104 protein-coding genes, 2 tRNA genes, 2 other RNA genes, 2 pseudogenes and 1 other annotated feature (2 of these 111 cut by a window edge) are annotated in these 114,101 nt (G+C 58.5%); of the genes and pseudogenes, 67 read left to right on the plus strand and 43 right to left on the minus strand.

Translation table 11 applies throughout. The annotated features are described in order from the left end of the window. The 4 genes from dauA to lolB form a co-directional block, all read right to left on the minus strand. Positions 1-34: the beginning of a C4-dicarboxylic acid transporter DauA gene (dauA, locus tag L2I46_RS00890; protein ID WP_064157472.1), read on the minus strand. The gene continues 1,646 nt to the left of window position 1, outside the view; 34 of the gene's 1,680 nt are visible here — the first part of the coding sequence; the start codon lies at positions 32-34; the stop codon falls past the left edge of the window. A gap of 250 nt (positions 35-284) precedes the next feature. Continuing rightward, a complete protein-coding gene (gene prs / locus L2I46_RS00895) occupies positions 285-1,232 on the minus strand; it encodes a ribose-phosphate diphosphokinase (RefSeq protein ID WP_002910407.1) in 948 nt (315 codons plus the stop codon). Positions 1,233-1,415: 183 nt separating this feature from the next. Continuing rightward, the gene (gene ispE / locus L2I46_RS00900) at positions 1,416-2,264 is read right to left on the minus strand and encodes a 4-(cytidine 5'-diphospho)-2-C-methyl-D-erythritol kinase (protein ID WP_074423229.1); all 849 of its coding nucleotides are present in this window, start codon (positions 2,262-2,264) and stop codon (positions 1,416-1,418) included. Next, positions 2,264-2,875 (minus strand): lipoprotein insertase outer membrane protein LolB, encoded by a 612-nt coding sequence (gene lolB, locus L2I46_RS00905; RefSeq protein ID WP_023290149.1) that lies wholly within the window; start codon positions 2,873-2,875, stop codon positions 2,264-2,266. The genes ispE and lolB overlap by 1 nt, the downstream gene beginning before the upstream one ends. A gap of 271 nt (positions 2,876-3,146) precedes the next feature. Here lolB and hemA point away from each other — a divergent pair, with 271 nt between their 5' ends. The 6 genes from hemA to kdsA are packed head-to-tail and all read left to right on the plus strand — an operon-like array spanning position 3,147 to position 8,478. Continuing rightward, entirely contained in the window at positions 3,147-4,403 is a 1,257-nt protein-coding gene (gene hemA / locus L2I46_RS00910) for a glutamyl-tRNA reductase (RefSeq protein WP_023290148.1), read from the plus strand. Positions 4,404-4,445: 42 nt separating this feature from the next. Then, positions 4,446-5,528 carry a peptide chain release factor 1 gene (gene prfA, locus L2I46_RS00915; protein WP_004203214.1) on the plus strand — a complete coding sequence of 361 codons (1,083 nt, stop codon included), beginning with the start codon at positions 4,446-4,448 and terminating at the stop codon, positions 5,526-5,528. After that, positions 5,528-6,376 (plus strand): peptide chain release factor N(5)-glutamine methyltransferase, encoded by an 849-nt coding sequence (prmC, locus tag L2I46_RS00920; protein ID WP_050533460.1) that lies wholly within the window; start codon positions 5,528-5,530, stop codon positions 6,374-6,376. Before prfA ends, prmC begins: the two co-directional genes overlap by 1 nt. Then, entirely contained in the window at positions 6,376-6,768 is a 393-nt protein-coding gene (gene sirB2 / locus L2I46_RS00925; RefSeq protein WP_008804389.1) for an invasion regulator SirB2, read from the plus strand. The genes prmC and sirB2 overlap by 1 nt, the downstream gene beginning before the upstream one ends. Positions 6,769-6,771: 3 nt before the next feature. After that, positions 6,772-7,584: an invasion regulator SirB1 gene (gene sirB1 / locus L2I46_RS00930; protein ID WP_017899847.1), complete on the plus strand. Its 813-nt coding sequence runs from the start codon at positions 6,772-6,774 to the stop codon at positions 7,582-7,584. Positions 7,585-7,623: 39 nt separating this feature from the next. Next, entirely contained in the window at positions 7,624-8,478 is an 855-nt protein-coding gene (kdsA, locus tag L2I46_RS00935; protein ID WP_002910393.1) for a 3-deoxy-8-phosphooctulonate synthase, read from the plus strand. An 87-nt stretch (positions 8,479-8,565) separates the two neighbouring features. Here kdsA and chaA read toward each other — a convergent pair whose 3' ends face one another. Further along, a complete protein-coding gene (gene chaA / locus L2I46_RS00940; protein ID WP_004203207.1) occupies positions 8,566-9,666 on the minus strand; it encodes a sodium-potassium/proton antiporter ChaA in 1,101 nt (366 codons plus the stop codon). Positions 9,667-9,929: 263 nt separating this feature from the next. Between chaA and chaB the strand changes: the two genes are divergently transcribed. Both chaB and L2I46_RS00950 read left to right on the plus strand, forming a co-directional pair. After that, positions 9,930-10,160, plus strand: a complete 231-nt coding sequence (chaB, locus tag L2I46_RS00945) for a putative cation transport regulator ChaB (RefSeq protein ID WP_023290145.1) — start codon at positions 9,930-9,932, stop codon at positions 10,158-10,160. A gap of 136 nt (positions 10,161-10,296) precedes the next feature. Then, positions 10,297-10,977, plus strand: coding sequence for a gamma-glutamylcyclotransferase (locus L2I46_RS00950; RefSeq protein WP_023290144.1), 681 nt, complete (start codon positions 10,297-10,299; stop codon positions 10,975-10,977). Positions 10,978-11,033: 56 nt separating this feature from the next. Here L2I46_RS00950 and L2I46_RS00955 read toward each other — a convergent pair whose 3' ends face one another. After that, positions 11,034-11,276 (minus strand): DUF1883 domain-containing protein, encoded by a 243-nt coding sequence (locus tag L2I46_RS00955; RefSeq protein WP_002910387.1) that lies wholly within the window; start codon positions 11,274-11,276, stop codon positions 11,034-11,036. A gap of 238 nt (positions 11,277-11,514) precedes the next feature. Continuing rightward, entirely contained in the window at positions 11,515-11,868 is a 354-nt protein-coding gene (locus L2I46_RS00960) for a DsrE/DsrF/TusD sulfur relay family protein (RefSeq protein ID WP_002910380.1), read from the minus strand. A gap of 68 nt (positions 11,869-11,936) precedes the next feature. On the opposite strand from L2I46_RS00960, the gene nasR reads away from it, so the two are divergent. The 7 genes from nasR (at position 11,937) to L2I46_RS00995 (ending at position 24,523) form a co-directional block, all read left to right on the plus strand. Then, the gene (gene nasR, locus L2I46_RS00965; RefSeq protein ID WP_048297764.1) at positions 11,937-13,118 is read left to right on the plus strand and encodes a nitrate regulatory protein NasR; all 1,182 of its coding nucleotides are present in this window, start codon (positions 11,937-11,939) and stop codon (positions 13,116-13,118) included. Between the two features lie 244 nt (positions 13,119-13,362). Then, a complete protein-coding gene (locus L2I46_RS00970) occupies positions 13,363-14,619 on the plus strand; it encodes a CmpA/NrtA family ABC transporter substrate-binding protein (protein ID WP_065806135.1) in 1,257 nt (418 codons plus the stop codon). Between the two features lies 1 nt (position 14,620). After that, a complete protein-coding gene (gene ntrB, locus L2I46_RS00975; RefSeq protein ID WP_032453295.1) occupies positions 14,621-15,505 on the plus strand; it encodes a nitrate ABC transporter permease in 885 nt (294 codons plus the stop codon). A gap of 9 nt (positions 15,506-15,514) precedes the next feature. Further along, the gene (locus L2I46_RS00980) at positions 15,515-16,303 is read left to right on the plus strand and encodes an ABC transporter ATP-binding protein (RefSeq protein ID WP_032453294.1); all 789 of its coding nucleotides are present in this window, start codon (positions 15,515-15,517) and stop codon (positions 16,301-16,303) included. 10 nt (positions 16,304-16,313) lie between these two features. Then, positions 16,314-20,381, plus strand: a complete 4,068-nt coding sequence (nirB, locus tag L2I46_RS00985) for a nitrite reductase large subunit NirB (protein WP_236947469.1) — start codon at positions 16,314-16,316, stop codon at positions 20,379-20,381. Beyond that, on the plus strand, positions 20,381-22,987 hold the full coding sequence (locus tag L2I46_RS00990) for a nitrate reductase (RefSeq protein WP_236947470.1): 2,607 nt from the start codon (positions 20,381-20,383) through the stop codon (positions 22,985-22,987). Before nirB ends, L2I46_RS00990 begins: the two co-directional genes overlap by 1 nt. A gap of 153 nt (positions 22,988-23,140) precedes the next feature. Continuing rightward, the gene (locus L2I46_RS00995) at positions 23,141-24,523 is read left to right on the plus strand and encodes a YchO/YchP family invasin (RefSeq protein ID WP_032453282.1); all 1,383 of its coding nucleotides are present in this window, start codon (positions 23,141-23,143) and stop codon (positions 24,521-24,523) included. Here L2I46_RS00995 and narL read toward each other — a convergent pair. After that, positions 24,520-25,170, minus strand: a complete 651-nt coding sequence (gene narL / locus L2I46_RS01000; protein WP_002910198.1) for a two-component system response regulator NarL — start codon at positions 25,168-25,170, stop codon at positions 24,520-24,522. The two genes, L2I46_RS00995 and narL, sit on opposite strands and share 4 nt — an antisense overlap. Before the next feature lie 10 nt (positions 25,171-25,180). Beyond that, positions 25,181-26,959 (minus strand): nitrate/nitrite two-component system sensor histidine kinase NarX, encoded by a 1,779-nt coding sequence (gene narX, locus L2I46_RS01005; RefSeq protein WP_032428899.1) that lies wholly within the window; start codon positions 26,957-26,959, stop codon positions 25,181-25,183. A 311-nt stretch (positions 26,960-27,270) separates the two neighbouring features. Between narX and L2I46_RS01010 the strand changes: the two genes are divergently transcribed. The 5 genes from L2I46_RS01010 (at position 27,271) to narI (ending at position 35,724) form a co-directional block, all read left to right on the plus strand. Continuing rightward, positions 27,271-28,659, plus strand: a complete 1,389-nt coding sequence (locus tag L2I46_RS01010) for a NarK family nitrate/nitrite MFS transporter (protein ID WP_023290135.1) — start codon at positions 27,271-27,273, stop codon at positions 28,657-28,659. A 405-nt stretch (positions 28,660-29,064) separates the two neighbouring features. Further along, positions 29,065-32,808, plus strand: coding sequence for a nitrate reductase subunit alpha (locus L2I46_RS01015; RefSeq protein WP_023290134.1), 3,744 nt, complete (start codon positions 29,065-29,067; stop codon positions 32,806-32,808). Beyond that, complete coding sequence (gene narH / locus L2I46_RS01020; protein ID WP_023290133.1) at positions 32,805-34,340, plus strand: nitrate reductase subunit beta; 1,536 nt, start codon at positions 32,805-32,807, stop codon at positions 34,338-34,340. Before L2I46_RS01015 ends, narH begins: the two co-directional genes overlap by 4 nt. Beyond that, positions 34,337-35,047 (plus strand): nitrate reductase molybdenum cofactor assembly chaperone, encoded by a 711-nt coding sequence (gene narJ / locus L2I46_RS01025; protein ID WP_032453280.1) that lies wholly within the window; start codon positions 34,337-34,339, stop codon positions 35,045-35,047. Before narH ends, narJ begins: the two co-directional genes overlap by 4 nt. After that, a complete protein-coding gene (gene narI, locus L2I46_RS01030; RefSeq protein WP_002910189.1) occupies positions 35,047-35,724 on the plus strand; it encodes a respiratory nitrate reductase subunit gamma in 678 nt (225 codons plus the stop codon). Before narJ ends, narI begins: the two co-directional genes overlap by 1 nt. On the opposite strand, the gene L2I46_RS01035 is transcribed toward narI, so the two are convergent. After that, positions 35,721-36,617: a DMT family transporter gene (locus tag L2I46_RS01035; protein WP_023290131.1), complete on the minus strand. Its 897-nt coding sequence runs from the start codon at positions 36,615-36,617 to the stop codon at positions 35,721-35,723. The genes narI and L2I46_RS01035 overlap by 4 nt on opposite strands. 107 nt (positions 36,618-36,724) lie before the next feature. Between L2I46_RS01035 and L2I46_RS01040 the strand changes: the two genes are divergently transcribed. After that, complete coding sequence (locus L2I46_RS01040; protein ID WP_023290130.1) at positions 36,725-37,168, plus strand: Lrp/AsnC family transcriptional regulator; 444 nt, start codon at positions 36,725-36,727, stop codon at positions 37,166-37,168. 167 nt (positions 37,169-37,335) lie between these two features. Here the strand turns inward: L2I46_RS01040 and L2I46_RS01045 are convergent. From L2I46_RS01045 to L2I46_RS01065, 5 genes are all read right to left on the minus strand, one after another. Continuing rightward, a tRNA-Tyr gene (locus tag L2I46_RS01045) sits at positions 37,336-37,420 on the minus strand. Between the two features lie 39 nt (positions 37,421-37,459). Continuing rightward, a non-coding RNA gene (locus L2I46_RS01050) (RtT sRNA) lies at positions 37,460-37,592 on the minus strand. Positions 37,593-37,635: 43 nt separating this feature from the next. After that, positions 37,636-37,720 (minus strand) — tRNA-Tyr (locus L2I46_RS01055). Positions 37,721-37,879: 159 nt separating this feature from the next. Further along, positions 37,880-38,722 (minus strand): formyltetrahydrofolate deformylase, encoded by an 843-nt coding sequence (gene purU / locus L2I46_RS01060; RefSeq protein ID WP_236947471.1) that lies wholly within the window; start codon positions 38,720-38,722, stop codon positions 37,880-37,882. Positions 38,723-38,764: 42 nt separating this feature from the next. Then, positions 38,765-39,223 (minus strand): YchJ family protein, encoded by a 459-nt coding sequence (locus tag L2I46_RS01065; protein WP_236947472.1) that lies wholly within the window; start codon positions 39,221-39,223, stop codon positions 38,765-38,767. A 112-nt stretch (positions 39,224-39,335) separates the two neighbouring features. Here L2I46_RS01065 and rssA point away from each other — a divergent pair, with 112 nt between their 5' ends. From rssA to galU, 3 genes are all read left to right on the plus strand, one after another. Further along, positions 39,336-40,238 carry a patatin-like phospholipase RssA gene (gene rssA, locus L2I46_RS01070; RefSeq protein WP_004203175.1) on the plus strand — a complete coding sequence of 301 codons (903 nt, stop codon included), beginning with the start codon at positions 39,336-39,338 and terminating at the stop codon, positions 40,236-40,238. A gap of 89 nt (positions 40,239-40,327) precedes the next feature. Beyond that, positions 40,328-41,341, plus strand: coding sequence for a two-component system response regulator RssB (gene rssB, locus L2I46_RS01075; protein WP_032453277.1), 1,014 nt, complete (start codon positions 40,328-40,330; stop codon positions 41,339-41,341). Positions 41,342-41,538: 197 nt separating this feature from the next. After that, positions 41,539-42,441 (plus strand): UTP--glucose-1-phosphate uridylyltransferase GalU, encoded by a 903-nt coding sequence (gene galU, locus L2I46_RS01080; RefSeq protein WP_023290127.1) that lies wholly within the window; start codon positions 41,539-41,541, stop codon positions 42,439-42,441. A gap of 122 nt (positions 42,442-42,563) precedes the next feature. On the opposite strand, the gene hns is transcribed toward galU, so the two are convergent. Next, a complete protein-coding gene (gene hns, locus L2I46_RS01085; RefSeq protein WP_002910103.1) occupies positions 42,564-42,971 on the minus strand; it encodes a histone-like nucleoid-structuring protein H-NS in 408 nt (135 codons plus the stop codon). Positions 42,972-43,393: 422 nt separating this feature from the next. Beyond that, entirely contained in the window at positions 43,394-43,525 is a 132-nt protein-coding gene (locus L2I46_RS29585; protein ID WP_032428897.1) for a hypothetical protein, read from the minus strand. A gap of 7 nt (positions 43,526-43,532) precedes the next feature. Between L2I46_RS29585 and tdk the strand changes: the two genes are divergently transcribed. Further along, complete coding sequence (gene tdk, locus L2I46_RS01095; protein ID WP_032453278.1) at positions 43,533-44,150, plus strand: thymidine kinase; 618 nt, start codon at positions 43,533-43,535, stop codon at positions 44,148-44,150. A gap of 146 nt (positions 44,151-44,296) precedes the next feature. Here the strand turns inward: tdk and adhE are convergent, their stop codons facing one another. Continuing rightward, positions 44,297-46,972, minus strand: coding sequence for a bifunctional acetaldehyde-CoA/alcohol dehydrogenase (adhE, locus tag L2I46_RS01100; RefSeq protein ID WP_023290125.1), 2,676 nt, complete (start codon positions 46,970-46,972; stop codon positions 44,297-44,299). 77 nt (positions 46,973-47,049) lie between these two features. On the opposite strand from adhE, the gene L2I46_RS01105 reads away from it, so the two are divergent. From L2I46_RS01105 to L2I46_RS01140, 8 genes are all read left to right on the plus strand, one after another. Then, positions 47,050-47,265, plus strand: coding sequence for a hypothetical protein (locus tag L2I46_RS01105; RefSeq protein WP_032428896.1), 216 nt, complete (start codon positions 47,050-47,052; stop codon positions 47,263-47,265). 183 nt (positions 47,266-47,448) lie between these two features. Beyond that, entirely contained in the window at positions 47,449-48,096 is a 648-nt protein-coding gene (locus L2I46_RS01110; protein WP_002910095.1) for a YchE family NAAT transporter, read from the plus strand. A 743-nt stretch (positions 48,097-48,839) separates the two neighbouring features. Continuing rightward, the gene (oppA, locus tag L2I46_RS01115) at positions 48,840-50,474 is read left to right on the plus strand and encodes an oligopeptide ABC transporter substrate-binding protein OppA (protein WP_023290124.1); all 1,635 of its coding nucleotides are present in this window, start codon (positions 48,840-48,842) and stop codon (positions 50,472-50,474) included. Between the two features lie 85 nt (positions 50,475-50,559). Further along, a complete protein-coding gene (gene oppB, locus L2I46_RS01120) occupies positions 50,560-51,480 on the plus strand; it encodes an oligopeptide ABC transporter permease OppB (RefSeq protein ID WP_002910089.1) in 921 nt (306 codons plus the stop codon). Positions 51,481-51,494: 14 nt separating this feature from the next. Continuing rightward, a complete protein-coding gene (gene oppC / locus L2I46_RS01125; protein ID WP_004145396.1) occupies positions 51,495-52,403 on the plus strand; it encodes an oligopeptide ABC transporter permease OppC in 909 nt (302 codons plus the stop codon). Positions 52,404-52,414: 11 nt separating this feature from the next. Then, positions 52,415-53,428: an ABC transporter ATP-binding protein gene (locus L2I46_RS01130; RefSeq protein ID WP_023290123.1), complete on the plus strand. Its 1,014-nt coding sequence runs from the start codon at positions 52,415-52,417 to the stop codon at positions 53,426-53,428. After that, complete coding sequence (oppF, locus tag L2I46_RS01135) at positions 53,425-54,429, plus strand: murein tripeptide/oligopeptide ABC transporter ATP-binding protein OppF (RefSeq protein WP_002910083.1); 1,005 nt, start codon at positions 53,425-53,427, stop codon at positions 54,427-54,429. Before L2I46_RS01130 ends, oppF begins: the two co-directional genes overlap by 4 nt. 53 nt (positions 54,430-54,482) lie before the next feature. Then, positions 54,483-55,310: an ion transporter gene (locus L2I46_RS01140; RefSeq protein ID WP_236947473.1), complete on the plus strand. Its 828-nt coding sequence runs from the start codon at positions 54,483-54,485 to the stop codon at positions 55,308-55,310. A gap of 63 nt (positions 55,311-55,373) precedes the next feature. On the opposite strand, the gene L2I46_RS01145 is transcribed toward L2I46_RS01140, so the two are convergent. Beyond that, positions 55,374-55,703, minus strand: a complete 330-nt coding sequence (locus tag L2I46_RS01145; RefSeq protein WP_002910079.1) for an HI1450 family dsDNA-mimic protein — start codon at positions 55,701-55,703, stop codon at positions 55,374-55,376. A 34-nt stretch (positions 55,704-55,737) separates the two neighbouring features. Continuing rightward, positions 55,738-57,198 (minus strand): cardiolipin synthase, encoded by a 1,461-nt coding sequence (cls, locus tag L2I46_RS01150; RefSeq protein WP_023290121.1) that lies wholly within the window; start codon positions 57,196-57,198, stop codon positions 55,738-55,740. 143 nt (positions 57,199-57,341) lie between these two features. Between cls and L2I46_RS01155 the strand changes: the two genes are divergently transcribed. After that, a complete protein-coding gene (locus tag L2I46_RS01155; protein ID WP_023290120.1) occupies positions 57,342-57,515 on the plus strand; it encodes a YciY family protein in 174 nt (57 codons plus the stop codon). Positions 57,516-57,796: 281 nt separating this feature from the next. Here the strand turns inward: L2I46_RS01155 and L2I46_RS01160 are convergent, their stop codons facing one another. Both L2I46_RS01160 and L2I46_RS01165 read right to left on the minus strand, forming a co-directional pair. Beyond that, positions 57,797-58,444, minus strand: coding sequence for a YceI family protein (locus L2I46_RS01160; protein WP_236947474.1), 648 nt, complete (start codon positions 58,442-58,444; stop codon positions 57,797-57,799). Between the two features lie 684 nt (positions 58,445-59,128). Continuing rightward, positions 59,129-59,425: a YciI family protein gene (locus tag L2I46_RS01165; RefSeq protein ID WP_002910042.1), complete on the minus strand. Its 297-nt coding sequence runs from the start codon at positions 59,423-59,425 to the stop codon at positions 59,129-59,131. A 210-nt stretch (positions 59,426-59,635) separates the two neighbouring features. Between L2I46_RS01165 and tonB the strand changes: the two genes are divergently transcribed. Then, positions 59,636-60,382, plus strand: a complete 747-nt coding sequence (tonB, locus tag L2I46_RS01170; RefSeq protein ID WP_032453270.1) for a TonB system transport protein TonB — start codon at positions 59,636-59,638, stop codon at positions 60,380-60,382. A gap of 43 nt (positions 60,383-60,425) precedes the next feature. On the opposite strand, the gene L2I46_RS01175 is transcribed toward tonB, so the two are convergent. From L2I46_RS01175 to pfkB, 3 genes are all read right to left on the minus strand, one after another. Then, complete coding sequence (locus tag L2I46_RS01175) at positions 60,426-61,298, minus strand: fructosamine kinase family protein (protein WP_023290117.1); 873 nt, start codon at positions 61,296-61,298, stop codon at positions 60,426-60,428. A 105-nt stretch (positions 61,299-61,403) separates the two neighbouring features. Then, entirely contained in the window at positions 61,404-61,688 is a 285-nt protein-coding gene (gene ghoS / locus L2I46_RS01180) for a type V toxin-antitoxin system endoribonuclease antitoxin GhoS (RefSeq protein WP_023290116.1), read from the minus strand. A gap of 93 nt (positions 61,689-61,781) precedes the next feature. Beyond that, positions 61,782-62,714, minus strand: coding sequence for a 6-phosphofructokinase II (gene pfkB, locus L2I46_RS01185; RefSeq protein WP_050533300.1), 933 nt, complete (start codon positions 62,712-62,714; stop codon positions 61,782-61,784). Positions 62,715-63,069: 355 nt separating this feature from the next. Between pfkB and L2I46_RS01190 the strand changes: the two genes are divergently transcribed. From L2I46_RS01190 to ihfA, 10 genes are all read left to right on the plus strand, one after another. Then, entirely contained in the window at positions 63,070-63,828 is a 759-nt protein-coding gene (locus L2I46_RS01190; protein WP_004203142.1) for a DUF481 domain-containing protein, read from the plus strand. 269 nt (positions 63,829-64,097) lie between these two features. Continuing rightward, positions 64,098-64,331 (plus strand): hypothetical protein, encoded by a 234-nt coding sequence (locus tag L2I46_RS01195; protein ID WP_023290114.1) that lies wholly within the window; start codon positions 64,098-64,100, stop codon positions 64,329-64,331. A 431-nt stretch (positions 64,332-64,762) separates the two neighbouring features. Next, positions 64,763-66,691 (plus strand): threonine--tRNA ligase, encoded by a 1,929-nt coding sequence (thrS, locus tag L2I46_RS01200; protein ID WP_017900777.1) that lies wholly within the window; start codon positions 64,763-64,765, stop codon positions 66,689-66,691. Positions 66,692-66,694: 3 nt separating this feature from the next. Continuing rightward, positions 66,695-67,237, plus strand: coding sequence for a translation initiation factor IF-3 (gene infC / locus L2I46_RS01205; protein WP_004189469.1), 543 nt, complete (start codon positions 66,695-66,697; stop codon positions 67,235-67,237). Positions 67,238-67,329: 92 nt separating this feature from the next. Further along, positions 67,330-67,527, plus strand: coding sequence for a 50S ribosomal protein L35 (rpmI, locus tag L2I46_RS01210; RefSeq protein ID WP_001124225.1), 198 nt, complete (start codon positions 67,330-67,332; stop codon positions 67,525-67,527). A 50-nt stretch (positions 67,528-67,577) separates the two neighbouring features. Beyond that, positions 67,578-67,934: a 50S ribosomal protein L20 gene (rplT, locus tag L2I46_RS01215; RefSeq protein WP_000124850.1), complete on the plus strand. Its 357-nt coding sequence runs from the start codon at positions 67,578-67,580 to the stop codon at positions 67,932-67,934. A gap of 118 nt (positions 67,935-68,052) precedes the next feature. Then, positions 68,053-68,177, plus strand: a sequence feature (Phe leader region). Next, complete coding sequence (gene pheM, locus L2I46_RS01220; protein ID WP_001386830.1) at positions 68,058-68,102, plus strand: pheST operon leader peptide PheM; 45 nt, start codon at positions 68,058-68,060, stop codon at positions 68,100-68,102. It overlaps the preceding feature by 45 nt. Positions 68,178-68,240: 63 nt before the next feature. Then, positions 68,241-69,224 carry a phenylalanine--tRNA ligase subunit alpha gene (gene pheS, locus L2I46_RS01225; protein ID WP_002909105.1) on the plus strand — a complete coding sequence of 328 codons (984 nt, stop codon included), beginning with the start codon at positions 68,241-68,243 and terminating at the stop codon, positions 69,222-69,224. Positions 69,225-69,239: 15 nt separating this feature from the next. Next, entirely contained in the window at positions 69,240-71,627 is a 2,388-nt protein-coding gene (gene pheT / locus L2I46_RS01230) for a phenylalanine--tRNA ligase subunit beta (RefSeq protein ID WP_236947475.1), read from the plus strand. A gap of 4 nt (positions 71,628-71,631) precedes the next feature. After that, positions 71,632-71,931 (plus strand): integration host factor subunit alpha, encoded by a 300-nt coding sequence (gene ihfA, locus L2I46_RS01235; RefSeq protein WP_002909098.1) that lies wholly within the window; start codon positions 71,632-71,634, stop codon positions 71,929-71,931. A 52-nt stretch (positions 71,932-71,983) separates the two neighbouring features. Here the strand turns inward: ihfA and L2I46_RS01240 are convergent, their stop codons facing one another. Genes L2I46_RS01240 through L2I46_RS01250 form a run of 3 tightly spaced genes read right to left on the minus strand, consistent with a single transcriptional unit; the run spans position 71,984 to position 74,551 of the window. Beyond that, a complete protein-coding gene (locus L2I46_RS01240) occupies positions 71,984-72,337 on the minus strand; it encodes a RidA family protein (RefSeq protein ID WP_074442547.1) in 354 nt (117 codons plus the stop codon). Beyond that, positions 72,334-73,599: a D-amino acid dehydrogenase gene (locus L2I46_RS01245; protein WP_336886841.1), complete on the minus strand. Its 1,266-nt coding sequence runs from the start codon at positions 73,597-73,599 to the stop codon at positions 72,334-72,336. Before L2I46_RS01245 ends, L2I46_RS01240 begins: the two co-directional genes overlap by 4 nt. A gap of 37 nt (positions 73,600-73,636) precedes the next feature. Further along, complete coding sequence (locus L2I46_RS01250) at positions 73,637-74,551, minus strand: LysR family transcriptional regulator (protein ID WP_023290110.1); 915 nt, start codon at positions 74,549-74,551, stop codon at positions 73,637-73,639. Positions 74,552-74,827: 276 nt separating this feature from the next. Between L2I46_RS01250 and L2I46_RS01255 the strand changes: the two genes are divergently transcribed. Together L2I46_RS01255 and btuC are read left to right on the plus strand one after the other, a co-directional pair. Next, a complete protein-coding gene (locus tag L2I46_RS01255; RefSeq protein WP_023290109.1) occupies positions 74,828-76,261 on the plus strand; it encodes a H+/gluconate symporter in 1,434 nt (477 codons plus the stop codon). A gap of 122 nt (positions 76,262-76,383) precedes the next feature. After that, complete coding sequence (btuC, locus tag L2I46_RS01260) at positions 76,384-77,361, plus strand: vitamin B12 ABC transporter permease BtuC (RefSeq protein ID WP_032453264.1); 978 nt, start codon at positions 76,384-76,386, stop codon at positions 77,359-77,361. A gap of 45 nt (positions 77,362-77,406) precedes the next feature. Here btuC and L2I46_RS01265 read toward each other — a convergent pair whose 3' ends face one another. After that, positions 77,407-78,207: a MetQ/NlpA family ABC transporter substrate-binding protein gene (locus tag L2I46_RS01265; RefSeq protein ID WP_236947476.1), complete on the minus strand. Its 801-nt coding sequence runs from the start codon at positions 78,205-78,207 to the stop codon at positions 77,407-77,409. Between the two features lie 236 nt (positions 78,208-78,443). On the opposite strand from L2I46_RS01265, the gene L2I46_RS01270 reads away from it, so the two are divergent. The 4 genes from L2I46_RS01270 (at position 78,444) to selO (ending at position 81,847) form a co-directional block, all read left to right on the plus strand. Continuing rightward, positions 78,444-78,995 carry a glutathione peroxidase gene (locus L2I46_RS01270; RefSeq protein WP_004203124.1) on the plus strand — a complete coding sequence of 184 codons (552 nt, stop codon included), beginning with the start codon at positions 78,444-78,446 and terminating at the stop codon, positions 78,993-78,995. Continuing rightward, positions 78,995-79,744: a vitamin B12 ABC transporter ATP-binding protein BtuD gene (gene btuD, locus L2I46_RS01275; protein ID WP_032453263.1), complete on the plus strand. Its 750-nt coding sequence runs from the start codon at positions 78,995-78,997 to the stop codon at positions 79,742-79,744. Before L2I46_RS01270 ends, btuD begins: the two co-directional genes overlap by 1 nt. Positions 79,745-79,825: 81 nt before the next feature. After that, a complete protein-coding gene (locus L2I46_RS01280; RefSeq protein WP_002909082.1) occupies positions 79,826-80,290 on the plus strand; it encodes an NlpC/P60 family protein in 465 nt (154 codons plus the stop codon). A 114-nt stretch (positions 80,291-80,404) separates the two neighbouring features. Further along, complete coding sequence (gene selO / locus L2I46_RS01285) at positions 80,405-81,847, plus strand: protein adenylyltransferase SelO (protein ID WP_236947477.1); 1,443 nt, start codon at positions 80,405-80,407, stop codon at positions 81,845-81,847. A 29-nt stretch (positions 81,848-81,876) separates the two neighbouring features. Here the strand turns inward: selO and hemP are convergent, their stop codons facing one another. The 4 genes and pseudogenes from hemP to L2I46_RS01305 all read right to left on the minus strand — a co-directional run. Next, entirely contained in the window at positions 81,877-82,056 is a 180-nt protein-coding gene (hemP, locus tag L2I46_RS01290) for a hemin uptake protein HemP (protein ID WP_023290103.1), read from the minus strand. A gap of 155 nt (positions 82,057-82,211) precedes the next feature. Next, the gene (gene aroH, locus L2I46_RS01295; protein ID WP_032453261.1) at positions 82,212-83,258 is read right to left on the minus strand and encodes a 3-deoxy-7-phosphoheptulonate synthase AroH; all 1,047 of its coding nucleotides are present in this window, start codon (positions 83,256-83,258) and stop codon (positions 82,212-82,214) included. A 154-nt stretch (positions 83,259-83,412) separates the two neighbouring features. Next, on the minus strand, positions 83,413-84,246 hold the full coding sequence (gene ppsR / locus L2I46_RS01300) for a posphoenolpyruvate synthetase regulatory kinase/phosphorylase PpsR (RefSeq protein ID WP_002909061.1): 834 nt from the start codon (positions 84,244-84,246) through the stop codon (positions 83,413-83,415). Between the two features lie 147 nt (positions 84,247-84,393). Then, positions 84,394-84,510 (minus strand): annotated as a pseudogene (locus L2I46_RS01305) (hypothetical protein); the annotation flags it as partial. 75 nt (positions 84,511-84,585) lie between these two features. Here L2I46_RS01305 and ppsA point away from each other — a divergent pair. Continuing rightward, complete coding sequence (ppsA, locus tag L2I46_RS01310; RefSeq protein WP_004203115.1) at positions 84,586-86,964, plus strand: phosphoenolpyruvate synthase; 2,379 nt, start codon at positions 84,586-84,588, stop codon at positions 86,962-86,964. 86 nt (positions 86,965-87,050) lie between these two features. Here the strand turns inward: ppsA and rprA are convergent. Next, positions 87,051-87,158, minus strand: an RNA gene (gene rprA, locus L2I46_RS01315) — antisense sRNA RprA. 189 nt (positions 87,159-87,347) lie between these two features. Then, a complete protein-coding gene (gene ydiK, locus L2I46_RS01320) occupies positions 87,348-88,460 on the minus strand; it encodes an AI-2E family transporter YdiK (RefSeq protein WP_023290101.1) in 1,113 nt (370 codons plus the stop codon). A 218-nt stretch (positions 88,461-88,678) separates the two neighbouring features. Between ydiK and ydiJ the strand changes: the two genes are divergently transcribed. From ydiJ to L2I46_RS01335, 3 genes are all read left to right on the plus strand, one after another. Next, entirely contained in the window at positions 88,679-91,735 is a 3,057-nt protein-coding gene (gene ydiJ / locus L2I46_RS01325) for a D-2-hydroxyglutarate dehydrogenase YdiJ (protein ID WP_236947526.1), read from the plus strand. After that, positions 91,732-92,142, plus strand: coding sequence for a 1,4-dihydroxy-2-naphthoyl-CoA hydrolase (gene menI, locus L2I46_RS01330; protein ID WP_023290099.1), 411 nt, complete (start codon positions 91,732-91,734; stop codon positions 92,140-92,142). The genes ydiJ and menI overlap by 4 nt, the downstream gene beginning before the upstream one ends. A gap of 202 nt (positions 92,143-92,344) precedes the next feature. Next, a complete protein-coding gene (locus L2I46_RS01335) occupies positions 92,345-92,593 on the plus strand; it encodes a GlsB/YeaQ/YmgE family stress response membrane protein (RefSeq protein ID WP_004203110.1) in 249 nt (82 codons plus the stop codon). 98 nt (positions 92,594-92,691) lie between these two features. Here the strand turns inward: L2I46_RS01335 and L2I46_RS01340 are convergent, their stop codons facing one another. Next, positions 92,692-93,012, minus strand: coding sequence for a hypothetical protein (locus L2I46_RS01340; RefSeq protein WP_101861727.1), 321 nt, complete (start codon positions 93,010-93,012; stop codon positions 92,692-92,694). 598 nt (positions 93,013-93,610) lie between these two features. Here L2I46_RS01340 and L2I46_RS01345 point away from each other — a divergent pair. Continuing rightward, positions 93,611-94,591: a DUF1852 domain-containing protein gene (locus L2I46_RS01345; protein ID WP_032453251.1), complete on the plus strand. Its 981-nt coding sequence runs from the start codon at positions 93,611-93,613 to the stop codon at positions 94,589-94,591. Between the two features lie 23 nt (positions 94,592-94,614). After that, positions 94,615-95,646, plus strand: coding sequence for a methionine synthase (locus L2I46_RS01350; RefSeq protein ID WP_023290096.1), 1,032 nt, complete (start codon positions 94,615-94,617; stop codon positions 95,644-95,646). A 64-nt stretch (positions 95,647-95,710) separates the two neighbouring features. On the opposite strand, the gene L2I46_RS01355 is transcribed toward L2I46_RS01350, so the two are convergent. The 5 genes from L2I46_RS01355 to L2I46_RS01375 form a co-directional block, all read right to left on the minus strand. Beyond that, a complete protein-coding gene (locus tag L2I46_RS01355; RefSeq protein WP_236947478.1) occupies positions 95,711-96,943 on the minus strand; it encodes an MFS transporter in 1,233 nt (410 codons plus the stop codon). Positions 96,944-96,954: 11 nt separating this feature from the next. Next, the gene (locus L2I46_RS01360) at positions 96,955-97,716 is read right to left on the minus strand and encodes an ABC transporter ATP-binding protein (RefSeq protein ID WP_023290094.1); all 762 of its coding nucleotides are present in this window, start codon (positions 97,714-97,716) and stop codon (positions 96,955-96,957) included. Continuing rightward, a complete protein-coding gene (locus L2I46_RS01365) occupies positions 97,716-98,753 on the minus strand; it encodes a FecCD family ABC transporter permease (RefSeq protein ID WP_032453250.1) in 1,038 nt (345 codons plus the stop codon). Before L2I46_RS01365 ends, L2I46_RS01360 begins: the two co-directional genes overlap by 1 nt. Then, positions 98,753-99,751 (minus strand): ABC transporter substrate-binding protein, encoded by a 999-nt coding sequence (locus L2I46_RS01370; protein WP_032453249.1) that lies wholly within the window; start codon positions 99,749-99,751, stop codon positions 98,753-98,755. Before L2I46_RS01370 ends, L2I46_RS01365 begins: the two co-directional genes overlap by 1 nt. 157 nt (positions 99,752-99,908) lie before the next feature. Next, the gene (locus L2I46_RS01375; RefSeq protein WP_023290091.1) at positions 99,909-100,820 is read right to left on the minus strand and encodes a LysR family transcriptional regulator; all 912 of its coding nucleotides are present in this window, start codon (positions 100,818-100,820) and stop codon (positions 99,909-99,911) included. 96 nt (positions 100,821-100,916) lie between these two features. Here L2I46_RS01375 and L2I46_RS01380 point away from each other — a divergent pair, with 96 nt between their 5' ends. The 4 genes from L2I46_RS01380 to L2I46_RS01395 all read left to right on the plus strand — a co-directional run bounded on the left by L2I46_RS01380 (position 100,917) and on the right by L2I46_RS01395 (position 106,906). After that, entirely contained in the window at positions 100,917-101,912 is a 996-nt protein-coding gene (locus L2I46_RS01380; RefSeq protein ID WP_032453246.1) for an NAD-dependent epimerase/dehydratase family protein, read from the plus strand. 97 nt (positions 101,913-102,009) lie between these two features. Then, positions 102,010-102,624 carry a TetR/AcrR family transcriptional regulator gene (locus tag L2I46_RS01385; RefSeq protein WP_272909633.1) on the plus strand — a complete coding sequence of 205 codons (615 nt, stop codon included), beginning with the start codon at positions 102,010-102,012 and terminating at the stop codon, positions 102,622-102,624. A gap of 74 nt (positions 102,625-102,698) precedes the next feature. Further along, the gene (locus tag L2I46_RS01390; RefSeq protein ID WP_236947479.1) at positions 102,699-103,808 is read left to right on the plus strand and encodes an efflux RND transporter periplasmic adaptor subunit; all 1,110 of its coding nucleotides are present in this window, start codon (positions 102,699-102,701) and stop codon (positions 103,806-103,808) included. Continuing rightward, on the plus strand, positions 103,805-106,906 hold the full coding sequence (locus L2I46_RS01395; RefSeq protein WP_236947480.1) for an efflux RND transporter permease subunit: 3,102 nt from the start codon (positions 103,805-103,807) through the stop codon (positions 106,904-106,906). The genes L2I46_RS01390 and L2I46_RS01395 overlap by 4 nt, the downstream gene beginning before the upstream one ends. 49 nt (positions 106,907-106,955) lie before the next feature. Here the strand turns inward: L2I46_RS01395 and lldD are convergent, their stop codons facing one another. After that, on the minus strand, positions 106,956-108,140 hold the full coding sequence (gene lldD / locus L2I46_RS01400; RefSeq protein WP_048297731.1) for an FMN-dependent L-lactate dehydrogenase LldD: 1,185 nt from the start codon (positions 108,138-108,140) through the stop codon (positions 106,956-106,958). Between the two features lie 290 nt (positions 108,141-108,430). Further along, a pseudogene (locus L2I46_RS01405) lies at positions 108,431-108,520 on the minus strand (hypothetical protein); the annotation flags it as partial. Here L2I46_RS01405 and L2I46_RS01410 point away from each other — a divergent pair. The 6 genes from L2I46_RS01410 to sufS form a co-directional block, all read left to right on the plus strand. Further along, on the plus strand, positions 108,519-108,716 hold the full coding sequence (locus tag L2I46_RS01410; protein WP_004203090.1) for a hypothetical protein: 198 nt from the start codon (positions 108,519-108,521) through the stop codon (positions 108,714-108,716). The pseudogene L2I46_RS01405 and the gene L2I46_RS01410 sit on opposite strands and share 2 nt — an antisense overlap. A 480-nt stretch (positions 108,717-109,196) precedes the next feature. Beyond that, on the plus strand, positions 109,197-109,574 hold the full coding sequence (gene sufA, locus L2I46_RS01415) for a Fe-S cluster assembly scaffold SufA (protein WP_004143232.1): 378 nt from the start codon (positions 109,197-109,199) through the stop codon (positions 109,572-109,574). Between the two features lie 2 nt (positions 109,575-109,576). After that, a complete protein-coding gene (sufB, locus tag L2I46_RS01420; protein WP_023290077.1) occupies positions 109,577-111,064 on the plus strand; it encodes a Fe-S cluster assembly protein SufB in 1,488 nt (495 codons plus the stop codon). Between the two features lie 16 nt (positions 111,065-111,080). Then, a complete protein-coding gene (gene sufC / locus L2I46_RS01425; protein ID WP_032453238.1) occupies positions 111,081-111,827 on the plus strand; it encodes a Fe-S cluster assembly ATPase SufC in 747 nt (248 codons plus the stop codon). Further along, entirely contained in the window at positions 111,802-113,076 is a 1,275-nt protein-coding gene (gene sufD, locus L2I46_RS01430; RefSeq protein WP_236947481.1) for a Fe-S cluster assembly protein SufD, read from the plus strand. Before sufC ends, sufD begins: the two co-directional genes overlap by 26 nt. Beyond that, positions 113,073-114,101, plus strand: the 5' portion of a protein-coding gene (gene sufS / locus L2I46_RS01435) for a cysteine desulfurase SufS (RefSeq protein ID WP_236947482.1). The gene runs 192 nt beyond the window's last position; 1,029 of the gene's 1,221 nt are visible here — the first part of the coding sequence; its start codon is at positions 113,073-113,075; its stop codon lies off the right edge, out of view. Before sufD ends, sufS begins: the two co-directional genes overlap by 4 nt.

Consider the following 114,101-nt stretch of genomic DNA (forward strand, 5'->3'; position numbering starts at 1 on the left):
AAGGCATCACATGTGAGGAAAATAATCTGTTCACAATAATGTTTCATCCATGAGCGCATCATCTGTCAACTGAATGGCAGGTGAAGGAGGCATCGGTCATTGCCACATCATCCTTCGGGATGCCTCTGTGTTGGCTGCGTTCATTTATCCCGGTCACGTACTGCCTGTACGCTCCCGGGGATTCATTCACTTGCCGCCTTGACGCATGCCGAATGATTTTGTGGAAGAATTAAAAATTCAGAGACAAAAAAACCCGCCGCAGCGGGTTTTTGTGCTCGGCTCGATTAATGTTCGAACATAGCAGAGATTGATTCTTCATTGCTGATACGGCGAATAGCTTCAGCCAGCATACCGGAGAGCGTCAGAGTACGCACTTTATCCAGCGCTTTAATTTCTGGTGCCAGCGGAATGGTATCGCAGACGACAAATTCATCGATCACAGAGTTTTTAATGTTCTGGATAGCGTTGCCGGAGAAGATCGGGTGCGTCGCGTAGGCGAATACGCGTTTCGCGCCGCGCTCTTTCAGCGCTTCTGCCGCTTTACACAGGGTGCCGCCGGTGTCGATCATATCGTCGACCATCACGCAGTCACGACCCGCGACGTCGCCGATGATATGCATCACCTGGGAGACGTTGGCGCGCGGACGGCGCTTGTCGATGATAGCCATATCGGTATCGTTCAGCAGTTTAGCGATAGCGCGAGCACGAACCACGCCGCCGATGTCCGGAGAAACCACGATCGGGTTGTCCAGGTTCAGCTGCAGCATATCTTCCAGCAGGATTGGGCTGCCGAACACGTTATCAACTGGCACATCGAAGAAGCCCTGGATCTGTTCTGCGTGCAGGTCAACGGTCAGCACGCGGTCAACGCCGACGCTGGACAGGAAATCTGCCACCACTTTCGCGGTGATTGGCACACGAGCAGAACGAACACGACGGTCCTGACGAGCATAACCGAAGTAAGGGATAACGGCGGTGATACGACCTGCCGAAGCACGACGCAGAGCATCAACCATAACAACCAGTTCCATCAGGTTGTCATTGGTGGGAGCACAAGTGGACTGGATGATGAAAATATCACCACCGCGTACGTTTTCATTGATTTGTACGCTGACTTCGCCGTCGCTAAAACGACCTACAGCGGCGTCGCCAAGAGAAGTGTACAGGCGGTTGGCAATACGTTGTGCTAGTTCCGGGGTGGCGTTACCAGCAAAAAGCTTCATATCAGGCACGAGAAGAACCTCAGGCATGCGTCCAGTGGTGGATGAATGGGCCAATAATGTGCGGGCTGGCGCCATTCGATCCAGTCGGTGTATTTAAAGAGCACGATGCAACGTCTGGAACAGGGTGACGTTGTCACCGTAACTCAATTTCCCCGGCTGACTCATGAACGATGCGCCCTCACGGCGCAGTATTCAGAGCAGGGCCTGCTTGAGCGGCGAGAGGTTTACTCCGCGCGCCACAAAGCCATTTAGCCATGCCGGGGCAGTGTCCAGCACCTGACGGGCAGCGGATTCGGTGTTAAATTCAGCAAACACACAGGCCCCTGTGCCGGTCAGGCGTGACGGCGCATATTCTAACAGCCAGGAAAGCGCGGCATCAACCTCGCGAAAACGTTTTCTTGCGATAAGCTCGCAATCGTTGCTGAATTCACAATTTAATAACGTATTAATTGACCGGCGCGGGGTATTTCGTGGTAGCTCCGGGTCGCGAAAAATGATCGGCGTCGGAATACTGACGCCCGGGTGGGCCACCAGGTACCATTTTTCCTCAGGCTCCACCGGCGTCAGAATTTCACCCACCCCCTCGGCAAAGGCGGCATGGCCGCGCACGAAGACCGGCACATCGGCCCCCAGCTGCAGGCCAAGGGTCGCCAGCTCATCTTCCGAGAGTCCGCAGCCCCAGAGATGGTTGAGCGCCACCAGCACGGTGGCGGCATTGGACGAGCCGCCCCCCAGGCCGCCGCCCATCGGCAGGCGCTTATCGATACTGATATCGGCGCCGCTTCCCGCCGGCAGGCGGCCGCTTTCGCCGGCGGCGCGCATCAGCAGACGCGCGGCGCGAACGATCAGATTCTCTTCGTCCGGCACCCCGGCCACCGTCGTCAGCAGGCGCAGTTCGCCGTCAGCGCGCGGTTCGATGGTCAGCGTATCGCCGTAGTCGAGGAACTGAAACAGTGTCTGCAGGGTGTGGTAACCATCAGCCCGCTGGCCGGTGATATATAAAAACAGATTCAGTTTTGCAGGTGAGGGCCAGCGGCTCATCATTTCACGATCCAGTTATCCATCTTCAGCTTGATGCGCTGGGCGCCATTGTTCAGCTCGACATTAGACGGCAGGGCGGGCTGAGTATCGCTGGTGTAGCCGCCGTAGGTGACGTGCCAGGTTTTGCCGTTTTGCGTGTAGTTCAGTTCACGCAGACGGTACCGATCGTCCAGCGAATAGTCGGTGGCGTCGCCCGGCAGGCCGATGATCCACTGGCGCAGGCTGTTCAGCGGGATCGGCATCCCGGTCAGGCGGCCAATCATCTCTTCGGCATCGGTGGCGGTGTAGGTCTGGCCTTTGTTGTCGATCAACTGCACGCTGCCAGGCTGCGCGGTCAGCGACAGCTCGGTGCTGCCCAGCGGGTTGGTCAACAGCAGGCGATAGCGGTCCTGGCCGGTCTGCTGCCAGAAGAAGCGGGCATAGACTTTTTGCTCATCGGAGAGATAGGCAAACGCCCCGCGGGTCTGGAACTGGTTGAGGCTGCGAACAGCCTGCTGGTGCTGGCGCCACTGCGGCGAATCCGGGCTTTTGCCAGGCCCCTCGGGGGTATGAACAGAACAAGCGGTCAGGACGAGGCTGGCCAGCGGCAGCAGGCGGAACAGTCGATTCATAATGATGACAAATCCTTGATGTCTACAGTGAAATCCGGCGGCAGGGGAACAGCGGGCCGATTTGTGTAGCAGGTTACATTTATAATCCTTAATGCTAGCGTCGCCGGGCGATAGCGTCTACGTTCAAGTTGTCTGAAATCAAAAAATTAACCTTAATGGCGGTCTTGCTTTGGCTATTACTCCAAAAGGGGAGCCTCTCTTTTATTGATTACGCGCATCCTGTATGATGCACTCAGACTAACCTTAGCAACGCTGGTACTACTCCCTCACAATGACCCTTTTAGCTCTTGGCATCAATCACAAAACAGCTCCGGTCGCCCTGCGAGAACGCGTTGCGTTTTCGCCGGAAACGCTCGATAAGGCGCTGGAGAGCTTGCTGGCTCAGCCGATGGTGCAGGGTGGGGTGGTGCTGTCGACCTGCAACCGCACGGAACTCTATCTCAGCGTAGAAGAGCAGGATAACCTGCAGGAAGCGCTGATCCGCTGGCTGTGCGATTACCACGGCCTCAATGAAGAAGACCTGCGTAAAAGCCTCTACTGGCACCAGGATAACGATGCCGTCAGCCATCTGATGCGCGTCGCCAGCGGCCTTGATTCGCTGGTGCTGGGCGAACCGCAGATCCTCGGTCAGGTGAAAAAAGCCTTCGCCGATTCCAGCCGCGGCCATCTTAACGTCAGCGAACTGGAGCGGATGTTCCAGAAATCGTTCTCGGTGGCCAAGCGCGTGCGTACCGAAACCGATATCGGCGCCAGCGCCGTTTCCGTCGCGTTCGCCGCCTGTACCCTGGCGCGGCAAATCTTTGAATCCCTGTCGAGCGTGACGGTGCTGCTGGTCGGCGCCGGTGAAACCATCGAACTGGTGGCGCGCCATCTTCGCGAACATCACGTGCGCAAAATGGTGATCGCCAACCGCACTCGTGAACGCGCCCAGGCGCTGGCGGAAGAAGTGGGCGCCGAGGTGATTGCCCTCAGCGATATCGATGAACGGCTGAAAGAGGCCGACATCATTATCAGCTCCACCGCCAGCCCGCTGCCGATCATCGGCAAAGGCATGGTGGAGCGTGCGCTCAAGGCACGGCGCAACCAGCCGATGCTGCTGGTGGATATCGCCGTCCCGCGCGACGTCGAACCGGAGGTCGGCAAACTGGCTAACGCTTACCTCTACAGCGTCGACGATCTGCAAAACATCATTCAGCATAACCTGGCGCAGCGTAAGGCCGCGGCGGTGCAGGCGGAATCGATCGTCGAGCAGGAGACCAGCGAATTTATGGCCTGGCTGCGCGCGCAGAGCGCCAGCGAGACCATTCGCGAATACCGTTCTCAGTCCGAGCAGGTCCGTGAGGAGCTGACGGCGAAGGCGCTGGCTGCGCTGGAGCAGGGCGGTGATGCCCAGGAAATTATGCAGGATCTGGCGCGTAAGCTCACCAACCGCCTGATCCACGCGCCAACCAAATCACTTCAGCAGGCCGCCCGTGACGGGGACGACGAACGCCTGCATATTCTGCGCAACAGCCTCGGGCTGGAATAGCGCACCTTTCTCTTATTTTCAGGACAGGGTGAATTCACGCCTATGAAGTCTTCTATTGTTGCCAAACTGGAAGCGTTGTACGAGCGCCACGAAGAAGTGCAGGCGCTGCTCGGCGATGCCGCGACGATTGCCGATCAGGATAAATTCCGCGCGCTGTCGCGGGAGTATGCTCAACTAAGCGATGTGGCGCGCTGCTATACCGACTGGCGTCAGGTGCAGGAGGATATTGAAACCGCGCAGATGATGCTCGACGATCCGGAAATGCGCGAAATGGCGCAGGAAGAGCTGCGCGACGCCAAAGATAAAGGCGAACAGCTGGAGCAACAGCTACAGGTCCTGCTCCTGCCGAAAGATCCTGATGACGAGCGTAACGCCTTCGTGGAAGTGCGCGCCGGGACCGGCGGCGACGAAGCGGCGCTGTTTGCCGGCGATCTGTTCCGCATGTACACCCGTTACGCGGAATCGCGCCGCTGGCAGGTGGAGATCCTCAGCGCCAACGAAGGTGAACACGGCGGCTTTAAAGAGGTGATCGCCAAGATCAGCGGCGACGGCGTCTATGGCCGGCTCAAATTTGAATCCGGCGGCCATCGCGTGCAGCGCGTGCCGGCCACCGAGTCGCAGGGGCGTATCCACACCTCCGCCTGTACGGTGGCGGTGATGCCGGAGCTGCCGGAGGCGGAAATGCCGGATATCAACCCGGCGGATCTGCGCATCGATACGTTCCGTTCCTCCGGCGCGGGCGGTCAGCACGTTAACACCACCGACTCGGCGATCCGTATTACCCACCTGCCCACCGGCATCGTGGTGGAGTGTCAGGACGAACGTTCCCAGCATAAAAACAAAGCCAAGGCGCTGTCGGTGCTGGGGGCGCGGATCCGCGCCGCCGAAGTGGCCAAGCGTCAGCAGGCGGAAGCCTCCACGCGCCGCAACCTGCTGGGCAGCGGCGACCGCAGCGATCGCAACCGTACCTACAACTTCCCGCAGGGCCGCGTGACCGACCACCGCATCAACCTGACCCTTTACCGTCTCGATGAGGCGATGGAGGGCAAACTCGACATGCTGATTGAGCCGATTGTCCAGGAACACCAGGCCGATCAGCTGGCGGCGCTGTCCGAGCAGGAATGATGACCTTTCAGGCCTGGCTGCAGCAGGCAATCGCCCGCCTGGCGGAGAGCGACAGTCCGCGACGCGACGCCGAGATCCTGCTAGGACACGTCACCGGTCGGGCGCGCACCTGGATCCTGGCCTTCGGCGAAACGACGCTGTCCGCCGACGAGGCGACGACGCTGGAGGCGCTCCTGCAGCGACGCCAGCGCGGGGAGCCCATCGCCCATCTGGTCGGGCAGCGGGAGTTCTGGTCGCTGCCGCTGTTTGTCTCCCCGGCGACGCTGATCCCCCGCCCGGATACCGAATGTCTGGTGGAGCAGGCGCTGGCGCGTCTGCCCGTCGCGGCGTGCCGTATTCTCGACCTCGGCACCGGGACCGGCGCCATTGCCCTGGCGCTGGCCAGCGAACGTCCTGACTGTGAAGTGATCGCGGTGGACGTGATGCCGGACGCCGTGGCGCTGGCGTTGCGTAATGCCGCCCATCTGGGCATTGCTAACGTGACGATACGGCAAAGCGACTGGTTCAGTGCGCTGGCCGGGCAGCGCTTCGCCATGATCGTCAGCAATCCCCCCTATATCGACGCCGCCGACCCGCATCTTGCCGAAGGCGATGTGCGTTTTGAACCGTTGACGGCGCTGGTGGCAGGCGACCAGGGGCTGGCCGATCTGGCGCAGATTATCCGCGAGGGGCGGCAGTATCTGCAGCCCGGCGGCTGGATGCTGCTGGAGCATGGCTGGACCCAGGGCGAAGCGGTACGCGCCTTGTTCCGCGAGGCGGGCTATCTGGATGTCGCGACCTGCCGCGACTATGGCGACAATGAGCGTCTGACCCTCGGACGTTTACCCGACATGGAGAACGTTGGCTGATGAACTTATTCACGGCTGTCCTCTACCTGCACATCGCCAGCGTGGTGGTGTCGGTAGGATTGTTCGTTTTACGTTACTGGTGGATGTATCACCAGAGCCCGCTGCTGAACCAGCGGTGGGTGCGAATTGCGCCGCACTGCAGCGATACGCTGCTGTTTCTCAGCGGTGCGGGATTAATGGCGATAACGCACTACCTGCCGTTCACAGAAGACGGCGCATGGCTGACTGAAAAGCTGTTTGGCGTTATCATTTACATCGCATTAGGTTTTATCGCGCTGGGCCGTCGTCGTCCGCGCAGCCAGCAGAGCCGCTTTATCGCGTTCCTGCTGGCGCTGGTGGTGTTGTTTATCATTATTCAACTCGCCATCACAAGAATACCGATACTGGGGTAGGTCATGGGGTCATTAGCGGATTTCGAATTTAACAAAGCGCCATTGTGTGATGGCATGGTCCTCATTTCTGAACAGGTCCGCGACGATTTTCCGACGCGTTTTGTCGAGGAAGAGCTGCAGCGGCTGCTGCGCCTCGCGCAGGAGGAGATTGCGCCTTCGTGGGACCAGGAACGCCAGATAGAACGCCTGCTGGCGCTGTTTTACGAGGAGTGGGGCTTTGGCGCCTCGCAGGGCGTTTATCGTCTATCCGACGCGCTATGGCTCGATAAAGTGCTGGTCAACCGCCAGGGGAGCGCGGTGTCATTAGGCGCGATCCTGCTGTGGATCGCCCAGCGCCTGGGGCTGCCGGTGGTGCCGGTGATCTTCCCGACCCAGATGCTGCTGCGCGCGGACCCGGAAACCAGCGAAGAGATGTGGCTGATTAATCCGTTCAACGGCGAAACCCTCGACGAACATACCCTGGAGGTATGGCTGAAGGGCAACATCGGGCCGGTGGCGGAACTGTTTAATGAAGATCTCGACGAAGCGGATAACGCCGAGGTGATCCGCAAGCTGCTGGACACCCTGAAGTCGGCGCTGATGGAAGAGCGGCAGATGGAGCTGGCCCTGCGCGCCAGCGAAGCGCTGCTGCAGTTTAACCCGGAAGATCCGTATGAGATCCGCGACCGCGGGCTGATATACGCCCAGCTGGATTGCGATCACGTGGCGCTGCTGGACCTGAGCTATTTTGTCGAGCAGTGTCCGGAGGATCCGATCAGCGAGATGATCCGCGCACAAATCAACACGATTTCGCACAAACAAATTACATTGCATTAGTCTGGAACCATTCCGGTTACACCCTGATAAGGCGAATTTATGAAACAAAAAGTGGTTAGCATTGGTGATATCAACGTAGCGAACGACCTGCCGTTCGTGCTGTTCGGCGGGATGAACGTGCTGGAGTCACGCGATCTGGCGATGCGCATCTGCGAACATTACGTCACCGTTACGCAGAAGCTTGGCATCCCCTACGTCTTCAAAGCCTCCTTTGATAAAGCCAACCGTTCCTCCATCCACTCCTATCGTGGGCCGGGTCTGGAAGAAGGGATGAAGATTTTCCAGGAGCTGAAGCAGACCTTTGGCGTGAAAATCATCACCGACGTTCATGAAGCCAGCCAGGCGCAGCCGGTGGCTGACGTCGTGGACGTGATCCAGCTTCCCGCCTTCCTCGCGCGCCAGACTGACCTGGTGGAAGCGATGGCCAAAACCGGAGCGGTGATCAACGTCAAGAAACCGCAGTTCGTCAGCCCGGGCCAGATGGGTAACATCGTCGATAAATTCATCGAAGGTGGTAACGACAAAGTGATCCTCTGCGACCGCGGCGCGAACTTCGGTTACGACAACCTGGTGGTGGATATGCTCGGCTTCGGCGTGATGAAGAAGGCCTCCAACAACTCGCCGGTTATCTTCGACGTCACCCACGCGCTGCAGTGCCGCGACCCGTTTGGCGCTGCCTCCGGCGGTCGCCGCGCGCAGGTGAGCGAGCTGGCCCGCGCTGGTATGGCGGTGGGTATCGCCGGTCTGTTTATCGAAGCGCATCCGGATCCGGACCACGCGAAATGCGACGGCCCGTCCGCGCTGCCGCTGGATAAACTGGAGCCGTTCCTCAAGCAGATGAAAGCGATTGACGATCTGGTGAAAAGCTTCGACGAGCTGGATACCAGCAAGTAAGCCTGACCGCATCACTGAAAAAGCCTGCCGGCGTCAAAACCGGCAGGCTTTTTTTTCGCCCGGACTCCGCCGGACGGGAAAGCGGGGTCAGGCGAAAATGGTCATCAGGTAGGCGGCGAACAGCGCCAGATGGGCCGCGCCGTTCAGCACATTGGTGCGTCCGGTGGAGAAGGAGATATGACACAGCACCAGCGAGGCGACCATCACCACCATCTCCGGCGCGCCAAGGCCAAAGCGCAGCTCATTGCCGGTCAGGAAGGCGATGAGGGTGACCACCGGGACCGTCAGCGAGATGGTGGCCAGCACGGAGCCGAAGAACAGGTTCATCGCCCGCTGTACCTGATTGTTGAGCACCGCTTTGAGCGCGCCAAGGCCTTCCGGCGACAGGATCAGCAAGGCCACGAGGAAGCCGGTGAAGGCCACCGGGGCATTCATGCTGGTCAACAGCGTTTCCAACGGGTTGGCGTTCATTTTAGTGACGGCGATCACCGCCACCAGGTGCACCAGCAGCCAGGCGGTATGCCACCCGCTGCTGTGGGCGGACGGTTTACCGTGGTGCGGGTCGTCATCATCGCCGTCGTCTTCATGCTCATAAACAAACAGACTCTGATGGGTTTTGGTCTGAATAAGCAGGAAAACGCCGTACATGGCCGCCGAAATCACCGCCACCAGCAGCGATTGCCCGGTGCTGAAGTTCGCGCCCGGCAGCGCCATGGGAAACACCAGCACGATAATCGCCAGCGGAAACAGGGCGATAAGATACTGCTTAATGCCGAACAGATTCATATATTGGGTGGCGAATTTACGCCCGCCCAGCAGCAGGGAGAAACCGACCAGACCGCCGGTGACGATCATAATGATGGAGTAGAGCGTATCACGCATCAGGGTCGGCGCGGCGTCGCCGGTGGCCATCAACGCGGAGATCAGACTGACCTCAAGGATAACCACCGACAGGCTGAGAATCAGGGAGCCGTAGGGTTCGCCCAGGCGGTGGGCGAGGACGTCGGCGTGGCGGACCACGCTGAAGGCGCTGCTTAAAATACCGACCAGCGCGAGGATATTAATCGCGATAACCACTGGCAGTGACTGGCTGCTGCCCCAGAAAAACAGCACTGCCAGCGCCAGCACCGGAAAGACGAGGGAAGACTCCTTATGGCGGGTTTTTACCGCCTCATGTGCATGGGTCATGAACCATCTCCATTTATGCAGGTGTTATAATTATAAAAACGCAGGGCGATAAAGTAACAGATATTGCTAAATTTCTGCTGTATTTTTACTTAAGTTTACGGGTATCGAGAGATATCTTGATTAGTTTATTATAATTTGCGATTACGCTATTTTTATACTTACTATTCAGATAATTACTAAAATTCATTTTTAACTCATCATCGGCTTGATAGCCTGCCGCCTGCGTTCCAGACTTAAATTTTATGCTCAAACAGGAGGTCATTATGCCCTATAACAGTAAACAAGAGCTCCCCGACAGCGTTCAGCATGTTCTGCCTGCCCATGCGCAGGAAATTTATAAAGAAGCGTTTAACAGCGCCTGGGATCAATATAAAGATAAAGACGAGCGGCGCGATGACGCCAGCCGTGAAGAGACGGCGCACAAAGTCGCCTGGGCGGCGGTGAAGAACAGCTACGAGAAAGGCGATGACGATAAGTGGCATAAGAAAAAATAATTGCTGACGCCGCTTTTATGCTTGCCAGCGCCCCGCTGATTGCTTATTGAAAGATAAAGCTGGATAATATTTCAGCAATATTGACGGATGCATGAGACGAACGACGGGAAGCGGGCAGTGGCGGAGGTAGTAAACAGTGTTAACTCGTGATTTCTTGATGAATGCGGATTGTAAGACAGCGTTTGGCGCTATTGAGGAATCGCTACTCTGGTCGGCAGAACAACGCGCAGCCTCGCTGGCGGCGACGCTGGCCTGCCGCCCGGATGATGGCTCAGTATGGATCTTTGGCTACGGTTCGCTTATCTGGAACCCGGCGCTCAATTATCGCGAGTCCTGCACTGGCACGCTGCCGGGCTGGCACCGCGCGTTTTGCCTGCGGTTGACCGCCGGGCGCGGGAGCGCCTGCCAGCCGGGACGCATGCTGGCCCTGAAAGAGGGCGGTCGAACCACCGGCGTCGCTTATCGTCTGCCGGACGACACGCTGGAAGAAGAGCTGACGCTGCTGTGGAAACGGGAGATGATTACCGGCTGCTATCTGCCCACCTGGTGCAAGCTGGAGCTGGACGACGGGCGGACGGTAAATGCGCTGGTGTTTATTATGGATCCGCGTCATCCGCTGTTTGAGCCGGATACCAGCGCCCAGGTCATTGCTCCGCTGATCGCCCGGGCCAGCGGGCCGCTCGGCACCAACGCCCAGTACCTGTTTTCGCTGGAGCAGGCGTTGAGTAAGCTCGGGATGCACGACGCCAGTCTTGATGATCTGGTGGCCAGCGTCCGCGCGCTGTTGGGCGACAGCCCGACGCCGGGCCTGGCCTGAGCGCGCGGAAAAGAAAAACGCCCGGCATGGCCGGGCGTGTGTTAAGGCAGTGACTGTCAGGCCGGAACGTAGCTGATGGAGTGCTCCAGTGACTGGCTGTGACTGTCGATAAGCACGTTCCAGGTGCCGCTGTAGGGCACCGTCAGATAGGCGCTGTCCCGATCCTGCACGCTCAGAATATCCGCATGGCTGTCGCCAGGAACCTTCGCGCTCATCAGATGAATATGGCAGCGCTCTGAGCACCGCACCACCAGCGTGTCACCGCCAAACAACGTCAAACTTGCTTTTACCATCGCCATTTTTGTACCCCGTTTCTGTCCCGCTACAGCATCCTGCCCACCCAGTCCTCGCGTGATATTGTTCACACTTTGCTCTGTGCATCACACCAAACGGCGCGGGTCGGGATGCTGATTTTGATCAAAAAAAAGGATAAAGATTAAACAAAAATGACGTTGTTCCTGAAAGCATTCAGCTAACGTTTTTTTCACCTCTTCAGGCGGCGAAACCTGATATTTCCTCCCGTTCGGCGGCGCAGATTTAGAAGGTCAGCACTTTATCTGCCGCCAGGGTCCACTGGGCCAGCTCAACGAGAGTGCCAACCTCCACCCCATCAACCAGCGGCAGTGCGCTGACCCCGCGGCCGTCCGCGCAGGTCTTGCACAGCTTCACGGGAACCTGCTGGGCGGTGAGGATTTCCAGCATCTGCTGCACATTATACCCTTCCGCCGGCTTCTGCCCGCGCAGCCCGGCGGTGACGGCGTCGGACATCAAAAACAGCTTGAGATCGAGGTCGGACTGCTGTTCTCGCAGGGCAATGGCCAGGCGCAGGCTGTTGAACAGGGATTCACTGCCGTAGGCGGCGCCGTTGGCGATAATCACAATACGTTGCATACAAACTCCTTCTTAAAGGCACGGTTATTGCTTTACCGCAGTATAAAGCGTTAACCCGGAGGAGGGGTATGAATAATACGACTGGTCACGCGGACGAGGCGACGGCCTGGCTGCAGCTGGCGCGCCGCCTGCAAAAACAACAGCTTCAGCAACTTTCCCGGCTGGGCGAGCTGGCAAGTCAGCTCAGCGCGCTGGTGCATATGCTGCAGTGCGAGCGCGGGGCGTCGAATATTTTTCTTTGCTCGGGCGGTCAGCTGTACGCGGCGGAGTGTCGGGCGGGTGGGGCGCTGGTTGATGAGCGGCTGGCCTTGTTCTATGCCGCCCTCGAACGGGCGCGCGCGGTCGCCGGCAGCGCGCTGTGCTGGCGCATCGCCCGGGCGGTCGGCGATCTGGCGCAGCTCCCGGCGCTGCGTGAGCAGGTCAGCCGTCGGCAGGTCGCCGCTGAAGCCGCGACGGAGCAGTTCAGCCGTATTATCCGCCATCTGCTGAATATCGTCCCGCAGCTCAATGACAGCATTGACGACCCGTCGGTTGCCGGGCGTATGGTCGCCCTGTACAGCTTTATGCAGGGAAAAGAGCTGGTGGGCCAGGAGCGCGCGCTGGGAGCATTGGGCTTTACCCGCGGCGAGTTCAGCGACAGCCTGCGCCAGCAGTTGGTGGACCGTATTGACGGTCAGCAGCCCTGCTTTGACAGCTTCCAGGCGCTGGGCAGTCCGGCGACGGTCCAGCTGTTTACGACCGAGTGCCAGGCCGGTCTGGACATCGAGCAACTGCGGCGGATCGCCTGCACCCGCCAGCCGGCGGCGGACGGCGGGGAAACGGCGCTGCGCTGGTTCGGCCTGCAAACCCAGCGGCTTGAGCAACTGCGCGAAGTGGAAGAGCAACTGATCGACGATCTACTGGACGCCACCGACGCGCTGTTAGAAGACGACGCGCCTGGCTGGCTGGCCGGGGAGGAGAGCGACAGCGTGACGCCGCGGCTGGATAAACAGCTGCTGCCGCTGGTGCGCCAGCAGGCCTATGAGCTGCAACAGCTCTCCAGCCAGCTGGCTTCGCTGAAAGACGCGCTCGAGGAACGCAAGCTGATCGAAAAAGCGAAAAGCCTGCTGATGACTCATCAGGGGATGCCGGAGGAGCAGGCCTGGCAAACGCTGCGCAAGATGGCCATGGACAAGAATCAGCGGATGGTTGAGATAGCCCGCGCGCTGCTGATGGTGAAGGCGATCTGGCCATTAACCCCAAAGGAGTAGATGCACAATCGGTGGGCATTCGCTGCCTGTCGGCGGTGCACTTTTGCCTGACAAACCGACCAGAGCGAAAGGAAAAGCCCGCCAGCGCGCCATAGCCAAAGCTGGCATCCCCTTTGCATTAGCATTAGTGAGTGAATAAAAGTCCGGGCGACGAACCAATGGCGGTTTGGGTGTCCGTGGATAAAGGCGTCCTGCAGTGCATATGCACTGTCGGGCGCTTTTTTTTTGCGCGTGTGGAGCGGATATGAGCGATAAGTTTTCAATTTCACGGCGGCGCTTGCTGCAGGCAGGGGCCGCGCTGGGCGGCGCGATGCTGCTGCCGGGCGTGATGCAGGCCGCATGGGCCGGCGGCTCGGACAGACCGGAGCAAACCACCGTGCGGGTAGGGTTTATTCCGCTGACCGACTGCGCGCCGCTGGCCATCGCCGCGGCGAAGGGGTTTGACAAAAAATATGGCATTACCCTGGCGCCGAGTAAGGAGGCCAGCTGGGCGGCGGTGCGCGACAAGCTGGTGGCCGGTGAACTGGACGCGGCGCATATTCTCTATGGCCTGCTGTACGGTCTTGAACTGGGGATCGCCAGCAAGCCGCAGGCGATGGCTAATCTGATGACCCTCAACCGCAATGGTCAGGCCATCACTCTCTCCAGCGAACTGCAGGAGAAAGGGGTGACCGACCTCGGCGGACTGAAACGGCTGATCGACCGCAGCGCGCCGGGCAGCTACACCTTCGCCCATACCTTTCCCACCGGCACCCATGCCATGTGGCTTTACTACTGGCTGGCGAGCGCCGGCATCGATCCCTTTAACGATGTGCGCACCGTCGTGGTGCCGCCGCCGCAGATGGTGATGAACATGCGCATCGGCAATATGAGCGGCTTTTGCGTCGGCGAGCCGTGGAACGCCCGCGCCATTAACGACCGTATCGGCTTCACCGCGGCCACTTCCCAGGATATCTGGCCTGAGCATCCGGAAAAGGTGCTGGGCGCCCGTCGCGACTGGGTGGAACGCCACCCGAACACCGCCCGCGCGCTGGTGGCGGCCCTGATGGAGGCGCAGCGCTGGATCGCCGCCTCGGCGGAGAACACCCGGGAGACGGCCCGCCTGCTCGCCAGACGCGGCTGGCTCAATACCAAAGAGCAGTACCTCACCGGCCGGATGCTTGGGGAGTATGACAACGGCCTCGGCCGCCGCTGGCAGGATGCCCATCCGATGCGCTTTTACGCCGAGGGAGAGGTGAGCTTCCCCTGGCTGTCGGACGGGATGTGGTTCCTCACCCAGTTTCGTCGCTGGGGGCTGCTGAAGCAGGCTCCGGATTACCTCGCGGTGGCGTCGCGCCTTAACCGCATCGACGTCTGGCAGGCGGCCGCCCAGGCGGTCGGCGGGGTCAGCACACCGGCAGCCACGATGCGCAGCAGCACACTGATGGACGGTACGGTCTGGAACGGGTCTGACCCGGAAGGCTACGCCCGCCATTTCGCTATTCAACGTAAGGGGGCATGAGATGAAGCAGGCACAACGTAAGCAACCGGTCGTCAGCGTGGAGAACGCGCCTGGCGAAGTCATTATCCTGCCGCCGGTGCAGGTCCGGCGCACCACGCCGACCGTCACGCGCTGGCTGCGTGAGCTCACCCAGCGCCTGCTGCCCCCGCTGCTGGGGCTGGGGGTGCTGCTGCTGGCCTGGCAGCTGGCGGCGATGCACAGCAAAGGCTTTCCCACCCCGCTGAGCACGCTGGACTCGGCGCTGACGCTGTTCGCCGATCCGTTCTATCAGGACGGGCCGAATGACATGGGGATCGGCTGGAACGTGCTGGCCTCCCTGCAGCGCGTGGCGGTGGGCTTCGGCCTGGCGGCGCTGGCGGGCATTCCGCTGGGGTTTTTGATCGGCCGCTCGCTGTTCTTCGCCCGCATGTTTAATCCGCTGATTGCTCTGCTGCGCCCGGTCAGCCCGCTGGCCTGGCTGCCGATTGGCCTGCTGCTGTTCCAGAAGGCGGAGCCAGCCTCCAGCTGGACCATTTTTATCTGCTCCATCTGGCCGATGGTGATCAACACCGCGGAAGGCGTGCGGCGGATCCCGCAGGACTATCTCAACGTCGCCCGCGTCCTCCAGCTCTCAGAGTGGACGGTGATGCGCAAAATTCTCTTTCCGGCGGTGCTGCCGGCGGTGCTCACCGGCGTGCGCCTCTCCATCGGCATCGCCTGGCTGGTGATCGTGGCGGCGGAAATGCTCACCGGCGGGCTGGGGATCGGCTTCTGGATCTGGAACGAGTGGAACAACCTCAATGTGGAAAACATCATCATCGCCATCGTCATTATCGGCGTCGTCGGCCTGCTGCTGGAGCAGGGCCTGATGCTGCTCGCCCGCCGCTTTAGCTGGCAGGACAAATAAGGAGCCAATATGAAACCATTAATTCAGGTGCAGGCCGTCAGCCAGCGCTTCAACACCGCCAGCGGCGAGTTTCTGGCGCTACAGAATGTCTCCTTCGATATCGTCGAAGGGGAGACCATTAGCCTGATCGGCCACTCGGGGTGCGGAAAATCGACCCTGCTGAATCTGATCGCCGGGATCACGACCCCTACCGAGGGCGGACTGCTGTGCGATAACCGGGAAATCGCCGGGCCCGGGCCGGAGCGGGCGGTGGTTTTCCAGAACCACTCGCTGCTGCCGTGGCTGAGCTGTTTCGACAATGTGGCGCTGGCGGTGGATCAGGTGTTCCGTCGCACCATGAGCAAGCATGAGCGTCGGGAGTGGATTGAACACAACCTCGCGCGCGTGCAGATGGGTCATGCGCTGCATAAACGGCCCGGGGAGATCTCCGGCGGCATGAAGCAGCGGGTGGGTATCGCCCGGGCGCTGGCAATGAAGCCGAAAGTGCTGCTGCTTGATGAGCCCTTCGGCGCCCTGGACGCGCTGACCCGCGCTCACCTCCAGGACACGGTGATGCATATCCAGCAGGAGCTCAATACCACCATCGTCATGATCACCCACGACGTTGATGAAGCGGTGCTGCTCTCCGACCGGGTGCTGATGATGACCAACGGCCCGGCGGCGACGGTCGGCGAGATCCTCGCGGTCGATCTGCCGCGTCCGCGCCATCGCGTTCAGCTGGCGGACGACAGCCGGTACCACCATCTGCGCCAGCAGATCCTCCATTTCCTGTATGAAAAACAGCCGAAAGCGGCATAAGGAGGCGGTCATGACGCGGCGACTGGTGGTGATCGGTAACGGCATGGCGGCCACCCGGCTGGTGCAGCGGCTGGTTGAGCGCGACCCTGCGCGGTTTGCCATTACCGTCGTCGGCGACGAGCCGCACCCGGCCTATAACCGCATCCAGCTCTCGCCGCTGCTGGCTGGCGAAACAACGGCATCGCAGATCCCGTTGCTACCGGCGGAGTGGTACACCCGGCACGGGGTGTGTCTGCGGTCTGGCGAGGCGGTGGATGAAGTGGATGTTGCGCAACGGCGGCTGCGCATCGCTGACGCCTGGCTGCCGTGGGACGAGCTGGTTTTCGCCACCGGCTCGCGGCCCTTTATCCCGCCGCTGCCGGGCATTGATCGTCCGCAGGTTATGCCCTTCCGCACCCTGGCGGACGTGGAACGTATTCTGGCGATACCCGGCCCGGCGGTGGTGATTGGCGGTGGGGTTCTGGGCGTGGAAGCGGCGGCGGCGCTGCGTCGCCGCGGCGGGGAGGTCACACTCCTGCATCGCGGGAGCGGCTTAATGGCGCCGCTGATCGACGCCTTTGCCGCCGATGAGCTCAGGCAGCAGCTTGAAGCGCGCGGTATTCGCTGCGTGCTGGAGTGCCGGATCGCCGCCATCGACGCCGACGGCGTGCGGCTGGCGGACGGGCGCGTATTCCGCGCCGCCAGAGTGGTGCTGGCGACCGGCGTGCAGCCCAACAGCCGTCTGGCGGCGCAGTCCGGCGTGCTGTGCCAGCAGGGGATCGTGGTTGACCGCCAGATGGCCGCCTCGCTGCCGGGGATCAGCGCCATTGGCGAGTGTTGCGAAATTGACGGCCAGACCTGGGGGCTGGTGGCTCCCTGCCTGCGCCAGGCCGAGGTGCTGGCGGATCGCCTGTGCGGCGCCCCCGGCGAGGGCTTTGTCTGGCAGGACGCCGGGACCCGCCTGAAGGTCACCGGCATTGAACTCTTTAGCGTCGGCGAACAGCAGGCCGGCGAACAGGATGACATCTATACCAGCTGGGATCCCATCGACCGGCACTATCGTCGCCTGCTGCTGCGCGACGGCCGCCTGCGCGGCGTGCTGCTGATGGGCGACTGTACCACCGCCGCCGCGCTCACCGCGCGCCTGGAAAGCGACGAGCCCGCCACCGCGGACTGGCTTTTTGACCCTTCTTCAACGCAGCCGCAGGCTGCAGGAATAATGACGATGACGAAACCTGTATTAGTGCTGGTGGGACATGGCATGGTCGGCCACCATTTTCTCGAACAATGCGTGAGCCGCAACCTGCATCAGCAATATCGTATCGTGGTGTTTGGCGAAGAGCGTTACGCCGCCTACGACCGGGTGCATCTCTCCGAATATTTCGCCGGACGCAGCGCCGAATCGCTGTCGCTGGTGGCCGATGATTTCTTTCACCAGCACGGCATCGAACTCCGCCTCGGCAAGGCGGTGGCGACGATCGACCGCGACGCCCGGCTGGTGCGGGACGCCGAGGGGCATGAAACCCACTGGGATAAACTGGTGCTGGCGACCGGCTCCTATCCCTTTGTTCCGCCGATCCCTGGCAACGATCTCGACGGGTGCTTTGTCTATCGTACCCTTGACGATCTCGACCGTATCGCCGCCCATGCCGCCGCGGCGAAGACCGGGGTGGTGATCGGGGGCGGCCTGCTCGGACTGGAGGCCGCCAACGCCCTGAAACAGCTGGGGCTGGAGACGCACGTGGTGGAGTTTGCCCCGAACCTGATGGCCGTCCAGTTGGATAACGGCGGGGCGGCGATGCTGCGGGAGAAGATCGTCGCCCTCGGCGTGGGGGTGCATACCAGCAAAGCCACCACCGCCATCGTGCGCGAGGCCGATGGCCTGCGGCTGAACTTTGCCGACGGCGGCACGCTGGCGGCCGACATGGTGGTCTTCTCGGCAGGGATCCGCCCGCAGGACGCGCTGGCCCGCGGCTGCGCGCTGCAGGTTGGCGAGCGCGGGGGGATTGGCATCGACGGCCAGTGCCGCACCACTGACCCGGACGTGCTGGCGATAGGCGAATGCGCCCTGTGGGATAATAAAATTTACGGCCTGGTGGCGCCGGGTTATCAGATGGCGCGGATCGCCGCGGCCACCCTCGCAGGAGAGGACGCCTGCTTTAGCGGCGCCGACATGAGCACCAAACTGAAGCTGCTGGGGGTTGACGTAGCCTCGTTTGGCGATGCGCAGGGGCGCACGCCGGGCTGCCAGAGCTATCAATGGACCGACGGTCCGCAGCAGGTTTACAAAAAAATCGTTGTCAGTCAGGACGGCAAAGCCCTGCTTGGCGGCGTGCTGGTGGGGGACGCCAGCGACTACGCCACGCTGCTGCAGATGATGCTGAACGGCATGGCGCTGCCGCCGCGTCCGGAGAGCCTGATCCTGCCGGCGCTGGAGGGGGCCGCGCCGAAGGCGCTGGGGGTGGCGGCGCTGCCCGACAGCGCGCCGATCTGCTCCTGCCATAGCGTCAGCAAAGGCGATATCTGCCAGGCGGTGAACAATGGCGCGGGGGATATGGCGGCGATAAAAAGCTGCACCAGAGCGGCCACCGGCTGCGGCGGCTGCAGCGCGCTGGTGAAACAGGTGATGGAGCACCAGCTGGCGGCGCAGGGCGTCGAAGTGAAAAAAGACGTCTGCGAGCATTTCCCGTGGTCGCGTCAGGAGATCTACCATCTGGTGCGGGTCAACCATATCCATACCTTCGAGCAGCTGATTAGCCGCTACGGCCAGGGGCACGGCTGCGAGGTTTGTAAACCGCTGGTGGCCTCGGTGCTGGCCTCCTGCTGGAACGAATACCTGCTGAAGCCGGCGCACCTGCCGCTGCAGGATACCAATGATCGCTATTTCGCCAACATTCAGAAGGACGGCACCTATTCGGTGGTGCCGCGGATGGCGGCAGGGGAAGTGACGCCGGACGGGCTGATCGCCATCGGGCAGATCGCCAAACGTTACCAGCTCTACAGCAAAGTGACCGGCGGCCAGCGCATCGACCTGTTTGGCGCGCGGCTGGAACAGCTGCCGGCGATCTGGCGCGAGCTGGCCGACGCCGGGTTTGAAACCGGCCACGCCTATGGCAAGTCGCTGCGCACGGTGAAGTCCTGCGTCGGCGCAACCTGGTGTCGCTACGGCGTGCAGGACTCCACCGGGCTCGCGGTGCGGCTCGAGCATCGCTATAAAGGGCTGCGCGCCCCGCACAAAATCAAGATGGCGGTCTCCGGCTGCACCCGCGAATGCGCCGAAGCCCAGGGCAAAGACATCGGGGTGATTGCCACCGACAAAGGCTGGAATCTCTACGTCTGCGGCAACGGCGGAATGAAGCCGCGTCACGCCGACCTGTTTGCCAGCGACCTCGACGAAGCGACGCTGATCCGCAGCATCGATCGTCTGCTGATGTTCTATATCCGCACCGCCGATCGCCTGCAGCGGACCAGCACCTGGATGGACAACCTGGAGGGCGGCGTGGCCTACCTGCGGCAGGTGGTGCTGGAGGACAGCCTCGGCATTGGCGAGGAGCTGGAACAGGAGATGGCCCGCATCGTCGACAGCTACCAGTGCGAGTGGCAGACCACGCTCAACGATCCCCAGCGCCTGGCGCTGTTCCGCTCCTTCGTGAACAGCGACCAGCCCGACGAGGCGGTGCAGCGCCACGATCTGCGCGGTCAGCCGCAGCCATTGCCTGCTGAAGCGTTGCCTGAAGGCGAACTCCCATCCCGGCCGTGGCAGGCGATTTGCGACCTTGACGCCATCCCGGCGCAGGCGGGGATCGGCGCCCGGTTAGGGGAGCGGCAGATCGCCCTGTTCCGCTTTGGCGATCGGGTGTATGCCCTGGACAACCGCGAGCCGGGCAGCGCGGCCAACGTGTTGTCGCGGGGGCTGTTAGGGGACGTCGGCGGGGAACCGGTGGTGATCTCCCCGCTGTACAAACAGCGGATTCGCCTGCGCGACGGCTGGCCGTGCGACGGCGGTGAACAGGCAGTGCGCGCCTGGCCGGTGAAAGTGGAAAACGGCAAAGTGTGGGTGGGCAGCCAGCAGCTGCTGGCGCGAGCGGAGGCCTCCTGATGAAGACCATCCGAACGACCTGTCCCTACTGCGGCGTAGGCTGCGGCGTGCTGGCGAGCGTGGATGACGCGGGTCAGGTGAGCGTGCGCGGCGACGATCAGCACCCGGCCAACCTCGGCCGCCTGTGCGTCAAAGGGGCGGCACTAGGGGAGACCACGGGCCTGGCGGGGCGGCTGCTGGCGCCGGAGGTGGACGGCCAGCCGGTGGCCTGGTCTCAGGCGCTGGCGGAGACCGCTTCCCGCCTGCAACAGGTTATCGACCAGCACGGTCCGCAGGCGGTGGCCTTCTACGCCTCCGGCCAGCTGTTGACGGAGGATTACTATGCCGCCAACAAGCTGATGAAGGGATTTATCGGCGCGGCGAACATCGACACCAATTCGCGGCTGTGCATGTCGTCGGCGGTGACCGGCTACAAGCGGGCCTTTGGCGCCGACGTGGTGCCCTGTAGCTATGAGGATGTGGAAAACAGCGATCTGGTGGTGCTGGTCGGCTCGAACGCCGCCTGGGCGCACCCGGTGCTGTACCAGCGTCTGGCGCAGGCGAAGCGGGATAATCCCCGGCTGCAGATCGTGGCGATCGACCCCCGGCGCACTGCCACCTGCGAGATCGCCGATCGCCATCTGGCGCTGGCGCCGGGAAGCGACGGCGGGCTGTTCGTGGGGTTGCTTAACGCCCTGGCGCAGGCCGGGGCCTGCGTCGACGGTTTTCGCGACGGCCCGCAGGCGCTGGCTGCCGCTCGCGGCTGGGACGTGGCGAAAGTGGCGGCTTTTTGCGGCCTGCCCGCCGATGAGGTGGCGGGTTTCTATCGCGATTTTATCGCCGCCCCGCGGGCCATCACCCTCTACGCCATGGGAATTAACCAGTCAGCCAGCGGCAGCGACAAATGTAATGCCATCATCAACGTTCATCTGGCCAGCGGAAAGTATGGCCGCCGCGGCTGCGGCCCCTTTTCGCTGACCGGTCAACCCAACGCCATGGGCGGGCGCGAAGTCGGCGGGTTGGCGACGATGCTGGCGGCGCACATGGATTTTGTGCCAGACGATCTGCAGCGGCTGGCCCGCTTTTGGGGAACCGAGCGGCTGGCGCAGACCCCGGGGCTGACCGCCGTGGAGCTTTTTGCCGCCATCGGCCGCGGCGAGGTGAAAGCGGTGTGGATCATGGGCACCAACCCGGTGGTGTCGCTCCCCGACAGCCACGCGGTGAGCCAGGCGCTGGCCGGCTGTCCGCTGGTGATCGTCTCGGATGTCGCCGCTGAGACGGATACCGGACAATTCGCCCACATTCGCTTTCCGGCGCTGGCCTGGGGCGAGAAAAATGGCACGGTCACCAACTCGGAGCGGCGCATCTCCCGTCAGCGTAGCTTCCTGCCGCCGCCGGGGGAGGCGAAAGCGGACTGGTGGATCATCGCCAGAGTAGGGCAGGCGCTGGGGTATCGCGAGGCGTTTGCCTGGCAGCATCCGCATGACGTCTTCCGCGAGCATGCGGCGCTGTCCGGTTTCGAAAACGACGGCCAGCGGGCGTTTGATATCGGCGCGCTGGCGGATCTCAGCCGCGAGGCTTGGGACGCCATGGCGCCGGTACGCTGGCCGGTCAGCCGCCGCCGCGCCGCCTGGGATGTCACGCGCGGCTGGCATAGCGATGGCAGGCTGCGGATGGTGCCAGTGACGCCTCAGCCGACCCGGGCGGCAACCGATGTCTTTTATCCGCTGATCCTCAACAGCGGGCGGATCCGCGATCAGTGGCACACCATGACCCGCACCGGCGCCGTGCCGCGGCTGATGCAGCATATCGCGGAGCCGGTGGTGGAGGTGGCGCCGCAGGACGCCGTTCGCTACCAGCTTGTCGCCGGCGGGCTGGCGCGGATCTGGTCGCGCAATGGGGTGATGGTGGCGAAAGTGGCGATCAGCGAAGGCCAGCGCCCCGGCTCGCTGTTTGTCCCAATGCACTGGAACAATCAGTTCGCCCGCCAGGGGCGGGTGAATAATCTGCTGGCCGCCGTCACGGACCCGCATTCCGCCCAGCCGGAGAGTAAACAGGCGGCGGTGGCCATCGCCCCCTGGCAGCCTGCCTGGCATAGCGAACTGTATTGTCGCGAACCGCTGCCGTTTCCTGCGGCCTGGCACTGGCGGCGGCGGGCGGCGGCGGGCGTATTGCACTACTCGCTGGCCGGGGAGGCGTCAGCCCGACAGTGGCTCAGCGTCTGGTGCGCGCAGCGCGGCTGGCAGCTGCAGATAGCAGACGGCGGCGCGGTGTGGAACCTGCTGGCGTGGCATCAGGGGAGGCTGATGCTGGGCTGGTGGAGCGATGCGCGCGAGCCGGCGGTGGATAGCGCAGGGATAAGCGCCGCCTTTGCCGCGCCGCCGTCCGATGCCGCCCGGCGCCATGCGTTGCTCAGCGGCCGACCGGACGCCGCCGCCGCGCCGCCGGGGCGGATCGTCTGCAGCTGTTTTGGGGTGGGGGAGCGGGCGATCGGCGAGGCCATCGCCAGCGGCTGCGCCAGCGTTGGGGCTTTGGGCGCCAGGCTTAAGTGCGGGACCAACTGCGGCTCCTGCGTGCCGGAGCTCAACGCGCTGCTGACGGCGCAACCGGCCCGCGCCGGGGCGTAACGGCGCGGCGGCACCTTCTGTGGTTGGGCGACTATTTGCCCAACCGGTTTCAGCATATTCCTGGAATTGTCCGCAGGGCTGCGGGAGAAGGGAAAAAACGATAAACTAAAACTATCTTCCAATTTTTTCTGCGAGCCCGCGTAAAACCTGTTGATGCCTGTGTCGTACCGTTTGCTGCCATCCCTGATCTTTCTCCTGCTGCTGCCGGGCGCTCCCGTCTGGGCGCTGACCGCCAGCGACACGGCTCTTACGCCCCAGGGAGAAGATCCCTTGCCCGATTTGGGGATCGCCCCGCAGGTCGATGACGACGCCAGACACTTTGCCGAAGTGGCGAAGAAATTCGGCGAGGCCAGCATGAGCGATAACGGACTGACGGCGGGCGAGCAGGCGCAGATGTTCGCCATCAACAAACTCGGCAATGAAGTGAGCCACCAGCTGGAGAGCTGGCTCTCGCCGTGGGGCAACGCCAATGTCGACCTGCTGGTCGATAAAGAGGGGAAGTTCACCGGCAGTAAAGGGAGCTGGTTCGTGCCATTGCAGGATAACGATCGCTACCTGACGTGGAACCAGTATTCGGTAACCCGGCGCGAGAACGATCTGGTGGGCAATATTGGGCTTGGCCAGCGCTGGCGGGTCGGCGGCTGGCTGCTGGGCTATAACTCGTTTTATGACAAGGTGCTGAGCGAAAGCCTGGCCCGCGGCAGCGTCGGCGCCGAGGCGTGGGGGGAATATCTCCGCCTGTCGGCGAACTACTATCATCCGCTGGGCGACTGGCAGCTGCGGGAGAATCAAACTCAGGAGCAGCGGATGGCCGCGGGGTATGACGTTACCGCCCAGGCGCGGCTGCCGTTTTATGAGCACATCAACACCAGCGTCAGCGTCGAACAGTACTTCGGCGACAGCGTCGATCTGTTTCACACCGGCACAGGCTACCATAACCCGGTGGCCGTCTCCGTCGGGCTCAATTATACCCCGGTCCCGCTGGTCACCGTGACCGCCAAGCATAAGCAAGGGGAAAATGGCGTCAGCCAGAACAACGTTGGCCTGAAGCTCAACTACCGCTTTGGCGTGCCGCTCAAGCAGCAGCTGGCGGCGGACGAGGTGGCGTTCAGTAACTCGCTGCGCGGCAGCCGCTTCGACAGCCCGGAGCGGGATAATCTGCCGGTGGTGGAGTATCGGCAGCGCAAAAATCTGACGGTCTACCTGGCCACGCCGCCCTGGGATCTACAGTCCGGGGAGACGGTGCAGCTGAAGCTGCAGATCCATAGTCTGCACGGCATCAAGTCGCTGCACTGGCAGGGCGACACCCAGGCGCTCAGCCTGACGCCGCCGGTGGATGCCAGCAGCCCCGATGGCTGGAGCGTGATTATGCCGGTGTGGAACAGTGAACCGGGCGCCGCGAACCGCTGGCGCCTGTCGGTGGTGGTAGAGGATAAACAGGGGCAGCGCGTCTCCTCCAATGAGATCGTCCTGACGCTGACCGAGCCGCTGATCAAGTTCACCGCGCCTGGCGTCTCGTGGACGGACTCGCCTTAAAAAATTCGCTCCTGGTGGACCCATACCGCGGCTTCCACCCGGGATTTGAGCTTCATTTTCTTCAGCATGTGCTTGACGTGCACTTTGACGGTGCTTTCGGTGATATCCAGCCGGCGGGCTATCATTTTGTTCGGCAGCCCCTGGGCGATCAGCTTGAGGATGTCGCGCTCGCGCGGGGTCAGCTGGCTGATGTCGCGATCGGAGGTGGCGCGGTTGGCGCGCAGGCTGGCGGCCAGCACCGGGGTTAACGCTTCGCTTAATACCATCTCGCCGGCGGCGGCCTGCTGCAGCGCTTTCAGCAGATCTTCCGGCTCCATGTCTTTCAACAGATAGCCATCGGCACCGCGCTTGAGGGCGGTAACAACGTCCTCTTCATGGTTAGAGACGCTGAAGACCACCACCCGGCCAGACAGCGATTTCTCACGCAGTTTGTCCAGCGTTTCCAGACCGTTCATGCCCGGCATATTGAGGTCCAGCAGGATCAGGTCCGGATCCAGCGACTCCGCCAGCTCGATACCTTGCGCGCCATTGCTGGCTTCGCCAATCACCTGGATGTCCGGCGCCATGCTGATCAGTTGTTTCACGCCGGTGCGCAGCATCGGATGGTCGTCAATGAGAAGGATGGTTGCCCGTTCCTGTTGACTCATGGGGGTCTCCTTATTGGATGGAAAACGTTTTTTCCGGGATAAACGTGACGATCACTTCGGTCCCGCCGGTTTCCCGGCGCCGAACCTGACAGTCGCCGCGCAGACTTTGCGCGCGATCCCGCATAATGATTAAACCGTAATGGTTACTCCGCTCGGCGTGGTCCGGCACGCCGCGGCCGTTATCCGCCACCACCAGACGGACCTGATTATCGCGTTGTGACACCGTCACGGTGACTTGGGTCGCGCTGGCATGCTTCAGGGCATTGCTTAACGCTTCGCGGGCGATCTGCAGCAGGTGAATGGCCTGATGCGACGGCACAAAGCGCGGCGGGAGCTGATAATCAAGCTGCACCGTGAAGCCGAAGTGGGCGCTGTACTCCTGACAGCTGGCCTCCAGCGCCGGGCGCAGGCCCGGCTCGGTCAGCTGCAGGCGGAAGGTGGTCAACAGCTCACGCAGCTGGGCCCAGGAGGTATTCAGCTCGTTACGTATCTGCCCCAGCAGCTGACGGCTCTCCGCCGGCAAGGCGTCGCCCTGCATCTGCAGGCAGCTGACCTGCATCTTCATACAGGATAGCGACTGGGCGATGGAATCATGCAGCTCACGGGCGATAGTGGCCCGCTCTTCCATAACGATCAGCTGCTGCTGTTTCTCCTGATGGCGGTCCAGCGCCAGGGTGCTGGTCAGTTGTTCAACCACAGTATCCACCAGCTGCTGCTGATCGTGGCTGAGATGACGGCCAACCGGCAGCGTCGCCAGCAGGATGCCGTACTGATTATGCGCATCCGACAGCCGCCACTTCAGCGTCGTTCCGCCATCCGGCAGAGGCGGCAGGTTGCGGGGGCAGAGGTAGCAGCCCATGTCGTCACATTCATTATCCGAGTGGCAGGTAAACTCCTGATGGTTGTCTTCATCTTCCAGATCGTAGACCCGCACCTCGATATCGCGCAGCAGCGTCAGACCCTGCAGGCCGTTCAGCACCGGCGAAATGCGTTCACAGAGCGGGGCGTTGGCGTGCAGCCGGCGGTTGGCCTGCCATAAGAAAGCGAGGATCTCGTTCTTCTGTTCCAGCCCGGCGGTCTTCTCCTGCACCCGGCGCTCGAGCACGGCGTAGCTTTCCGCCAGCTCTTCCGACATGTTATTTAGCGCCATGCCGAGGGTCGCCATTTCGTTGCGTCCGCTGATGTGCGCCCGCTGGGTGAAATCACGCTGGCTCACCGCTCGCGCCATGCTCAGCAGCTGTTTCCATGGCCGCAGCAGGCGGGCGCGTAGCCAGATGATGGTGAAGATCAGCAGCAGCGCCATGCCGATGGCGAGGAGGCGATGGATCCAGACCACCCGTTCGATACGCTGCTCGGTGGTATGGTCGAATGCGGTTACCAACTGGTCGATACGATCGACAAAGTCGGCGACATCCTGGGCGACCTCCGCCTGGTTGACCGCGCGCTGCATGCCGGGAGCCAGCGCCAGCTGCCAGTACTGCTGCAGGGCCTGCAGCTGGCGCTCCTGCCCGTCGCGGCGGGCGGAGTTTTGCAGCTCCGGACTGAAGACGGTGGCGGTCATATCATCGACCAGCTTTTGGTCGTGTTCATTCAGCGGGATCGCCGCCAGCAGCCGGTAGCTCTGCATGCGTAATGACCCGGCTTTGTTAATGGCGTGCGCGCTGCCCTGCACGCCGTTGACCAGGCGCGCGGAGATCGCCATACCGGCGACGCCAGTAAGGGTGGCAAGCAGGACGATCAAAGCCAGTTGATTGACCAGCGTCAGCGGGGTAAAAAGACGTTTTAACATGGAATGCGTGGCTCCTGACCGGTCGTGTCCCCGGGAGTGGCGCTTATTCTCGGCTATCCCCTGGAGTATACCCATACCCACAAAGAGTTACTCCTTAATTGTCGGTGGTAGGCGCCGTTGGGAGAGGGGTTAGACGCATCCCGGCAGCCGTGTGAAAAACCACACTTTTTTTCCCACCATTCTCTACTCACTTCGGAGCATGGTTTATTTTCGCACAAATTAGCGCGCGCTTTTCCTTTGATTTATATCAACTTACCGCCCGGGGCAACCCCTAAGGTAGCGGCAGGAAAAATGAATAATCAGAGGTATCTATGAGTCAATCTTCCCTCCCGGAGAAGGCTAACCGCTCGGTCATTACCGACTGGCGGCCTGAAGATCCTGAATTCTGGCAACAGCGCGGCCACCATGTGGCGAGCCGCAATTTATGGATCTCCGTTCCCTGTCTGTTACTGGCGTTCTGCGTGTGGATGTTGTTCAGCGCCGTTGCCGTTAACCTCAACAAAGTGGGCTTTCAGTTTACGACCGATCAGCTGTTTATGCTGACCGCGCTGCCGGCGCTGTCAGGCGCTTTGTTGCGCGTGCCTTACGCTTTCATGGTACCGCTGTTCGGCGGCCGCCGCTGGACGGCGTTCAGTACCGGGATCATGATTGTGCCGTGCGTGTGGCTGGGCTTTGCGGTCCAGGATACCTCCACGCCGTTTAGCGTCTTCGTGATCATCTCTCTGCTGTGCGGCTTCGCCGGGGCCAACTTCGCCTCCAGTATGGCCAATATCAGCTTCTTCTTCCCGAAAGCGAAGCAGGGCGGGGCGCTGGGCGTCAACGGCGGCCTTGGTAATATGGGCGTCAGCGTGATGCAGCTGGTCGCGCCGCTGGTGGTGTCGGTCTCGGTGTTTGCCATTTTTGGCGGGACCGGCAGCGAGCAGCCGGACGGCTCAATGCTGTATCTGGAAAACGCCGCGTGGATCTGGGTACCTTTCCTGATTATTTTCACCCTGGCGGCGTGGTTCTTTATGAACGACCTGTCCGCTTCTAAAGCCTCGCTGAGCGAACAGCTGCCGGTGCTCAAACGCCTGCACCTGTGGATCATGGCGCTGCTCTATCTGGCGACCTTCGGCTCCTTTATCGGTTTCTCCGCCGGTTTCGCCATGCTGTCAAAGACCCAGTTCCCGGACGTGCAGATCCTACACTACGCCTTCTTCGGTCCGTTTATTGGCGCGCTGGCGCGTTCGATGGGCGGGGCGATCTCCGACCGTCTCGGCGGTACCCGCGTGACGCTGGTCAACTTTGTGGTGATGGCTGTCTTCTGTGCGCTGCTGTTCCTGACCCTGCCGACCAACGGCCAGGGCGGTAACTTCATCGCCTTCTTCGCGGTGTTTATGGTGCTGTTCCTGACCGCCGGGCTGGGGAGCGCTTCCACCTTCCAGATGATCTCCGTGATCTTCCGTAAGCTGACCATGGACCGGGTGAAGGCCCAGGGCGGCAGCGAAGCCCAGGCGATGCGCGAGGCGGCGACCGATACCGCGGCGGCGCTGGGCTTTATCTCCGCCATTGGCGCCATCGGCGGCTTCTTTATTCCGAAGGCGTTCGGTATCTCGCTGGATCTGACCGGCTCGCCGGCCGGCGCGATGAAAGTCTTCCTGATCTTCTATATCGCCTGCGTGATCATCACCTGGGCGGTATACGGCCGTAAGCGTCAGTAATTCGCCATCGTCGATGTTGCTTCGTATAGGCGTACTCCCGGAGGAGGCGCCTTTTTTTACCGGCCTATTTAGTTACAACATACTAATGGGTGATTGGATACGTATTGGCCACTGAGCCGGGAAGGGACGGCTTGCCAGCGTCACTGCTCTACCCCTTAATACCTCCCTGGTGAACGATTCCGCGCCTGGCGACCCATTTTTCGATAAAAACCATTAAAAAACATTAAGTTAAAAAATAGAGATTACTACCACCTTGGTGGTAAAAGCCAATTTCCGCCGCGATAACAAGCCAGTTCGTATTGATCGCTATCAATTCCCGTCCGCTTTCATAGCGTTACCTTCGCTGCAAATCCAGCAATGTCGATTTATCAGAGAGCCGTCAGGCTCCATATCAGGAGAAACCCGATGAGTAAATTCCTGGACCGGTTTCGCTACTTCAAACAGAAGGGTGAAACCTTTGCCGATGGGCACGGCCAGCTTCTAAACACCAACCGGGACTGGGAGGATGGATACCGTCAACGTTGGCAGCATGACAAAATTGTGCGTTCCACTCACGGTGTCAACTGCACCGGTTCATGCAGCTGGAAGATTTATGTCAAAAACGGACTGGTGACCTGGGAAACCCAGCAAACGGACTATCCGCGCACTCGTCCGGACCTGCCAAACCACGAACCACGCGGCTGCCCGCGCGGCGCCAGCTACTCCTGGTATCTGTACAGCGCGAACCGCCTGAAATACCCGCTGATGCGCAAACGCCTGATGAAGATGTGGCGGGAAGCGAAGGTCCAGCATAGCGATCCGGTTGAGGCATGGGCATCGATCATCGAAGACGCCGACAAAGCGAAAAGCTTCAAGCAGGCTCGCGGTCGCGGCGGGTTTGTCCGCTCCTCCTGGCAGGAAGTGAATGAGCTGATTGCCGCCTCCAACGTCTATACCGTGAAAACTTACGGTCCGGATCGCGTGGCCGGCTTCTCGCCGATCCCGGCGATGTCGATGGTCTCCTACGCCTCCGGCGCCCGTTACCTGTCGCTGATCGGCGGTACCTGCCTGAGCTTCTACGACTGGTACTGCGACCTGCCGCCGGCCTCGCCGATGACCTGGGGCGAGCAGACCGACGTGCCGGAATCCGCCGACTGGTACAACTCCAGCTATATCATCGCCTGGGGCTCCAACGTGCCGCAGACCCGTACCCCGGATGCGCACTTCTTTACCGAAGTTCGCTATAAAGGGACCAAAACTGTCGCCATCACCCCGGACTACGCCGAAATCGCCAAGCTCTGCGATCTGTGGCTGGCGCCGAAGCAGGGTACCGATGCCGCGATGGCGCTGGCGATGGGCCACGTGATGCTGCGTGAGTTCCATCTTGATAAGCCGAGCCAGTACTTCACCGATTACGTGCGTCGCTACACCGACATGCCGATGCTGGTGATGCTTGAGGAGCGCGACGGCTATTACGCCGCCGGCCGCACGCTGCGCGCGTCCGACCTCGTGGATTCCCTTGGTCAGGAGAAGAATCCGGAATGGAAAACCGTCGCCTTTGATGAGAAAGGCGATCTGACCGTGCCGAACGGTTCCCTCGGATTCCGCTGGGGCGACAAAGGTAAATGGAACCTCGAACAGCGCGACGGTAAAACCGGTGAAGAGATTGAGCTGCGTCTGAGCCTGCTGGGCAGCCATGACGAGGTCGCGGACGTCGGCTTCCCGTACTTCGGCGGCGAAGGTTCTGAACACTTCAACAAAGTCGCGTTGGAAAACATTCTGCTGCACAAACTGCCGGTTAAACGCCTGCAGCTGGCTGACGGCTCCACCGCCCTGGTGACCACCGTGTACGACCTGACCATGGCCAACTATGGCCTGGAGCGCGGTCTGAACGATGACAACTGCGCCGCCAGCTATGATGAAGTGAAAGCCTACACTCCGGCCTGGGCGGAGAAAATTACCGGCGTCTCCCGCGCGCATATTATCCGTACCGCCCGCGAGTTTGCCGATAACGCCGATAAAACCCATGGTCGGTCGATGATTATCGTCGGGGCGGGTCTCAACCACTGGTTCCACCTCGACATGAACTACCGCGGTCTGATCAACATGCTGATCTTCTGCGGTTGCGTCGGCCAGAGCGGCGGCGGTTGGGCGCACTATGTGGGCCAGGAAAAACTGCGTCCGCAGACCGGCTGGCAGCCGCTGGCGTTCGCCCTTGACTGGCAACGCCCGGCACGTCATATGAATAGCACCTCGTACTTCTATAACCACTCCAGCCAGTGGCGCTATGAAAGCGTGACCGCGCAGGAGCTGCTCTCGCCGATGGCGGATAAATCCCGCTACAGCGGCCATCTGATCGACTTCAACGTCCGCGCCGAGCGGATGGGCTGGTTGCCGTCGGCGCCGCAGCTGGGCGTAAACCCGCTGCGCATCGCCGATGAGGCGAAAAAAGCGGGCATGACGCCGGTGGATTACACCGTCAAATCTCTGAAGGAGGGATCGATTCGCTTTGCGGCAGAGCAGCCGGAAAACGGAAAAAACCATCCGCGTAACCTGTTTATCTGGCGTTCCAACCTGCTGGGCTCCTCCGGTAAAGGCCATGAGTACATGCTCAAGTACCTGTTGGGTACGGAGAACGGCATTCAGGGGAAAGACCTTGGCAAGCAGGGCGGCGTGAAGCCGGAAGAAGTCGAATGGCGTGATAACGGCCTCGACGGCAAACTGGACCTGGTGGTGACCCTCGACTTCCGTCTGTCGAGCACCTGTCTCTACTCCGACATCGTGCTGCCGACCGCCACCTGGTACGAAAAAGACGACATGAATACCTCGGATATGCATCCGTTTATTCATCCGCTGTCGGCGGCCGTTGACCCGGCCTGGGAATCGAAGAGCGACTGGGATATCTATAAAGGTATCGCGAAGAAATTCTCTGAAGTGTGCGTGGGCCACCTCGGTAAAGAAACCGACGTCGTTACGCTGCCGATCCAGCATGATTCCGCCGCGGAAATGGCGCAGCCGCTGGACGTCAAAGACTGGAAGAAGGGCGAATGTGACCTGATTCCGGGGAAAACCGCCCCGCATATTATTCCGGTCGAGCGTGATTATCCGGCGACTTATGAGCGCTTCACCTCCATTGGCCCGCTGCTGGAAACCATCGGCAACGGCGGGAAAGGCATCGCCTGGAATACCCAGAGCGAAATGGACCTGCTGCGTAAGCTCAACTACACCAAGGCCGAAGGCCCGGCGAAAGGTCAGCCGAAGCTGGAAACGGCCATCGACGCCGCGGAGATGATCCTCACCCTGGCGCCGGAAACGAACGGTCAGGTGGCGGTGAAGGCGTGGAAAGCGCTGAGCGAAATCACCGGCCGCGAGCATGCGCACCTGGCGCTGAACAAAGAAGACGAGAAGATCCGTTTCCGCGATATCCAGGCGCAGCCGCGGAAAATTATCTCCAGCCCGACCTGGTCCGGGCTGGAAGACGAACACGTCTCCTATAACGCCGGATACACCAACGTTCACGAGCTGATCCCATGGCGTACCCTGTCCGGTCGTCAGTCGCTGTATCAGGATCACCAGTGGATGCGCGACTTTGGCGAGAGCCTGCTGGTTTATCGTCCGCCGATTGACACCCGCTCGGTGAAAGCGGTGATGGGCGAGAAGTCCAACGGCAACCCGGAGAAGGCGCTGAACTTCCTGACGCCGCACCAGAAATGGGGTATCCACTCGACCTACAGCGATAACCTGCTGATGCTGACCCTGTCACGCGGCGGTCCGATCGTCTGGATGAGCGAGGCGGATGCGAAAGATCTGGGTATCGAAGATAACGACTGGATCGAAGTGTTCAACGCCAACGGCGCCCTGACGGCGCGCGCGGTGGTGAGCCAGCGCGTGCCGGCCGGGATGACCATGATGTATCACGCGCAGGAACGCATCGTGAACCTGCCTGGCTCTGAAGTCACCGGTCAGCGCGGCGGGATCCATAACTCGGTTACCCGTATTACGCCGAAACCGACCCATATGATCGGCGGCTATGGCCATCTGGCCTATGGCTTTAACTACTACGGCACCGTCGGCTCCAACCGCGATGAGTTTGTGGTGGTACGTAAGATGAAGAACATTAACTGGTTAGACGGCGAAGGCAATGACCAGGTACAGGAGAGCGTAAAATGAAAATTCGTTCACAAGTCGGCATGGTGCTGAATCTCGATAAATGCATCGGCTGCCACACCTGCTCGGTAACCTGTAAAAACGTCTGGACCAGCCGGGAAGGGATGGAGTACGCCTGGTTCAATAACGTGGAGAGTAAGCCTGGCGTCGGTTTTCCGAACGACTGGGAAAACCAGGAGAAATGGAAGGGCGGCTGGATCCGCAAAATCAACGGCAAGCTGCAGCCGCGCATGGGCAACCGCGCGATGCTGTTAGGTAAAATCTTCGCGAACCCGCATCTGCCGGGCATCGATGATTACTACGAGCCGTTCGATTACGACTACCAGAACCTGCATAACGCCCCGGAGAGTAAACACCAGCCGATCGCCCGTCCGCGCTCGCTGATCACCGGCCAGCGGATGGACAAGATCACCAGCGGTCCGAACTGGGAAGAGATCCTCGGCGGCGAGTTTGAAAAGCGCGCCAAAGACCAGAACTTCGACAACATGCAGAAGGCGATGTACGGCCAGTTCGAGAACACCTTCATGATGTATCTGCCGCGCCTGTGCGAGCACTGCCTGAATCCGGCGTGCGTCGCAACCTGCCCGAGCGGCGCCATCTATAAGCGTGAAGAAGACGGCATCGTGCTGATCGACCAGGACAAGTGCCGCGGCTGGCGGATGTGCATCACCGGCTGCCCGTACAAGAAGATCTACTTCAACTGGAAGAGCGGGAAATCTGAGAAGTGCATCTTCTGCTACCCGCGTATTGAATCCGGAATGCCGACGGTATGCTCCGAAACCTGCGTGGGCCGAATCCGCTACCTCGGCGTCCTGCTGTATGACGCGGACGCGATCGAAAATGCCGCCAGCACCGAGAACGAGAAAGATCTCTATCAGCGTCAACTGGACGTTTTCCTCGATCCGAACGACCCGAAAGTGATTGAGCAGGCGCTGAAAGATGGCGTGCCGCAGGGCGTGATTGAAGCCGCGCAGCAGTCGCCGGTCTGGAAAATGGCGATGGACTGGAAGCTGGCCCTGCCGCTGCACCCGGAATATCGCACCCTGCCGATGGTTTGGTACGTGCCGCCGCTGTCGCCGATTCAGTCCGCCGCCGATGCCGGCGAACTGGGCAGCAACGGGATCCTGCCGGACGTGGAAAGCCTGCGTATTCCGGTGCAGTATCTGGCGAATCTGCTGACCGCCGGCGATACCCAACCGGTCCTGTTGGCCCTGAAGCGGATGCTGGCGATGCGTCACTATAAGCGGGCGGAAACCGTTGACGGCGTTGTCGATACCCGCGCGCTGGAAGAGGTGGGCTTAAGCGAAGCGCAGGCTCAGGAGATGTACCGCTACCTGGCGATCGCCAACTACGAAGATCGTTTCGTGGTGCCGAGCAGCCATCGTGAACAGGCGCGGGAAGCGTTTCCGGAGAAAAATGGCTGCGGCTTTAGCTTTGGCGACGGCTGCCACGGCTCTGACAGCCAGTTCAACCTGTTCAACAGCCGTCGCATCGACGCCATCGACGTGACCAGCAAAACGGAGCCGCACGCATGATTGAACTTGTGATTGTGTCGCGTTTGCTCGAATACCCTGACGCTGCCTTATGGCAGCATCAGCAGGAGATGTTCGAGGCGCTCGCGTCATCGGAGAAACTCGGCAAAGAAGATGCTCACGCGCTGGGCGTTTTTCTGCGCGATCTGCTGGCTCAGGATCCGCTGGATGCCCAGGCGGCCTACAGCGAACTGTTTGACCGCGGCCGGGCCACCTCGCTGCTGCTGTTTGAACACGTGCACGGCGAATCCCGCGATCGCGGGCAGGCGATGGTTGACCTGATGGCGCAGTATGAGCGCCACGGTCTGCTGCTCGATAGCCATGAGCTGCCGGATCATCTGCCGCTGTATCTGGAGTATCTGGCGCAGCTGCCGGAAGAGGAAGCCCTTGGCGGCCTGCGGGACGTCGCGCCGATCCTCGGCCTGCTCAGCGCGCGCCTGCAGCAGCGCGAGAGCCGCTATGCGGTGCTGTTCGAGCTGCTGCTGAAGCTGGCCAACACTCAGGTCGACAGCCAGAAAGTGGCGGAGAAGATTGCCGACGAAGCCCGCGACGATACGCCGCAGGCGCTGGACGCAGTCTGGGAAGAAGAACAGGTTAAATTCTTTGCCGACCAGGGCTGCGGCGAGTCGGAGATTTCCGCTCACCAGCGTCGTTTTGCCGGAGCCGTGGCCCCGCAATATCTGAATATCTCTAACGGAGGACAGCAATAATGCACTTCCTTAATATGTTCTTCTTTGACATTTATCCGTACATTGCGGGCTCGGTGTTTCTGATCGGCAGCTGGCTGCGCTATGACTACGGTCAGTACACCTGGCGCGCGGCCTCCAGCCAGATGCTGGACCGTAAAGGGATGAATCTGGCGTCGAACCTGTTCCATATCGGCATCCTCGGCATTTTCGCCGGCCACTTCCTCGGCATGCTGACGCCGCACTGGATGTATGAATCCTTCCTGCCGATCGACGTCAAGCAGAAGATGGCGATGATCGCCGGCGGCGCCTGCGGCGTGATGACCCTGGTGGGCGGTTTACTGCTGCTCAAGCGTCGTCTGCTCAGCCCGCGCGTTCGCGCCACCACCACCGGTGCGGATATTCTGATCCTCTCCCTGCTGATGGTGCAGTGTGCGTTGGGCCTGCTGACGATCCCGTTCTCAGCCCAGCATATGGACGGCAGCGAAATGATGAAGCTGGTCGGCTGGGCGCAGTCGGTGGTCACCTTCCACGGCGGTGCGTCGCAGCACCTGGATGGCGTGGCGTTTATCTTCCGCGTCCACCTGGTGCTGGGTATGACCCTGTTCCTGCTGTTCCCGTTCTCCCGTCTGGTTCATATCTGGAGCGCGCCGGTAGAGTACCTGACGCGCAAATACCAGATTGTTCGCGCCCGTCGCTAACTGGCCCGCGACTGCTGACTGACCCCGCTCTGGCGGGGTTTTTTTTCGCCCCAGCCGAGGTTATTCCCCGCGGCGGCAAACAGAATCAGCATCCCGCCGCACCACTGCACAGGGGTTAACGCATGGTGGAAGACCAGATAGTCGACCCCCATCGCCACCAGTGGATAAATAAAGGAGAGTGAACCGGTAATGGGCGTTGGCAGCTTCTGTATCGCGCTATATAAAAGCTGATACATGATCCCGGTATGGACGACGCCGAGGATCAGCAGATAGCGCCAGGGAAAGCTGGCAGAAAACTCGGGCATTTGCACCAGCGGCAGCAGCATCACGACGCCGACCAGCACCTGAATAAAGGCGATATGCTGAGCAGGGAGCGGATGCAGTTTGCGGGCGATAATGGCGGTCAGAGCATAGAAAAATGCTGCGCCTAATGCCAGCAAAACGCCGGTCGCGAGACTATCGCCGTGCGCCGGGGCAAGCTCGCTTGACAGCAGGATCACCACGCCGCCGAAGGCCAGCAGTAACCATCCCCATTTTACGGCGCTGACTCGCTCCCCCAGCACCATGCCCATCAGTACCAGCATAAACGGCTGGGTGTTGTAGACCACCGTGGCCATGCCAATTGAAATACGCGAGTAGGCGGCAAAAAGCAGCAGCCAGTTGATGACCAGCGCAATGCCACCAAGCACCGCGAGGGCGAGGGTGAAGCGCGTGAGACGACTGAAGGGTTGGCGGCTGAGAACGATAAACAGCAGCAGGGTGAGCGCGCCAATCAGGCAGCGCCAGAACACCACATCAATTACCGGCAAACCAGAGAGCAGCACGAACGCGCCGATCGAGCCAGAAATTATCATCGCCAGGCTCATTTGCCAGACGCCGCGGGTAAGTTGCATATTTCACCTCCAGAAGTTTTCCATTATTGTGCGAAAAATCCTGACAGCCTGACATGGCTGAATTAAGGTAAGCAGGGGGAAATTCCTTTCATAATTAGGTAAAAACCATGAATGACTTACTTGATGAAATTGACCGGGCGATCCTCGCTTGCCTGACTCAGGACGCCAGAGTCTCGTTGAAGGTATTGAGCGCGCGGGTGGGGCTGACTTCGCCGAGCACCGCCGAGCGGGTGAAGCGCCTGGAGGAGCGGGGGGTGATCCAGGGCTATGGGGCGCGGGTGAATCTCGCCGCGCTGGGCTACAGCCTGCAGGCGCTGGTGCGGGTCCGGCCGCTGCCTGGTCTGCTGCAGAAGGTAGATAAATATATCCAGGCGATGCCGGAGTGCATCGAAAGTGACAAAGTGACCGGAGAGGATTGTTTCGTGATGCGACTGGTGGTGCGTGATATTGCCCAACTGGATACGCTGCTTGACGGCCTGGCTGAATTTGCTCAGTGCAATACCTCGGTGGTGAAAAGTTCGCCGGTGAAGAGACGACTGCCCCCGCTGTGAGTTTCCCGGAGGCGGTGCGGCGCACCAGTCCGGGCTGCCGGTCGGCACAGGCAACGTTCTCTCGTTATGCTCGAGTCGAACCTTAGTCGAAGCTTCTCATCCTTCCCCGTGGGGCAGAATATAGAGTATCGCAAGTGGAGTAGTAAGCTGGGTAATACATGAAGAGATGGTGGTGGGGGAAGGATTCGAACCTTCGAAGTCGATGACGGCAGATTTACAGTCTGCTCCCTTTGGCCGCTCGGGAACCCCACCAGGGGTAAAATCAAATTGTAGGCTATTCAGCAAAGTGAATGGTGGTGGGGGAAGGATAACTCGTCGCTATCGCTCCTCGCCCTTCGGGCCGTTGCCTGCGGCAACGTTCTCTCGCTGGCGCTTGAGTCGAACCTTAGTCGAAGGTTCTTACCCTTCCCGCTAAGTGCAAACATTGTTTACGCCTGCCGGGGAAACCCTATCACTGTAGTGAATAATGGTGGTGGGGGAAGGATTCGAACCTTCGAAGTCGATGACGGCAGATTTACAGTCTGCTCCCTTTGGCCGCTCGGGAACCCCACCACGGGGTAATGCTTTGTACTGGCCTGCTTCCTTCTCGGGAAGCGGGGCGCATCATACCAAATGATGCGCCCCTGTAAAGCATTCCTTTGACAAAAATAAACTGGTTGCCTGATTTTTACCCGTAACGCCGGAAAGCTAACCAATTCATTTCTCAGTCGATTAAAGAATAATCGTCCGGTTACCGTAGACGAAGACGCGCTGCGCCAGGACCTGATACAGCGCCCGGCTCAATACGTTTTTTTCGACATCGCGCCCGGCACGCATCATATCTTCTGCGGTATAAGTATGATCGACGTGAATGACGTCCTGCATAATGATGGGACCTTCGTCCAGGTTATCATTCACGTAGTGGGCGGTGGCGCCGATGATCTTCACACCGCGCTCATAGGCCTGATGATACGGACGCGCGCCGATAAACGCCGGCAGGAACGAGTGGTGAATATTAATGATCTTGTTCGGGAAACGAGCGACAAATTCCGGTGTAAGAACGCGCATATACTTGGCCAGCACCACGTAATCCGGTTCGTGGGCGGCAATCGCGTCGCCCATCTGCTTGTCGTGCTCTTCGCGGCTCAGCCCTTCATGGCTGACCAGTTCAAACGGGATGCCAAAACGTTCCACCAGCGGGCGCAGGGTGTCATGGTTGCCAATAACCGCGGCAATGTCGACATCCAGCCCGCCATAGTTGGCTTTCATCAGCAGATCGCCGAGGCAGTGCGCCTCTTTCGTCACCAGAATCACTACCCGGCGGCGGCCTACCGGATTGAGTTCACGAATCGAGCCTTCCGGCAGGGCGCTGTCCAGATCGGCCAGCAGAATAGCGTCGTTGAAGATGCCTTCCAGTTCGGTGCGCATAAAGAAACGACCGGTACGGTGGTCAACAAATTCATTGTTCTGCACAATGTTAAGTTCGTGCTTGTAGCAGATATTGGTGATACGCGCGATGAGGCCTTTCTGATCAGGGCAAATAGTGCGTAGTACTTTACGTTGTAATGAATGCATCGCGAGGAAAATCCTGTAGTGTTTGCAAGCGCTGCGGTAGCGTTACTGGCCGCAGCATTTTTTAAATTTTTTACCTGAACCGCAAGGGCAGGGGTCGTTACGGCCAATCAGCGGCCGTGTCCCGTCGATATAGTACCACTGTCCATTTTCTTTTAAGAATCTGGAACGTTCAATAATGGCGCCCGGGCGGTTATTGTCATTAAAGCGGGCGATAAAGCTGACAAAGCCTTCATTGGCGGCTCGTCCATCATCGCTGGCGAACAGGGTTAAGCCCAGCCATTCGGTGTGGGCAAAGCCTTTCTCCAGTTCGGCGCGAAACTGCTGCGCCTGACAGGACGGATGCCAGGTTTTGATCAGATAGTCGGCATCTTTCATGACGAACGCGCTGTAACGGGAGCGCATAAGCTGTGACGGGCCTGGCGCAAGCTCAGCGCCGGACAGATATCGCTGGCAACATAAGCTATACTCCAGTGCGCTGCCACAGGGGCATAATTGCGACAAAATTGCCTCCATGGAAGAAAGAGTAACGGCGCTTCTACGCCAAAGGGCTTTATGTTAACTGAGCCGTGACAATGTTGCCACGCTCAGAGTGGAAGGATAGTTATCAGTACTAATGAGAAAGCTTAAAATTGGTCTGGCGTTAGGTGCGGGCGCCGCCCGCGGATGGTCGCATATTGGCGTCATCAACGCCCTCCAGCAGGCCGGCATTGAGATTGATATCGTGGCCGGTTGCTCTATCGGTTCGCTGGTAGGGGCGGCGTATGCCTGTAACCGACTCCCGGCCCTTGAGTCCTGGGTCTGCTCTTTCAGTAACTGGGACGTTCTGAAACTGATGGATCTCTCCTGGCGCCGCGGTGGACTATTGCGGGGTGAAAAGGTGTTCAATCATTATCGCCGCATCATGCCCGTGACCGATATCGAACACTGCGAACGGCGATTTGCCGCCGTCGCGACAAATTTAAGCACTGGCCGGGAGCTGTGGTTTACCGAAGGCGATCTGCACTTAGCGATTCGAGCCTCCTGCAGTATGCCGGGGTTAATGTCGCCGGTCAGGCATAACGGTTACTGGCTGGTTGATGGCGCGGTGGTCAATCCGGTTCCCGTATCGCTTACGCGGGCAATGGGGGCGGATATCGTGATTGCCGTGGATTTGCAACATGATGCCCACCTTATGCAGCAGGATTTATTCTCCCTCGAAACGCCGCGGCGGGAAGCCGAAGCGAAGGAGGGGCCATGGCATACTCGTCTGCGCGCACGCTTGACGCAAATGAGTTCCCGCCGTACGGCCGTGACGCCGACGGCGATGGAGATCATGACCACCTCTATCCAGGTCCTGGAGAACCGTCTTAAACGCAATCGTATGGCGGGTGACCCGCCGGATATCCTGTTGCAACCGTACTGTCCGCAAGTCTCGACGCTTGATTTCCATCGCGCCGGCGAGGCGATTACCGCAGGGCAGTTGGCGGTAGAAAAGAAAATGGATGAATTATTACCCTTAGTGCGTACCGCGATTTGACGCACGAGTACCTGACTTAAGCAAATTCTGACAGGCGATAGTGAGAATAGCGTGCCACTATTGAATTATCGTCAGCCAGGGGAGATATCATGACGCAGCCATTGGCGGGAAAACAGATTCTGATAGTTGAAGACGAACCCGTTTTCCGCTCACTCTTGCATGGATGGCTGACCTCGCTGGGAGCAACAACCTTCCAGGCGGAAGATGGCAAGGATGCCCTGCATAAAATGACGGAGGTGCATCCGGACCTGATGATTTGCGACATTTCGATGCCGAGAATGAACGGTCTGGAGCTGGTGGAGACGTTGCGTAATCGCGGCGAGCAGCTACCGATCCTGATGATTTCCGCTACCGAAAACATGGCCGATATAGCCAAAGCGTTGCGGCTTGGCGTTCAGGACGTGTTGTTAAAGCCAGTAAAAGATTTCGATCGCCTGCGCGAAACCGTTTATGCCTGCCTCTATCCTGCGATGTTCAGTTCACGGGTGGAAGAGGAAGAGCGTTTATTTGAGGACTGGGACGCGCTGGTCAGTAATCCCACTGCGGCTTCACGATTACTGCAGGAATTACAGCCGCCGGTGCAACAGGAAATGTCGCACTGCCGCATTCATTATCGCCAGCTGGTGTCGGCGGATAAACCCGGTCTTGTACTCGATATCGCGCCGCTCTCGGACAATGATTTGGCCTTCTATTGTCTGGATGTCACACGGGCAGGAGATAATGGCGTCCTGGCCGCTTTATTATTGCGCGCGTTGTTCAATGGCTTGCTACAGGAGCAGCTGGCGCATCAGGGACAGCGGCTACCAGAAATGGGGAGTCTGCTAAAACAGGTGAATCAACTCCTGCGTCAGGCAAACCTTCCCGGCCAGTTTCCTTTGTTAGTGGGGTATTACCACAGCGGACTGAAAAATTTAATTCTGGTGTCGGCGGGACTTAATGGCACGCTGAATACCGGTGAGCATCAAATTCAGATTAGCAATGGCGTTCCTTTGGGCACCCTAGGTGATGCTTACCTTAATCAAATTAGTCAACGCTGTACCTCATGGCAGTGCCAAATTTGGGGGGCGGGAGGCCGTTTACGCTTAATGTTGTCTGCGGAGTGAGCAATTGCGTTTATATCTAAGCAGACGGGATTACCCGTTGTCCTTTAGCGGTGGTAACATCGAGCAGTTTTATGCGTAAAAGTCCTAATTCGAGGCTATCGGAAGCTTTTCAGACCAGTGAATACGCGGTTGACTGATATACTCGACACGTTATTTGTAACGAGAAGTTTAAAAAACAAACAGTCCAGGAGATTTCAATGGCTGCCCTTAATTCTAAAGTCAGAAAAGCGGTTATCCCGGTTGCGGGATTAGGCACCAGGATGCTGCCGGCCACCAAAGCGATTCCAAAAGAAATGCTGCCGCTGGTAGATAAGCCGTTAATTCAGTACGTTGTTAATGAATGTATCGCTGCAGGAATTACTGAAATTGTTCTGGTAACGCACTCGTCCAAAAACTCTATCGAAAACCATTTCGATACCAGTTTTGAGCTGGAAGCGATGCTGGAAAAACGTGTGAAACGCCAGCTGCTGGAAGAAGTGCAGTCTATTTGTCCGCCGCACGTAACCATTATGCAAGTTCGTCAGGGCCTGGCAAAAGGTCTGGGACACGCGGTGCTTTGCGCCCATCCGGTGGTGGGTGATGAGCCGGTCGCAGTTATTCTGCCAGACGTTATTCTGGATGAATATGAATCCGATCTGAGCCGCGATAACCTCGCAGAGATGATCTCTCGTTTCGATGAGACCGGCGCCAGCCAGATTATGGTTGAGCCTGTCGACGACGTGACCGCTTACGGTGTCGTTGACTGCAAAGGTGAATCTCTCAAGCCGGGAGAAAGCGTGCCGATGGTAGGCGTGGTCGAGAAGCCAAAAGCTGACGTTGCGCCGTCCAACCTGGCGGTGGTGGGGCGCTATGTCCTCAGCGCCGATATCTGGCCGCTGCTGGCGAAGACTCCTCCGGGTGCCGGTGATGAAATTCAGCTGACTGACGCGATTGATATGCTGATCGAAAAAGAGACGGTCGAAGCTTATCATATGAAAGGCAAGAGCCATGACTGCGGTAATAAGCTTGGCTACATGCAGGCGTTCGTCGAATATGGTATTCGCCACAAAACGCTGGGTGACGATTTTAAAGCCTGGCTGGAAACCGCGGTTGCGAAGTAATCCGCAGCGCTGCTGAAAGCACAAAACCGGGAGTCGCAATGCGCTCCCGGTTTTTTATATCGGCCCCTGGGGGCAAAAAAAATCCCGCCGCAGCGGGATTTTTTATATCGTAACAACGGAGATTAGATCAGGAAATCGTCCAGTGATTTACCTTGCTCATCCATTGCTTTTTTGATCACCGCCGGGGTACGGCCCTGGCCGGTCCAGGTTTTGGTTTCGCCGTTTTCGTCGACATAGCTGTATTTAGCCGGACGTGCAGCACGCTTGGTTTTGGTACCGGCTTTAACGGCTGCCATGGTGCTCAGCAGTTCATTCGGATCAATACCGTCAGCGATCAGCATTTCACGATATTGCTGCAGCTTACGCGTACGTTCTTCAATTTCTGCCGCGGCGGCGTTTTCTTCTTCACGGCGCTCGTTAACAACGACTTCTAATTTTTCCAGCATTTCTTCGAGCGTTTCCAGGGTGCATTCTCTTGCCTGCGCACGAAGAGTACGGATGTTGTTCAAAATTTTAAGTGCTTCGCTCATTGTAGTAATCTCAAACTTATATTGTGGGGTGGTTTGTTGAACTAATAATAGAGCGATAAAATGCGTTGTGCAATAGGGGGGAATGTAAGGAATTCAAAATTACTGGTTATTTGTCGCGAGAATTAATTAATTTAAGTTAAAATTCCCGTGCCGCTTCACATCTTTCATCCTTATAGCGATGAGCAGAAGGTAAGCTAAAACACTGAGACGGTATGCTTTTTCTGAGGTTCGGTGAGAAAAATTATCCTTTACATGGGTAAATAACCCTCGTCAGTATTAGCGCATTTTTGGTTACGAGGCTTAATATAAAACAACGCGCGGCGCCGCTTATAGCCCCATAGGTAACCGCCCTATAAGCACGAAAAGACAATGGTTACCCCGCCAGTAGCGTAGCGGGGCGTACAAATAATGGCCCTGAAAATTCAATTCATCCTCTTAATCCTTTGGCTTTGCAGGCTCTTCAGCTGCGATACAATACCCCTGCCGAATGGGCGGCTGTACGCATAAAATATGGTACAATCGCCGCCGCGATAAAACACTTTGATTGGGGTCACGCAGCCGATGGCACAACTTTATTTCTACTACTCTGCAATGAATGCAGGTAAGTCGACCGCTCTGTTGCAATCTTCGTACAATTATCAGGAGCGGGGGATGCGTACCGTCGTTTATACCGCTGAGATTGATGACCGCTTTGGCGCCGGAAAAGTCAGCTCGCGTATCGGTCTCTCCTCGCCGGCCCGATTGTATAATCCACAGACGTCGCTATTTAACGATATTGCCGCAGAGCACAAGCTAAAGCCGATTCACTGCGTGCTGGTGGATGAAAGCCAGTTTCTGACGCGCGAGCAGGTTCATGAGCTGTCTGAAGTTGTCGATATGCTGGATATTCCTGTGCTTTGCTATGGTTTGCGGACAGACTTTCGCGGTGAGCTCTTTACCGGCAGCCAGTATTTACTGGCCTGGTCAGATAAGCTGGTGGAGCTGAAAACCATCTGTTTCTGCGGCCGGAAGGCCAGTATGGTGCTGCGCCTCGATCAGGAGGGGCGTCCTTACAACGAGGGCGAGCAGGTCGTCATCGGCGGCAATGAGCGGTACGTGTCAGTTTGTCGTAAGCATTATAAAGAGGCGCTGAGCGTCGGCTCGTTAACTCAGGTACAAAACCAGCACCGCCCCAGCTAATACGCGCAGAAGCTCGTCCAGGCGCCTGTGGGCGCCTTTTTATTGCCTGCGCACTGTTGGGCCAGCAGGCGTTAAAGCTTGGCTGTCGGTGGGCAAAAAAAAGCCCCGTCAGATGACGGGGCTTGCAGAACGTTTATGCTTGTCGATTAAGCGGATTTTTTTGCTTTTTTCTCAGCTTTCACCGGAGCTGCTTCGGCTTTCGCGGCTGCTTCGCCTTCGACGAACTCGCGACCGTAGTAGGTATCCAGCAGGATCTGTTTCAGCTCGGAGATCAGCGGGTAGCGCGGGTTAGCGCCGGTGCACTGGTCATCGAATGCATCTTCAGACAGCTTATCAACGTGGGCCAGGAAGTCAGCTTCCTGAACGCCAGCTTCGCGGATAGATTTCGGAATACCCAGCTCAGCTTTCACGCTTTCCAGCCATGCCAGCAGCTTCTCGATTTTCGCTGCGGTACGGTCGCCCGGTGCGGAGAGACCCAGGTGATCGGCGATTTCAGCGTAGCGACGGCGAGCCTGCGGACGGTCGTACTGGCTGAACGCAGTCTGCTTGGTCGGGTTGTCATTCGCGTTGTAGCGGATAACGTTGCAGATCAGCAGGGCGTTGGCCAGACCGTGCGGAATATGGAACTGGGAACCCAGTTTGTGCGCCATGGAGTGACACACGCCGAGGAAGGCGTTAGCAAACGCGATACCGGCGATGGTGGCGGCACTGTGTACGCGCTCGCGGGCAACCGGGTTCTTGGAACCTTCGTGGTAGGAAGCCGGCAGGTACTCTTTCAGCAGTTTCAGCGCCTGCAGAGCCTGGCCGTCAGAGAACTCAGAAGCCAGCACGGAAACGTAAGCTTCCAGGGCGTGGGTCACGGCATCCAGACCACCGAACGCACACAGCGATTTCGGCATATCCATCACCAGGTTGGCATCGACGATGGCCATATCCGGGGTCAGCGCGTAGTCTGCCAGCGGATATTTCTGACCTGTCGCATCATCGGTCACAACGGCGAACGGCGTAACTTCAGAACCGGTACCGGAGGTGGTAGTGATCGCCACCATCTTGGCTTTAACACCCATTTTCGGGAACTTGTAGATACGTTTACGGATGTCCATAAAGCGCAGCGCCAGTTCTTCGAAGTGGGTTTCCGGATGTTCGTACATGACCCACATGATTTTTGCCGCATCCATCGGGGAACCGCCGCCCAGCGCGATGATCACGTCTGGTTTAAAGGAGTTCGCCAGGTCGGCGCCTTTGCGTACGATGGTCAGCGTCGGGTCAGCTTCAACTTCGAAGAAGACTTCAGTTTCAACACCCGCTGCTTTCAGTACGGAGGTGATCTGATCGGCATAGCCGTTGTTGAACAGGAAGCGGTCAGTCACGATCAGCGCGCGTTTGTGACCATCAGTAATCACTTCATCCAGTGCGATAGGCAGGGAGCCACGACGGAAGTAGATAGATTTCGGAAGTTTGTGCCACAACATGTTTTCAGCTCGCTTAGCAACGGTTTTCTTGTTGATCAGGTGTTTCGGACCAACGTTTTCAGAGATGGAGTTACCACCCCAGGAACCACAACCCAGAGTCAGGGAAGGAGCGAGTTTGAAGTTGTACAGGTCACCGATACCACCCTGAGAAGCCGGGGTGTTGATCAGGATACGCGCCGTTTTCATCATCTGGCCGAAGTAAGCCACGCGAGCCGGCTGGTTATCCTGGTCGGTGTACAGGCAAGAGGTATGACCGATACCGCCCATGGCGACCAGTTTTTCAGCTTTGGTCACGGCGTCTTCGAAATCTTTCGCACGGTACATCGCCAGCGTCGGAGACAGTTTTTCGTGAGCAAACGGCTCGCTTTCGTCAACGTCGGTGACTTCGCCAATCAGAATTTTAGTCGTGGCCGGTACGGTGAAGCCTGCCAGCTCAGCGATTTTCGCCGCAGGCTGACCAACGATAGCGGCGTTCAGCGCGCCATTTTTCAGGATAATGTCCTGAACGGCTTTCAGCTCTTTACCCTGCAGCAGGTAGCCGCCGTGGCTGGCGAAACGTTCGCGAACCGCGTCATAAACGGAATCAACCACCACAACGGACTGCTCAGAAGCACAGATAACGCCGTTATCGAAGGTTTTAGACATCAGAACGGAAGCAACGGCGCGTTTGATGTCAGCCGTTTCATCAATCACCACCGGGGTGTTACCGGCACCTACGCCGATAGCAGGTTTACCGGAGCTGTATGCTGCTTTCACCATGCCTGGACCACCGGTCGCAAGGATCAGGTTGATGTCCGGGTGGTGCATCAGGGCGTTAGACAGCTCAACAGACGGCTGATCGATCCAGCCAATCAGGTCTTTCGGCGCGCCGGCAGCGATGGCAGCCTGCAGGACGATGTCAGCCGCTTTGTTGGTGGCTTCTTTAGCACGCGGGTGCGGAGAGAAAATGATGGCGTTACGCGTCTTCAGGCTGATGAGCGATTTGAAGATGGCTGTTGAAGTCGGGTTAGTGGTCGGTACGATACCGCAGATGATGCCGATTGGTTCAGCGATAGTGATGGTACCAAAGGTGTCGTCTTCTGACAGGACGCCACAGGTTTTTTCGTCTTTATAAGCGTTGTAAATGTATTCGGAAGCGAAGTGGTTTTTGATCACTTTGTCTTCAACGATGCCCATGCCGGATTCGGCAACGGCCATTTTGGCGAGAGGGATTCGAGCATCTGCAGCGGCCAGCGCGGCGGCGCGGAAGATTTTGTCGACTTGTTCTTGAGTGAAACTGGCATATTCACGCTGGGCTTTCTTGACACGCTCAACAAGCGCGTTCAGTTCAGCGATATTAGTAACAGCCATAATGCTCTCCTGATAATGTTAAACTTTTTTAGTAAATCAGTCGCTCGATTCGACATTATAGACAGGCTGTAAACAGCTTGCATGTAAATGTTTATGTAGGAAAATCAGGACGCTGTTTTACCGATTTACTAAAAAAGCTTTCTCTTTTTAACTTTCAGGTACTGCTGCCTTCCACTCTGTTGGTGTCATCAAGATTACTCACTTCTGAGTACAAATTACGTGATTTAGATCAAGTATTGGCACTGCTGATACCTTTCAGCTGGCTGCTTTTTGACCGGTTCGATCAAGTGTAATGGGAGGGTTTTGAAATTAAAAAAACGATTAGCATTAAAACTACAAATAGCTAACATTCGATACATATCACCGGGTTATGCATATTTATAATGAATATTGCATGCAAAAAGCGTATGTTTCGCGCAGTTATTTTATGCTGTTAACAGTCAACCGCCAATTTTGATGATGCTGCGGAGCCCATTGTGACTCAATCACTGTTCGATTTTTCTGCATATTTCAAGTTTTTCATCGGCTTATTTGCCCTGGTTAACCCGGTGGGCATTATTCCGGTGTTCATTAGTATGACCAGCTACCAGCCGGCAGCAGTGCGCAATAAGACCAACCTGACCGCCAACCTGTCGGTGGCGATCATCCTCCTGACGTCACTGTTTCTCGGCGATGGCATTCTGCAGATTTTTGGTATCTCCATTGATTCCTTCCGTATCGCCGGCGGCATCCTGGTGGTGACCATCGCGATGTCGATGATCAGCGGTAAGCTCGGCGAAGATAAGCAGAACAAGCAGGAGAAGTCGGAGACGGCGGTAAGGGAGAGCATCGGCGTCGTTCCTCTCGCGCTACCGTTAATGGCCGGACCGGGGGCAATCAGTTCCACTATCGTGTGGGGTACGCGGTATCACTCCTGGGTGCATCTCGTCGGTTTTTCACTGGCGATTGCGGTCTTTGCCCTCTGCTGCTGGGGGATTTTCCGCATGGCGCCATGGCTGGTGCGTCTGCTGGGGCAGACAGGGATTAACGTTATCACCCGTATTATGGGCCTGCTGCTGATGGCTCTCGGCATTGAGTTTATTGTGACGGGGATTAAAGCGCTCTTCCCGGGGCTGCTGAGTTAGTTCGTTGCCACGCAGGCGGGGAGGCTCCCTTCACGCCTGCGCGATTATTAGCAAAACCTATTAACCAGCGCGGAACCGGCGGTAGGAATACTATTTTGCGATATCGCTATTAATTTCATGTTTTTCATTAAGATATGAAATATTTCTCTTAACATTCCCCTCACGTCTCTCCCTCCTGTGATGTTATTTTCTTCACATCATTCTCTGGCGCTTGCTGTCGGATCATCGAAATGATATTAGTAATTTTAACAAGGCTGCAGATGAATGTGCTAAAAAGTAATCTATTGTTAAATTTTTGTACAAAAAATCATCTCACGGTCGCTGCTCAGTATGATGACTGATGAAAATGTCGTAAGTGTATGATCAATAAGAATATTTTTCTGTCGACGTATTGTGGCAACCGCTAGTGATGCTGGCAAAGCCGGCAATAAAAGAGAATCCGGTAACATATTTGCAAATTGCATTGGCGGAGGTGTTTACCTTTTGGTACTTTCCGCCGTTATCGTCTGCTGAATCATGCGTGTAAATGAGAATCATTTTTAATCGTCTCATTGCGCCTGAACTGCCCTCCAGCGAGGGGGAACGAATCGACGTTAAGACTGCCGTTCGAGCGGTCGTAATAAATAAGTCGGTGATAGCAATCTGCCAATCGCAAACACTCCTGCGTTGGACAGATCCCGAAAACGGGGAAAAAACAGGCTGGTTAAAAAACCAGTAATTATAATGACTGGAGTTACAACACAATGACCATCATCACTAAAAAACGTTTGATCGCCGCAGGAGTGCTATCCGCGCTCATGGCTGGCAATATGGCTATGGCAGCGGATGTCCCGGCCGGTGTGCAGCTTTCGGATAAGCAAACACTGGTGCGAAATAGCGGCGCCGAGCCGCAATCGCTGGACCCGAATAAAATTGAAGGGGTGCCCGAGGCGAATATTAGCCGCGACCTGTTCGAAGGCTTGCTGAATACCTCGCCGAAAGATGGCCACCCGATCCCTGGTGTGGCAGAGAGCTGGGATAATAAAGATTTCAAAGTCTGGACCTTCCATCTGCGTAAAGATGCGAAATGGTCTAACGGCGAGCCGGTTACCGCCCAGGATTTCGTTTATAGCTGGCAGCGTCTGGTAGACCCGAAAACAGCGTCTCCTTATGCCAGCTACCCGCAGTATGGTCATATCCTCAACGTTGATGAAATCATTGACGGCAAGAAAGCCCCAGGCGAGCTGGGCGTAAAAGCCATTGACGACCATACGCTGGAAGTCACCCTCAGCGAGCCGGTACCCTATTTTTACAAACTGCTGGTTAACCCGGCGATGTCTCCTGTCTATAAACCAGCGATTGAAAAGTTTGGCGAGAAGTGGACGCAGCCTGGCAATATCGTCACCAACGGCGCCTACACCCTGAAAGACTGGGTGGTCAACGAACGTATCGTGATGGAGCGCAACCCGCATTACTGGGATAATGCCAAAACCGTTATCAACACCGTCACCTGGCTGCCGACCTCTTCTGAAGTGACCTATGTTAACCGTTATCGCAGCGGTGAACTGGATATGACCTATAACCAGCTGCCGATCGAGCTCTTCCAGAAACTGAAAAAAGAGATCCCGAACGAGCTGCACGTTGACCCGTATCTGTGTACTTATTACTACGAAATTAACAACCAGAAAGCGCCGTTCACCGACGTGCGCGTGCGTACCGCGCTGAAGCTGGGTCTGGATCGCGATATCATTGCCAATAAGGTGAAAGGACAGGGCGATCTGCCGGCCTACGGCTACACCCCGCCGTATACCGATGGCGCGAAGCTGACCGAGCCGGAATGGTTTACCTGGTCGCAGGAAAAACGGAATGAAGAAGCGAAAAAACTGCTGGCCGAAGCCGGCTATAGCGCCGATAAACCGTTGACCTTCAACCTGCTGTATAACACCTCTGATTTGCACAAGAAGCTGGCGATTGCCGCCGCCTCGCTGTGGCGTAAAAACCTGGGCATTGACGTGAAGCTGGTCAACCAGGAGTGGAAGACGTTCCTCGATACCCGTCATCAGGGTACCTATGACGTGGCGCGTGCGGGCTGGTGCGCTGACTATAACGAGCCAACCTCTTTCCTGAACACCATGCTTTCTGACAGCTCAATGAACACTGCGCACTATAAGAGCCCGGCGTTCGACAAAATTATGGCTGAATCCGTAAAAGCATCCGATGAAGCACAGCGCACGGCGGCCTATGCGAAAGCAGAGCAGCAGCTGGATAAAGACAGCGCGATCGTACCGGTCTATTACTATGTTAACGCCCGCCTGGTGAAACCGTGGGTCGGTGGCTACACCGGTAAAGACCCGATGGATAACGTCTATACAAAAGACCTTTACGTTATCAAACATTAATGGCAATACGTGGAGCGGGCCTGTGCTCGCTCCATCGTGTCTTATTTGAGAGCAGTGCAAAGGCACACGCCAGAAGGTACGGGCAATGTTAAAATTTATCTTACGTCGCTGTCTGGAAGCGATTCCGACGCTATTTATTCTTATCACCATCTCATTCTTCATGATGCGTTTGGCTCCGGGAAGTCCTTTTACCGGGGAACGCACGCTACCGCCGGAAGTCATGGCGAATATTGAAGCAAAATACCATTTAAACGACCCCATCATGACGCAGTACTTCAATTACCTGAAGCAGCTGGCGCATGGCGATTTTGGTCCCTCCTTTAAATACAAAGATTATTCGGTCAACGATCTGGTGGCGGCCAGCTTCCCGGTTTCAGCGAAACTGGGCTTCGCCGCCTTTTTGCTGGCGGTTGTGATCGGTGTCGCTGCGGGCGTTATTGCCGCTTTGAAGCAGAATACCCGCTGGGACTATGCGGTGATGGGGGTAGCCATGACCGGCGTGGTTATTCCGAGCTTTGTGGTGGCGCCTCTGTTGGTGATGATCTTTGCCATTACCCTGCACTGGTTGCCGGGCGGAGGCTGGAACGGCGGGGCGTTGAAATTTATGATCCTGCCGATGGTGGCGCTTTCCCTGGCCTATATCGCCAGTATCGCGCGTATTACCCGCGGCTCAATGATTGAAGTGCTGCACTCTAACTTTATCCGCACCGCGCGGGCGAAGGGGCTGCCGATGCGCCGCATTATTTTGCGCCATGCGCTGAAGCCGGCGCTGCTGCCGGTGCTCTCCTATATGGGGCCGGCTTTCGTGGGCATCATTACGGGCTCAATGGTCATTGAAACCATTTACGGCCTGCCGGGGATTGGTCAGCTGTTCGTTAACGGAGCGCTTAACCGCGACTACTCGCTGGTGCTCAGCCTGACGATCCTGGTTGGCGCCCTGACTATCCTGTTCAACGCCATCGTTGACGTGCTGTACGCCGTTATCGATCCGAAGATTCGCTACTGAAGCCGGAGTTCGCCATGATGTTAAGTAAGAAAAATAGCGAGGCGCTGGAAAACTTCAGTGAGAAGCTGGAAGTGGAGGGGCGTAGCCTCTGGCAGGATGCGCGTCGCCGCTTTATGCATAACCGCGCCGCGGTCACCAGCCTGATTATGCTGGTGCTTATTGCGCTGTTCGTGACCTTCGCGCCGATGGTGTCGTCATTCTCCTATTTCGACACCGACTGGGGCATGATGTCTAACGCCCCGGACATGGCCTCTGGCCACTACTTCGGGACCGACTCCTCCGGTCGCGATCTGCTGGTGCGCGTGGCGATCGGCGGGCGTATTTCGCTGATGGTCGGGGTGGCGGCGGCGCTGGTGGCGGTGATCCTCGGCACGCTGTACGGTTCGCTTTCCGGTTATCTCGGCGGCAAAGTGGATTCGGTGATGATGCGTCTGCTGGAGATCCTCAACTCCTTCCCGTTTATGTTCTTCGTTATCCTGCTGGTGACCTTTTTTGGCCAGAATATCCTGTTGATTTTTGTCGCTATCGGCATGGTCTCCTGGCTGGATATGGCGCGTATCGTACGCGGACAGACCTTGAGCCTGAAGCGCAAAGAGTTTATTGAGGCGGCGCAGGTCGGCGGGGTCTCCACAGCGAGCATCGTGCTGCGCCATATCGTTCCTAATGTGCTGGGCGTGGTGGTGGTGTACGCCTCGCTGCTGGTCCCCAGCATGATCCTCTTTGAATCCTTCCTCAGCTTCCTGGGGTTGGGGACGCAGGAGCCGCTCAGCAGCTGGGGGGCATTGCTCAGCGATGGCGCCAACTCAATGGAAGTCTCGCCCTGGCTGCTGCTGTTCCCGGCGGGTTTCCTGGTGGTGACCCTGTTCTGTTTCAACTTTATCGGCGATGGTCTGCGTGATGCCCTCGACCCGAAAGACCGCTAAGGAGCGCTGCCATGACCATGATTGAAACGGCAAAAGCGCCGCAAGCGCAGAGCCACAGCGGCCTGCTGCTGGACGTGAAAGATCTTCGCGTCACCTTTAAAACGCCGGATGGCGATGTCACCGCCGTCAATGATCTGAACTTCACCCTGCAGGCGGGGGAGACGCTCGGTATTGTCGGGGAGTCCGGCTCCGGTAAATCGCAGACCGCCTTCGCCCTGATGGGACTGCTGGCGGCCAACGGCCGAATCGGGGGTTCCGCCACCTTTAACGGTCGGCAAATCCTCAATTTGCCTGAGCGTGAGCTGAACAAACTGCGCGCCGAGCAAATCTCGATGATTTTCCAGGATCCGATGACCTCTCTGAACCCGTATATGCGGGTGGGCGAGCAGTTAATGGAAGTCCTGATGCTGCATAAAGGGCTGAGCAAAGCCGAAGCGTTTGAAGAATCGGTGAAGATGCTCGACGCGGTAAAAATGCCGGAAGCGCGCAAGCGCATGAAGATGTTCCCACATGAATTCTCCGGCGGGATGCGCCAGCGCGTGATGATTGCCATGGCGCTGCTCTGCCGGCCCCGGCTGCTGATTGCCGATGAGCCGACCACCGCCCTGGACGTCACCGTGCAGGCGCAGATCATGACGTTACTGAATGAGCTGAAACGCGAATTTAATACGGCCATCATTATGATCACCCATGACCTCGGAGTGGTGGCGGGGATCTGCGATAAAGTGCTGGTGATGTATGCGGGCCGCACCATGGAGTACGGTCAGGCGCGCGATGTCTTCTATCAGCCGTCTCACCCTTACTCTATTGGGCTGTTGAATGCGGTTCCTCGTCTGGATGCCGAAGGCGATGCGTTGTTGACCATTCCGGGCAACCCGCCAAACCTGCTGCGTTTGCCGAAGGGCTGCCCATTCCAGCCGCGCTGTCCGCACGCAATGGAACAGTGCAGCAGCGCGCCGCCGCTGGAGTCGTTCGCGCCAGGCCGCCTGCGCGCCTGCTTTAAACCGGTGGGGGAGCTGCTATGAACGCCGTAACTGAACAACGAAAAGTCCTGCTCGAAATTGCCGACCTGAAGGTGCATTTCGATATTAAAGATGGCAAACAGTGGTTCTGGCAGCCGTCGAAAACGCTGAAGGCCGTAGATGGCGTGACGCTGCGTCTCTATGAAGGTGAGACCCTCGGCGTGGTGGGGGAGTCCGGCTGCGGTAAATCGACTTTCGCCCGTGCCATCATTGGTCTGGTGAAGGCTACCGATGGCAAAGTGGCCTGGCTGGGTAAAGATCTGCTGGGCATGAAGCAGGAAGAGTGGCGCGACGTGCGCAGCGATATCCAGATGATCTTCCAGGATCCGCTGGCCTCGTTGAACCCGCGTATGACCATCGGAGAAATCATCGCTGAGCCGTTGCGTACCTATCATCCGAAGATGCCGCGTCAGGAAGTGCGCGATCGCGTGAAGGCGATGATGATGAAAGTCGGGCTGCTGCCTAACCTGATCAACCGCTATCCGCACGAGTTCTCTGGCGGTCAGTGTCAGCGCATCGGCATTGCGCGGGCGCTGATCCTCGAGCCGAAGCTGATTATCTGCGATGAGCCGGTGTCCGCGCTTGATGTGTCCATCCAGGCTCAGGTGGTCAACTTGCTGCAGCAGCTGCAGCGTGAAATGGGACTGTCGCTGATATTTATCGCCCACGATCTGGCGGTGGTTAAGCACATCTCCGATCGCGTACTGGTGATGTATCTGGGCCATGCGGTGGAGCTGGGAACCTACGATGAGGTGTACCATAATCCACTACACCCCTATACCAAAGCGCTGATGTCGGCGGTGCCGATCCCCGATCCGGACCTCGAAAAAACGAAAACCATCCAGCTGCTGGAGGGCGAATTACCCTCGCCGATTAATCCGCCGTCGGGCTGTGTCTTCCGCACCCGCTGTCCGCTCGCCGGACCGGAGTGCGCCAAAACCCGCCCGGTGCTGGAGGGCAGTTTCCGCCATGCGGTTTCCTGCCTTAAGGTAGACCCGTTATAATCTCAGGGGCTGACGCAGGTCAGCCTTTTTTTTGCGAGGTTAACGAAGTGGGTATGCTTTCTGCCGCTCGCCGGCGGCTTTATCATTTGCTTTTCGATCAAAACCGACGTTCCGGCCGCCGCTTCGAAGGGCTGTGCGGACTTTTCGCCTTGCTCAGCGTGGTGGTGATATTTGTCGAATCGGGGCTGGGCACGCAATATCATCTGACATTAGATGAATGGCATTTATTCGTCTGGCTGGAGCTGATGGTGACCGCGGTCTTTACCCTGGAGTATCTGCTGCGTATTGCGACATGGCCCAATCCGCTCCACTACATTTTCAGCTTCTGGGGGTTTATTGACTTAGCGACCATCCTGCCGCTATACGTGATGTGGCTGTGGCCGGAAATTAGCCTCAATTATGTCTTTGCCTGGCGGGCAATGCGGGCGATCCGCGCGTTGCGTATTCTCAAACTGTTGCGCTTTATGCCTTCGCTCAATGTGTTCTGGCGGGCGATTGTCAGCGCGCGCCATCAGCTGATCCTGTTCTATTCGTTTATCGCCATTGTGATGGTGATTTTCGGCTCGTTAATGTACCTGATAGAAGGGCCAGAGTATGGTTTTACCACGCTCAACGCTTCGGTCTATTGGGCCATTGTGACCATCACCACCGTCGGCTACGGGGATATTACGCCGCACACGCCGCTGGGCCGCATCCTGGCCTCCATTCTCATCCTGATCGGCTACTCCATTATTGCCATTCCGACCGGGCTTATCACCACCCATATGACCAGCGCCCTGAACCGGCGGCGCCAGCAGCGGGTATGCCCGCAGTGCCAGCAGGGCGACCATGACGATAACGCCCGGTTTTGCCACGCCTGCGGTCATGTCTTACCGAAGTAAACTCTCGGCATAAAAAAAGCCTGCCGGGTGGAACGCGGCAGGCTTTTCACTGGCGGGTCAGCGTTATTCACGCCACAAAATATGACACAGCTTGTGATCTTTCTCGCGGCACAGCAGCACGCGGGCGAAGATATCATTGATTTCCCCGCCGTCGGTATCCGCCAGGCCAATCACCACTTCGGCGAAGAAATCCGGGTTCAGATCGTAATCCACATGCTCTTCCCAGTCTGCGGATGGGTCGAACAGCTCGGCGCCGCCGCGCTCCTCAAACTGCAGGTTAAACAGAATGATGTCCGCCGGGTCGAGGTTATCGGCCGCCAGTTCGAGGAAGATGTCGTATGCCTGCTCAAGCGTTTCGTCTTCGGTCAGGCGGTTGTTTAAATCCATATCCATGATTGCTACTCATTCGGTATCTGATGGGCACGTTTTACAGCAACGGGCTGAAGAAGTAAAACAGTCGCTCGGCGATCCGCTGCCACAGCGGACGTTTTAACCAGAGACGGGCGTCCAGCAGGCGCGAGCGCGAGATATAGTCATCCTGAACCGCCGCCAGATCGCTGCCGAAGCCGGCGTCATCAATGACCAGCGTGATTTCAAAATTGAGCCACAGGCTGCGCATATCCAGATTCACGGTTCCCACCAGGCTCAGTTCGCCATCGACCAGCACGCTCTTGGTATGCAACAGGCCGCCTTCAAACTGGTAAATCTTCACCCCTGCCGCCAGCAGCTCGGTGAAAAAGGCCCGGCTGGCCCAGCCCACCAGCAGCGAATCGTTCTTGCGCGGTAAAATAATACTCACATCCACGCCGCGCTGGGCGGCGGTACAGATCGCGTGCAGCAGGTCGTCGCTGGGTACGAAGTAGGGCGTGGTCATGATCAAATGCTCTTTCGCCGCGTAGGCGGCAGTGAGCAGCGCCTGATGGATCAGATCTTCCGGAAAGCCCGGACCGGAGGCGATCGTGTGAATGGTATGCCCACTGGCCTCTTCAAACGGCATGATATTGACGTCCGGCGGCGGTGGCAGAATACGCTTTCCGGTCTCGATCTCCCAGTCACAGGAGTAGACGATGCCCATCGAGGTCGCCACCGGGCCTTCCATGCGCGCCATCAGATCAATCCACTGCCCGACCCCCGAGTCCTGCTTAAAGTAGCGGGGATCGACCAGATTCATGCTGCCGGTGTAGGCGATATAGTTATCGATCATTACCATTTTACGATGTTGGCGCAGGTCCATCCGGCGCAGAAACACACGCATCAGATTGACCTTGAGAGCCTCGACCACTTCAATGCCGGCGTTACGCATCATCGCCGCCCATGGGCTACGGAAAAAGGCCACACTGCCCGCGGAGTCGAGCATTAACCGGCAGTGAACTCCGCGACGGGCGGCGGCCATTAGCGATTCGGCGACGCTGTCGGCCATACCGCCTGGCTGCCAGATATAGAAGACCATCTCTATGTTATGGCGAGCCAGTTGAATATCGCGGATCAGGGCCTGCATGACGTCGTCAGATTCCGTCAGCAGCTGCAGCTGGTTGCCTTTTACGCCGCCAATGCCCTGGCGCCGTTCGCAAAGCTTGAACAGGGACTCGGCCACCGGGCTGTTATCTTCGGCAAAGATATGTTTGCAGGCTTTGAGGTCGTTTAACCATTTGGCCGTGGAAGGCCACATCGCCCTCGCGCGTTCTGCCCGCCGCTTGCCAAGATGCAGCTCGCCAAAGGAGAGATAGGCGATGATCCCCACCAGCGGCAGGATATAAATGATCAATAACCATGCCATGGCGGACGGCACAGCGCGGCGTTTCATTAGAATTCGTAATGTTACACCGGCGATCAACAGCCAGTACCCCAGAATGACCAGCCAGTTCACCACCGTGTAAAAGGTTGTCATAGATGTAAAATCCTTTTGAATGACGTTATGTGATGAGTTTACGCATCAGTATTTTTCTGGCAAATAAAAACGCAGCGAAAGCGGTGGTCAGTCGCCGGTAGAGGTTTATAATGGGGGCTGTTTTCACTCGTAGAGTCGTTGCAATGAAGCGTAGTAGAACGGAAGTAGGGCGCTGGCGCATGCTGAGACAGGTGAATCGCCGTAAAGCGCGCTGGCTGGAAGCCCAATCACGCCGCAATATGCGGATCCTCGCTATCAGGAAGGGACTGGTGAAACGGCAGCGTCATGCTCTGCTGTTTATCTTCCCCGACTGTTAAACAACGAGCAGAACAACGGCACCAAACGCGGTGCCGTTGTCGTTTTCCCGCTCTGCGCGGCATTCCCTTTTAACATCGCCAGATCGCCTATTGAAATATCTATGCGATGCCTGTCAGGGTATGACGGGGGATTATCGACAGAACGCCTTTTTCCGCAACAGGTATTCACCGCCGTGTGGAAGTCCGGACAGGGCGTGGGGTCGTCGATCGTTTTTCAATGTCATGCTCACTATCAGTGATACCCACCCTGAATAAAACGCACCGCTTTTGCGGGCGGTAATTTATTTGGCATAGGCTTCCGTGGATAACGTGATAGTCACGTTATCACTCACCGCCGGAACATATTTATCAAGCTTGAAGTCTGAACGTTTTATTACCCCTGTGGCATCAAAACCAATGGCCTGTTTTTTCACCATCGGATGCATATCCTGTTTATTCAAAGTGGCATGCAATACAACCGGTTTGGTGATGCCCTTAATGGTCAGGTTACCTTCAACATCATATTTATTGCCGCCTTTACTTTCCACTCGGGTGCTCTGAAAAGTGGCCTCAGGATACGTGTTGACATCGAAGTTCTCTTTGCCTAAAAACTCATCCGTTAACGCTTTGACATGCGTGTCAATGGTTTTGACTGGCAGCGTGACGTGCACAGAGGATTGCTCCGGGTTGTCTTTGTCAAAAGACAGTTTACCTGAAACATCAGAGATATACGCTGTAGGGTTAGAGAAGCCAAAATGGTTCCAGGCAATAACAACGGAAGTATGCTGCGGATCCAGACTATATTCTGTCGCTGCGGCTTGTGACACAGGAATATATAAGGCAAGCAGAGAAAGCAATGCGGTTTTTTTCAGGGTATTCACACAAAAATCCTCATAAGCGTCAGGTACATAAATGGTAGCCCAAAAAAATGCTGCACTTATTGAAAACATTTGTTATTCCCGTTCAATTTTTTTAATCAACCTAAAATCACCCTACAATTACTCTGCGTGAAGTTTACCCAGCGAAATTAATCGACTTTAAAAAATGATCATCTGCAACGTAAATCTGGTTGCGTAGTTTTATACGTTCATTCCATATTGATATGTGCCTGTATCAGCGCACTCCATTTATTTTCAGACGCTTTCAAGCCACCGCGTTTCTGAATGCAGTAAGATGGTGATATGGGGTCCCATACCTACGGAACGGGATATGCATGCTTATTTACTCCAGGCCTTTATATCTGTTGATCAGCATCTATCTCTCTTTAACGATCTTCTTTCAATTGTGTTTTGGATTTACCGGGCGATGTCAGGATGTGCTGGCTTGTAAAGCAAGCGCTAAATCCAATGCAAGACCTCTGTTGCAGACTGATTCAATACATTAGCAATTCAAAATCATGCCCGGCGTCGACGTTTGGTCAGCATTTTCTATGGCCGCAGAAGGCGAGGTGAGGGTCGATGATGTCGTCGAAGGAGAAGGGATGTGCTCATCTTCATGGCGTCTCCGGCGGATAACAGACAACGCTTGCGTGCGGTTAAAAAGGGCGACATTTTAATGTGATGTAGCAAAATGCGCCCTTTCATCTGATGGCCTGGTGCGTTGTTGTTAACCAGAAAAATCGAAGGGAATATTTTTCAAAACACTTTTTTGTACGGCTTCACCGAGACCTGGCGGTAGACGCCGGCGGCGATATACGGATCGTCATTAGCCCAGGCCTGAGCCGCTTCCAGCGATTCAAACTCAGCGATCACCGTTGAGCCGCTGAATCCGGCTGCGCCCGGTTCGTTGCTGTCAACGGCCGGCATTGGCCCGGCGGTAAGCAGCCGACCTTCATCATGTAAAAGTTGTAGACGCGCAAGGTGCGCGGGGCGAACCGAGAGCCGCTTTTCCAGAGAATCGGCGATATCTTCAGCGTAGATAACGTAAAGCACGGCAAAGCTCCTTATCATTAAACAGGCGAATTACGTTAAGTTAAACGACGATGGACTGCAATGCAAAGATGCGCCCCGGCGTCGAATGCCCCGCTGACGCGGCTTTTTTCCGCAAATGGTGGCAAAAATTGACTCAGGTTAAGACGGCTTATTGAATATGATTGCTATTTGCATTTAAAATCGGAGCATCATTTTTCAACAGAAACGACTATGAGCGCAATGACCCTTGATTTACCTCGCCGCTTCCCGTGGCCAACGCTGTTATCCGTGGCTATCCACGGTGCCGTTGTGGCGGGGCTGCTTTATACCTCGGTACATCAGGTTATTGAACAGCCTTCCCCGACGCAGCCGATAGAGATCACGATGGTGGCGCCGGCCGATCTTGAGCCGCCCCCGGCGGCGCAACCCGTCGTGCAGCCCGTTGTTGAACCTGAACCGGAGCCGGAGCCTGAGGTGGTCCCGGAGCCGCCGAAAGAGGCGCCGGTGGTGATCCATAAACCAGAACCTAAGCCGAAGCCCAAACCTAAACCGAAGCCCAGGCCGGAGAAAAAGGTTGAGCAGCCGAAGCGGGACGTCAAACCGGCCGCGGAGCCGCGTCCGGCTTCACCGTTTGAAAACAACAATACGACGCCAGCGCGCACCGCGCCGAGCACCTCCACCGCAGCGGCCAAACCCACCGTCACTGCCCCGAGCGGCCCGCGGGCGATCAGCCGCGTTCAGCCGACCTATCCGGCGCGCGCTCAGGCGCTGCGCATTGAAGGAACGGTGCGGGTGAAGTTTGACGTCACGCCTGATGGCCGAATTGATAATCTGCAGATCCTCTCCGCCCAGCCGGCGAATATGTTTGAGCGCGAGGTGAAAAGCGCGATGCGCAGATGGCGTTACGAGCAGGCAAAACCGGGAACCGGCGTGACGATGACCATTAAATTCCGTCTCAACGGCGTCGAGATTAACTGATAATGCAGGGCGGCGGACCGGGGAGGTCCGCCGTAAACCTTGTCTAACGCGTTTTTTCCATCAAGACATCGTCCAGCGCCTGCTGGACCGTCACCAGGTGCTGGCCACCGAACAATATCGCCCGGTTCAGCAGGGTATAAAGCTGGTAGATCGGCTGACGCTCGAGAAAACCAGCCGGCAGCGGTGAGACGGACTGATAGCCGTCATAGATCTGCGGAGGTTGTTCCGGGTGCATCGGCAGCATAGCTAAATCACATTCGCGATCGCCCCAGTAGCAGGCCGGGTCGAAGATGTAGGGGCCATCCGGCCCTAAGGCGCAGTTGCCGGACCACAGGTCCCCGTGTAGCAGCGAAGGTTGCGGCTGATGGTTGGCCAGCCGCTGCTGTACCACATCGACTAAGGTATCGATATCGCCAAAGTGCAACCCTTTCTCCGCCGCCAGCTCCAGCTGCCAGCCGATACGTTGCTCAGCGAAAAACACCGACCAGCGACGTTGCCAGGCGTTGGGCTGCGGCGTGGTGGAAAGATCGTTATCAAAATCCAGACCGAACTGCGGCTGATCGCTCCACTGATGCAGGTGGGCTAACTGCTGGCCAAGCAGGAAAGCGTTATGCGCATCCAGCGGACGGGGAGGGAGGTATTCCATGACCACGAAGCTGTAGTCGCGATCGCTGCCGACGGCAAAGACCTGTGGTACGCGAACAGTTTTGCTTCGCGACAGCAGCTCCAGCTGATCGGCCTCGGCGGTGAAGATAGGCAGGAGTTCCCGTTCGTCGCATTTCACGAAGTAATCTTTGCCCCCGAAACGCAAATGCCAGGCAGAATGGATCTCTCCGCCGGGCAGCTCGGTTTTCAGTTCGATTTCAGCGTCTTCGGTATGCCAATCGCGTAAAAGAGTACTGATTGCTTGCCACATGCTGTCTCTCCCCATGTTTTCCACCATATCATAAGGTTAGCGCATTACTACCGGGTAAACCTGGAACTGACGCACAACTGACGCTTTACGTTGCGCTAAACGCACTTATTGAGCTTTTAACCATTCAGCGAATGTGCTGACGGCGATCTCCGCCGGGCGGCCAAGGGCCGCTTCCGCCAGTCCGGCGCTAAGGGCCTTCACTTCCTCGGCTGCCTGGGCGCTCAGCAGGCCAAAGGTATTGGTGCCCAGCTCATGGGGAGTGCCCTCTTCATCATTGAGCGTCAGTACAAACCCTGCCCGGGTAAAATGGTTGCTGACCTCATTGATCTCCGTTAGCGCCTGTTCGTGGAAGTTCACGCTGACGACCCAGGCGGTAATATCATTGCTCATTTCTACACCCCGTTGTTATGCATGGCCTTTCCAGCATAGACCATCCTGCAAATATCGTGGCTCCCCTCCGCCAGCGCGGAGGGGCAGGGGAGATCAACGCCCGCAGAGATAATCGTAGATTTTTTGCGTATTGGCCTGCGAGCAGAGGCGGGTGCCCTGGTTGATGGTCGCGGCGCTACCGGCGGCAACGCCAAAGCGTACCATGTCTTCGAGGCTGGCGTTCTCCGCCAGACGTAAGGTCATGGCGCCCACCATGCTGTCGCCGGCGCCGACGGTGCTCTGGCTTTTCATTGGCGGCGGCACCACCTGAACACTGCCGCTGGCGTCAACCCCCAACGCCCCCTGCGGACCAAGGGAGACCACCACCCGGCGAACTTTACCGGACTGGATCAACGACTGAGCGGCAAGGCGAACGTCATCGGGCTGGCTCAGATCGCGCTGCACGAGGGCGCTGAGCTCTTTCTGGTTTGGCTTCACTAATTCAATATTGCCGACGTCCAGCGCGGCGGCCAGCGCGTCGCCGGAACTGTCGATAATGCAGCGCAGGCCCTGCTGTTGCGCATGCTTAACCAGCTGCATCAGATTTTCGACGCTGATACCTGGCGGCAGACTGCCGCTGATCACCAGCAGAGAGCCGGTGTCGATGGTCAGGACTTTCTCTTCCAGACGGCGGAATTCATCGTCTGTCAGCGCGGCGCCGGGCATCACAAAGCGATACTGTTCGCCGCTGGCGGCTACGTGAACGTGCAGGTTCTGTCGCGTCCAGTCGCGGGTTTCGACGGTCTCGACCGGCACCTGCTCATCGGCCAGCAGGGCGGCAAGGTGCTCGCCGGTGGCGCCGCCAATAGGGAAAATGGCGGTGGCTTTCCCGCCGAGAAAGGTCACGGCGCGGGCGACGTTGATCCCACCGCCGCCGGGTTCAAATACCGGCGCGCTGCAGCGGAGTTTCCCTTCCGGGTAGATCTGCGGGGTTTGGGTGGCGCTATCCAGCGAGGGGGCCAGCGTGAGCGTATAAATTTTGGTCATTCCTTCTCCTCCTTAATACGGCGACTGTACTTTATTTAAGCATGGCACGATGATCCAGGGAGGGAAAGGGCTGTCCCTGAGAGATTTGCAAAGAAGCCTGTATTTTCATTATGAAATAAAGATTGTTTCCGGAGCTGTCTTATTCAAAAAACGAAAGAGTAAGTGATTGCTATGTTATTCGTGCTTTTTTATAATTTGCTACCTTTCTTAGGACCTGCACTCCGCGATCCTCGCGAAAGTTTCCGGGACCCACAGGTCTCTTTTATGTTGTACGGACGCTAAATTCAATGAGCCGGCAAAGTGACGCCTGTTCATCATTTGTACTGTCCTAAAAAATGTATTTTAGAGAGTTATAATGAAGCTTTTAAAGACAGTACCCGCAGCGGTCATGCTGGCGGGGGGGCTTTTTGCGTCTGTTGGCGCAATGGCCGATGATTCTGTATTTACCGTCATGGATGACCCTTCCGCTGCCAAAAAACCGTTCGAAGGGGTGGTCAACGCAGGTTACCTGGCGCAGTCCGGCAACACCAAGAACTCCTCAATGACGGCCGATTCCACCCTGACCTGGTATGGCAATACCACCGCCTGGTCGCTGTGGGGCAATGCCAGCAACACCTCGTCCAACGATGAGCGCTCCTCAGAGAAATATGCTGTCGGTGGCCGTAGCCGCTATAACCTGACCGATATGAACTACGTCTTTGGGCAGGGCAGTTGGCTAACCGACCGCTACAACGGCTATCAGCAGCGCGATGTTCTGACGGCGGGCTATGGTCGTCAAATCCTCAACGGACCAGTGCATAGCCTGCGGTTTGAATTTGGTCCTGGCGTTCGCTATGACGAATACACCGACGGGGATACCGACACTCAGCCGCTGGGTTACGCCTCCGGAACCTGGGCCTGGCAGATGACCGACAACGCCAAATTTACTCAAGGGGTATCGGTGTTTGGCGCCGAGGACACCACGGTCAACTCAGAGAGCGCGTTAAACGTGGCGATTAACGCCCACTTTGCGCTGAAAGTGGCGTACAACGTCACCTGGAACTCGGAGCCGCCTGCGTCTGCGCCGGAGCATACCGATCGCCGGACCTCGCTCTCCCTCGGGTATAAGATGTAATATTTTCAGGCCGGGTTTCCCGGCCTGATCGTTTTAGATTTAGCAATAAGTGACATTATTTTTTCTGGCAATTCGTTTTAGTTTTTATAAAAAGAAACGGGCCTCCATCTTTTCTCCATTATTCTCCGTTTGCTGACAAATATTCATTCTATTTGACACGAAAAGCTAAATATTCGACGGACAAATATGTGATCTGGATCTATACTAAGAGTCACTGACCGAATGGCGACATTGTTCGGTCCGTCTTCCGTAATAAGAGAATAAACATCATGAAAAACAGCCAATTTACCATCGCAGCCCTGGCGCTGTGCGTGCTTTCCTTTGGCGCATCAGCCGCCACGCCAGTTCCGCCGTCGGGTAACCAGGACCATACGCAGGTAGGTATCGCCAAAGCAACCGACGTTGAGGCCGGTTCGAATATTGCCCCCGGTTCCCGTAGCACCGGACAATCCATGAGCGATGCCTTTAATGTGCATACGCTGGTGGCTGGCGAGTGGTCTTAATATCGCAGGCTACTGCTTCACGGGCGGACTATTAAGCCGGGTAGAGTGGTACCGGTTTAACGACCCGCGCTAAACATCACGCAGGCAATATCAAGGCGTCTCTTTTAGTTTGTCCGCATAATATCATCCGGTTTCGCTGGTGATTATTATCGCGTCTTCCTGGCGGATATTCTGCTTTTATCCGCGCGGCTCTTGTTTTCTCCACATTCCGCCATCATTTATGCTATTACGGCTTTAATCACGTACCAATGATGTGTAAACTACTCCCCGGTGTTATCAGCAGGCGGCAGCAGGCGGGAACGATCGCTCCGGTCGTGCTCCTCTTTTCGCAGAGTGAAGCGGGAACTGCGCCTTAACCTGATGATAATGATGATTATATAGTTTTGTATGTGCTCTTTCGTGTGGGGCACCACTGCAAATAAGGACATAAAATGCCTGTAATTACGCTTCCTGATGGCAGCCAACGCCATTTTGATCACGCTGTCAGCCCGATGGACGTCGCGCTGGATATCGGCCCGGGCCTGGCGAAAGCCACCATCGCCGGGCGGGTAAACGGTGAACTGGTAGACGCCTGCGACCCGATTGAAACTGATTCCACCCTCTCTATTATCACGGCTAAAGATGAAGAAGGGCTGGAGATCATTCGTCACTCCTGCGCGCACCTGTTAGGTCATGCCATCAAGCAGCTGTGGCCCAACACCAAAATGGCTATCGGTCCGGTTGTTGATAATGGCTTCTACTATGACGTAGACCTCGACCATACCCTGACTCAGGAAGATATCGACGCGCTCGAAAAACGTATGCATGAGCTCGCCGAGAAAAACTACGATGTCATCAAGAAGAAAGTGAGCTGGCACGAAGCGCGTGAAACCTTCGTGAAGCGCGGCGAAAGCTATAAAGTTTCTATTCTTGACGAAAACATTGCCCATGATGACAAGCCTGGCTTGTATCATCATGAAGAATATATCGATATGTGCCGCGGTCCGCACGTGCCGAACATGCGCTTCTGCCATCACTTCAAGCTGATGAAAACCGCCGGTGCCTACTGGCGCGGCGACAGCAACAATAAAATGTTGCAGCGTATCTACGGTACCGCGTGGGCAGATAAAAAAGCGTTGAATGCTTATCTGCAGCGTCTGGAAGAAGCCGCCAAGCGCGACCACCGTAAAATCGGTAAGCAGCTCGACCTGTATCATATGCAGGAAGAGGCGCCTGGGATGGTGTTCTGGCACAACGACGGCTGGACTATCTTCCGTGAACTGGAAACCTTTGTCCGTTCGAAACTGAAAGAGTATCAGTACCAGGAAGTCAAAGGTCCGTTCATGATGGACCGTGTGCTGTGGGAAAAAACCGGCCATTGGGACAACTACAAAGATGCGATGTTCACCACCTCTTCTGAGAACCGTGAATACTGCATTAAGCCGATGAACTGCCCGGGCCACGTGCAGATCTTCAACCAGGGGCTGAAATCCTACCGCGATCTGCCGCTGCGTATGGCGGAGTTTGGTAGCTGCCACCGTAACGAACCATCAGGCGCGCTGCACGGTCTGATGCGCGTTCGCGGCTTTACCCAGGATGATGCGCATATCTTCTGTACTGAAGATCAGGTTCGCGATGAAGTGAACGCCTGTATTCGTATGGTTTATGATATGTACAGCACCTTTGGCTTCGAGAAGATCGTTGTCAAACTGTCGACTCGCCCGGAAAAACGTATCGGCAGCGACGAGACCTGGGATCGCGCGGAAGCGGATCTGGCGGTGGCGCTGGAAGAAAATAATATCCCATTTGAATATCAACTGGGTGAAGGGGCGTTCTACGGCCCGAAAATTGAATTTACCCTGTATGACTGCCTCGATCGTGCATGGCAGTGCGGTACGGTACAGCTGGACTTCTCTCTGCCGCAGCGTTTAAGCGCCTCCTATGTGGGCGAAAACAACGAGCGTCAGGTGCCGGTCATGATCCACCGTGCGATTCTCGGTTCTCTGGAGCGCTTCATTGGCATCCTGACCGAAGAGTTCGCTGGCTTCTTCCCAACCTGGATTGCACCAGTGCAGGTGGTGGTCATGAATATCACCGATTCTCAGGCTGAATACGTTAACGAATTGACGCGTAAACTACAAAATGCGGGCATTCGTGTAAAAGCAGACTTGAGAAATGAGAAGATTGGCTTTAAAATCCGCGAGCACACTTTACGTCGTGTCCCGTATATGTTGGTCTGTGGCGACAAAGAAGTCGAAGCCGGCAAAGTGGCCGTGCGCACCCGTCGCGGGAAAGACCTCGGCAGCATGGACGTAAATGAAGTGATCGAGAAGCTGCAACAAGAGATTCGCAGCCGCAGTCTTCAACAACTGGAGGAATAAGGTATTAAAGGCGGAAAACGAGTTCAAACGGCACGTCCGAATCGTATCAATGGCGAGATTCGCGCCCAGGAAGTTCGCTTAACAGGTCTGGAAGGTGAGCAGCTGGGTATTGTGAGTCTGAGAGAAGCTATCGAAAAGGCTGAAGAGGCTGGAGTAGATTTAGTTGAAATCAGCCCTAACGCCGAGCCGCCAGTTTGTCGTATCATGGACTACGGCAAGTTCCTTTATGAAAAGAGTAAGTCTTCTAAGGAACAGAAGAAGAAGCAGAAAGTTATCCAGGTTAAGGAAATTAAATTCCGCCCTGGTACTGATGAAGGTGACTATCAGGTAAAACTCCGCAGCCTGATTCGCTTTCTCGAAGATGGCGATAAGGCCAAAATCACGCTGCGTTTCCGCGGTCGTGAGATGGCCCACCAGCAGATCGGTATGGAAGTGCTTAACCGCGTGAAAGACGATCTGGTTGAACTGGCAGTAGTCGAATCCTTCCCAACGAAGATCGAAGGCCGCCAGATGATCATGGTGCTCGCTCCTAAGAAGAAACAGTAAGGCCATCAAGAAACATTTCCGGTGGGCTTCGGCTCACTGGTTTTGTTCGCCTTTGTTTCGTTTATTAACAATGCGAAGTGGAAGTTATTAAAATGCCAAAAATTAAGACCGTACGCGGTGCTGCTAAGCGCTTCAAAAAAACCGGTAAAGGTGGTTTTAAGCACAAGCACGCTAACCTGCGTCACATTCTGACTAAAAAAGCTACCAAGCGTAAACGTCACCTGCGTCCGAAAGCCATGGTTTCCAAAGGCGATCTGGGCCTGGTTATCGCGTGCCTGCCGTACGCATAAGTCGTTAACGTTTAACTTTTTTAACTTAGAATAGATACAGGAGAGCACACATGGCTCGCGTAAAACGTGGTGTAATTGCACGTGCACGTCACAAGAAAATTTTGAAACAAGCTAAAGGCTACTACGGTGCGCGTTCTCGCGTATACCGCGTTGCCTTCCAGGCTGTTATCAAAGCTGGTCAGTACGCTTACCGTGACCGTCGTCAACGTAAACGTCAGTTCCGTCAACTGTGGATTGCACGTATCAACGCAGCAGCACGTCAGAACGGTATTTCTTACAGCAAATTCATCAATGGCCTGAAAAAAGCCTCTGTTGAAATCGACCGTAAGATCCTGGCTGACATCGCCGTATTCGACAAAGTAGCGTTCACCGCTCTGGTCGAAAAAGCGAAAGCAGCTCTGGCATAAGCCAGTTGAAAGAGGGAGCTTGTCTCCCTCTTTTCGTTTCAACACCATCAATACATTGACTTTTATCGGCGCAGGCTTTTCAATACAGGTCTGACGTTTCTTACCAGACAAGGTAATGCAAGCATGAATGCTGCTATTTTCCGCTTCTTTTTTTACTTTAGCACCTGAACTCAGGAGGCTAGCGCGTGAAAGAAGAAACGGAAAACAGCGCCAGAAAGCCTCCCCTGTGGAGGCTTTTTTCGTATATGGATTCGGAATATTAATTTCACTATAACCGGTGTCTGCACCGACATAATGAGGAAAACCATGTCACATCTCGCAGAGCTGGTTGCCAGTGCCAAGGCAGCCATTAACGAGGCATCAGATGTTGCTGCGCTGGACAACGTCCGCGTGGAATACCTGGGTAAGAAAGGGCATCTGACCCTGCAAATGACCACCCTGCGTGAGTTGCCGCCGGAAGAGCGTCCGGCAGCCGGTGCGGTCATCAACGAAGCGAAAGAGCAGGTACAGCAGGCGCTGAACGCGCGCAAAGCCGAACTGGAAGGCGCGGCGCTGAATGCTCGTCTGGCTGCAGAGACCATCGACGTTTCGCTGCCGGGCCGCCGCATTGAGAATGGCGGTCTGCATCCGGTCACCCGCACCATCGACCGTATTGAAAGTTTCTTCGGTGAGCTCGGCTTTACCGTGGCGACGGGCCCGGAAATCGAAGATGATTACCACAACTTCGATGCGCTGAATATCCCGGGCCACCATCCGGCGCGCGCTGACCACGACACTTTCTGGTTCGATGCCACTCGCCTGCTGCGCACCCAGACCTCCGGCGTGCAGATCCGCACCATGGAAAACCAGCAGCCGCCCATCCGTATTATCGCGCCGGGCCGCGTCTATCGTAACGACTACGATCAGACCCACACCCCGATGTTCCATCAGATGGAAGGTCTGATCGTTGATAAAAACATCAGCTTCACCAATCTGAAAGGAACCCTGCACGACTTCCTGAACAACTTCTTTGAAGAAGATCTGCAGGTACGCTTCCGTCCGTCCTACTTCCCGTTCACCGAGCCGTCCGCGGAAGTTGACGTGATGGGTAAAAACGGCAAATGGCTGGAAGTGCTGGGCTGCGGGATGGTGCACCCGAACGTGCTGCGCAACGTGGGTATCGATCCGGAAGTGTACTCCGGCTTCGCCTTCGGCATGGGCATGGAGCGTCTGACCATGCTGCGCTATGGCGTCACCGATCTGCGCGCGTTCTTCGAAAACGATCTGCGTTTCCTCAAACAGTTTAAATAAGGGCAGGACAGAACAATGAAATTCAGTGAACTGTGGTTACGCGAGTGGGTTAACCCGGCGATCGACAGCGAAGCGCTTTCCGATCAGATCACCATGGCGGGCCTCGAAGTGGACGGCGTTGAGCCGGTTGCCGGCAGCTTCAACGGCGTCGTTGTCGGTGAAGTAGTGGAGTGCGGTCAGCACCCGAACGCCGACAAACTGCGCGTCACCAAAGTCAACGTCGGCGGCGAACGCCTGCTGGACATCGTCTGCGGCGCGCCAAACTGCCGTCAGGGGCTGAAAGTCGCCGTGGCGACCATCGGCGCCGTGCTGCCGGGCGATTTTAAAATCAAAGCCGCGAAGCTGCGCGGCGAGCCGTCAGAGGGGATGCTGTGCTCCTTCTCCGAGCTGGGCATTTCCGATGATCATAGCGGAATTATCGAGCTGCCGGCGGATGCGCCGATCGGTACCGATATTCGCGAATATCTGAAGCTTGACGATAACACCATCGAAATCAGCGTCACCCCGAACCGTGCCGACTGCCTGGGCATCATCGGCGTCGCGCGCGATGTGGCCGTGCTGAACAAGGCGCCGCTGAACGCGCCGGAAATCACCCCGGTAGCCGCCACCATTGACGATGTGCTGCCGATTCAGGTTGACGCCCCGCAGGCGTGCCCGTGCTATCTGGGCCGCGTGGTAAAAGGCATCAACGTCAAAGCGCCGACGCCGCTGTGGATGAAAGAGAAACTGCGCCGCTGCGGGATCCGCTCCATCGACGCGGTGGTTGACGTGACCAACTATGTGCTGCTTGAGCTGGGCCAGCCGATGCACGCCTTTGACCGCGACCGTATCGAAGGCGGGATCGTGGTGCGCATGGCGAAAGAGGGCGAAACCCTGGTCCTGCTCGATGGCTCCGAAGCGAAGCTCGACAGCGATACCCTGGTCATTGCTGACCACAACAAAGCGCTGGCAATGGGCGGGATCTTCGGCGGGGAACACTCCGGCGTTAACGACGAAACCCAGAACGTACTGCTGGAGTGTGCCTTCTTCAGCCCGCTGTCCATTACCGGCCGCGCGCGCCGTCACGGCCTGCACACCGATGCCTCTCATCGTTATGAGCGCGGCGTCGATCCGGCCCTGCAGTATAAAGCGCTGGAGCGCGCCACGCGTCTGCTGATCGACCTCTGCGGCGGCGAAGCCGGCCCGGTGATCGACGTGACCAACGAAGCGACCCTGCCAAAACGCGCCACCATCACTCTGCGTCGTAGCAAACTGGATCGCCTGATTGGCCACCATATCGACGACGCGCAGGTCACTGACATTCTTCAGCGCCTCGGCTGCGAAGTGACGGTGGGCGAGGGCGAATGGCAGGCGGTGGCCCCGAGCTGGCGTTTCGACATGGAGATCGAAGAGGATCTGGTCGAGGAAGTGGCTCGCGTTTATGGCTACAACAACATTCCTGATGAGCCGGTGCAGGCGGGTCTGATCATGGGTACCCACCGTGAAGCCGACCTGTCGCTGAAGCGCGTGAAAACGCTGCTGAATGACAAAGGCTATCAGGAAGTGATCACCTACAGCTTCGTCGACCCGAAAGTCCAGCAGCTGATCCACGCCGGTGAAGAGGCGCTGATCCTGCCGAGCCCGATCTCCAGCGAAATGTCGGCGATGCGCCTGTCGCTGTGGACTGGCCTGCTGGGGACCGTGGTCTACAACCAGAACCGTCAGCAGAGCCGGGTTCGCATCTTTGAGAGCGGTCTGCGCTTTGTGCCGGACACCAATGCGCCGCTGGGCATTCGTCAGGATGTGATGCTGGCCGGGGCGATCTGCGGCAACCGCTACGAAGAGCACTGGACACTGGCGAAAGAGACGGTCGATTTCTATGATCTGAAAGGCGATCTGGAAGCCGTTCTTGATTTAACCGGAAAATTAGCGGATATCGAATTCCGTGCTGAAGCGACCACCGCGCTGCATCCGGGGCAATCCGCAGCGATTTATCTTAAAGGTGAACGCATTGGTTTCATTGGGGTTGTTCATCCTGAGCTGGAACGTAAACTGGATCTGAACGGTCGCACTCTGGTGTTTGAACTGGAGTGGAACAAGCTCGCAGACCGCGTGGTGCCTCAGGCGCGCGACATTTCCCGCTTCCCGGCGAACCGTCGCGACATCGCGGTGCTGGTCGCGGAAAACGTGGCTGCCGCCGATGTTTTAGCCGAATGTAAGAAAGTTGGCGTAAATCAGGTAGTTGGCGTAAACTTATTTGACGTGTACCGTGGTAAAGGTGTGGCGGAAGGGTATAAGAGCCTTGCGATTAGCCTGATCCTGCAGGATACCAGCCGTACACTCGAAGAAGAGGAGATTGCCGCTACCGTTGCCAGATGTGTAGAGGCATTAAAAGAGCGATTCCAGGCATCATTGAGGGATTGAACCTATGGCGCTTACAAAAGCTGAAATGTCAGAATATCTGTTTGATAAGCTTGGGCTTAGCAAGCGGGATGCCAAAGAACTGGTCGAGTTGTTTTTCGAAGAGATCCGTCGTGCTCTGGAAAACGGAGAACAGGTCAAACTCTCCGGGTTCGGCAACTTCGATTTGCGGGATAAAAACCAACGCCCGGGACGTAACCCGAAGACGGGGGAGGATATTCCCATTACAGCCCGGCGCGTGGTGACCTTCAGACCCGGTCAGAAGCTGAAAAGCCGTGTCGAAAACGCGTCGCCTAAAGACAAATAATCTGAACTAATTAAAAAGGCCGCATTGCGGCCTTTTTCTTTTCTGTCGAATCTTACGCTTTAACGGCGGTGAGCATGATCTCCACCAGGATGTCTGGTCGCGCCATCTCCGCCTGCACGGCCGCGCGCGCCGGGCTATGGCCTTCCGGCATCCACTCCACCCACGCCTCATTGAACGCGGCAAAGTCACGCTCGATATTTTTCAGCCAGATCTGCGCGGAGAGAATGTGCCGCTTATCGCTCCCGGCCGCCGCCAACAGGGCGTCGATTTTCTCCAGCACTTCGCGGGTCTGCAAGGCGATGTCCTCCTCGTTGCTTTTCGGCGTCTGTCCGGAGAGGAATAGCAGATTGCCATACGCAACGCTGGCGGAAAGACGAGGTTGAGGATGATTGCGAATAATTGTCATGCGGTTTGTTTCCATGTGAGACCTTCTAAAGAAATGTCTGGCATCTGATTGTCGATTAACGCGCCCAGCACCACCGCGCTGCCGGCGGCGAGGGTAAAACCGAGGCTGCCCTGGCCGAGATTCATCCACAGGTTGGGGTAGCCGGCGCGTCCCAGTAGTGGTGGCCCGGCTGGCGTTGAGGGGCGCATGCCGGTCCAGGCTTCGGCCTGGTCCAACCCCTCGAGTTCGGGAAAACTGCGGGAGACGATTTTTTTCAGCGCCTGAATGCGGCTCTCGCGCAGTGTGTCGCCGTCGTAGCCGATGTCCACCATCGCCGCGATGCGCAGCTGCTGGCCCAGGCGGGCATAAACGATTTTGTGCCCGTAATCGGTGACGCTGATGTCCGGCGCAATGCCCGCCTGCTGCGGATAGGGAAGGGTCAGGCTGTACCCCTTCAGGGCGCAGAGCGGCACGCGAACGCCCATGTGCCCCAGCAGCGGACCGCTGCCGTTGCCGGCGGCGACGACGTACTCATCGCCGGTGATGGTCCCGCGGCTGGTCTCCAGGGCGCTGACGCGTCCGCCGCGCCTGGCGAGCCGCTGCACCTCACAGTGGGTCAGCAGGCTGAAGCGGCTGCTGGCGGTGAGCTTGTCGATCAGCGCAACGCAAAATTGATGGCAATCCGCCGTTTCATCCCCCGGCGAATAAATTCCGCCCTGCAGCGAAGGGCTGATATGTTTTAGCGCCGGTTCCAGCTGCAGGCAGGCTTCAGCATTCAGCGCCTGCTGATACTGAGGATCTATCCCTTTTGCCGCTTTAGTAAAATCATATTCCCGGCGATGGATAATTAATTTTCCGCTGCGCCGCCAGTGAAAATCGGCAAGATTATCCTCTTCCCGCCACGACTGCATGACCTGCCGGCTGAGCAGCGACAGACGCAATATATGAGCGCCGTTTATTTTATTGGTCTGGCTATTACAGGCGCGCAGGAACTGCAGCAGCCAGCGCCACTGCTGTAAAGAGATATTGAGACGCATATTGAGCGGCGAATCGGCTTTGCCCATCCATTTTATCCCCTGCAGGGGAACGCCGCTGTCGGCAAGGGGGGCGACGTAGCGGTAACTTAATTGTCCGCCGTTGGCAAAACTGGTGGCGCTGGCCGGTTCGCCGTTGCGCTCCAGTAATTGCACCTGATGGCCGCGCTTGATCAGTTCCCAGGCCGTGGCCAGACCGACCACGCCGCCGCCGATAATGACAATGCGTTTGTTCATAACCCGATATATCCACCGCTGTTCAATTTATCGGGTTATGTCAAAGCATTTACCCTGGCGGCGCAATTGACTTTTTATGGTCAGGGTATAACCGCAGGTTAATCTCCTTGAGCTGCTGGCGCAGGCGCTGGCAGAGAAAATCGACGAATTTTTGCGCCATCGGGCTCAGGGAAACGTCGGCCCGACGCAGCAGGCAGAGGTTAATGGCCATCGGCGGCGTAATGGGATGGATCATCTCGGGAGCCAGGTTGTGCTGGGCGGAAAAGATATCGGTAATGCTGCAGCCCATGCCGCGCTTCACGAACTCGGTGGCCATGTAGTAGGTCTGGACATTCAGCCGGGTAGTGGAAAAGTCGCGACGGGTGGCGATGGCGGCGGAGAGCGAGTGCGGCCCCGGCGAGATCCAGCGCTGCTGGTCGATCTGGCTGATATCCACCGCTCCCTGACGATAATGACGGTCGATATAGACCAGCGGCACTTCGGCAATCAGGGTGGTAAGGATCTCTCCCTGCTGCACCGGCTGCAGCGTCAGCGCTAAGTCTATCTCGCGTAAATCCAGTTTTCTGACCAGCGTCTCGGTGTGCTCGGTGGTGAGCGTCATCACCAGGTTGCTGTTTTGCTGATAAAAATCGGTCACCAGCTCCGGCACCAGGCTTAACCCCAGGCTCGGCAGACAGCCTAAGGTGATTTTGGCGCGCGGATCGCGGGCCAGGTTATCGGCCAGCAGGCGCAGGTTATCAAGGTCCTGATAAATAGTCTGCGCTTTTTCGAAAAGTGTGATCGCCTCGCTGGTCGGCAGCAGCTTGCCGCGCACCCGCTGAAACAGGGTAAAGCCCAGCTTCAGTTCGGCGCTTTTTAACGCTTTGCTGGCCGCTGGCTGGGAGATATTGAGCGATTCCGCCGCCCGTGACAGAGAGCCGCAGGTCATGACGGCATAGAAGATTTCCAGATGACGCAGTTTCATGAACAGTTAACTCAGGGTTATAGCCTACCGATAAAAAGTCATTTTCTACTAACACTAAGTTAACATAAATTTAATCACCAATCAGCGCATTGGTTACATATTGTGCTGCTGGCCCCGCCTGATGGCGGAATAAAACGCTCTCAGAATCGTTTCCTTTGTACCCCAACAGATCCTCAGGCTGCGGCCAATAATGAAAAAGAGGGAGGATATTTTCTGAGCAGGCCCCCATACACCACCTGACCATCATGGTCGGATTGATTGGCATTAAGGAGTGTTATGAGTGACTCAACGCTCGCAGGCAATACGCCTGTCAGACGAAATATCACGCGAAAAAACGTTATTACCGGTCTGTTATTGCTGCTGTTCGTGTTGATTGCGCTGTGGTGCCACGGTCGACCGGGCAGCGAGCTTGGCCTGCTGGGATTTACGCCGCTGGTGGCGTTAGCGATATTATCGCTGATCGGCGTCGATATTGTGCTGGCGGTCATCTCCTCGATTATTATCGCCATGATCATGACCTCGACCGGTCTGCCGGAAATGGGCGCGATGCTGGCGAAGTCCACCGGGTCATTTATTGCCACCGTCGGGCTTATCATTATGCTCGGCGCCGGCGTGGGGGAAGTGGCCACCCGCACCGGCGCGGCGGTTGAACTGGTGAAATTCGTGGTCCACCGTATTGGGCTGTCGAGCCAGACGCGGGTCAAGTTCGGCATTGTGGTGTCATCGATTTTAATTTGCGGTTCGCTGGGCACCATGGCCGGCGGCAATGCGATTATTGTCGCAGTGATTATCCCCGTAGCGGCGGCGGTACGCTTAACGCCGCCGACGGTAGCCGCGCTGATGATGACCGCCGGTTCCGTTGGACTCTTTACCGGGCCCTTCACCCCCAGCACCGTGACGATCCTCAGCCTCGGCGGTCTGAGCTATCCGGATTATCTGCTGTATGTCGGCCTGCCGATGAGCGCCGTCACCCTGTTAGCCGGTTGGATCATGGCCGGACGGATCCAGAAGATGACCGAAGGCAAACTGCGCTATGAGGTCGATCTCTCGGAAAAGCCGCAAGAGGACCTTAGCGCCGCGCAGCAGCGCCGGCGTAAATTAAGCGCGCTGGCTTTCGCCGCGACCATCATCGTGATGGCGGTGGTTGGGGTGGTGATTAAAGCCGGCTTCAGCTTTGCGATTATCGTCATGCTGCTGGTGGCGCTGATGACCGGGCTGGTGGGCGGCCTGCGGCCGACGCAGATCCTGCAGGCGCTGTATCACGGCTGCGGTCGTCTGGTGTGGATGTTTATTCTCTACTGGCTGTATAACCCGATCCTTGAGCTGATGGATGGCCTGCACGCCTATCAGGGGCTGCTGGAGTATACCCAGCCGCTGCTGGAGGGGATCTCCCCGGCCTGGCTGTGCTTTAGCATCTTCGCGTTCAATATTATCGGCCATGTGCCCGGCGCGGCGGTAGCCCAGATGACCTTTACGCATAAAATCTTTGGCCCGATGCTGATGGCCGCCGGCGTGCCGCCGCAGGGGACCACCGCGGTGCTGCTGGCCTCGTCTCAGGTGGACTGGTTCGGGCCGTTTCCCTCATCGGACATGTTCGGCCAGATGGGGCTGGCGCAGTCTACACATCTGAAGTATATGCTCTATAACGGCTGGGCAATCGTGGTGGCGAACATCATTCTCTTCGCGCTGCTGTTTCAGATTCTGGTGTAAAGCGGGATGGTCGACGGGGGGGGGGCGTCCTCCGCGTCGACCTTTGGTCGTGAGGTTTTCCTTTTCTCACCGCGACACCCACCGTAAAATCAGCCTCTTGTTCCCACTGCGTAATGGAATCTATGCTGACTCTCGCCCATCTTCAACAGCGCCGAAGCCGGCGTTGGCTCCTTGGTTTAACGCTGTTGCTGCTGGTCACCCTGCTGATCAGCCTGTGCGCGGGGGATCAATGGATCCCGCCCGGCGAGTGGCTCAGCGCCAAAGGTCAGCTGTTTATCTGGCAGATCCGCCTGCCGCGGACCCTGGCGGTGCTGCTGGTGGGGGCGGCGCTGGCGCTCTCCGGGGCGATAATGCAGGCGCTGTTTGAAAATCCGCTGGCGGAACCGGGTCTGCTGGGCGTCTCCAACGGCGCGGGCGTCGGGCTGATTGCCGCCGTCCTGCTGGGTAAAGGCCTGTTACCGGGCTGGGCGCTCGGGCTGTGCGCGATCCTGGGCGCGCTGCTGATCACCTTTATTCTGCTGCGTTTTGCCCGCCGCCATCTTTCCACCAGCCGCCTGCTGCTGGCGGGGGTGGCGCTGGGGATCATCTGCAGCGCCCTGATGACCTGGGCGGTCTACTTCTCCACCTCTTTTGATCTGCGTCAGCTGATGTACTGGATGATGGGCGGGTTTGGCGGCGTCGACTGGCAGCAGCTGTGGCTGATGATAGCCCTCCTGCCAGCGCTCTGCTGGGTTTGTCTGCAGTCGCAACCCCTGAATTTACTGGCGCTGGGCGAAGTCTCCGCCCGTCAGCTCGGGCTGCCGCTGTGGCTGTGGCGTAAGCTGCTGGTGATGGCGACCGGCTGGATGGTCGGCGTGAGCGTGGCGCTGGCGGGGGCGATTGGCTTTATCGGCCTGGTAATTCCGCACATTCTGCGGCTATGCGGCTTGAGCGATCACCGGGTCTTGCTCCCGGCCTGCATGCTGGCAGGGGCAAGCGCCTTGCTGGGGGCGGATATTATCGCCCGGCTGGCGCTTTCCGCCGCTGAGCTGCCGATTGGCGTGGTGACGGCGACGCTGGGCGCGCCGGTCTTTATCTGGTTGCTGCTGCGCTCGCGGTGACGGGGATAGCGCGACGCCGTCTGCAGGGACGGCGCCGGCTCGGGCTTACCAGCCTTTGATCGCGTCGCCTTTGTAGACTTCCTTCGCTTTTTCCGCGACCTCACTGGTCTGGAAGGCGGCTTTCAGTACCTGAATTTTCTTGCTGTCCTTGTTATCCTCGCGGGCGACAATCGCATTCACGTAAGGGGAATCTGGTCCCTCCATGAACAGGCCGTCGCGGGCGGCCGACAGGCCCGCCTGGGCGGAGAAGTTGGTGTTAATGATTGACAGGCTGACGTTCGGGTCATCCAGGGTGCGGGTCAGCTGCGGGGTATCCACCTCCACAATCTTCAGCTGTTTCGGGTTGTCGATGATATCCAGCGTGGTGGGTAAATAGCCGACGCCCGGTTTCAGCTTGAGCAGCCCCTGCGCCTGAAGCAGCAGCAGGCTGCGGCCCAGGGTGGTGGTTTCATTAGAGATGGTCACCGTCGCTCCCTCGGGGAGCTCGCTGATATTTTTGATGCGATGTGAATAGGCGGCGATAGGGAAGACAAAGGTTTTACCGACCACCGCGAATTTATAGCCGCGCTCTTTCGACTGCGCCTCAAGGTACGGCAGGGTCTGGAAGGCGTTGGCATCCACATCTTTGTTGTTCAGCGCTTCGTTAGGCAGCACGTAATCATTGAAGGAGACCACTTCGACGTCGAGGTGATATTTATCCTTCGCCACTTGCTCCACCACTTTCCAGATGGCTTCGTCCGGCCCGGTATTGATAGCGACTTTCACTTTATTATCTTCATCCGGAGAGCAGGCGCTCAGCAGGGCGACAGAGGCGGCGATTAACGCCAGGCTAAACAACTTCTTCATCAACAAAACTCTCTTAAATTAACAAGTAACGAAACAATATTACATTCATGGAACACTGTACACGTAAATAGGTGCCTGCCCAATTGAGAGGATTTCATGTTGCCGACGGGCAGCGAAGCGCTGTTACATCATGCGACAACTCGCGGGGATTGGCAGTAGAATGGCGGGCGCTGAATCCGCTACAGTAGATAGGGATCACCTTCACCGGAAACCGGTTTATCCATTGAGGACAGGCTATGCAACATGACATTCTGAATACCGAAGTGACGACCATTGATGGCGAGAAGACCACCCTGGCATCCTTTGCCGGCAAGGTACTGCTGATCGTCAATGTGGCCTCCAAATGCGGCCTGACGCCGCAGTATGAGCAACTGGAGGACCTGCAAAAGCAGTTTGCCGGCGAGGGCTTCAGCGTGCTGGGCTTCCCCTGCAACCAGTTCCTCGGCCAGGAGCCGGGGAGTGAAGAAGAGATTAAGACCTTCTGCAGCACCACCTACGGCGTCACCTTCCCGCTGTTCAGCAAGATTGACGTCAACGGCGAGCATCGCGCACCGCTCTATCAAAAGCTGGTTGCCGCCGCGCCGAAGGCGGTGGCCCCGGAAGGTAGCGGTTTTTATGAGCGGATGGCCAGCAAGGGCCGCGCGCCGCTGTACGTGGACGACATTCTGTGGAATTTCGAAAAATTCCTCGTCGATCGCCAGGGCAACGTCATTCAGCGCTTCTCTCCGGATATGACGCCGGACGATCCGCAGCTGGTGGCGGCGATTAAAGGAGCGCTGGCGAAATAATGTCGTTTCTGATGCAGCTACAGGATGTAGAAGCGGCGGGGCGTCTGGCCCCGTTTTCTGCGGCCTTTCGCGCCGGGGAGATCGTTCACCTGGTGGGGCCGAACGGCGCAGGGAAGAGCACGCTGCTGGCCCGCATGGCGGGGCTGTCCGACGGCCCCGGCACGATTCATTTTAACGGACGGTTGCTTGACGAGTGGCCGGCGACGGAGCTGGCGCGCCGCCGCGGATATCTGTGCCAACAGCAGACCCCGCCGTTCGCCATGCCGGTGTGGCACTATCTGGCGCTGCACAGGCAGCAGCAGGGCGACAGCGCCCGGGTGAACGATATCGCGGCCAGGCTTGGCCTTGACAATAAGCTGGGCCGTCAGGTCAATCAGCTGTCGGGCGGCGAGTGGCAGCGCGTGCGGCTGGCGGCAGTGATCCTGCAGATCGATCCCTTAAGCAATCCCGCGGGTCAGCTGCTGCTGCTGGATGAGCCGATGAACAGTCTGGATGTGGCCCAGCAGGCGGCGCTGGATCGGCTGTTACGCGAGCTGAGCGCGGCGGGAATTGCGGTGGTGATGAGCAGTCACGATCTCAACCACACTTTGCGCCATGCCGGACAGAGCTGGCTGCTCTGCCAGGGGGAAGCCATCGCCTGCGGGGAGACCGCCGAGGTGCTGAACGAGGAAAATTTAACCGCTGCCTATGCGATCCCGTTCCAGCGCGTGGAGGTGGCCGGTCATATTATGCTCATCGCGTCACAGTAGCACGCAGTTATCTTGTCACTATATTGATAAACAAGCTAAATTATTGCGATAAAGAGACTAGGGACAGAGGGATCATCTGAAATGCGCTTCTGGTTCATGTTGGCGGCGGCGTTAATTTTAGCCGGCTGCAGCAGCCATCGGGCACCGCCGCCGAATCCTCGGCTGGCTGACTCCATTACGGTGGTGGCGAATCTGAACGAGCAGCTGCGCAGCTGGCGCGGCGCACCGTATCGCTACGGCGGCATGACGCCGCGCGGCGTCGACTGCTCCGGCTTTGTGGTGCGCACGTTTCGCGATAAATTTGCCCTCCAGCTGCCGCGCGAAACCCGCGAGCAGGCGGAAATCGGCACCCGAATTGATAAGCGCGATCTGCTGCCCGGCGATCTGGTGTTCTTCAAAACCGGCTCAGGCGAAAGCGGCCTGCACGTCGGCATCTACGATACCGATAACCAGTTTATTCATGCCTCCACCAGTCAGGGCGTCACCCGTTCCTCGCTGGATAACGTCTACTGGAACAAAAAATTCTGGCAGGCGCGGCGTATCTGACGTCATTCAGCGGCCGGAGGGAAGCGAGCGCTTCCCTTTTTTTATGCCGATAACCCTGCACTCCGCCCGTGTTAATCCGCTGTTCCAGGCACTACACTGGAAAGAGGAGGAACCATGACCCTTTCTTTTACCACCCACTGGCGGGATGAACTGCCGGACTTTTACACTTCCCTGTCACCGACGCCGCTCGATAACGCCCGACTCATCTGGCGCAACGCTCCGCTGGCGCAACAGCTGGGCGTCCCTGACGCGCTGTTTGCGCCGGAAAGCGGGGCCGGCGTCTGGGGCGGCGAAGCGCTGCTCCCGGGCATGTCGCCGCTGGCGCAGGTCTACAGTGGCCATCAGTTTGGCGCCTGGGCCGGCCAGCTGGGCGACGGACGCGGGATCCTGCTCGGTGAGCAGCAGTTGGCGGATGGCCGCCGTTACGACTGGCATCTGAAAGGCGCCGGCCTGACCCCCTATTCACGGATGGGGGACGGCCGCGCCGTGCTGCGCTCGACGATCCGGGAAAGCCTGGCGTCGGAGGCGATGCACGCCCTGGGGATCCCGACGACGCGCGCCCTGGCGATGGTCACCAGCGATACCCCGGTCTACCGCGAGCGCGTGGAGCCTGGCGCGATGCTGATGCGGGTGGCCGAGAGCCATGTCCGCTTTGGTCATTTCGAACATTTTTACTATCGTCGCGAGCCGCAGAAGGTTCAGCAGCTGGCCGATTATGTCATTCGTCACCACTGGCCGCAGCTGCAGGATGAAGCGGACAAGTACCTGTTATGGTTCCGTGACGTTGTCACGCGTACCGCGCAGACCATCGCCAGCTGGCAAACCGTGGGCTTTGCCCATGGGGTGATGAATACCGACAACATGTCAATTCTCGGTTTGACCATCGACTACGGGCCGTATGGCTTCCTTGACGATTTTCAGCCGGACTTTATCTGCAACCACTCCGATTACCAGGGGCGCTACAGTTTTGAAAACCAGCCGGCGGTGGGGCTGTGGAATCTGCAGCGTCTGGCCCAGTCGCTGTCGCCGTTTATCAGCGCCGAAGCGCTGAACGCGGCGCTGGATGAGTATCAGCACGCCTTGCTGACCGCCTATGGCCAGCGGATGCGCGACAAACTTGGCCTGTTCACTCAGCAGAAAGGGGATAACGATCTGCTCGACGGTCTGTTTGCCCTGATGATCCGCGAGAGAAGCGACTATACCCGAACGTTCCGCCTGCTGAGCCATAGCGAACAGCTCAGCGCGGCCACGCTGCTGCGCGACGAGTTTATCGACCGTGCGGCATTCGACAGCTGGTTCGCCGGCTATCGCGCGCGGCTTCGTGATGAACAGGTGGAGGATGCCCAGCGCCAGCAGCGGATGCAGGGCGTCAACCCGGCGCTGGTGTTACGTAACTGGCTGGCGCAGCGGGCGATCGAGCAGGCTGAGGCTGGCGATATGGGGGAGCTGGAGCGTCTGCATGCCGCGCTGGCCGATCCCTTCACCGATCGCGAGGACGACTACGTCCGCCGGCCGCCGGACTGGGGGAAACGTCTGGAAGTCAGCTGCTCGAGCTAACTCGCCTCGCCCCGCGCGCTGCGGGGCGATTATTTGGTCAGGATCAACTTCCCGGCGTGGGTCTGGCGCAGCAGATAGCGCTGGCCGCCATGCTCAATGACTACCCGTCCTTCGCTGCCTAACAGAACCCGACTGCTGATCTGTCTGTCCGTCGCCACGGGATAGGGGGCATTGTCTTTTGGTTTTTCAGCTGTGGCAGTGTTATCCATACGCGTCATAGCTCTCAAAATAAAAATCAAAGCAACAATGATAATCATTATCAATAATGTTGTTTTTGACGGCAAGCGTTATTTATCGTGTTACCGAATTTGGTAGGGGAATGGCAGAAGGGGATCGCCCACCGCAGGCGCGGCGGGCGGAGCGGTCACAGACGGGTGGCCGTGGCGGCCGCCAGTTCGCTCAATAAACGTTCGCTGTCTTCCCAGCTCAGGCAGGGATCGGTGATCGACTGGCCCCAGGCCAGCGGCTGGCCGGGAACCACTTTCTGGGTCCCTTCCTGCAGGAAGCTCTCCGCCATAATGCCGGCGATGGCGGTAGAGCCCGCGCGAATTTGCTGACAGATATCGGCGCACACCTCCAGCTGACGGCGATGCTGCTTCTGGCAGTTGCCATGGCTGAAGTCGACCACCAGCTGCTCCGGCAGATTGAATTCACGCAGCGCTTCGCCGGCGGCGGCGATATCCTCGGCGTGATAGTTCGGCCGTTTGCCGCCGCGCATAATGATATGTCCGTACGGGTTGCCGCTGGTCTGGTAAATCGTCATCTGCCCCTGCTTGTCCGGAGAGAGGAACATATGGCTGGCGCGGGAGGCGCGGATGGCGTCTACGGCGATGCGCGTATTGCCGTCGGTACCGTTTTTAAACCCGACCGGGCAGGAGAGCGCCGAGGCCATTTCACGGTGGATCTGACTTTCCGTGGTGCGCGCCCCGATGGCTCCCCAGCTGATGAGATCGGCGATAAACTGACCGGTCACCATATCGAGAAACTCGGTGGCCGTCGGCACCCCCAGCTCATTAACTTGCAGCAGCAGGCGCCGTGCCAGTTCAATACCGTGGTTGACCCGATAGCTGCCGTTGAGGTCCGGGTCGGAGATTAAGCCTTTCCAGCCCACCACGGTACGGGGTTTTTCAAAGTAGGTGCGCATCACGATCTCCAGCTGCGGCTGGTAGCGCTCGCGCATGGTCTGCAGGCGGCGGGCATACTCCATCGCCGCGTCGGTGTCGTGAATGGAGCAGGGGCCGATAATCACCAGCAGGCGGCGGTCTTCGCCGTTGAGGATTTTTTCAATGCGGCGACGGGAGGCCGAGACGTGGGCGGCCACGTCGGCGGTGACGGGATGGCGCTGGGCCAGCTCCGCGGGCGTTACCAGGCTTTCAATGCGCGCGGTACGCAATTCGTCTGTTTTATTCATTGGGGTCTCAAAAATCTGTTTCTTCGCCAGCGAAAATGCCGGGAAGTGATGCGCATCACGATAAACCAATCCCTGCTTATTGCAAGAGCAGGGCATGATCCTGTATAGGCCACGGGTGATAGCATAAACAAATTTTTAATAATGTACTAGTGTATTAGTACATCCTGCGATTCAGCCCCATGATGTCCATGATTTTTGTCGCTATTTCCTCAACGGAATAGTTGGTGCTGTTCAGGCAGGGAATTTTATTCTTACGATACAGCGCCTCCACTTCGGTCACTTCCATCCGACACTGGCGCAGCGAAGCGTAGCGGCTGTTCTCCCGGCGCTCCTCGCGGATCGCCGCCAGACGCTCCGGATTGATGGTCAGGCCGAACATCTTATGCTGCAGGGGTTTCAGCGACGCCGGCAGAACCAGATTGTCCATATCGTCGGCGATAAACGGATAGTTGGCGGCGCGAATGCCGTACTGCATAGCGAGGTACAGACTGGTGGGCGTCTTACCGCAGCGCGACACGCCGAGGAGGATCACCTGCGCCTGGTCAAGGTTGCGCAGCGAGATGCCATCGTCATGGGCGAGGGTGTAATCGATGGCGGCGATGCGCGCATCGTATTTGATCAGGTTCCCGGGGTTCAGGCCGTGGGTGCGGTGGGCCACTGGCGTCGGGTCGAGGTTGAGCTCCTGCTGCAGCGGGGCCACCAGCGCCTGAACGATATCCTGACAAAAGCCCTCGCTTTGTAGAATGATATCGCGGATCTCCGGAATAACGATGGAATAGAACACCAGCGGGCGGATGCCCGTTTGCTGATAAATGGCGTCGATCTGCTCTTTCACCGCCCGCGCGCGGCTGATATTTTCCACAAACGGCAGGGTCACGCTGCTGATGGCGACCGGGAATTGCGACATGACGGCATGCCCCAGCACCTCCGCCGTAATGGCGGTACCGTCAGAAATATAAAATACGTGGCGATCTACAGCACTTTCCATTTTGACCATCCGGTATAATGAGTTTAATTGCCTGAAAGCAGATATTAAATTTAAGCATATCCCTGTTTGATTTGTCTCTTCTTAAAATTGAAACACTATTTTTGTTTTTTATGAAAAGGGTGGTTCATTTTCTTTTTTTTGCCGTAATTTCCAGCGTTTTTTGTCATAATTCCTAAAAATCATTGAGTTATCTATATCGGGGGAACAGTCCGAAAAAAGAAAAAATAATTTGCTTGAACGATTCACCGTTTTTTTCAGCACCATAAATATGTCAGGATAATCTTGCAGTCGATCGTGAAATTTTTTTCACTGGTATTAAATCACAAAAGGATTGTCTCGATGTCCAACAATGGCTCGTCACCGCTGGTGCTTTGGTATAACCAACTCGGCATGAATGATGTAGACAGAGTTGGGGGCAAAAATGCCTCCCTTGGTGAAATGATTACGAATCTGTCCGGTATGGGTGTGTCCGTACCTAACGGGTTTGCCACCACCGCTGATGCTTTCAATCAGTTCCTGGACCAAAGCGGTGTTAACCAGCGCATTTATGCGCTGCTGGATGAAACCGACATTGACGACGTTTCCGCATTAGCGAAAGCGGGCGCGCAGATCCGACAGTGGATCATCGATACCCCCTTCCAGAGCGAACTGGAAAACGCGATTCGCGATGCTTATGACCTGCTGTCCGCCGATGACGCCGAGGCCTCATTCGCCGTGCGCTCTTCCGCCACCGCGGAAGATATGCCGGACGCCTCCTTCGCCGGGCAGCAAGAGACATTCCTCAACGTGCAGGGCTTTGACGCCGTGCTCGTTGCCGTGAAGCACGTGTTTGCTTCACTGTTTAACGATCGCGCGATCTCCTATCGCGTGCATCAGGGTTACGATCACCGCGGCGTGGCGCTCTCCGCCGGGGTGCAGAGGATGGTCCGCTCCGATCTGGCCTCCTCCGGCGTCATGTTCTCCATCGATACCGAATCCGGCTTTGACCAGGTGGTGTTTATCACCTCGGCGTGGGGGTTGGGCGAGATGGTGGTGCAGGGCGCGGTGAACCCGGACGAATTCTACGTCCACAAACCGACGCTGGCCGCTGGCCGCCCGGCGATCGTGCGCCGCACCATGGGGTCGAAAAAGATCCGCATGGTTTACGCGCCGACTCAGGAGCACGGCAAGCAGGTACGTATCGAAGATGTGCCGCAGGCGCAGCGCGATATCTTCTCGTTAACCAACGAGGAGGTGCAGGAGCTGGCGAAGCAGGCGGTGCAGATCGAGAAGCACTACGGCCGTCCGATGGATATCGAGTGGGCGAAAGATGGCCACACCGGTAAGCTGTTTATCGTCCAGGCGCGTCCGGAAACCGTGCGTTCCCGCGGCCAGGTGATGGAGCGTTATACCCTCCACGCTCAGGGGCAGATCATCGCCGAAGGGCGCGCCATCGGCCACCGCATTGGCGCCGGTCCGGTGAAGGTGATCCACGATATCAGCGAGATGAACCGCATTGAGCCAGGCGATGTGCTGGTTACCGATATGACCGACCCGGACTGGGAACCGATCATGAAGAAAGCCTCGGCGATCGTCACCAACCGCGGCGGACGTACCTGCCACGCGGCGATCATCGCTCGTGAGCTGGGTATTCCGGCGGTGGTCGGCTGCGGCGATGCCACCGATCGCATTCAGGAAAACCAGAACGTGACCGTCTCCTGCGCCGAAGGCGACACCGGCTATGTCTACGCCGAGCTGCTGGATTTCAGCGTCAAGAGCTCCAGCGTCGGCGACATGCCGGATCTGCCGCTGAAGGTGATGATGAACGTCGGCAACCCGGATCGCGCCTTCGACTTCGCCTGCCTGCCGAACGAAGGCGTGGGTCTGGCGCGGCTGGAATTTATCATCAACCGCATGATTGGCGTTCACCCGCGCGCGCTGCTGGAGTTTGACGACCAGGAGCCGGGCCTGCAGAACGAAATCCGCGAGCTGATGAAAGGCTACGATTCGCCGAGAGAGTTCTACGTTGGCCGCCTGACCGAAGGGATCGCCACCCTTGGCGCCGCGTTCTATCCGAAACGGGTGATTGTGCGCCTCTCTGACTTCAAGTCGAACGAATACGCCAACCTGGTGGGCGGCGAGCGCTATGAGCCGGAAGAAGAGAACCCAATGCTCGGCTTCCGCGGCGCCGGACGCTACGTTTCCGAAAGCTTCCGCGACTGCTTCGCGCTGGAATGTGAAGCGATGAAGCGCGTGCGTAACGACATGGGGCTGACCAACGTCGAAGTGATGGTGCCGTTCGTCCGTACCGTCGCCCAGGCGAAAGCGGTGGTCGAAGAGCTGGAGCGTCAGGGGCTGAAGCGCGGCGAGAACGGGCTGAAGATCATCATGATGTGCGAGATCCCGTCGAACGCGTTGCTGGCCGAGCAGTTCCTCGAGTACTTCGACGGCTTCTCCATCGGCTCAAATGACATGACCCAGCTGGCGCTCGGTCTGGACCGCGACTCCGGCGTGGTCTCTGAGCTGTTTGATGAACGCAACGACGCGGTGAAAGCGCTGCTGTCGATGGCGATCCGCGCGGCGAAGCAGCAGGGTAAATACGTCGGCATCTGCGGCCAGGGGCCGTCTGACCATGAAGATTTCGCCGCCTGGCTGATGGAGGAGGGGATTGATAGCCTGTCCCTCAACCCGGATACCGTGGTGCAAACCTGGTTAGGTCTGGCGGAACTGAATAAATAGGTTCGCCCTGACAGTACAGATCCCCGGCAGCGATGCCGGGGATTTTTTTTGCCGGTGTCAGGCCGCCCGGCGTCGCGATGCGCAGGACAAAAAAAAGCCCATCGTGGGAGATGGGCAAAGACTACACACAGCAATTCGTTGTTTCACTCAGGGGATTTCCATGCTTATAAATCAAGGTGTTGATTTATAACCGTGAGCTAATAGTAGGCAGCGGGGCCTTTGCCGTCGATCAGATTCCTCTCAATAGTTAAATTGTTGTGAAGGACCGGGAGGGTAAAAGTGGGTGAGGGGCGTACAAGGCTGGCGTTTTGCCGCCAATCAATAAATTTTGCTTAACAATTGTCCAGGGGGGAGACAGGCGGGTCCCCCCGCCTGACAGGGCATTACTTGCGCCCGGCCTCCAGCTCGCTGAGCTCTTCGAGCACGACATCGGGGTCTTTCGGCGGCGGCGGCACTTCGTGCACCCAGGCGTCATACAGGCGCCAGGAGACGGCCAGGAGCACCGGACCGATAAACAGGCCGATCATGCCGAAGGCGATCAGGCCGCCAATGACGCCGGTAAGAATGAGGATCATCGGCAGGTCGGCGCCCATACGGATAAGCACCGGACGGATAACGTTGTCCATGGTGCCGACCACGCAGCTCCACACCAGCAGCACGGTGCCCCAGGTGGTGTCCCCGCTCCAGTAAAGCCAGATAATCGACGGCACCAGAACCAGCAAAGGCCCGAGCTGGACCAGACAGGTAAAGATCATCACCACGGTCAGCAGGGCGGCGTAGGGCACGCCGGAGATGGCAAGGCCGATCCCGCCCAGCACCGCCTGAGTGAGGGCCGTCACCACCACGCCCAGCGCCACGGCGCGCACGGCCTGGCCGGCCAGCAGCACGGCGGCGTCACCGCGTTTAGCCGCCAGGCGCGTGGCGAAATAGCGAAAACCGTAGGCTACCTGCTCGCCGCGCCAGTAAAGCAGCGCGCTGAATAACAGCATCAGGCCGCAGTAGACCAGCAGCTTGCCGATGTGCGCCGCCTGACCGACAAACCAGCTCGTGGTGGTGCCAATGTAGGGGCGAACCTTGGCCATAATCGCCGAGCCGCCCATATCCAGCAGGCCATGCCAGGCGGCGTAGAGCTTATCGCCGACCAGCGGCACGCTGTTGAGCCAGGCGAAATCCGGCAGCGTCACATTTCCGCTGCTGATGAGTTTGATCAGCGGAACGCTGTTATCCACCAGGCTGTTGACCAGCAGAGCGATAGGAATCACGAATAGCAAAAACAGCAGCAGGGTCATCGCCAGCACCGCCAGCATCCGTTTGCCGAACAGCACGCGCTGCAGACGCAGCAGCACCGGCCAGGTGGCGATCACCACGGTGCCGGCCCAGGCGAAGGACAGAATAAACGGCTGCACAACCCACAGGCAGGATATGATAATCAGGGCCAGGAACAGCACCGACAGCAGTATTTGCGGTATGTCCCGAGGCTGATGGGGGTTAATCATAGAGAATTTTTACCTTTCCAGTCGCGCCAAAAAGCTGGCGCCGCGTAAATCCATGTACTGATAATAATATCAATAATTTTGCCGGGCTGATTTTGCACAGAAAACACGTGGGCGCATATGAAAAAAATGTGATAAAAAGTTGAATGCGCTACGCAAACGTTTAGTTAGCACCAACACAATATTTTCAAACACAACATAGTCAGGCAGGGTCAAGTGTGATGATCCCACAAATTTCTCAGGCGCCAGGGGTAGTTCAACTGGTGCTGAATTTTTTGCAGGTACTGGAGCAACAGGGTTTTACCGGCGATACCGCCACCAGCTATGCCGACAGGCTGACGATGGCCACCGACAACAGCGTCTATCAGCTGTTGCCGGATGCGGTCCTGTTTCCACGTTCCACGGCAGACGTAGCGTTACTGGCGCGGGTCGCCGCCGAACCACGCTTTAAATCGCTGATCTTCACCCCGCGCGGCGGCGGCACCGGCACCAACGGCCAGGCGCTGAATGGCGGAATTATCGTCGATATGTCCCGCTATATGAATCGCATTATCGAAATCAACCCCGAAGAGGGTTGGGTGCGCGTCGAAGCCGGAGTCATCAAAGATCAGCTGAACCAGTTTCTTAAACCCTATGGTTACTTCTTTGCGCCTGAGCTCTCCACCAGCAACCGCGCCACCCTGGGCGGGATGATAAACACCGACGCCTCCGGTCAGGGATCGCTGGTGTATGGTAAAACGTCGGATCACGTGCTTGGCCTGCGGGCGGTGCTGATGGGCGGGGATATCCTCGATACCCAGGCGGTGCCGGTGGCGCTGGCGGAGACGCTTGGCAATACGCCCTCGACGATAGGGCGGATTTACAACACGGTCTACCAGCGCTGCAAGGCGCAGCGCGAGCTAATCATTGATAAGTTTCCCAAACTCAACCGCTTCCTCACCGGATACGATCTGCGCCACGTCTTTAACGATGAGATGAGCGAGTTCGACCTGACCCGTATTTTAACCGGTTCGGAAGGGACGTTGGCGTTTATCACCGAAGCGCGGCTGGATATTACCCGCCTGCCGAAGGTACGCCGGCTGGTCAACGTCAAATATGACTCCTTTGACTCTGCGCTGCGAAATGCGCCCTTTATGGTGGAGGCCAAGGCCCTGTCGGTGGAGACCGTCGACTCTAAAGTCCTCAATCTGGCGCGCGAGGATATCGTCTGGCACTCGGTGAACGAACTGATCACCGACGTACCGGATAAAGAGATGCTCGGGCTCAATATCGTCGAATTCGCCGGGGATGACGCGGCGCTGATTGACCAGCAGGTCACCACGCTGTGCCAGCGTCTGGACGAGCTGATGGCCCGCAGCGAGGCGGGGGTCATCGGCTGGCAGGTCTGTCACGATCTTGATGGCGTGGAGCGCATCTACGCCATGCGCAAGAAGGCGGTAGGCCTGTTGGGCAATGCCAAAGGCGCCGCCAAGCCGATCCCCTTTGCCGAGGATACCTGCGTCCCGCCCGAACACCTGGCGGATTATATCGTGGAGTTTCGCGCGCTGCTCGACAGCCACGGCCTGAGCTACGGCATGTTTGGCCACGTCGACGCCGGGGTGCTGCACGTGCGCCCGGCGCTGGACATGTGCGATCCGCAGCAGGAGGTGCTGATGAAGCAGATCTCCGACGATGTGGTAGCGCTGACGGCGAAATATGGCGGTCTGCTGTGGGGGGAACATGGCAAAGGCTTCCGCGCCGAGTACAGCCCGGCATTCTTTGGCGAGGCGCTGTACGGCGAGCTGCGGAAGATCAAAGCGGTCTTCGATCCGGATAACCGCCTGAACCCGGGGAAAATTTGTCCGCCGGAAGGGATTGACGCGCCGATGATGAAAGTCGACGCGGTGAAGCGCGGCACCTGGGATCGGCAGATCCCTATCGCGGTGCGCAGCGCCTGGCGCGGGGCGATGGAGTGTAATGGCAACGGGCTGTGCTTCAACTTTGACGTAAAAAGCCCGATGTGTCCGTCGATGAAGGTGAGCAACCAGCGCATCCACTCGCCGAAAGGGCGGGCGACGCTGGTCCGCGAATGGCTGCGTCTGCTGGCGGATCGCGGCGTCGACCCCAATCAGCTGGAGAAGGCGCTGCCGGAGCAGGGCGTTAGCCTGCGCTCGCTGGTGGCGCGCACGCGCAACAGCTGGCATGCGCGCAAAGGGGAATATGATTTCTCGCACGAGGTCAAAGAGGCGATGTCCGGCTGTCTGGCCTGCAAAGCCTGTTCGACCCAGTGCCCGATCAAAATCGATGTCCCGGAGTTCCGCTCACGCTTCCTGCAGCTGTACCACAGCCGCTATCTGCGGCCGGTGCGCGATCATCTGGTGGCGTCGGTGGAATCCTATGCGCCGCTGATGGCCCAGGCGCCGAAGACTTTTAACTTCTTCATGAACCAGCCGTGGCTGAAAAAGCTGTCGGAGAAGCATATCGGGATGGTCGATCTGCCGCTGCTCTCGGCGCCGTCGCTGAAGCAGCAGATGGCCGGCCACCGCTCCGCCAACATGACCCTTGAGCAGCTCGAAGCGCTGAGCGCCGAGCAGAAAGCGAAGATGGTGCTGGTGGTACAGGATCCCTTTACCAGCTATTACGACGCCCAGGTGGTGGCTGACTTTATCCGTCTGGTTGAGGCCTTAGGCTATCAGCCGGTGCTGCTGCCGTTCTCGCCGAACGGCAAGGCGCAGCATATTAAAGGATTCCTGACCCGCTTCGCGCGCACCGCGCAGAAAACGGCAGACTTCCTTAACCGCGTGGCGCAGCTGGGTATGCCGCTGGTCGGCGTCGATCCGGCGCTGGTGCTCTGCTACCGCGATGAATACAAGCAAACGCTTGGCGACAAGCGCGGCGATTTTCAGGTGCTGTTAGTCCATGAGTGGTTGCCGAAGGTCCTGACCGCCGACGACCGTCCCGATCCGGGCGGCGAGCCCTGGTACCTGTTCGGTCACTGTACGGAAGTGACCGCGCTGCCGGCGGCGACGAAGCAGTGGGCAGAGATTTTTGCCCACTTCGGCGCGAAGCTGGAAAACGTCAGCGTCGGGTGCTGCGGGATGGCAGGCACCTATGGTCATGAAGTGAAAAACCATGCCAACTCGCTGGCCATTTACGCGCTCTCCTGGCAGCAGGCGATGCAGCGGCTGCCGCGTAACCGCTGTCTGGTGACGGGCTACTCCTGCCGCAGCCAGGTGAAGCGCATTGAAGGCAGCGGCGTTCGCCATCCGCTGCAGGCGTTACTGGAGATAATCGGATGATTTGGAAACGTCAGGCCACGCTGGAGCAGCTCAACCGGCTCGGTGAGGGAAACATGGTAGGGCTGTTGGATATTCGCTTTGAGACCTTTACCGACGATACGCTGGAGGCCACCATGCCGGTGGATGGCCGTACACAGCAGCCGTTTGGCCTGCTGCACGGCGGGGCGTCGGTGGTGCTGGCGGAGACGCTGGGGTCGGTGGCGGGTTATCTGTGCAGCGAAGGCGAACAGAAGGTGGTGGGGCTGGAGGTTAACGCCAACCACATTCGTTCGGCGCGCGGGGGCCGGGTGCGGGGCGTGTGCAAAGCGCTGCACGTCGGGACTCGCCACCAGGTCTGGCAAATTGAAATCTTCGACGAACAGTCGCGATTATGCTGTTCATCACGGCTAACCACCGCGGTAATATAAGTCATGACCGGGAGGCGAATAGCCTCCCTTTTTTCAGGGGAATAAGCGGGGCGGGGCCGCCAGCGCGAAACATGAGGCCAGCAGCGCTACCGCGCGGCGGCAAGAAATTATCTAATAAATAGATTATTACCGATCCAATCTCGTTATATATGCTACTCTTTTCAATACGAAATGCTTAAAGGTAACAAGAGGACGGTTAACCATGGGTATTCTTTCCTGGATCATTTTTGGACTTATTGCCGGTATTTTAGCCAAGTGGATTATGCCGGGGAAAGACGGCGGCGGGTTTATTGTAACCATTATTCTGGGGATCATCGGCGCCGTGGTCGGCGGCTGGATCAGTACCTTCTTTGGTTTTGGCAAAGTCGACGGGTTTAATTTCGGCAGCTTCGTGGTGGCGGTAATCGGTGCGCTGGTCGTGCTGTTTATCTACCGTAAAGTGCGCAGCTAATTTTCTGCATTCTGTTTTATTCAAGCTAACAAAAGCTGCCGCGATAAGCGGCAGCTTTTTTATTATCGCAGGACTCATGCAAAGCGCCCACGCCAGGGCTATTTCCCGTCGGCATCCTCCGCAACCGGCACCACCTCAACGTGAACTTCGTAGTGCTTCGCCTGACCGGTGGGGATCAGGGCGGTCAGTTTGTTAATGGTTTCCGCCGGCGTATCGGTCGCGACCGTTGCTGAAAACAGCACCGGCTTGCGCGGCGGAAACGGTGGCGGGAACGGCGGTTGGGGGCCATGACCCATCTCCAGCGGAGGACGACCGCCGTTGTCGACAACGGGCGTCGGGGCGTCGGTTTTATCGGCGGCAAACGCGCTGGCGGTGGCCACGGCGGCGATAGCGAACAGGGCAAGGAGAGCTTTTTTCATCTGGTATTCCTCGATTAACAAGTACCAAAAGAGTAGAGGGCGGCGGCAGGCGGGACAATCCCGTGCGGCGCGAATCCTCTGAATCTCCTTTATTCCTCGCGAATGTGAAGGTCAGATGAGAGCGGGTGTCATTGTGTTCGGGAGCCTCTTAATTCAGCAGTACGCTCATAATCAGCAGCACGGCCATGCACATCGACATAATACTGATATCAACAATCATTCTGTACGACAAAAGCTCCAGCTAAACGGGTACGACGGCTATGTTAAAGCACGTATTATAGTGGTTAAAGATTGTACCCTGGCATACATTCACACCACAAACGTTTATTAGCCTGACGTGGCCTGAACTGCCGCCCCTGACCATGGCATCATGACGATACCTCGAGCACACCTGGCGCTTAGCGGAGCAACATGAGGATAGCTCATGTTGCAATGAATTTAAGTCGCTTTCCCTCCATCACCGACTCTGGCAAAAATAGACCCATTAACGAATCAACAACATTTACCGGTTGAAGCGCGCCAGGTCTGACTCTGCGTCGCCTGTGGAAAATACTCCGCTTATTCCGCTTTATGCCCGACACCAGGATGGACAATCGCCATGAATAACGAATTTACCTATACGATTAAGCGCAGCCGGTTTGATGAAAATTATAACCCTGCGGAAAATACGCGTATTACCACCAACTTTGCCAATTTGGCCAGAGGGGAGAGCCGTCAGGACAATCTGCGCAATACGTTAATCATGATGAATAACCGGTTTAATACCCTGGCGCACTGGGATAATCCCTACAACGATCGCTATGCGGTGGAACTGGATATTATTTCTGTCGAGATGAATATTGCTCAGGATGCCGCCAGTTTTCCGGTGATAGAGATCCTGCAAACGCATATTGTCGATAAAAAAACCGGTGAGCGCCATGCCGGTATCGTCGGCAATAACTTCTCTTCGTATGTGCGGGATTATGATTTTAGCGTGCTGCTGCTGGAGCATAATAAAGACCAGAACCGCTTCAGCGTGCCCGAAAACTTTGGCGAGCTGCACGGCAATATCTTTAAGGATTTCGTGCAGTCCAGCGCCTATAAGACCAGCTTCAGCAAGGCGCCGGTGATTTGCCTGAGCGTATCCAGCAAAGATGTTTACCGTCGCACTGGCAACGAACATCCGGTCCTCGGCATTGAATATGCCCAGGAAGGCGTCTCGCTGACCGAGCGCTATTTCAGCAAAATGGGGCTGCAGGTGCGCTATTTTATGCCAAAACATAGCGTCGCGCCGTTGGCCTTCTATTTTTCCGGCGATCTGCTCAGCGATTACACCAGCCTGGAGCTGATCGCGACCATCAGCACGATGGAGACGTTTCAGAAAATATACCGACCGGAGATCTACAACGCGAATTCTGCGGCGGGGCAATACTATCAGCCCAATCTCAATCACCTGGATCATTCCGTAACCAAAATTGTTTATGACCGGGAAGAGCGCAGCCTGTTGGCGATAGAGCAGGGTAAATTTACACAACAACATTTTATCAACCCGCACAAGACGTTGCTTGAGCAATGGTCTGCTAACTTCGCGCTTTGCTAAACCAAAATAAAAGGCTACTGATTATGAAAACATGGCTTCCGACATCGACCGCCGGCAGTTTACCGAAACCTTCCTGGCTGGCGCAGCCAGAGACCTTGTGGTCGCCCTGGAAACTGTCCAGCGAAGAATTACTGGCCGGCAAGCGCGACGCCCTGCGTTTGTCCCTCGACGACCAGCTGCGGGCCGGGATCGATATTGTCAGCGACGGCGAGCAAACGCGGCAGCACTTTGTCACCACCTTTATTGAGCACCTCAGCGGCGTTGATTTTGCCAAACGCGAGATCGTGAAAATTCGTAACCGCTATGAGGCCAGTGTTCCAACCGTGGTGGGCGCCGTGGAGCGCCAGAAACCGGTCTTCGTTGAGGACGCGCGCTATCTGCGTCAGCTCACCAGTCAGCCGATTAAATGGGCGCTGCCGGGCCCAATGACCATGATCGACACGCTGTATGACAACCACTATAAAAGCCGGGAAAAGCTGGCTTGGGAGTTCGCCAAAATCCTCAATCAGGAAGCGAAAGAGTTAGAGGCCGCCGGGGTCGATATTATTCAGTTCGATGAGCCGGCCTTCAACGTCTTCTTCGATGAGGTGAACGACTGGGGGATCGCCGCGCTGGAACGAGCCACCGAAGGGCTGAAGTGCGAGACGGCGGTGCATATCTGCTACGGCTACGGCATCAAGGCCAATACCGACTGGAAAAAAACGTTGGGCTCTGAGTGGCGTCAGTATGAGGAGGCCTTCCCACAGCTGCAGAAATCGTCCCTCGATATTATCTCTCTCGAGTGCCACAACTCGCGGGTGCCGATGGATCTGCTGGAACTGATCCGCGGTAAAAAGGTGATGGTCGGAGCCATCGATGTGGCCAGCCATGCTATCGAAACCCCGGAAGAGGTGGCCGCTACCCTGCGCAAGGCGCTGGCGTTCGTCGATGCCGACAAGCTCTATCCGTCCACCAACTGCGGTATGGCGCCGCTGCCGCGCCAGGTCGCGACCGGCAAACTGCACGCTTTAAGCGCCGGCGCCGAGATCGTTCGCCGCGAGCTGGCGGCACAATAAGGCGGGCTGGCCTCCGTGCGCTTCTCCCGGTTAACTTCCTGAGCGGGCCGTTACCCGCTCAGCGTCAGGTTGCCGCCAGCGGGCGGCAGATCGCCCGCAGGGCCACGGCGCTGCACAACGGAAACAGCGCCAGCAGAAGCCAGGGATAGACCGCCTGCGGCGAGGGGGTGAGCGCCTGGTCCAGCATATGGCCGAGCAGCAAATTCCCGGCTAACACCGCGCAACCCCCCGCCGTGGCGAGCGCCCCGTAGTGGGCGCCCAGCGTCGACTCCTCGGCGAACAGCGGGATCAGGTCCTTGGCTGAGGGCACCAGCAGCATCTGGCCGAGGGTGAGCAGCGTGACAAAGCAGGCCGACGGCAATAATCGCAGCCAGCCTTCGGCGGGCGACGAGGCGGCGAATAACGCCACGCTGACAAAAGAAGCCGACAGCAGCAGAAAGCCCACCGGCAGAATGCGCACGGCGCCAATACGTCGGGCGAAACGGGCGAGAGGAAGCTGCAGGGTAATAATCAATAGCGAGGCCAGCATAAAAAGCGGCGCCAGATCCTGCTCACGGCCGCCGGCGCGTTGGATCTCCACCGGCAGGGCGAGGTACAGCTGGTTATAGCTCAACAGCCATGAGCTGTAGGCGATAATAAACGCGACAAAGCGCGGCTGACGCAAAGGGGTCCACCACGGCACCCGGCTGCGCGTTTGTGTCCGCTGCCCGTCGGCGGGCAGACAGAAAAAGAGCACCAGCAGCGCCAGAAGAAATAGCCCCGCGCCGGCGAGGGCGATATGCCGAAAGCCGATCCCGCTCAGCAGCCCTCCGGCCACAGGGCCGATAACCGCCCCCAGTTCACCGCACACCGCAAACAGCGCAAACCACTCGGCGCGGCTGCGGTTTCCGTTGGACTGGCTGTGGGTACCGGTCCGCGCCAGCAGGGCCTCGATCGACGGAGAAAACAGCGCTCCGCCGACGCCGGTCAGGCAGGCGCCGAGGATAATAGGCTCCAGCGTTGTGCCGCACGCCAGCAGCAGATAGCCGGCGACGCGAACCACGCAGCCGGCGAGGATGATCGCCTTAGCGCCATAGCGGTCGGCCAGCGTCCCGCCGATGATAAACATGCCCTGCTGGGAGAAGGTGCGCAGCCCGAGGATCAGGCCGATAAGCCCGCCGGAGAGCAGCATCTCGTCGCGCAGGAAGAGGGCAAGGAAAGGGACGACCGCATAAAAGCCAATATTAAAAACGAACTGGCTTCCCAGTAAAACGGGAGGCCAGAGGGTCGCCGCAGGGCGCAGGGAGAAGAGAGGCATATACGCCAAACCTAAACGATGAAATGAATGTGCTTTTTACCGTGGTACGGGGAGATCTCGATTTTGGTTTTCACCCGGAAAACGTCCCACAGCAGCGCTTCGGACAAAATCTCCTCCGGCGTCCCGCTGGCGAGGATCTGCCCCTGCTGCATCACGATCAGCGAATCGCAGAACATCGCGGCATGATTAAGATCGTGAATGGCCACAATGCTGGTCACCGGCAGCTCGCTGATCAACTGCATCAGCTGCATTTGATGGTGAATATCCAGATGGTTGGTGGGTTCATCCAGCAGGATCTCGCTTGGGTTCTGCGCCAGGGCGCGGGCGATATGCACCCGCTGCCGCTCGCCGCCGGAGAGGCTCAGCCATCCCTGGTCGCTTTTCTCCAGCATCGCCACCCGCTGCAGCGCGGCGGTGACCGCCTCGTCATCCTGAGCGCTCCAGTTTGAGAACGGCGAGTGATGCGGAATACGCCCCAGGCGCACGACGTCGCGCACCCGCATATTGGCCTCGGTCATGCCGTGTTGCTCGACGAACGCCACCCGGCGGGCGAGCTGCTTTTTCGCCATCCTGGCGATGTCCTGGCCGTCGAGGGTGACGCGACCCGCATCCGGGCGGCGCAGGCCCGCCAGAACCCGCAGCAGAGAGGATTTGCCGCAGCCGTTGGGCCCCAGCAGTCCCACCGTTTCGCCGCGCGACACCCGCAGCGAGACCGTATTGACGATGACCTTTTTGCCTGCCTTCCAGGTGATATTTTCAGCGCAAATACTCATCACTTATTCCTTGAGCGGTAGATAATCACGGCGAAGAAAGGCACCCCAACCAGAGCGGTCACCACCCCGACCGGCAGACTTTGCGGGGCAATCAGCAGGCGCGAGGCAATGTCCGCCAGCACCATCAGGATCGCCCCCGCCAGCGCGCTGGCGATCAGCAACGTCCGGTGCAGCGGGCCAAAGAAGAAGCGCATCACGTGGGGCACCACCAGGCCGACAAAGCCGATCGAGCCGGCCATGCTGACGATGGTGGCGGTGATCACCGCCGCGGTGGTGAAGAGGATCAGGCGCACGCGCGGCACGGCAATGCCCAGCGAAGCGGCGGCATCGTCGCCGAAGGTGAACGCGTCCAGCGCCCGGGCATACCACAGGCAGACCGCCAGGCCCGCAAGAACCACCACCAGGACCAGCTGGAATTCGGGCCAGCGGACGCCGCTGAAGCTGCCCAGCAGCCAGAACATCACATCGCGCGCCTGCTGCGCGCTGGCGGAGGTGCTGATGGTGTAGGCCGTGAGGGCGTTAAATAACTGCGAGGCGGCGACGCCCGCCAGGATGGTGCGCTCATTGCCGCCGCGCGCGCCGTTGGTCAGAAAGGCGACAAAGGCGAAGGCGGCGAAGGCTCCGGCAAACGCCCCGGCGGAGAGGGAGATCGCCCCGGCGCCAAGGCCCAGCACCACGATTGATACCGCGCCGGTGGAGGCCCCGGCGGAGACGCCGAGGACGTAGGGCTCCGCGAGGGCGTTCTTCAGGAGGCTTTGCAGCACGGCGCCGCAGATAGCCAGGCCGGCGCCGCAGCAGGCGGCGACCAGGGCGCGGCTGAGGCGGAAATCCCAGATGACGCTCTCGTAGATACGATTGAGAGGCACCGCGGTTAAGCCGGTTTTATTGCTGATAGCGTAAAAGACGTTGTGCAGCGGGATGGGCAGTTCGCCAACGCTGACGCCTACCGCTATCACCAGCGCCAGCACGAACACTGCCACGACGCACCAGCCGGTGAGCAGCATGCTGCGGCGCGTCTGAAGCACGGCGACGCTCATCAGTTAAGCCCCATTTTTCTCAGCTGTTCGCCCACCTGTTCCGCGCCGTAGAGGGTGCGGATGGTCGGATTCATCGCCTGGCCGTCCATCACCACGATATGGCCTTTTTTCACTGCCTCCAGCTGGCTGACGGCGGGATCGCTTTTGAGGAATTTGATCTTCTCCTCGGCCTTATCCAGCGCCCAGCGGTTACGATCCAGGCTTGAGACCACGATCACGTCCGGGTTGGCGGCAATGATGCTCTCCCAGCTCACCGTGGGCCATTCGGTCTCGGCGGTAATGGCGTTATGTCCGCCCAGCACGCTGGCGATAAAGCCGGAGGCGCTGTTTTTGCCGCCGACATAGGCATCGGCCGACGGCGAGGCGCTGGAGAACCAGAAGACGAAGGAGAGATCTTTTTTGCTTTTACCGAACTCCTGACGCAGGTCGGCTTCACGTTTTTTGAAATCGGCGATCAGCGCCTGGCCACGATCTTCCACGTTGAAAATGCGGGCAAAATCGCTAATTTCCTGATACAGCCAGGTCATGTCCCACAGCTTCTGCCGGCTGCCGTACATATCGCCGGTAGCCTTTTTGGTGGCGCACATCCCCGGCGACACGTAGCTGTTCACGCCGACGGTCGCGAGATCTTCACGCTTGGCGACTTTGCTTTCCGGCCCCAGCAGCAGCGGCAACTGGGCGGGAACGAAATCGGGATTTTGCGCCAGTACGGATTCCAGGCTCGGGATTTCCACCGTCAGGGTTTTAATCTTCGCGTTTTGCTCAGCCAGCTGCGGTAATACCCTGGTCGGCCAGAAGGCGCTGGCCACCACCTGCTTTTGCAGCCCAAGCAGCAGCAGGATTTCGACCGTATTTTGCCCCAGCGCGACCACGCGCTCCGGCGGCCGGGTGAAGGTCTCCTGATAGCCACAGTTTTCAATCGTCAGGGGGTAGGTTGTTGCCAGCGCGGAACTGACGGCGGTGAACATCAAGCCTAACGCGCAGAGGACCTTCTTCATTAAACGCTATCCTTGTAAACAGGCGAGTGGATGACCAGCAAATGGAAGTAATGCAAATGAAACTCATTATTGAGGCGGGGTTTTATACAATGCCGTATTTACAGTGTCAATGAGTGACTATTTCAGCAGGGAAGGAGTTACCCGCGAGGCGGGTGACTCAGCGCGCCAGTGGGCCGCGAATATACGCCTGCAACCCCTCGGCGAGGAAATCAAATACTCGCTTACAGGCGGGGCTATGGCGCAGGTCCTCATGCATCACCAGCCAGGTCTCGAGATACAGAGAAAAGTCGGCCGCCAGCACTCGCCGCAGGGGAATGATGCCGTCGGCAAGGGGCGCCTGGCAGATGCCGATCCCCGCCCCGGCGCGGATCAGGCTCAGCTGGGCGAGGTCGCTATCGGTGCGCATCGCGAACGCCTCGCGCTGGAAACGGGGGTAGCGCTCAAGCGCCCGGCGAACGAGGGGCGTGGCGCTGTCGAAACCAATCAGCGCGTGACCGTCAAGCTCCTCAGGCGTAGCGGGCCGACCCCGGCGGGTCAGATAGGCATCGGCGGCATGCAGCCCGAGCTCGATCCTGCCGAGACGCCGCGCGATAAGCTGCTCCTGCTGCGGAGCGACCATCCGCACCGCGATATCCGCCTCCCGGTGAAGCAGATCCTGAAACCGATTGGAGAGCATCAGTTCGATGACGATATTCGGGCACGCCTGCCTGAGCCGGGCAATCAGCGGCGGCAGCACCTCGGCGCCGACCACCTCGCTGGCGGCCACGCGCACCACGCCACGCAGATCGGTTCTGTCGCGACTAAAGTTGGCCGCCGTGCGTGCCAGCGCCCGGGCGGTGTTGGCCATCGCCTCGGCGTGCACCCGCAGCGCCAGCGCCGCGTCGGTCGCCAGCAGGCCGGTCTGCGAACGGGTAAATAAGGCCTGGCCGAGGGCGGCTTCCAGCCCGGCGATATGGCGCCCCGCCGTCGGCTGGGTGATGTTCAAAGTGCGCGATGCGCCCGATAAAGAGCCTTCCTGCAGGACGGCGAGAAAGGTTCGGTACCACTCCCAGGGAATAGAGGTATTCATACAAAAATGTATAGCCGCTCGATGATGATATGCAATTTCATTTGATATGAGCCGCAGGTAGGCTGTCAAGCATCCATTAGCGAACGGGGAAAGACGATGAACAGCAGCGGCAAGGTCCTTATTCTGGGAGCAAGCGGGGGCATCGGCGGGGAAGTGGCCCGCCGGCTGGCGGCGGACAACTGGCAGGTTCGGGCGCTGAAGCGCGGCGCCCAGGTGCGCGATCCCGAGGAGGGGATGCAGTGGATAGCCGGCGACGCGCTGGATGCCGGGCAGGTGGCTGCGGCGGCTGCCGGTTGCGACGTGATCGTCCATGCGGTCAATCCGCCGGGCTACCGACACTGGCGGCAACAGGTACTGCCTATGCTGCGCAACACCCTGCAGGCCGCCGAACAGCAGCGGGCGTTAGTTGTCCTGCCCGGCACGGTCTATAACTATGGACCGGATGCCTTTCCGCTGATTGCGGAAGAGGCCGCACAACAGCCGGTGACCCGCAAAGGCGCCATCCGGGTGGAGATGGAGCAGGCGCTGGAGGATTATGTGCAGCGCGGCGGCCGGGCGTTGATTGTCCGGGCGGGGGATTTTTTTGGTCCGCGCGCCGGGAATAGCTGGTTTTCCCAGGGGCTGATCAGGCCCGGTCAGCTTCCCGGCGTCATTCGCCGCCCGGGGGCGATCGGCGTGGGGCATCAGTGGGCCTGGCTGCCCGACGTCGCCGCCACCATCGCCGCGCTGCTGGCCCGCAGGCATGAGCTTGAGCCGTTTGCCCGCTTCCATATGCAGGGCCACTGGGACCCGGACGGCAGCGAAATGAGCCAGGCGATCCAGCGGGTGGTCGCCCGCTATGGCGGCAGGGCGGTAGTGAAGTCCTTTCCCTGGTGGCTGGTGAAGCTGGCGGCGCCCTTCAACGCCACCCTGCGCGAAATGGTCGAGATGCACTATCTCTGGCGTCTGCCGGTACGCCTGCGCAACGATAAGCTGGTGGCCTTTTTAGGCGCGGAGCCGCATACCCCGCTCGATCGTGCCGTACATATGACGCTGCAAGGCCTGGGCTGTCTGCCCGCCGGCGCGATAAATAATGAGGCGCGTGAGGCGTAACGCGGCGAGAGAGAGGATCAGATCGGGGCGTTATTGTGACCAAATCATAATAACGTCACTCGTTGTCAAACGATAGCGATCGCATTAAGCTAAACGGATGACGAAAAATACCCCCAACCCAGCAAGCCGTGGCCCCCTTGACCACAGCGTTCGCGACCAGATTCTTGACGCGGCCATGGCGCACTTTAGTCGCTATGGCTATGAAAAGACCACGGTCACCGATCTCGCCAAAGCAATAGGCTTTTCCAAAGCCTATATCTACAAGTTTTTCGACTCCAAGCAGGCGATTGGCGAGGCAATCTGCGCCAGCCGGCTGGAGAAGATCATGGTGGCCGTCAGCGAGGCCATCGCCGATGCCCCCTCCGCCAGTGAAAAGCTGCGCCGCCTCTTCCGGGCGCTGACCGAGGCCGGCAGTGAACTGTTTTTCGAGGATCGCAAACTGTACGACATCGCCGCCGTCGCGGCGCGCGATAAATGGCCCTCAACGGAGCAGTATGCCGGTCATCTGCAGCAGCTGATTGGTCAAATTCTTGTCGAAGGCCGCCAGGCGGGCGAGTTCGAGCGCAAAACTCCGCTGGATGAGGCGACCCTGGCGGTCTATATGGTGATGTGTCCTTTCATCAACCCGGTGCAGCTGCAATACAATCTCGACACCGCGCCTACCGCGGCGGTGCTGCTTGCCTCCCTCATCCTGAGAAGTCTCTCCCTCTGATTAGTGACTATTGACTTTATTGGTCACTCGTCTGAGAATGCGCTCACCAACCGGTCTTTTCATTAAGGTGACCCATGCTCAGGCTCAACGCCGTCCATTTTGCCGTCTGCCTCCTGCCGTTGGCCCTCACGGGCTGCGGCGAACCTGCCGACCATGACGATCCCCGCACGCAGCCGCCGTTGGTGCGGGTGGCCACCGTCGAGCGCGCGGAGGCCAGCTCGCGAGCCTTTACCGGCGTGGTGGTGGCTCGTACCCAAAGCGACCTCGGCTTCAGGGTGGCGGGAAAAGTCCTTGAACGGCTGGTAGAGACAGGGCAGAGCGTCCGGCGCGGTCAACTGCTGTTGCGCCTGGATCCGGCTGATCTTGCCCTGCAGGCGCAGTCCCAACAGCGGGCGGTCGACGCCGCGCGGGCACGAGCCAAAAAGGCGGCTAACGATCTGGCCCGCTATCGCGGCCTGGTGGCCAGCGGCGCCGTCTCGGCGGCGGAGTTCGATCAGATCAACGCGGCGGCAGAGGCGGCGAGAGCCGACCTCAGCGCGGCTCAGGCGCAGGCAAACGTGGCGCAAAACGCCACCGGCTATGCTGGACTGCTGGCGGATGCTGACGGCGTGGTGGTGGAAACGCTCGCCGAGCCGGGGCAGGTGGTCAGCGCCGGGCAGGTGGTGATCCGCCTGGCCCGGGCGGGGCAGCGCGAAGCGCGGGTGCAGCTTCCGGAGACGCTGCGCCCGGCGGTCGGCAGCGAGGCGCTGGCGACACGCTATGGCAGCGAATCTCAGCCGGTCACCGCAACCCTGCGCCTGCTTTCGGACGCAGCTGACGCCGCCACCCGCACCTTTGAAGCGCGCTATGTGCTGAACGGGGCGCTGGCGAACGCCCCGCTGGGGTCTACCGTAACCCTGCGCATCGGCAACGACCAGGGGCCAGGCGAGGTGCTGGAGGTGCCCCTGGCGTCGGTCTACGATCCGGGCAACGGCCCTGGCGTCTGGCGCGTTGCCTCCCGCCCGGCCACCGTCTCCTGGCAACCGGTGACGGTGGTCGGCCTGAATGATGAAACGGCGCGAGTGACCGGTCCGCTGAAGCCCGGGGAGCCGATCGTCGCTCTGGGCGCCCATCTTCTGCACCAGGGCGAGACGGTGCGGCTGGCGGAACGACGCGAGCATACTGCCGTCGGGAGCCAGCCATGAGCGACGGACGTTTTAATCTCTCCGCGCTGGCCGTCCGCGAGCGGTCGGTGACCCTGTTTTTGATTATCCTTATTTCGGTTGCCGGGCTGGTGGCCTTCTTCGGGCTCGGGCGGGCGGAAGATCCGCCCTTCACGGTCAAGCAAATGACGGTCATCACCGTCTGGCCGGGCGCCACCGCGCTGGAGATGCAGGATCAGGTCGCCGAGCCGCTGGAGAAACGGCTCCAGGAGCTGAAGTGGTACGATCGCACCGAGACCTATACCCGCCCCGGGATGGCGTTGATCACCTTATCGCTGCAGGATCAGACCCCGCCTTCCGAGGTGCCGGAGCAGTTTTATCAGGCGCGCAAGAAGCTGGGCGATGAGGCGAAAAACCTGCCTGCCGGCGTCTCCGGTCCGATGATGAATGACGAATTCGCCGATGTCACCTTTGCCCTTTTTGCGCTGAAGGCGCGGGGAGAGCCGCCCCGGCAGCTGGTGCGTGATGCCGAAGCCCTGCGCCAGCAGCTGCTGCATGTTCCCGGGGTGAAAAAAGTGAATATTCTCGGCGAACAGGCGGAGCGCATTTATCTCGCGTTTTCTCATGACCGTCTTGCCACCCTGGGGCTCTCGCCGGAGGCGATTTTTGCCGCGCTGAACAATCAGAATGTGCTGACCGCGGCCGGGGCTATCGAGACCCGCGGCGGGCAGATCTTTATCCGCCTCGACGGGGCGTTCGACCGCCTGCAGCAGATCCGCGACACGCCGATAATTGCCGGGGGCAGAACGCTGAAGCTCGCCGATGTCGCCACGGTTGAGCGGGGGTATGAAGATCCCGCCACCTTCCTGATCCGCAATCAGGGCGAACCGGCGCTGCTGCTCGGCGTGGTGATGCGCGAGGGCTGGAATGGCCTGGCGCTGGGGAAAGCGCTGGACGCCGAAACGGCCAGCATCAATCAGAGCCTGCCGCTCGGCATGTCGTTGACGAAAGTGACCGATCAGTCGGTGAATATCAGCGCCGCGGTCGATGAGTTCATGATCAAATTCTTTGTCGCCCTGCTGGTGGTGATGGCGGTGTGCTTTGTCAGCATGGGGTGGCGCGTGGGGGTGGTGGTCGCGGCGGCGGTGCCGCTCACCCTGGCCGTAGTGTTTGTGATGATGGCGGCCACCGGCAAAAACTTCGACCGCATCACCCTCGGGTCGCTGATCCTCGCCCTGGGGCTGCTGGTGGATGATGCCATTATCGCCATCGAAATGATGGTGGTCAAAATGGAGGAGGGGTACGACCGCCTCAAAGCCTCGGCTTATGCCTGGAGCCATACCGCGGCGCCGATGCTGGCCGGCACCCTGGTGACGGCGGTGGGCTTTATGCCCAACGGGTTTGCGCAATCCACCGCCGGGGAGTATGCCAGCAATGTGTTCTGGATCGTCGGTATCGCGCTGATTGCCTCCTGGATTGTGGCGGTGATTTTTACCCCCTGGCTGGGCGTGCACCTGCTGCCGGAGAGGAAGTCCGCGGCGGCGGGCCACGCCGCGCTGTATGACACCCCACGCTATCAGGGCTTTCGCCGGCTGCTGACCCGGGTTATCGCCCGCAAATGGCGCGTGGCCGCCGGGGTGGTGGTGCTGTTTATGGTGGCGTTACTGGGAATGAGCGTGGTGAAAAAGCAGTTTTTCCCCACCTCCGATCGCCCGGAAGTGCTGGTTGAGGTGCAGATGCCTTACGGGTCGTCGATTATCCAGACCAGCGCCGCGACGGCGAATATTGAGCGCTGGCTGCAGCTGCAGCCGGAGGCGAAGATTGTCACCAGCTATATCGGCCAGGGCGCGCCGCGCTTTTACCTGGCGATGGCCCCGGAGTTGCCGGACCCCTCCTTTGCCAAACTGGTGGTATTGACCGACGGTCCGGCCTCTCGCGAGGCGCTTAAGCTGCGGCTGCGGGAGGCGGTGGCTAATGGCCTGGCGCCGCAGGCGCGGGTGCGCGTCACGCAGCTGGTTTTTGGTCCTTATTCGCCGTATCCGGTCGCCTGGCGGGTGATGGGGCCCGATCCGCATACCCTGCGCGACATCGCCGATCGGGTGAAATCGGTGCTGCAGGCCAGTCCGCTGATGCGCACCGTCAATAGCGACTGGGGTTCGCGCGTGCCGGTGATGCATTTCAGCCTCAATCAGGACCGGCTGCAGGCGAGTGGGCTCAGCTCCCAGGCCGTCGCCCGGCAGCTGCAGTTCCTGCTGTCAGGGATCCCCATCACCACCGTCCGGGAAGATATTCGCGCCGTGCAGGTCATCGGCCGCGCGGCGGGGGATATCCGTCTGGATCCGGCAAAAATCGCCGATTTCACCCTGGTGGGCAGCGACGGGCAGCGAGTTCCCTTGTCGCAGATCGGTGAAGTCGAGATCAGGATGGAAGAACCCCTGCTCCGTCGTCGCGACCGCACGCCGACCATTACCGTCCGGGGCGATGTCGCGGATAACCTGCAGCCGCCGGATGTCTCCACCGCGCTGATGACGTCGCTGCAGCCCATTATCGACTCCCTGCCGCCGGGGTATCGCATCGAGACGGCGGGGTCAATCGAGGAGTCCGGCAAAGCCACCCGGGCGATGGTGCCGTTATTTCCGATCATGATCGCCCTCACGCTGCTGATCATTATCCTGCAGGTGCGCTCCCTGTCGGCGATGGTCATGGTCTTCCTGACCGCCCCGCTGGGGCTGATTGGCGTGGTGCCGACGCTGCTGCTGTTCAATCAGCCGTTTGGCATCAATGCCCTTGTGGGCCTGATCGCCCTGTCGGGGATCCTGATGCGAAATACGCTGATCCTGATTGGTCAAATCCACCATAACCAGCAGGCGGGGCTCGATCCGTTCCACGCGGTGGTGGAGGCGACGGTGCAGCGAGCCCGTCCGGTTCTGCTGACCGCGCTGGCGGCGATCCTGGCGTTCATTCCGCTGACGCATTCGGTTTTCTGGGGGACGCTCGCCTATACGCTGATTGGCGGGACGCTGGGGGGAACCATCATGACCCTTATCTTCCTGCCGGCCATGTATGCGATCTGGTTCCGCATCCGCCCGGAGCGCCCGGCTGACGCAGCGCAACGGCCGGCGCTGGACCCGCAGGGGTAATTTCGGTTGCCGGGCCAAGGCACGCGGTCAGGCCCGGCCCCGGGCTGCGTCAGGCAGATAAGGATACCGGGACCGCACGGCTGCGCTGTTGATCTTTTTCCAGCCGGTCGAGGCAATCGAGGCTGATGGCCGAGGGGGAGGTGGCGCCGGTGAGGGTCATGGTGACCTTCATATCCTCGGCAAATAAGCGCAGCAGGTGCGCCACGCCCGCTTCGCCCGCGGCGGCCAGGGCATAAATATAGGCCCGACCAAGCAGGACCCCCTTCGCGCCGAGGGCGAGCAGGCGAATAACGTCCACGCCGGAGCGCACTCCGGAGTCGGCTAGGACCGTCAGATCGTCGCCGACCGCCTCCGCCACCCGCGGCAGCGCTCGGGCGGTGGGGATGGCGCCATCGAGCTGTCTGCCGCCGTGATTGGAGACCACAATGCCGTCGGCGCCCAGCCGCACGGCATTGCGCGCATCCTCGGCATCAAGGATCCCTTTGATGATCAGCTTTCCTGGCCAGCTGTCGCGGATCCACTCCAGATCGTGCCAGGCGATGGACGGGTCGAAGTTGTTGCTGATAAACCCCATATAGTCGTCCATGGTCATTTTGTGGCCGGTATAGGCTTCGATATTACCGAACGACAGAGGCCTGCCCGCCAGGCCGACGTTCATTGCCCAGCGCGGGTGGGTGCAGGCCTGAAGATACTGTCGCAAGGTGGCGTGCGGCCCGGACATTCCTGAGCGGTTGTCCCGATACCGTGAGCCGGGGATCGGCATATCGACAGTGAATACCAGGGTTTTCATGCCGGCGGCCCAGGCGCGCTCCAGCGCGTTACGCATGTAGCCGCGATCTTTCAGGACGTACAGCTGGGACCAGAGCGCGCCGCTGGCGTGGCTCGCCACCTCCTCAATGGAGCAGACCGACACGGTGGACAGCGTGTAAGGGATCCCGGCGCGGGAGGCGGCGCGGGCCGCCTGGACTTCGCCGCGGCGGGCATACATGCCGGTGGCGCCGACCGGCCCCAGCGCCACGGGCATCGCCCATGGGGCATCAAGGATGGTGGTGGCCAGCGTCGGTTCACCCGCCCCGCACAGCACGCGCTGGCGAAGAGCGACCGAGGCGAGCTCGGCGGCATTGGCGTTCATGGTATTTTCCGCCACCGCGCCACCGTCAATATAGTCAAAAAGGAAACGGGGCAGACGGCGACGAGCGGCTTCGCGATAATCGCTGGGGGCTGAAACAATCATAATTATATCCTTATGTCTTTTAACCTAAGTGGATGTTCTGCAGGCAAAAAAACTATAGGCTTCTTAAAATCGTTGGGGAAATGAAATATTAGCATCTCAGCCATTCCCTAATGGAATAATCTGGATTTGTCGCTTAATGAGTTATTTCTTTTTTTTGCCTCAGGCACGCGCGTTATTTTTATTTATTTCCGCGACGCGTGAATTCGGCCAAATAAAAGACCCGACGTGGTGCGACAGCGTTATGCGCTATCGCCATAGTAAGGAAGCGTGGTCAACTCGGCGCCTGCCTTTTCCAGCAGGCGTAAAGAAAGTGAATTTGAAATGGAGCAGTGGATATCTTTTGCTAGCCTTTCTGATGAGGACAGACGGAGCGACACCATGAAAGATAAAGATGAACAAACGGCATTGATTGGCATGGCTATCGGCGCGGCGGTCATTAGCTTAGTGGCGACCCAAAAGCAGATTAATCAGGGGAGTATCGTGGATGAGCTGGTGCGGCTGGGCAGACAGAAGGGGGATGGGGTGGAGGATGAGGTCTTTGTCCAGGCCGCCCGCCTGGTGAGAAAAGGGACCTAGCCAACCGATAGCCTTCCTGACTACCCGTTTCATCGCGGTTTACATCCCCCCCGATCGCGGCCACGTCCCCGCCAGGCCGCGACCGCCCCTGCCGAAAGCGTCGCGCCTTGACGCTTTCTTCTCACGCTTTCTCATTCCGCAGGCCAGCGCCTGTTCAGCGCGCATGGCCGCTTAGTGACGCCGTCACTTTTTCCGTTTCTGCGCCAGGGTGAATCAGGAAGGTGGTCTGCTGCTATCGCATAAATCGGTATTTTCGATACATCTTTGCCATTGCGTGCGGTAACAGAACAATATCAGAATAACATATTATAAATCATATGATTAGGTTCCACTTGCGTACCCTGATAATCCCCGGGCAAGGGTCTATGCTTATAAAAAGCGCTAAATGAGGCAATACCCCTGCTGGAGAAGGGTTGAAGTGATAATCATTATCACTAACATGGCGGTATGCCTTGATGGCGCCAACCTGGAGGTCTATCGATGGAAGTACAAGCAGGAACCTTTAATCCCGCCGATTTCAGCTGGCAGGGACTGACCATGACGCCGGCCGCTGCCGCGCATATTCGCGATCTGATGCGTAAGCAGCCGGACAAAAAGGGGCTACGGCTGGGTATCAAAACCAGCGGCTGCGCCGGTTTTGGCTATGTGCTCGAAATGATTGCCGAGCCGGCGCCCGACGATCTGCTCTTTGAATCTGACGGGGCGAAGCTGTTTGCGCCGCTGCAGGCGATGCCGTTCATTGACGGCACGGAGCTGGATTACGTCAGGGAAGGTTTAAATGAAATCTTTAAATTTCATAACCCGAAAGCGCAGCACGAGTGCGGCTGCGGCGAAAGTTTTGGGGTGCAGGCGGAGTAACTATGTCGCGTAATACTGAAGCAACAGACGATGTCAAAACCTGGACCGGCGGCCCGCTCAATTATAAAGAGGGCTTTTTCACTCGCCTGCAGACCGATGAGCTGGCCAAAGGCATTAATGAAGAGGTGGTTCGCGCCATCTCCGCCCGTCGCAATGAGCCGCAGTGGATGCTGGAGTTCCGGCTCAATGCCTACCGGGCGTGGCTGGAGATGGAAGAGCCGCACTGGCTGAAGGCGCATTACGATAAGCTGAATTATCAGGATTACAGCTACTATTCCGCCCCCTCCTGCGGCAACTGCGATGAGACCTGCGCCTCCGAGCCCGGCGCGGTGCAGCAGACCGGGGCCAACACCTTCCTGACCAGCGAGGTGGAAGAAGCCTTTAACCAGCTGGGCGTGCCGGTGCGCGAAGGGCGCGAGGTGGCGGTGGACGCGATTTTCGACTCGGTGTCGGTGGCGACCACCTACCGTGAAAAGCTGGCGGAGCAGGGGATCATCTTCTGCTCTTTCGGCGAGGCGATCCACGACCATCCGGAACTGGTGAAAAAGTATCTGGGGACCGTGGTGCCGGGCAATGACAACTTCTTTGCCGCGCTGAACGCCGCGGTGGCTTCGGATGGCACCTTTATCTATGTGCCGAAGGGCGTCCGCTGTCCGATGGAGCTGTCGACCTATTTCCGCATCAACGCCGAAAAGACCGGCCAGTTCGAACGCACCATTCTGGTGGCCGATGAAGGCAGCTACGTCAGCTACATTGAGGGCTGCTCGGCGCCGGTGCGCGACAGCTATCAGCTGCACGCCGCGGTGGTGGAAGTCATCATCCATAAAGACGCGGAAGTGAAATACTCCACGGTGCAGAACTGGTTCCCGGGGGATAACAACACCGGCGGGATCCTCAACTTTGTCACCAAACGCGCCCTGTGCGAAGGGGAGAACAGCAAAATGTCATGGACCCAGTCGGAAACCGGCTCGGCCATCACCTGGAAATACCCCAGCTGCATCCTGCGCGGCGATAACTCGATCGGCGAATTCTTTTCGGTGGCGCTGACCAGCGGTCATCAGCAGGCGGACACCGGCACCAAAATGATCCATATCGGCAAGAACACCCGCTCGACCATCATCTCGAAAGGGATCTCCGCCGGACACAGCCAGAACAGCTATCGCGGGCTGGTCAAAATCATGCCGACCGCGACCAACGCCCGCAACTTCACCCAGTGCGATTCGATGCTGATCGGCCCGGACTGCGGGGCGCATACCTTCCCGTATGTGGAATGTCGCAACAACAGCGCCCAGCTGGAGCACGAAGCGACCACCTCGCGGATCGGTGAGGACCAGCTGTTCTACTGCCTGCAGCGCGGGATCAGCGAAGATGATGCCATCTCGATGATCGTCAACGGCTTCTGTAAAGACGTCTTCTCCGAACTGCCGCTGGAGTTCGCCGTCGAAGCGCAAAAATTGCTGGCCATTAGCCTTGAGCATAGCGTCGGCTGATAATTAAGGAAAAAAGATGTTAAGTATTCAAGATTTACACGTCGCCGTCGAAGATAAAGCGATCCTGCGCGGGCTGAACCTTGAGGTGCGTCCGGGGGAGGTCCACGCCATTATGGGGCCGAACGGCTCGGGGAAAAGCACGCTTTCGGCCACCCTGGCCGGGCGCGAAGATTACGAGGTCACCGGCGGCAGCGTCGAATTTAAGGGCAAAAACCTGCTGGAGCTCGCCCCGGAAGATCGCGCCGGGGAAGGCATCTTTATGGCCTTCCAGTATCCGGTGGAGATCCCCGGCGTCAGCAACCAGTTCTTCCTGCAGACCGCGCTGAATGCCGTGCGCAGCTATCGCGGCCAGGAGCCGCTAGATCGCTTTGACTTTCAGGATTTAATGGAAGAGAAAATCAGGTTGCTGCAGATGCCGGAAGATCTGCTGACCCGTTCGGTGAACGTGGGTTTCTCCGGCGGCGAAAAAAAGCGCAACGACATTCTGCAGATGGCGGTGCTTGAGCCGGAGTTGTGCATTCTCGATGAATCGGATTCCGGGCTCGACATCGATGCCCTGAAAATCGTCTCCCAGGGCGTGAACGCGCTGCGCGACGGCAAACGCGCCTTCATCATCGTCACTCACTATCAGCGCATCCTTGACTATATCAAGCCGGACTATGTCCATGTGCTGTATCAGGGGCGGATTGTGAAGTCGGGGGATTTCACTCTCGTCAAACAGCTGGAGGAGCAGGGCTATGGCTGGCTTACCGAACAGCAGTAATGCGCTGCAGCAGTGGCACCATCTGTTTGAAGCGCAGGGCGACCAGCGTACGCCGGAGGCCAGTCAGCATCTGCAGCAGCTGTTGCGCCTGGGTCTGCCGACGCGCAAGCAGGAGGACTGGAAATACACCCCGCTGGACGCGCTGATTAACGGCCGCTTCGTCGCCGATGAGGGAGCGTCGATCAGCGCCGAACAGCGTGACGCGCTGGCGCTGCCGCTGGACGCCTGGCGACTGGTGTTTATCGACGGTCGCTATCATCCTGAGCTGAGCGACGATCTCGCCGCCAGCGGCGTGGAGGTCAGTGTCGATAACCAGCGCCAGCATCTGCCGGATGCCCTCCAGCCGGAGGTGTTTCTCCATCTGACCGAAAGCCTGGCGCAGACGGTGACCCGCCTGCGCGTGCCGCGCAACCGCCGCCTGGATAAGCCGCTGCTGCTGATGCATATCACCCGCGGCCTGGCCGGCGATGCGCTGAATACCGCCCACTATCGTCACCATCTGGCGCTGGAGAGCGGGGCGGAGGCGACGATTATCGAGCACTATCTTAGCCTTGATGAGCAACCGCACTTCACCGGCGGGCGGCTGACCATGACGGTGGCGGACAACGCGCGCCTGCAGCACATCAAGCTGGCGTTCGAGAACGCGCACAGCTACCACTTCGCCCATAACGACCTGCTGCTGGGCCGCGACGCCTCGGCTTTCAGCAGCAGTTTCCTGCTCGGCGGTCAGGTGCTGCGTCATCACACCAGCACGCGTCTGGGCGGCGAAAACAGCGGCCTGCGTCTTAACTCGCTGGCGATGCCGGTGAAAAATGAGGTCTGCGACAGCCGCACCTGGCTGGACCACCAGGTGGGGTACTGCACCAGCCGCCAGCTGCATAAAACCATTGTCAGCGATAAGGGCCGGGCGGTGTTTAACGGGCTGATCAACGTCGCGCCGCATGCGCTGAAAACCGACGGCCAGATGACCAACAACAATCTGCTGCTCGGGCGGCTGGCGGAGGTCGACACCAAACCGCAGCTGGAGATTTACGCCGATGACGTGAAATGCAGCCACGGGGCGACGGTAGGGCGCATTGACGAAGAACAGCTGTTCTATCTGCGCTCGCGCGGGATTGAACAGCAGGCGGCGCAGCAGATGATCCTCTACGCCTTCGCCGCCGAGCTTACCGAAGCTATCCACAGCGACGCGCTCAGAGAGCAGGTGCTGGCGCGGATTGGAGAGCGTTTGCCGGGAGGCACAGCATGACATTTTCAGTAGAACGGGTTCGCGCCGATTTTCCGGTACTGAGCCGGGAGGTCAACGGCCAGCCGCTGGTCTATCTTGACAGCGCCGCCAGCGCCCAGAAACCGGAGGCGGTGATTGGCGCCGAAGCGGAATTCTATCGCCACGGCTACGCGGCGGTGCATCGTGGGATCCATACCCTCAGCGCGGAAGCCACCGCGCGGATGGAGGCGGTGCGCCAGCAGGCGGCCATCTTCCTTAACGCCGGCTCGGCGGAGGAGCTGGTATTCGTGCGCGGCACCACCGAGGGCATTAACCTGGTGGCCAACAGCTGGGGAAACGCCAACGTCGGCGCCGGGGATAACATCATCATCAGCGAGATGGAGCACCACGCCAACATCGTACCGTGGCAGATGCTCTGCGCCAGGGTAGGGGCTGAGCTGCGGGTGATCCCCCTCAACCCGGACGGCACCCTGATGCTGGACGTGGTTCCCGGGCTGTTTGACCAGCGTACCCGCCTGCTGGCGATAACCGAAGTCTCCAACGTGCTGGGGACGGAAAACCCGCTGTCGGCGCTGATTGCCCTTGCGCATCAACATGGCGCGAAAGTGCTGGTGGACGGCGCCCAGGCGGTGATGCACCACCCGGTGGACGTTCAGGCGCTGGGCTGCGATTTTTATGTCTTCTCCGGCCATAAACTGTACGGCCCGACCGGGATCGGCGTGCTCTACGCCCGGGCCGAGCTGCTGCAGACAATGGCGCCATGGGAAGGGGGCGGGTCGATGATCGCCACCGTCAGCCTGACGGAGGGCACCACCTGGAACCTGGCGCCGTGGCGCTTTGAGGCCGGCACGCCGAATACCGGGGGGATCATTGGCCTCGGCGCGGCGCTGAGCTACGTCAGCCAGCTGGGACTGACCCAGATCGCCGAATACGAGCAGACGCTGATGCGCTACGCGCTGGAGGCCCTGCGCGCGGTGCCGGATCTGATCCTCTACGGTCCGGCGCAGCGCAAAGGGGTGATTGCCTTTAACCTCGGCCAGCATCAC

The sequence above is a fragment of the Klebsiella sp. 2019SCSN059 genome (assembly GCF_021739525.1).
Taxonomy (GTDB): Bacteria; Pseudomonadota; Gammaproteobacteria; order Enterobacterales; family Enterobacteriaceae; genus Klebsiella; species Klebsiella quasipneumoniae.

Bases quoted from the DNA above. Each gene is read 5' to 3' on its own strand.
- ispE (WP_074423229.1), bottom strand. From the start codon at position 2,264: ATGAGCCGCTGGCCCTCACCTGCAAAACTGAATCTGTTTTTATATATC.
- lolB (WP_023290149.1), bottom strand. From the start codon at position 2,875: ATGAATCGACTGTTCCGCCTGCTGCCGCTGGCCAGCCTCGTCCTGACC.
- hemA (WP_023290148.1), top strand. From the start codon at position 3,147: ATGACCCTTTTAGCTCTTGGCATCAATCACAAAACAGCTCCGGTCGCC.
- prfA (WP_004203214.1), top strand. From the start codon at position 4,446: ATGAAGTCTTCTATTGTTGCCAAACTGGAAGCGTTGTACGAGCGCCAC.
- prmC (WP_050533460.1), top strand. From the start codon at position 5,528: ATGACCTTTCAGGCCTGGCTGCAGCAGGCAATCGCCCGCCTGGCGGAG.
- sirB2 (WP_008804389.1), top strand. From the start codon at position 6,376: ATGAACTTATTCACGGCTGTCCTCTACCTGCACATCGCCAGCGTGGTG.
- sirB1 (WP_017899847.1), top strand. From the start codon at position 6,772: ATGGGGTCATTAGCGGATTTCGAATTTAACAAAGCGCCATTGTGTGAT.
- kdsA (WP_002910393.1), top strand. From the start codon at position 7,624: ATGAAACAAAAAGTGGTTAGCATTGGTGATATCAACGTAGCGAACGAC.
- chaA (WP_004203207.1), bottom strand. From the start codon at position 9,666: ATGACCCATGCACATGAGGCGGTAAAAACCCGCCATAAGGAGTCTTCC.
- chaB (WP_023290145.1), top strand. From the start codon at position 9,930: ATGCCCTATAACAGTAAACAAGAGCTCCCCGACAGCGTTCAGCATGTT.
- L2I46_RS00955 (WP_002910387.1), bottom strand. From the start codon at position 11,276: ATGGCGATGGTAAAAGCAAGTTTGACGTTGTTTGGCGGTGACACGCTG.
- L2I46_RS00960 (WP_002910380.1), bottom strand. From the start codon at position 11,868: ATGCAACGTATTGTGATTATCGCCAACGGCGCCGCCTACGGCAGTGAA.
- nasR (WP_048297764.1), top strand. From the start codon at position 11,937: ATGAATAATACGACTGGTCACGCGGACGAGGCGACGGCCTGGCTGCAG.
- L2I46_RS00970 (WP_065806135.1), top strand. From the start codon at position 13,363: ATGAGCGATAAGTTTTCAATTTCACGGCGGCGCTTGCTGCAGGCAGGG.
- ntrB (WP_032453295.1), top strand. From the start codon at position 14,621: ATGAAGCAGGCACAACGTAAGCAACCGGTCGTCAGCGTGGAGAACGCG.
- L2I46_RS00980 (WP_032453294.1), top strand. From the start codon at position 15,515: ATGAAACCATTAATTCAGGTGCAGGCCGTCAGCCAGCGCTTCAACACC.
- nirB (WP_236947469.1), top strand. From the start codon at position 16,314: ATGACGCGGCGACTGGTGGTGATCGGTAACGGCATGGCGGCCACCCGG.
- L2I46_RS00990 (WP_236947470.1), top strand. From the start codon at position 20,381: ATGAAGACCATCCGAACGACCTGTCCCTACTGCGGCGTAGGCTGCGGC.
- L2I46_RS00995 (WP_032453282.1), top strand. From the start codon at position 23,141: ATGCCTGTGTCGTACCGTTTGCTGCCATCCCTGATCTTTCTCCTGCTG.
- narL (WP_002910198.1), bottom strand. From the start codon at position 25,170: ATGAGTCAACAGGAACGGGCAACCATCCTTCTCATTGACGACCATCCG.
- narX (WP_032428899.1), bottom strand. From the start codon at position 26,959: ATGTTAAAACGTCTTTTTACCCCGCTGACGCTGGTCAATCAACTGGCT.
- L2I46_RS01010 (WP_023290135.1), top strand. From the start codon at position 27,271: ATGAGTCAATCTTCCCTCCCGGAGAAGGCTAACCGCTCGGTCATTACC.
- L2I46_RS01015 (WP_023290134.1), top strand. From the start codon at position 29,065: ATGAGTAAATTCCTGGACCGGTTTCGCTACTTCAAACAGAAGGGTGAA.
- narH (WP_023290133.1), top strand. From the start codon at position 32,805: ATGAAAATTCGTTCACAAGTCGGCATGGTGCTGAATCTCGATAAATGC.
- narJ (WP_032453280.1), top strand. From the start codon at position 34,337: ATGATTGAACTTGTGATTGTGTCGCGTTTGCTCGAATACCCTGACGCT.
- narI (WP_002910189.1), top strand. From the start codon at position 35,047: ATGCACTTCCTTAATATGTTCTTCTTTGACATTTATCCGTACATTGCG.
- L2I46_RS01035 (WP_023290131.1), bottom strand. From the start codon at position 36,617: ATGCAACTTACCCGCGGCGTCTGGCAAATGAGCCTGGCGATGATAATT.
- L2I46_RS01040 (WP_023290130.1), top strand. From the start codon at position 36,725: ATGAATGACTTACTTGATGAAATTGACCGGGCGATCCTCGCTTGCCTG.
- purU (WP_236947471.1), bottom strand. From the start codon at position 38,722: ATGCATTCATTACAACGTAAAGTACTACGCACTATTTGCCCTGATCAG.
- rssA (WP_004203175.1), top strand. From the start codon at position 39,336: ATGAGAAAGCTTAAAATTGGTCTGGCGTTAGGTGCGGGCGCCGCCCGC.
- rssB (WP_032453277.1), top strand. From the start codon at position 40,328: ATGACGCAGCCATTGGCGGGAAAACAGATTCTGATAGTTGAAGACGAA.
- galU (WP_023290127.1), top strand. From the start codon at position 41,539: ATGGCTGCCCTTAATTCTAAAGTCAGAAAAGCGGTTATCCCGGTTGCG.
- hns (WP_002910103.1), bottom strand. From the start codon at position 42,971: ATGAGCGAAGCACTTAAAATTTTGAACAACATCCGTACTCTTCGTGCG.
- tdk (WP_032453278.1), top strand. From the start codon at position 43,533: ATGGCACAACTTTATTTCTACTACTCTGCAATGAATGCAGGTAAGTCG.
- adhE (WP_023290125.1), bottom strand. From the start codon at position 46,972: ATGGCTGTTACTAATATCGCTGAACTGAACGCGCTTGTTGAGCGTGTC.
- oppA (WP_023290124.1), top strand. From the start codon at position 48,840: ATGACCATCATCACTAAAAAACGTTTGATCGCCGCAGGAGTGCTATCC.
- oppB (WP_002910089.1), top strand. From the start codon at position 50,560: ATGTTAAAATTTATCTTACGTCGCTGTCTGGAAGCGATTCCGACGCTA.
- oppC (WP_004145396.1), top strand. From the start codon at position 51,495: ATGATGTTAAGTAAGAAAAATAGCGAGGCGCTGGAAAACTTCAGTGAG.
- L2I46_RS01130 (WP_023290123.1), top strand. From the start codon at position 52,415: ATGACCATGATTGAAACGGCAAAAGCGCCGCAAGCGCAGAGCCACAGC.
- oppF (WP_002910083.1), top strand. From the start codon at position 53,425: ATGAACGCCGTAACTGAACAACGAAAAGTCCTGCTCGAAATTGCCGAC.
- L2I46_RS01140 (WP_236947473.1), top strand. From the start codon at position 54,483: ATGCTTTCTGCCGCTCGCCGGCGGCTTTATCATTTGCTTTTCGATCAA.
- L2I46_RS01145 (WP_002910079.1), bottom strand. From the start codon at position 55,703: ATGGATATGGATTTAAACAACCGCCTGACCGAAGACGAAACGCTTGAG.
- cls (WP_023290121.1), bottom strand. From the start codon at position 57,198: ATGACAACCTTTTACACGGTGGTGAACTGGCTGGTCATTCTGGGGTAC.
- L2I46_RS01155 (WP_023290120.1), top strand. From the start codon at position 57,342: ATGAAGCGTAGTAGAACGGAAGTAGGGCGCTGGCGCATGCTGAGACAG.
- L2I46_RS01160 (WP_236947474.1), bottom strand. From the start codon at position 58,444: ATGTTTTCAATAAGTGCAGCATTTTTTTGGGCTACCATTTATGTACCT.
- tonB (WP_032453270.1), top strand. From the start codon at position 59,636: ATGAGCGCAATGACCCTTGATTTACCTCGCCGCTTCCCGTGGCCAACG.
- L2I46_RS01175 (WP_023290117.1), bottom strand. From the start codon at position 61,298: ATGTGGCAAGCAATCAGTACTCTTTTACGCGATTGGCATACCGAAGAC.
- ghoS (WP_023290116.1), bottom strand. From the start codon at position 61,688: ATGAGCAATGATATTACCGCCTGGGTCGTCAGCGTGAACTTCCACGAA.
- pfkB (WP_050533300.1), bottom strand. From the start codon at position 62,714: ATGACCAAAATTTATACGCTCACGCTGGCCCCCTCGCTGGATAGCGCC.
- L2I46_RS01190 (WP_004203142.1), top strand. From the start codon at position 63,070: ATGAAGCTTTTAAAGACAGTACCCGCAGCGGTCATGCTGGCGGGGGGG.
- L2I46_RS01195 (WP_023290114.1), top strand. From the start codon at position 64,098: ATGAAAAACAGCCAATTTACCATCGCAGCCCTGGCGCTGTGCGTGCTT.
- thrS (WP_017900777.1), top strand. From the start codon at position 64,763: ATGCCTGTAATTACGCTTCCTGATGGCAGCCAACGCCATTTTGATCAC.
- rpmI (WP_001124225.1), top strand. From the start codon at position 67,330: ATGCCAAAAATTAAGACCGTACGCGGTGCTGCTAAGCGCTTCAAAAAA.
- rplT (WP_000124850.1), top strand. From the start codon at position 67,578: ATGGCTCGCGTAAAACGTGGTGTAATTGCACGTGCACGTCACAAGAAA.
- pheS (WP_002909105.1), top strand. From the start codon at position 68,241: ATGTCACATCTCGCAGAGCTGGTTGCCAGTGCCAAGGCAGCCATTAAC.
- pheT (WP_236947475.1), top strand. From the start codon at position 69,240: ATGAAATTCAGTGAACTGTGGTTACGCGAGTGGGTTAACCCGGCGATC.
- ihfA (WP_002909098.1), top strand. From the start codon at position 71,632: ATGGCGCTTACAAAAGCTGAAATGTCAGAATATCTGTTTGATAAGCTT.
- L2I46_RS01240 (WP_074442547.1), bottom strand. From the start codon at position 72,337: ATGACAATTATTCGCAATCATCCTCAACCTCGTCTTTCCGCCAGCGTT.
- L2I46_RS01250 (WP_023290110.1), bottom strand. From the start codon at position 74,551: ATGAAACTGCGTCATCTGGAAATCTTCTATGCCGTCATGACCTGCGGC.
- L2I46_RS01255 (WP_023290109.1), top strand. From the start codon at position 74,828: ATGAGTGACTCAACGCTCGCAGGCAATACGCCTGTCAGACGAAATATC.
- btuC (WP_032453264.1), top strand. From the start codon at position 76,384: ATGCTGACTCTCGCCCATCTTCAACAGCGCCGAAGCCGGCGTTGGCTC.
- L2I46_RS01265 (WP_236947476.1), bottom strand. From the start codon at position 78,207: ATGAAGAAGTTGTTTAGCCTGGCGTTAATCGCCGCCTCTGTCGCCCTG.
- L2I46_RS01270 (WP_004203124.1), top strand. From the start codon at position 78,444: ATGCAACATGACATTCTGAATACCGAAGTGACGACCATTGATGGCGAG.
- btuD (WP_032453263.1), top strand. From the start codon at position 78,995: ATGTCGTTTCTGATGCAGCTACAGGATGTAGAAGCGGCGGGGCGTCTG.
- L2I46_RS01280 (WP_002909082.1), top strand. From the start codon at position 79,826: ATGCGCTTCTGGTTCATGTTGGCGGCGGCGTTAATTTTAGCCGGCTGC.
- selO (WP_236947477.1), top strand. From the start codon at position 80,405: ATGACCCTTTCTTTTACCACCCACTGGCGGGATGAACTGCCGGACTTT.
- hemP (WP_023290103.1), bottom strand. From the start codon at position 82,056: ATGGATAACACTGCCACAGCTGAAAAACCAAAAGACAATGCCCCCTAT.
- aroH (WP_032453261.1), bottom strand. From the start codon at position 83,258: ATGAATAAAACAGACGAATTGCGTACCGCGCGCATTGAAAGCCTGGTA.
- ppsR (WP_002909061.1), bottom strand. From the start codon at position 84,246: ATGGAAAGTGCTGTAGATCGCCACGTATTTTATATTTCTGACGGTACC.
- ppsA (WP_004203115.1), top strand. From the start codon at position 84,586: ATGTCCAACAATGGCTCGTCACCGCTGGTGCTTTGGTATAACCAACTC.
- ydiK (WP_023290101.1), bottom strand. From the start codon at position 88,460: ATGATTAACCCCCATCAGCCTCGGGACATACCGCAAATACTGCTGTCG.
- ydiJ (WP_236947526.1), top strand. From the start codon at position 88,679: ATGATCCCACAAATTTCTCAGGCGCCAGGGGTAGTTCAACTGGTGCTG.
- menI (WP_023290099.1), top strand. From the start codon at position 91,732: ATGATTTGGAAACGTCAGGCCACGCTGGAGCAGCTCAACCGGCTCGGT.
- L2I46_RS01335 (WP_004203110.1), top strand. From the start codon at position 92,345: ATGGGTATTCTTTCCTGGATCATTTTTGGACTTATTGCCGGTATTTTA.
- L2I46_RS01340 (WP_101861727.1), bottom strand. From the start codon at position 93,012: ATGAAAAAAGCTCTCCTTGCCCTGTTCGCTATCGCCGCCGTGGCCACC.
- L2I46_RS01345 (WP_032453251.1), top strand. From the start codon at position 93,611: ATGAATAACGAATTTACCTATACGATTAAGCGCAGCCGGTTTGATGAA.
- L2I46_RS01350 (WP_023290096.1), top strand. From the start codon at position 94,615: ATGAAAACATGGCTTCCGACATCGACCGCCGGCAGTTTACCGAAACCT.
- L2I46_RS01355 (WP_236947478.1), bottom strand. From the start codon at position 96,943: ATGCCTCTCTTCTCCCTGCGCCCTGCGGCGACCCTCTGGCCTCCCGTT.
- L2I46_RS01360 (WP_023290094.1), bottom strand. From the start codon at position 97,716: ATGAGTATTTGCGCTGAAAATATCACCTGGAAGGCAGGCAAAAAGGTC.
- L2I46_RS01365 (WP_032453250.1), bottom strand. From the start codon at position 98,753: ATGAGCGTCGCCGTGCTTCAGACGCGCCGCAGCATGCTGCTCACCGGC.
- L2I46_RS01370 (WP_032453249.1), bottom strand. From the start codon at position 99,751: ATGAAGAAGGTCCTCTGCGCGTTAGGCTTGATGTTCACCGCCGTCAGT.
- L2I46_RS01375 (WP_023290091.1), bottom strand. From the start codon at position 100,820: ATGAATACCTCTATTCCCTGGGAGTGGTACCGAACCTTTCTCGCCGTC.
- L2I46_RS01380 (WP_032453246.1), top strand. From the start codon at position 100,917: ATGAACAGCAGCGGCAAGGTCCTTATTCTGGGAGCAAGCGGGGGCATC.
- L2I46_RS01385 (WP_272909633.1), top strand. From the start codon at position 102,010: ATGACGAAAAATACCCCCAACCCAGCAAGCCGTGGCCCCCTTGACCAC.
- L2I46_RS01390 (WP_236947479.1), top strand. From the start codon at position 102,699: ATGCTCAGGCTCAACGCCGTCCATTTTGCCGTCTGCCTCCTGCCGTTG.
- L2I46_RS01395 (WP_236947480.1), top strand. From the start codon at position 103,805: ATGAGCGACGGACGTTTTAATCTCTCCGCGCTGGCCGTCCGCGAGCGG.
- lldD (WP_048297731.1), bottom strand. From the start codon at position 108,140: ATGATTGTTTCAGCCCCCAGCGATTATCGCGAAGCCGCTCGTCGCCGT.
- L2I46_RS01410 (WP_004203090.1), top strand. From the start codon at position 108,519: ATGAAAGATAAAGATGAACAAACGGCATTGATTGGCATGGCTATCGGC.
- sufA (WP_004143232.1), top strand. From the start codon at position 109,197: ATGGAAGTACAAGCAGGAACCTTTAATCCCGCCGATTTCAGCTGGCAG.
- sufB (WP_023290077.1), top strand. From the start codon at position 109,577: ATGTCGCGTAATACTGAAGCAACAGACGATGTCAAAACCTGGACCGGC.
- sufC (WP_032453238.1), top strand. From the start codon at position 111,081: ATGTTAAGTATTCAAGATTTACACGTCGCCGTCGAAGATAAAGCGATC.
- sufD (WP_236947481.1), top strand. From the start codon at position 111,802: ATGGCTGGCTTACCGAACAGCAGTAATGCGCTGCAGCAGTGGCACCAT.